Below are 115343 nucleotides of genomic sequence, written 5' to 3'. Positions count from 1 at the left end.
GACTTCATCCTCTACGAGTCCGCCGCGATAAACCTCTATCTCGCCGAAAAGGCGGGAAGCGATCTGGCTGGTAGGACGACACGCGAGAAGTACGAGATCCTCCAGTGGATGTTCTGGTCCGGCGAGCAGTGGCGCGTCTTCGCCACCCTCACCTTCGACGAGGTGCTTGCCAAGCGCTTCATGGGTCAGCCTGCCGACGAGACCATCGTGACGATGGCAGCCGACAAGCTTCGGGCAGCCGCTGCCGTGCTGGACGCGCACCTCGCCAAGCATAGCTACATCGTCGGCGACCGGCTAACGCTGGCCGACTTCGACATTGCCGGCCCGTTCTCGCAGAACGAGCGGACGAAGATCCCGCTTAACGAGTTTCCCAATCTGGTCGCGTGGCAGCAGCGCCTGCTGGATACGGTACCCGGTTGGACTGCCACCAAGCGAGAGGTCGATGAACGTATCGATAGTGCGCTAGAAGCGGCTGGCATAAAGCTTTGAGAACATGGCGCCGGTGTCAGCAGGACGGCGACCGGCGCCCAGTCAGAAGGCGGCCCCTTCGATGAACGACCGCCTTGATAGGATTCGAACAGCCGTTCGCCTAGATAATGACTTTGGTGGTGTTCATTGGAGTGGTAGCGAATTATTTCTGCAATGACAGTGAGTACCGAGTATGCCGACGTTCACCCGTACGCGTCAGTGCACCGATCTCCACGAGTTGCTGAAGGTCGCGTGTTGCTGTAGCGCGAGATGTATCTGTGATCGAGATATAGTTTTCGGCACTTAGACCTCCCTTGAAGCCAGCCGTGCCTTCCTTGAAGATGCGCGCGACTACCTTTTCTTGCCGCTCGTTCAGCTTGTCCCGAAAACGATCATAGAACTTTGCTTTCTGGATGAAGAAATCTACGCGCTCAAGCGTCGCCTGTTGAGCATCCAGGATAGTTTCTGAAAAGAAAATGACCCAGTCGGTGATATCAAGCGTGCGCTGGTGCCGCTCAAGCTCTGAGTAATAGGCCTTCCGGCGCTTCTCGATTGTGAAGGCGAGTGAAATGAGGCTTGGCTGCCCTATGTTTTGCGCTAGGGATTTCTCGGCGAGCGCGCGTCCAATTCGGCCGTTGCCATCCTCAAATGGATGTATGCTTTCAAAGTAAAGGTGTCCTACTGCGGCGCGCGTCAAAGCTTGAAGCGACGTTTGACCATCTGGCCCGGATTGATTGAACCATGTGCTGAAGGTCTCCATCTCAGCGGCAACCTGGCGAGATGGGGGAGCCTCGAAGTGGATAGTGGGTTTGTCCAATCGACCCGATACAATCTGCATGGCGTCTTCGTGCGTGCGGTAAGCACCAACCGTTTCAATATATCGGTTTCCGGCCATCAGCATTGAATGCCAGTGGCACAGTCCCTCATGACACAGCGGCCTATGCCAACTTCGATAGACATCCGCCATCATCTCGGCGATCCCCCGCTCTTGGGGGCGGATCTGTCTATCATCAGTGTTTAGCCCGAACTGCCGGCGGAGTGATGACTGGACACTCACGCGGTCCAGAAATTCCCCCTCAATCTCTGAGGTCTTGACCGCTTCGTCGCTCAGCAACTCAATGCGAAGTTGGTTGCTGTCGTCATCGTTGAAATGTCGAACAGCACCGATAACCTCGCCGGCGGACTGCAAGAATTTCTGCTCCAACGATATCAGGCTTGCGGTATCGTATCTGAAGTTTGGCCAGTCAGTGTTTTGCCAGTTCCATTTCATGAGTTATAGAATCCCTCTCTATAGCTCATAATTATTGCTGGAAATGAGCTATTGCAAGCCCGTCTATCGCTCAGCACCACAATCTGCATCTCTCCATTCAAGAAGCAGCGATCGACAGCTGACCTCTTGCCCTAAACATATTTTGTTAATGGGCGCCCCCTATTTCCGATCGCCCTCGGCACTGGTGCCGAGCGAAAAGGGATAAGCATGACCAAACACGACCTTTCATCACGACATTTCAGCGAAAAATTTCGGAATTCTGCGAGCTTCGTATCGCTCCAGTCGCATCCAGGCGGGTGTTCGAAAATATACGGCCCTATCTGGCCAGTTTGATCATCTACCGCAAATCGCCCCCGCTTCTGAATGGCCATATCGACTGGAAGATGATCGGTCAGGCCTGTGGGATCGAAGCCGAGTTAACGGCAGAACTCAAAAAGCAGGTCCGGCCAGGCTTGGATGCAATCATCCGCTGGCTCGGCGCACCACCAGCTACCGAAGAACGACGACCACCAAAGCCGACAGTTAGCACGGGTAAAATGACGCCCGCCAAGAAGGCAGCTTCCGCACGCTCCGCCCGACAGCCACAACGCGCGGCGATCGCTGGCACCTTTGTCCGGTCTGCGTCAACATCGCCCGGCCCAGCACCAAAACCGATAAGCCCTTTCCCAGAAGCACTATTTGAAGCGACAGAAGATCCGGCGAGCTTTCAGGACGCATTGGTCTACCATATGCGTCGGTTCGGCGACACCTATTGGCAGCTTTACCGCGCCGTTGTTCATCTGAATGAGACCTTCGACAACAAGACGCTGCTATCCTGGATCCACGGAGAGCGCGTGCCCCGATCTGTTGCCAGTTTCAACATACTCCGCCGCATTGAGCGACGCTATCGACTTTCAGAGGGATATTTCAAAGAGAAACTGCCGCATCAGGCACGCTCGCTGTATGGTCACGATCTCGGTGACATCAGCCCAGCTGAGCGTCGACGGATTTCACTGCACCTGCCCGAAGACTTCAACAGCCTGCCCTTTACCAAGCGCGAGGAGATCCTCGATTGGGTGCGCCGGGTGATCATTTCCGGCTCTACGGAATATCGCCGCTATCAGGCGGCGGCCAGCAAGCAGCGATATGCCATCCGATTTCCCGGCGTCACCTATGGCAGCAGTTTTCTTTCCTCTCGGTCATTGGCATCGGCGGCCGGCACCAATCAAAACGTTGCCGTAGAACTTGATGACCCTAATCTGCTCTCCGGCATTGTCGACGCACCGCCGAGACTTGCCATGGAAATGGCTGATCTCATCCGCTTCAAGACTTCGACGCTGACGGCGATTGGGTTCCAACGGAACGGCGTCTGGGGTGAAGAAACGGCCTCCCAGAAGATTGAGCACCTCGGCTTGATGTTTGGTGCGCTTGCTGCCTCGCCAAACGGTGTCGTGAGGGGTTTCGGTGTGCCAGTCAGCCAGTTAAGCTTCGGCCTTCTCGTCTTCCCTGGCGTTTGGGACTGGTATCTGCAGTGGCGGGAACAGCGACGTGGCTTCTACACCAAGTGGGAAGAAGACATGCTGATGGTCGCCCAAGCCCTATCTCGCGCGGAAGTCGGTTGGATCCGGCAGCATCCGGAGCTGCTTCGGAATGTCAGGCCCATTGCGGGCTTGATTGAGCAGGAAGAAATCGATTTCGCGGCTCGCGATTGGCATGGCGCCTGTGATGCGTTTCACCGACATGCCGCTAACCGTTCCAAGGAGATCCAGCGAGTGATGCGCGTGCATCGCGATCCATTTGAACCGATCATGTGTGTACTTGAAGCGGACAGCCCGCTGGCGGAATATCGTAAGATCACGGACGAGATCGTGAGACACATGCCGGATGAGAAGAGATATCCACGACCGGCCGCCGAAGCCGTTAGATCATTCCTATTGCTTCGGCTGGGCCTGCACCTTGGGCTCAGACAGAAGAACCTTCGCCAACTTCGTGTCTGCCCCCGTGGACACTATCCGACGTCAGAACGCCGGCTGGAGGATATGAAGTGCGGTGAGCTGCGCTGGAACGACCGCGATCATGGGTGGGAGGTACTTATCCCATCGGTCGCGTTCAAAAACTCTGGCTCTTCTTTCTTCGGACAGAAGCCGTTCCGGTTGATTTTGCCCGACCTTCTCGATCTCTACAAATACCTTGACGCTTACATCGACAGGCATCGTGGAGTTCTGCTTGGCGGTGCGAAAGATCCCCAAACGCTATTCGTCAAGACGGTGAAGACGACCAGTATTGATGCTGCTTACAATTCGACCACATTCTACGAGGCTTGGCGGACTGTCATCCAACGTTACGGCATCTATAATCCCTATACCGGACGGGGTGCGATCAAGGGCCTCCTTCCGCATGGACCGCATAACCTGCGGGACATTCTTGCGACGCATATTTTGAAGCAGACCGGATCCTACGAGCAGGCGAGCTATGCCATTCAAGATACGCCCGATGTCGTGCAGCAGCACTACGGCCGCTTCCTTCCGCAAGACAAGGCCGCACTGGCCGCCAAGATCCTCAATCAGGTTTGGGAAGCTGCGTAAGATCGAATGAGATGCTCGGCTCGGACACTCAGAACATGTTGCATCTGGGCCGAGCGTCCTCGTCTCCGCCTTGAGCGGAATCGAACCGACGTCCCTAAGTTCCGCTCAACACTAACGCGCTGACACGCATGCTTTTTTAAAACTCTCATGCGCAGAGTGCCGGGCGCAAACATCTGTTCGAAAACGCAACTTTACCTGCTAGCCCCTCGCTTTCAGCTCCAGCCTGCGACGATGCAGGACCGGCTCGGTGTAACCATTCGGCTGCTCGCGCCCCTTCAGAACCAGATCGAGTGCCGCCTTAAACGCGATAGAGCCGTCGAAATCCACAGCCATCGGGGTGTAAAGGGGATCGGCGGCACTCTGGCCATCCACGACTTTCGCCATGCGCTTCATCGTCTCGACGATCTGGTCTTCGGTCACGACCTTGTGGTGCAGCCAGTTGGCCATGTGCTGGGCCGAGATGCGCAGGGTCGCGCGGTCCTCCATCAGGCCGATATTATTGATGTCCGGCACCTTGGAGCAGCCGACGCCCTGGTCGATCCAGCGCACGACATAACCGAGAATGCCTTGTGCATTGTTGTCGAGTTCGCGGCTGATTTCCTCCGGCGTCCAGTTGGGGCGCGGCGCCACCGGCACGGAAAGAATGTCGGAAAGCTTGGCCCGGGTACGGCTCTTCAGGCTCTTCTGAACTGCTGCCACATCCACCGTGTGATAGTGGGTAGCATGTAGCGTTGCCGCCGTCGGTGACGGAACCCAGGCGGTATTGGCGCCCGCCTTCGGGTGGCCGATTTTCTGCTCAAGCATCGCCGCCATGAGGTCGGGCATCGCCCACATGCCCTTGCCGATCTGGGCATGGCCGGAAAGACCGCATTCGAGCCCGATATCGACATTCCAGTTCTCATAGGCCGCGATCCATGCAGCCTGTTTCATATCACCCTTGCGGATCATCGGGCCGGCTTCCATCGAGGTATGGATCTCGTCGCCGGTGCGGTCGAGGAAACCGGTATTGATGAAGACGACGCGGTCCTTGGCGGCGCGGATGGCCTCCTTGAGGTTCACCGTCGTGCGGCGCTCCTCGTCCATGATGCCCATCTTGATGGCATTCGCCGGCAGGCCGAGCGCCTGTTCGACGCGGCTGAAGATCTCGGCGGCAAAGGCCACTTCTTCCGGCCCGTGCATCTTCGGCTTCACCACATACATGGAGCCGAGACGGGAATTCTTCTTCCGACCGTCCGGGCCGCCCTTGCGTCCGATATCGTGAATGGCGATCAGCGCGGTCACCATCGCATCCATGATGCCCTCGGGCACTTCGTTACCGTCGCGATCCAGAATGGCCGGATTGGTCATCAGGTGGCCGACATTGCGGACCAGCATCAACGAGCGGCATTTCAGTTCGAAGATCGAGCCGTCCGGCGCCGTATAGTCGAGATCCGGATTGAGCTTGCGGGTAAAGGTCTTGCCGCCCTTGGAGACCTCTTCCGTCAGGTCGCCCTTCATCAGGCCGAGCCAGTTGCGATAGACGACGACCTTGTCTTCGGCATCGACGGCCGCGACTGAATCCTCGCAGTCCATGATCGTGGTGATCGCCGATTCGGCCCAGACGTCGGAAATATGAGCCGGGTCTGTTTTGCCGATATCGGTCGTCGCGTCGATCAGGATCTCGACATGGAGATTGTTCTTTTTCAGGAGGATCTGCGTCGGCGCGCCCGCATCGCCGAGATAGCCGGCAAATTGCGACGGATCGCTGAGGCCGGTCACCTGTCCGCCTATCAGCGTCACGAATAGGGCTGCATGCTCGACCTTGAAGGATGCCGCATCCTTCCAGCCGGCGCCGGAGAGCGGGGCAGACTGATCGAGGAAATCACGCACCCATGCAATGACCTTGGCGCCGCGGACGGGATTGTAATCCTTGCCCTTCTCCCCACCATCGGCTTCGGAGATCGCATCCGTGCCGTAGAGTGCATCATAGAGCGAGCCCCAGCGCGCATTGGCGGCATTCAGCGCATAGCGCGCATTCATCACCGGCACGACGAGCTGCGGCCCGGCGATCTGCGCGATCTCCGGATCGAGGTTCTCGGTCGAGACGGAGAAATCAGGCCCCTCGGGCAATAGATAGCCGATCTCGCGCAGGAAGGCTTCGTAGGCCGACAGATCCGACGGTGCGCCGTTTTGACGGTACCAGTCGTCGAGCTTCAGCTGAAAAGCGTCGCGCTTGGCAAGAAGCGCGCGGTTCTTCGGCGCCAGATCATGGGCGATCGCGGACAACCCGGTGAAGAAATGGTCCGCATCGACCCCGGTTCCCGGCAGAGCCTCATCCACCAGAAAACGGTGAAGTGTCTCATCAATTTGAAGGCCGAAACCATCAACGTAGGTCATACTCAATCTCCAGGTTCACAGCCATTTCTAGCTGCTATATTCGAACAGCCAGAAGGCTGAAAACGACATGGTCGCCGCCATGTCTTTCTAAATTTGTTTGGATGGTAGGGCTTCTAATCAGAACAGATCGGGATGCCGATTGACGTCCTTGTAGAGCAGGTAGCGGAAGCGGCCGGGACCTCCCGCGTAGCATGCCTGCGGACAGTAGGCGCGCAGCCACATGTAATCGCCCGCCTCTACCTCGACCCAGTCGCTATTCAGCCGATAGACCGCCTTACCCTCGAGCACGTAAAGCCCGTGTTCCATGACATGGGTCTCCATGAAGGGAATGCTGGCGCCCGGCTCAAAGGTGACGATGTTCAGGTGGAAATCGTAGCGCACATCGTTCGGATCGAGGAAGCGCGTCGTGCCCCAGGTGTCGTCGGTATCCGGCATCCAGTCGAGCGTGCATTCGTCCTCATGGGTGAAGGCGGCCGGCGGCGCTTCTAGGCCTTCGACGACCTTGAACACCTTGCGGACCCAATGGAAGCGCAGCGGTGCCGTGCTGTCATTCTTCAACGCCCAAGCATGGCCGGCCGGGATGTAGGCAAACGAGCCGGTCCTGAGCGGGCGCTCCTTGCCCTCATAGCTAATAGCGCCCTCGCCTTCGACGACGAAGATCGCGGCCTGAGCGCGGGCATCAGGCTCCGGCTTCACGCTGCCGCCGCCCGGAGCCACTTCCATGATGTATTGCGCAAAGGTTTCGGCAAAACCGCTTAAGGGCCGCGAAATGATCCAAGCGCGCGTCTTCTCCCAATGCGGCAGGACGCTGGTGACGATGTCGCTCATCACGGTCTTCGGGATTACCGCATAGGCGGTGGTGAACACGGCCTTGCTGGAAAGCGTCTGTGTCTGCGGAGGCAGGCCACCGACATTTGAGAAATAGTGGTTCTTTGTCATGATTTAATGCTCAGTCAGAGGATCGAAGACGGATCAGCGGGCTTGTGATGTTCATGCCAGTGCCGTGCAATGTCGATGCGCTGCGGCACCCAGACCTTGTCGTGCGAGGCGACATATTCCATGAAGCGGCGAAGGGCCGCGATACGGCCCGGACGTCCGACAAGCCGGCAATGCAGGCCGACCGACATCATCTTCGGGCTCCCCTCCTCGCCCTCGCGGTACAGCGTGTCGAACGCGTCCTTGAGATAGGTGAAGAACTGGTCGCCCGCGTTGAACCCCTGCGGCGTAGCGAACCGCATATCGTTGGTCTCCAGCGTATAGGGAATGATCAGGAACGGCTTTCCATCGATGCCCGGCACCCAATAGGGCAAATCATCGGCATAGCTGTCGGACGAATAGAGGAACCCGCCCTCCTCCATCACCAGCTTCAGCGTGTTGTCCGAAGGCTTGCCTTGGTAAATGCCATAGGGACGCTCGCCGACAAGTTCGGTATGCAGGCGCACGGCTTGGAGAATATGCTCACGCTCCTTCTCGATCGGAAAATCCTTGTATTCCAGCCAGCGATAGCCGTGGCTGGCAATCTCCCAGCCGGCTTCCTTCATGGCGGCAACTGCTTCCGGGTTGCGCGCCATAGCGAGCGTCACGCCATAGACGGTGCACTGCATCTTGAGTTCGGTAAACAGCCGGAACAGCCGCCAGAAGCCGGCGCGGGAACCATATTCGTAGATCGATTCCATGTTGAGATTGCGCTGACCGGGCCACGCGGATGCGCCGACGATCTCGGAGAGCAGGTTTTCCGACGCGGAATCGCCATCCATGATCGAGCTTTCGCCGCCCTCCTCGTAATTGATGACGAACTGCACGGCGATATTCGCGCCGCCCGGCCATTTCGGATCGGGAACATTGCGGCCGTAGCCAACGAGACCGCGCGGTGTGTCGGGCGACAGGATTGTCATGATAGATCCTTGCAGAAATTCATTTCAGCGCGTGGCAATGCCATTGGCACCACCATGCAACATGCAGCCGCATACGGTGATTACTCCGCGGCCGCCTGTTCGCCAGACTTGCGGGCTTCCCATTCCTGCGGCGTCAGCGTCTTGATGTCGAACTGGTCGCGGGTACGGGTGTAGGTGTGGCCGCCCATGCGGCCGACGGCGTCCATCATCTGCTGGTCGATATGCAGATTGGACGCATTGACCGCATCGCTGCGAACGAACACGCCGACGACCTCGCCGAGGATGATCTCACGGGCGGGGCCAACCTGCAGCGTCGTATGGCGGCGGCATTCGAGAGCGGCGGGCGCTGCGAGGATGCGCGGGCTGCGCACCATCCGGCCAGGCACGGTTGCAAGTCCTGCCTCTTCCATCTCATCGACCTCCGGGCCGAACTTGATGGCGCAGACCTCCATCTGATCGACAAGGGCATTGTCGCAGATATGGACGGTGAACTCGCCCGTCTCGCGGATATTGCGGGCCGTGTCCTTGAAGCGCATGTCGGAATAGTTCTCGACGCCGATTGCAACGATGGCTGGATCATGGGTCAAGACATTGAAGAAGCTGAACGGCCCGGCATTCGGTTGACCGTCCTTGCTGACCGTCGTCACCAATGCGATCGGGCGCGGAATGACCGTGCCGATCAGGATCTTATAGCGTTCGCGCTCGGTGAGCTTGGCGAAATCGAAATGGGTATGGTCGATCATTTCAGGCCTCAACAGCGATACGGTGGGTTTCAAGCGGGGTGTGGCGCGACAGGTTCTCGAACCCGTCTCTGGTGACGACATACATGTCCCCGACATTACAGCCGGCCGACAGCGGTTCCAGCCACTGCGTGTGCAGCACGAACACCATGCCCTCCTCCATACGGTCATAGTTGTGGGAAGAGATGTTGAAGCTGTTTTGCCCGCCGGCCATGCCGACGGAATGACCGAGATTGGGGTTATGCGGCCCATGGGTCGCCGGATAGACATGCATCAAGGTGCGGCCCTGGGCTTCCCAGTCGATGTTCTTCACATACTGACGCGGGATCAGGCGAGCGCTGCCATCGTCCATCGGAGCCCAGTTATAGGGCATGGTGCGCGCCTCAGGCGAAGAAAGCATGCCGCGCTCGATCATCGGCTCGAAAGCGGCATTGTTGACGTCTCGCATCAACGCACCCGGCCGGATCAGCTTTTCGGCGCGCTTGACGCCCTCGGTGCAGGCAGCCAGCACCTCTTCCTGCCGCTTGGTGATCTCGCCGACGGCAATCATGCGGGCGGTTTGTGCGGTATAGCCGCGATAGGTGATGTTGGACACATAGAGATTGATCAGGTCTCCCGGTCGCACGATATGGCCGTATGGCTTGCCGCAATGGGTGCCGAACTCGTTGATACCGATCTGGTAACCGTCACCGGTCTCGCCGCCGAAGGAGAGTTGCGCCTGGGTGAAGGCAGCATAGATCTCGTGGTCAGTCACGCCCGGTTTTGCCACATGATAGGCCGCCTGTGTGGCGATGCTGATGAGCTGGGCGGCAGCGCGGAACATCTCGATCTCGCGCGGCGAGCGCACCTTCTGCATCCGGTCGAGAATGGCATTGTCGGCAACGAATTTCACCTTCGGCATCAACTCATCTAGCCCTGCCCAGAAGGTCAGTGAGGTCCGGTCGCCGATACGCCCGATCTGCGCCTTGGAAAGCCCCATTCCGGCCAGCAGTTCGGCGCATTTTTCCGCCGTCTTGATGACGCTGTCGCCCGGACGATCCGCATATTCCCGGCCGATTGGTCCGATCTGCCAGATGTCCTCCACCAAAACCGGTTCGCCGCCCGGCGGCAACAGCACGGACTGGGTGAAGAAGGACAGAAGGACCATCGGTTTGTCGACATCCGTCGGGATGATCAACACGCCCTCGCGCATCCAGTCGCAGATATAACGCAGATAATGGTTGGACGTGTGGAACCAGCCCACCCCACCGGTATGGACGATCAGCGCATCATGTCCGGCCTCGACCGCCTGACGGCGGATACGGCGCAGCCGATCCTCAAATTCCTCGACCGGCAGGGGGAGCGGGGCGGCAAAATCGAAATCCGGCTGGAAATCGGCAAGCAGCGATCCGACGCGGTAGGCTCCTGCCTTGGTAGCATTCATGTTCATTGGGGGGTATTCCTTCCAGGATTATTTTTGCATCAGGCTTGTCGTGAGGGCGCCAGCACCCGCCTTGCCACCAGCATCACCACCAGGGTCAGGCCGATCAGCAGGCCGGACATGGCGGCGACGCGCACATCGAGAGATTCCTCGATCAGCGCGAACATCCGGAGTGGCAGGACTGTCGTCTGCGCATCGGCGAGGAAGAGCGAGACGGAGACGTTGTCGAGCGACTGAATGAAGACGAGGAATGCGCCGGCGAGAATGCCGGGGGTCAGCAAGGGCAGGATCACGCGCCTGAGCGTCGTTACCCAGGTCGCCCCCATCACCGTCGAGGCTTCCGCCAGCGAGGGATTGATGCCCTGCGCAACGACAGAGGCGGCACGATACATCAGCGGCCCGAACACCACGACATGGCCAACGACGGTGAGCCAGAGCGACGGCTGAAAGCCGACGAAATTGGCGACGATCAGAGCTGCGAGACCATAAACGAGGCTCGGCAGCACCAGCGGGGCGAGAAGCAGCGGTTCGATCGTGTTGACTGAACGGCGACGCATCCGTGCCATGCCGATCGTGGCGGGCACCGCAAAGAGCAGCGAGCCGAGGACTGCGAGGCCCGCGATCTTCAGCGAATTGCCGGCCGCGATATGTTCCGTGCTGGAGCGGAGCGGGTCGAGCAGCGCCTCGTACCAGCGTAGCGAGAACCCTTCCGGTGGATATTTGAGCGTCTGTCCAGCTGTGAAGGACATGGTGATGGCGATCACGATCGGGGCCACCAGATAGATCAGGCTCAGGCCGCCGAAGCCGAAGACGAATGCCTTGTAGAGAAAAGCGGGGAGCGGGTTTTCGGATTGGTTACGCATGGCCGACGAGCCTCCGGTGACGAGAAATCATGGTCATGGCGACAAGCAGGATGCCGGTCGACAACAGGAGCACCACGGCGATCGCCGAGGCCATCGGCCAGTCGATCAGCGTACCTACCTCGCGGTAGATCAGTTGCGGTACATAGACATTGCGAGCACCGCCGATGACGGCCTGGGTGACGAAGGACGCGCTGGTGCTGGCGAAGACAAGGATCCATCCCGCCAAAAGGCCGGGCAGCATCATCGGCAACAGAACCGTGACGAGAATGCGCCAGGGGCCGGCACCCGAAACCTGCGCGGCCTCGGTATAGGTGACCGGGATGCGCGACAAGATGGCGACCAGCGGCAGGATGATCAGCGGCAGGTCGATCTGACACATGGCCATGACGAGGCCAAGTTCGGTGGACATCAGCGAGAACGGACGCTCGGCAAGTCCAAGCGCCACGAATGTCTCGCTGATCGGTCCCTGCCGCCCGAGGATGACGATCCAGGCAAAGGTGCGCACCACATTGCTGGTCAGCATCGGGATCAGCGTCAGGAAAATGATGATCTGGCGGGCGGTCTTGCCGCTATGCCAGTAGAGAAGCGCGATCGGCACGCCGAGCAGGGTCGTGCTGACGATGGTCTGCAGGCCAAGCTTGGCGGTGTTAATCAGGACACGGTAGTTGAACGCATCGCCGAGAAAGCGCGCATAGTTGTGCAGTGACAGGCCGTCGGGGCCGATAAAGCTGAACCCGACGAGAACGGCGAGCGGCGTCGCAAAGAACGCCACCGACAGCAGAAGCATCGGGATAACGTATGGGAAGCCGCTCGCTTTCATGGCGCTACCTCAACCGGCGACGAGGGCGTCGAACTGGCGGATCCATTCCGCACGGTTCTTGTTGATCGCGGCCCAGTCCGGATAGACGAGCGAGGCCAGCTGTTCGCGCTTTACATAGGCTTCGATGCCTGGCGTCAGTTCTACGTCCTTGTTGGTCGGGAACATTTCGCGTGGCGGCATCTTCAACTGGTCCTGCGCGGCCTTGGAGATCGCGGCATCCATATAGGCATAGGCTGCATCGACATTCTTGGCGCCCTTGGTCAGATGGATATTGACGGGCGCTGCCGGCGAGCCGGTTTCAGGCTGAACGAACTCCGCCTTGAGCCCAAGAGCCTTGAGCTTGGCGACATTGCCCGTCGAGCACATGAAGACGGCGATCTCGCCCTGCTGGAACAGTGTCATCTGGTGGTTGGTGCTGGCAACGACACCCTTGATGTGTTCCGGATGGTCTTTGAACAGCTTGAAGACGGCATCCATGTCGGTCGGGCCGGAGCCAAAAATCTTGGCGATCTCGGTATAGGCCATCACGCCGGTATTGGAGGCAAAGCCGGTCCACGAAACGAGGCCTTTGTAGGCCGGGTTTTCGAAGAGATCGCGATAACCTTTGGGTGCCGGAACGAGATCGGGGTTATAGGCAATGCCGTTGACTTCGACCGTCACGGTCGGGCCGTACTCGCCCTGGAATGCCGGATCGAGCATGCCCCAGTTCTTCAGCTTCGACGGGTCGATCTTCTGGATAAGGTCGTTCTCGACGGCGACGGCCATCTGGCCGGGCGACATCAGCAGCGTGTCGTAAGGCGGGTTGCCGGGGCTTGCCATGACCTTGGCAAGCTGATCCTGCGCCATGGCCGGGGCAACTGTCAGATCGAAACCGGCCGCCTTGACGAGCGGCGTCAGCACGCTGCGATAACCGTCTTCCCAATTACCCGGAAAGGTCGCGGCAACAGCAGTGCCACCGGCCGCGCGGGCAGCAAAAGGAACGGTCGCGGCTGCAGCCGCACCGGCGGCAAGCAGTCCGAAATGACGTCGTGTGATGTTGAAGTCTTGCATCTGTTCACCTCTGTTGTTGTTATTCACGGAATGCTTCCGGTTCGCTCGGAAAGGCGTGACACCTCATGGTGTCTATCTCGGCAAAGAGCTGTGCTCCCGGCTCGGGAATGAAGGTCGAAGGTCCGCGGACCTCCGAGGCACGAAGGTTGGTCCCGTCTTCGAGAAGTAGATCATGGACAAGGGTGGGTCCAAGCGGCACTGACACGGTCAGCCTCGCCGGCAGCGCCGATGCGCTCGGCGTCGCAGACAGGCGAACGTCCTCCGGACGGAAGGTAATCGTGACCGTGGAGCCCGTGGTAAAATTCAGGCGGCGCGGCAGAACGAGAGCCTTGCCATTGGTAAGCGCGATCGTGGTTGCCTCAGCCTCCAGGCGGTCCACTTTCCCATGCAGCACATTGGCCTGTCCGATGAACGTATTGACGAACAACGTTTTCGGCCGGTCATATACGGCCATCGGCGTGTCGATCTGTTCGACATTGCCTTTGTTCATCAGCACGAGACGGCCGGCGAGGCTCTGCGCCTCTTCCTGGTCATGGGTAACGATCAGCGTGGTAATGCCGAGCGTCTTCTGCAGATGAAGCAGTTCGACCTGCAGGTCGAAACGCAGCGCCCGGTCCAAGGCACCGAAGGGCTCGTCGAGAAGCAGAAGCGAAGGGCGGCCTGCGATCGCGCGGGCCACCGCCACGCGCTGCTGCTGGCCGCCGGAAAGCTCGCGCGGCAGCCGGTTGCCAAAACCCTTCAACTGCACAAGCGAGAGCATTTCTTCCACCCGCTCACGACGCTCGGTGCGCGCCACCTTTTGGCAGGCGAGCGGATAGGCGATGTTCTCGGCCACCGTCAGGTGTGGGAACAGCGCGTAGTTCTGGAACACCATGCCGATACCACGCGCACGGGCCGAGACATTGGCAAGATCCTGGCCGCCAAGCTGGATCAACCCGCTTTTCGGCTGGATTAGGCCGGCAATGGCGCGCAGCACCGTCGACTTGCCGCACCCGCTCGGCCCCAGAAGCGCAACGATCTCGCCCGCCTTTATCTCGAAAGAAATGTCGCTGATCGCATTCTGCCCGCCATAACTATGGGTCAGGCCACGAACGCTTAGCTCTCTGCCTTCTGCTGCATTCGAAGCCTGCGGCATGAATATCCCCTCGGGTTGCGCCTGATCTAACGAGAGCATCGCGCTCGCCGGCATCAGGCGGAGATGTGATCGATCGGCAAATTTGAGTTCGCTCTGGGTCATGGCAAAGGATTTGCAAGCAACGTGCCAACTCTACAATGAGCGCGGTCGAACATGGATCAACCAATTGATTAACATATTAAATTTTTGGTTTATCTAGTTTCGTATATCCATAATTACGAATCGGCGGCATAACGTAACAATCTATAAATTGTGCATCATTAGCGGCTGAACGATGATTTGATGTGCACCGATTTCGGCTTGTCAGCGTAGAAATCGTGCCGTTTCACCGCTTTGCGCCACTTGCGCGGATGTGCCATCGATCTCGGGTATGCAAAGGATGAGGAGTAAAATCAGTAAATTAGCTAGCGCCAACCGAGTCCGGTCGGCCCTGCGGTAGCTTAAAGGTCATTTTTTCATCAAAGTATGTTCGCACGGATATGCGAAAATTGGTTCGAATTCCTTTGAATATTTTAGACGAAAAAATATCACATGAAAAACAACAGCATACAGATGCTATATCCAAGGTGGCATGGTGATTGCATCGAACTATCCTGAAAATTCACGACGTAGAAATGTGAAAAGGGGTTCCGCATGCATAGCTTCAAGAAAACTCTCACAGCCGGTCTTGCAGGCATCGCGTTCGCGCTCATCGCATCGACTGCACAGGCCGCGGAAGGCGCGCCCGTCAAGATGGTGCCGGATGCGGACGTGGCCAAGCTTCCGGGCATCGCCTTTAATCAGAAACTGGCCGACAGCCTGCCTGCCGCCATCAAGGGCAAGAAGGTCATCAAGGTTGCGACGGACCTGACGCCGCCGATCAGTTTTCAGGATGAAGCCGGCAAGCTCGTCGGCATCGATGCGGACCTTGCCGCGGCGCTGGGCGTCATTCTCGGCGTCGATATGCAGATGACCAATGTCGGCGCGGGCGCGGCAATCGTTCCGGCCGTGTTGTCCAAGCGTTTCGACATGACGCTCTCCGGCATCAATGACGACGTGGAGCTGGAAAAGCAGGTCGATGTGATTGACTACATGTATGATGCGACGACCATCATGACGACCAAGGGCAATCCCCTCGGAATCAAGAGCATGGAAGACCTCTGCGGCAAGAAGGTTGCCGTGCCGGTCGGCACTTTTCAGAACAGGCTCGTAGTCGCGGCATCGGCAAAATGCACGACGGCGCCAATCGAGATCATGTCTATCCCGAAAATGCCGGACGTCCTGCAGGCGGTACGCACGGGCCGCGCCGATGCAACCGTCAACGGCTACGCAACCAGCGTCTACACGACCGAAAAGCAGACCGGCAAGGGCGTCGGCCTGCAGGCGCTTCCGGATGTACGACTTGCCGTCGGCTATCTCGGCATGTTGGTCTCCAAAGACAATCCGGGACTGCGCGACACTGTTGTCGCCTCACTCCAGCATATGGTCGATAGCGGCGCATATCAGGCGATCATGGAAAAATGGAGCCTCGGCCCGCTCGCCGTGAAGACCGTCAAGTTCAACGATGCTGCCTCGATGCCGGTGGACTGAGCCATGTCTTTCGCCCAACAGTCTCTCAGCATGCCAATGGCTCCTCCGATCGGCAAGACAGTCCGGTTCGGGCAGCTCGTGTCTGGTGCCGTCGCGATCATCGCGCTGGCTCTCATGCTTCTGGTCATTGGGCGGAATCAAAGCGTTCAATGGAGTGAAATCCCGCGCTACATGATCGACCCCGTCATTCTCGACGGCGTCGTCCTCACGCTCGAACTAACGGCCGGCGCCATGGTCGCCGGCATCGTTATCGGTTGCCTCGTCGCCATCATGGCGACCAGCCAGAACGTTGTCCTGAAGGCGATCGCCGTCGCCTTCGTCTGGTGGTTTCGCGGCGTACCGCTGATCGTCCAGATCTTCTTCTGGTTCAACATCGCGCTCTTCATTCCTGAGATCGGCTTCGGTTCTTGGTCCGTCTCGGTAAACGACATTGTGACACCCGCCCTTGCAGGCTTTCTGGCGCTCGGCCTGCACGAGGCGGCTAATATGAGCGAGATCATCCGTAGCGGTCTGACAGCCGTGGATCGGGGACAGCGCGAAGCCGCATCCTCTTTGGGCCTCAGACCACTCCAGACCCTGCGGACTGTCGTCCTCCCGCAGGCAATCCGTCTCATCGTCCCGCCGACCGGCAACCAGGCGATCGGCATGCTGAAGGCGAGTGCCATCGTGTCGGTTATCGGCATGCAGGATCTGCTGACACAGGCACAGGCCATCTATGCCCGCAACTTCCTGGTCATTGAACTCCTCTGCGTCGCATCACTCTGGTACCTCGGCATCACCACAGTCGCCTCGGTGGGCCAGCATTATCTGGAACGGAAACTGGCACCGAAAGGCCGCTCGAACAGCAATGAGAAGTGACCATCCGCAGGCCTAAGCGCCGGCCGCAGCTTCAAGAAAATCTAACAAGCAGGGATCGCCATTGCAGCGCATCCCGTCAGGAAACACTAAGGAGATCATCATGAGACTGGGTATCGATAGCCAAAAACTTCCCGAGTTCCTGAAGCGCGGGCCGCTGGCAAGCCTCGACCATGTCAAGGAGCTTGGTCTTGGTGGCCTGTTCTTCCCGACCGTTCTCGACATGAGCCCGACGCTCGACAAGGGTGCGCTTAGCGAAATCCGGGCGAAAGCCGACGAGCTTGGGCTTTACCTCGAAAGCGGTGTCGGCAAGATCAATCCCTATTGCAGCGCCGAGGCTCCGGAATTCCGGGCGATCGGCGACGGCGACATCATTCTGGGCTTCACCCGGATGATCGAGGCGAGCGCCGCGATCGGATGCCTCGAACTGTGGATCTCACCGGGCAATTTCAAATCGGAATACCGTGGCAGGTTGGCAAATGACCGCTTTCGCACGGATGTCACCTGGGACGAGCAGTTGCTGGCCATCGAGAAGAACTTGTTGAAGCTTGCTCCCGTCGCGCGCGCCAATGGCGTCCACCTCAACATGGAAACCCATGATGAAATCACCTCTTTTGAAATCCTCCGGCTGATCGAGAAAGTTGGCGATGACTGTATCGGCGTCGTGTTCGACACGGCCAACGGCCTGCAGCGTGGGGAACATCCGGTGTTTGCGGCAAAGCGCGTCGCGCCTTACGTCCGCCAGACGCATATCAAAGACGCCTATGTCGGCCGAGCATTCGGAGGTCTCGATTTCCAGACCCGCCCGGTCGGCAAGGGTATCGTGGATTTTCCCACGATCCTTCCCATCCTTGCCAAGGCAAATCCGGATCTAAACCTTTCGCTGGAAGTCGCAGCCTCTGTCGAAGACAAGCCGCGCAAGGCGAATCCGCGCCAATGCATCCAGATCGATGACCCGATCTGGCGCGCCGCGCATCCGGACCTGAACGCCGAAGAACTGGAGGTCTACATGGCTACGGTGGACACCTTCGAAGCGCGCGTGAAATCCGGCGAGATCCCGGATTGGGAAGCGTATGAGGCGAGCCAGTACGGCTATCCGACCTACGAGCGCCAATCCTACGGCTATGGTGAGACAGTGACCTTCATCAAGAACTCAGCTCGTTACATCGAGAGGCTATGCGCGGAGAAGGGCATCGCGCTTTCCCCGTCGACTGCCAAGCGCCACGCTGCATAAACCGGCACTCACCCAGTCTGTGGCGGTACTAGCCGCCATAGACATCTGATAACGTCTTGACCGGGCGGATTTCTGGCAGACGGCGATATACGCAACAATATTTCTATGAACATAATTAGATCGAGCGGCATGGGCCGCCATGCATCTGGAGTACCACATGAAAAGGACGCGCCGTCAAACGACGAAGGCAGCGCCGAAGGCCAACGCCTCGGCTGATGCGGCTGAAAGCGCCAATGACGACGTCTCCGAGCGGATTCGCACAACGCTCGCCAATGCCATAGGCGAAGGCGCTCTGAAGCCGGGGACGAAAATCCTCGAAGATGCGATCGCCGACCACTTTGGCGTAAGCCGCACCGTCGTTCGCGGCGCCCTCGGCGTCTTGGAGAGTGACCATCTTCTGGAGCGCAAGCGCAACCGCGGTACTTTCGTCGCCGAACCAGGCATCGAAGAAGCCAAGGCCCTATTCGAGTCACGCCGCAAGATCGAACACGCTATCCTAGATCTCGTCATGGCCCGCGCCACCACCGAGCAACTAGATGCACTCGAAAAGCTGACCGACGAGGAAGAGCATATCCACCATCACGGCGACGAAAAGTCGAAGACGGTTCTCTCCGGTAAGTTCCATATCGTGCTGGCGGAACTCGGTGGCAATGCCGTCATGACTGAGATGCTGTCCAAAATCGTCGCCCGCCTGTCTCTGGTCATGGCCCTTTATGAGGAAGAAAAACAGGACGATTGCGGCGCTGACCACCACCGCCAGATCGTGACTGCGCTGAAGGCCCAAGATCTGGCAAAAGCACAGCAGTTAATGGACCACCACCTCGCCGATATAGAAGGTCGGGTGCGCTTGACCGAGGGCCAGGGTGATCGTCATACCTTCTTGGCTGTGCTGGAGAACTTTTCCTGACCATTCAGGTCTTGAGCAGGTTCGAACCTACGACCCGCATCACGCCACGAGAAAATCTACTGTCTTCTACTCAGCAAAATCATCAAGAACGGAGCACCTATGAGGGCTGAGACGAGCCCAGCCGGGATTTGGTAGGGTGCTACGGCCGTGCGACCGATCAGATCAGCAAGAACCATCAGCCCGCCACCGATCAGCGCGGCGCCCACCATCTGCGGCAGGGCGCGCGTCAGGCCCGCCTCCCGTGCCAAATGCGGCCCCATAAGGCCGACGAAGGAGAGCGGCCCGACCGTCAGAGTCGCCGCTGCCGTCATCAGTCCGGCAAGGCCGAAGAGCGCCAGCCTCGAACACGCCAGCGGGATACCCACCGCCGATGACGGCGCGGCCCCGAGCGGCAGGATGTCCAGCCAACGACGTGCAGCCAGGGCAAGCGCGATCAGCACGGCTCCGATCGCCACCTCAACAGACGCTGTCGTGCCGTCCACCAGGTAGGTGGAGCCGCTCATCCAGCGCATCAGAAGCACCGCCCGCGGATCCCCGGTTGAGCTCAGCACGCCGACCACCGCATCGACCATCGCACTGAGCGCGATGCCGGCAAGCAGGACCCGATCCGGGGCGAAGTTGGACCGCCTGGAACTCAGGAGAATGACGGCGAGGACCATGATGGCGCCGGTGACGGCAAAGGCGAACTGTCCGGCAAAACCCGGCGCGACGGCAAACAGCGCGATCGCAACGCCGAAGGTCGCGCCGGCGCTGATCCCCAGCACCTCGGGGCTTGCCATCTCGTTGCCTGTCAATCTCTGCAGGATCGACCCGGCAACGCCCAGCATCGCCCCGGACCCGAGCGCCGCAAATACCTTCGGTGCGCGGATCGCGAGGATGTCGTGGAGGAATTCGCCGGACAGGACGGTCCAGCCTCCCCCGGGCCCACGCCCGACGAAAAGGCTGAGCGCCACGATGACCAACATACCCGCGAGGGCAACCGTTGCTGGAACGCGCGTGCTCCAGCGCCGCTGGCGTTGCCTGACCACCGCCTGCTGGATTCGGTGACGCACCTTCAGCCACGGAAGCAGCGCCAGGAGCAGGGGCGATCCGAAGATGGCGGTCACGGCGCCGGTCGGCAGGAAATCGCCAAGGCCGCCCGCCAGGAGTTGCAGCACGGAGTCGGTGAGGAAGAGAAGTGCAGCACCGATCAGTGGTGACCAGACGATCATCTGGACCGGCCGGCGTGCGCCGGAAAGCCGCGCCAGGGTCGGCGCGACCAGCCCGATGAAGCCTATGACGCCGACGGCGCTGGTGACGAACGCGGCAAGCGTCACCGCACAGCCGACGACGAGGATGCGAAGCCGCGCCAGCTTAACCCCGAGCGAGGATGAACTGCTTTCCCCAAGGTCGAGCAGGGACAGCGGCCTGATCACAAGGGCGCAGACGATGGCGACGCCGGCGATCTTCCAGGCAAGCGAGAGCGGAATGACCCAGCTCTGCTGCGCCAGCGAGCCTGCGCCCCAGATGAACAGGCTCGCGAGGTACCGCTGGTTGAGATAGGTCAGGATGGCCGATAGTCCGCCGCACCAGAGGCTCACCACCAGGCCTGACAGCACGAGGGAATAGGGCGAGAATCCGCGCCGCGCGCCGAAGCCGACGACGATGGCGGCAGCCGCCGCACTCCCCAGCAGCGCAACCAGATCGCGGCCGGCACCTAGGAGCCCCGGCATGAAGAGCGAGACCACGACCAGCGCGAGATTGGCGCCCGCTGACACGCCGAGCGTCGTCGGGTCGGCCAGCGGGTTTCGCAGCACCTGCTGGAACAGCGCACCCGACAGGGCCAGCGCCGCGCCGGCGAGCAGCGCCGTGGCCAGCCGCGGCAAGGTCGAATAGTAGAGTACCATCCGCTCGATGTCGTAGCCTGGCTCCACTGTTCCCCAGAGTGTCGGCTGAATAAGAAACCATGATGCCACGCAGCCGCCGCACAGCAGCAGGAAGACGACGAGGCCAGGTCCGAGATTATCATGACGGAGAGCGATCATGCGTCTTGGTCCAGAACGTTGGTCACCAAGCCCGCAAACCGCATCGCCTCGTTGACCATGCCGAACATCAGTGCCGGCGGAACGACCGAGAGCTGGCCGGGCCGGGAAAACGGCAGCATTTGCCACAGCGCACTTTCCGCCAGTTTCGACAACACGCCGGGCGGCACCGGATCGAAGGCGATCAGGCGCGCGTCCGGATCGCCGATGCTCGACAGCTCCTCGATCCCGATCGTCTCGAAGCCCCAGAAATTCGATTGCCGCGTCCAGGCGTTGCGCACACCTATGCGCTCAAGCGCGTTGTGAAACAGGCCGGGAGCGGAATAGATACGGGCGTGGCGGGCATCCATGAAGGTCACCAGCGCCACCGGCGGAATGGCCTTGCCCGCCAGCCGTTCGCGGCATCCCTCGAAGAAGACGTCGGACCGTCTCAGGAATTGATCGGCCTGCTGTTCACGGCCGATCCCAGTTGCCAGCGTGCGCGTCGCCGCGGTCGCGGCCTCGAGCACGGGCCCGCCGTCTGGCGTGAAGACTTCCAGCCGCAGGACTTTTGCGATCGGTCGAAGCCTCGGCAGAAGCTCGTCGAGATAGGGCGTCGTCAGGATGATGTCCGGCTTCAGCTGGATGAGGATTTCCAGGTCGACCTCATAGGAACTGCCGAGATCGACGACCGAACTCGGCAGATGAGGCTCAACGACCCATTTGTTCCAGTCGGCAAGCTCGGATATCCCGACAGGCTGGACCCCGAGCGACAGCAGCGTCGACGCTAGCCCATAATCGAGGCTGACGATCCTCTGGCCGGCAGCCTCGGCCAGCAGTGGCCCCGGCATCGACACGGTGCCGGCCGCCGCCGCGGCCAAGAGCGTAAACGAGCGCCTTGAAATCTTCATCTAGGTGCGGACCTTAGCAGGGATAGGCAAGCGGATTTGACAGGTTCGGAACGGAGATGACCTCCATCTCGATCCCGTAGATGGCATGAAGCGTTTCCGGTACCAGAATCTCAGCGGGTGTTCCGCTGGCGACCACCCGCCCGCCTTTGAGCGCATGGATGCGGTCGCAGAAGCGTGCAGCCATGTTGATGTCGTGCAGCACGATGACAACGCTGCGCCCGCCCTCATGCGCGAGTTTGCGCACCAGCGACAGCACGTCGACCTGATGCGCGATGTCGAGCGCAGCTGTCGGCTCGTCGAGCAGCAGGCAGCGGGCGTCCTGCGCGATCAGCATGGCGATCCAGGCCCGCTGCCGCTCGCCACCGGACAGCGTGCCCACCGTGCGATCGGCAAATGCCTCGATATGCGTGGCAGCGATCGCCGCCTCGACCTTTTCGCGGTCTACGGCGGAGAATTGTCCGAGCGCGCCGTGCCAAGGGTAGCGTCCGCATGCGACCAGTTCGCGGATCGTCATGTCCGATCCGGTGCCCAGATCCTGCGGCAGGTAGGCGACAGACCGCGGGAAGTCGCGGCCGTGATAGTGCCGGAGATCGCGGCCGCCGTAGGCGGCAGATCCGGTGGTGGGCGTCAGCTGCCGCGCCAGGATCTTCAGGAGGCTGGATTTGCCCGAACCGTTGTGGCCGACGAGGGCCACCACCTCGCCCGCCGGGAAATCGAGGCTGACGTCTGACAGGATGGCGTTTCCCTCGATCGCCAGACCGATCCGGTCGACGGCAAAGGCTTTTGTCGTATCGGGTGCGTCCTGCGCGCGCTCTGCCATGGCCATGTCGCCTGCTCCTCTTGTCACGAAATGTGCCGCCGAAACGCAATGCTTACGGCGCGGTTGACGGCGGGTCCAAGGACGGACATGTGGGTCTGCCCGGCAAAAAGCTCGAACTGCGTGCGAATGCCGTCCTGCATGCCATCCAGCCGATCGGCCATTTCCTGAGCCAGCGCGACGGTCCTTTCGGTTTTCTTGTTCTCCAGCCTGGATGCGGCATCCTCGTTGCCGGACTGGAAAGGAGCTAGTTCCTCCCCCTCGTATTCCCCGGCCGAAAGATGCAGGAAAACCTCGTTGCCGGCTACTGTTTGCCGGCGCGCCTCGTTGTTGAGGATCTCGCTGCCTTCCCAGAAGATGGTCGGGCTTGCCGCGATCCAGTTGGCAAAGAGGTCCGGCCGCTCGAACAGCCCGTAGAGCGCGAACAGGCCGCCGAATGAATGGCCGAAGAGCGATCGTCGCGTCGCATCGAGCGGCGCCATGTCGGCCAGCCGAGGCAGCAATTCCCTGTCGATGAAGTCGAGCAGCTCACCCGTCCCGCCGATCTTGACGGGCGGCTCGCCCTCGACATAGGGCGGATAGGATTTGACCGGCGGCGGCCCCAGGTCCCACGCCCGGCGCATGGCGTCATAGGGCTCGTCTGTCGGATAGCCGATCGCCGCGATGACGCCCCACTCAACACCAGTTCCGGTCGGGTAAGGCGCCTGCGTCACCAGACTTGCGAAGGCGAAGGGAAAGGTCGCGTTGCCATCGGTCATCACCAGCAGCGGCCATCCGCCGGCTGGCGCCTCTCCTGCCGGCCTGAACAGAAAGATGCGATAGGGCTCGCCGCCTGCCGCCGGCGCCAGGTCGAAATAAGTGGTGCCGGGCAGAAAATATGCCTGTTCAGTCATGCGCATCTCGCGGAAGTCCGGAAACTTCCGAGGCTCCTTTGACCTCGGGAGGGGTTGAACCATCGTGGCTGCAGCCTGTCACCATTTGTACTTCAGCGAACCGACCACAGTGCGGCCCTGGCCGAAGTAGCAATAGCCGCCGTTGCAGACCTGCTCTTCGCGGTTGGCAAGGTTCGTCGCGCTGACGGCGAGCGAAAGCCCCTTCAGATCCTGCGACTTTGCGCCGAAATCGTAGGAGAGCGATGCGTCGAGATAGGCAACGCCGGCATTCTTGGCGGTGTTGTAGTCGTCGGTATAGGACTTGCTCATCGCCCGCACACCGCCACCGATGCTGAGGCCGCCGATGGCGGTCTCTTCGGGTGCCGTGTAGTTCAGCCACAGCGACGCCACATGGCGGGGCGTCGTGGTCGGCGTGTTGCCGATGATCGAGCCGTCGAGATTACCGGTGATCTCCCCGTGGGTATAGGTGTAGGCGGCGATCAGGCTGATGCCGTTGTCGAAGGTCTTGCGGGCTTCGGCCTCGAAGCCGGTGAAGGTATTCTCGCCCGAGTTCTCATAGATATAGACCGGCCCGGAAGCGCCTGCATATTGCGGCTTGCCGGTTTCGACAAGCCGATAGACCGCAGTGCTCAGGGAGAAATTCTCGCCGTCCGGCTGATACTTGATGCCGGCTTCGACCTGCCGGCCGTCGGTCGGATCGAGCACGCCGAGGCCTGCCGAGCGCTCGGTCGACGGCACGAAGGACGTCCCATAGCTTACGTAAGGGGCAAGGCCGTTATCGAAGAGATAGAGGAGACCGACCTGGCCCGACAGTGCGCCGTCGTCCTTCTCGGCGCCGGTCCCGGCAACCTTGTCGGTCGTTTCCTGGTGCAGCCAGTCGTAACGCAGGCCGCCGACGAAGCGCCAGTTGCCGATCTCTGCCTGTTCCTGCGCATACAGTCCGGTCTGGCGCAGATCGTTGCCGGTGAAGCCCGTAAGCGCCGGTGACGGTGCGCTACCGATGTCGGAAGGTAGCGTATAGCCATATCCATCAGCGAAATCCGAGTTGACGCCGGTATAATCCAGACCGGCGAGAACGGTATGGGCGACGGCGCCCGTGTCGAATTTCGCCTGGAGCTGGTTGTCGATCTGAAAGGCGCGTACGTCGTCGGTCACCGCGGCGGTCGACCAGCTATCGGCCGGCCCGCCCAGTACGGGTGCATAGAGGGTTGTCCGGTCGACGTAGCGCGACTTGAGATCGAGGTCGCTCACGCGCGCGTTTTGCCGGAAGGTCAAGCCGTTGTCGAACTCGTGCTCGAGCTGGTAGCCCAGCTGGTACTGGCGCACCTTTTGGTAGTCGTAGTCCGGGTCGCTGACTCGGGTGATCTCGCTGCCGTTGTCGAAGGTCCAGGCGCTGGATTCGCCCTCGCTCTTCTGCGCCAGGCCGTAGACCGTCAGCTTTGTGTTGTCAGTCGGCTCCCAGGTGAAAGAGGGCTGCAGCAGGTAGCGGTCGTCTTGGTTGTCGTAATTGGTTTCCCCCTCGCGAACCAGGCCGACGACGCGGTAGTACATCTCGTCGCGCTGGCCGACCGGGCCGCCGAAATCGAATGCGGCCTGTTTGCGGCCGACGGTGCCGTACTGCAGTTCGACCTCGCGATGGGTTTCATTCAGAGGCATCTTGGAGATCTTGTTGACGATGCCGGCAGCGCTCGCCGCCCCGTACATGACCGATACCGGTCCCTTGAGCACTTCGACACGGTCGAGCGTATAGATTTCGGTCGTGAACGTGCCGTAGGTCATCACCGGCTGGCGCAGGCCGTCGCGAAAATCGCCGCTCGTCGTCGTCTCGATGCCGCGAATGTAGATCTGATCGAACCGCGGGTCGAAACCGAATCCGCCGGTGTTTACGCCGGAGCTGTAACGCGTTGCCTGGATCAGATCGGTTGCACCGCGTTGTTCGATTTCCTCGCGGGTCACGACGGAGATGGATCGCGGCGTCTCGACCAGCGGCGTATCAGTCTTCAAGGCTGAGATCGCACGCGTCGGCACGATCGTATCGTTATCCTCACTGATCGATTGAGCACCGGAGCCTGAAATGACGATCGGATCAAGCGTTGTGGCCCCCGACGCATCTTGCGCGAGAGCCGCGCTCGGCGTGCATACAACCACTGAGCCTAACACGGCAGTGGAAAGTTGGAGTATTCGGCTAAAAGGATGCCGACTGAACAAGAACGCCATTGCCTAATCCTTTGTTGGCAAACTGAAAATGCGTGGGCTGCGAAGGACAGCATTGGATGACGCGGCCCGCCGGCGGCACCTATAGAAACAGGATCGCAGGCAATCAAGAATGATGAGCAAAATATTCATATTTTTGCGTGTTGGCTGTCAATATTGCAACGGACCTACTGGAAACCGCAGCTTCACTGACGGTCGACTACCTCGTGCAGCCTCCGAGCTTAATTATGGATATCTAGACAGCTCCCAGCGCCTTGAAACATATCGAACCCGCGACCCTTCGCTTCATTCGGCTCTTCATTGAAAATGAAGGAAAAACTGCATTTTCTCGGTCATCTAGCGTATGCTCGAATTCCACCGGGTGTCGAGAGATGTGAACTCGCCGACGTTCACCGGGAAGCCTGAAGTGAATCCACTGTGAAGGAGAACCCGTATTGCCATGGCTGATTACGCCCAGAGTTGGGCTTTCCGAGCTGAAGTTCGGCATGAGCCGAGAAGACGTCGAGGCCGTGATGGGCGCGCCCCGATCGGTCAAGAACACCCGGACTGGCAGGTTGCGACTAGAATATGGACAGATATTTCCCGCACTGGTCTTCGTTGACGACGCCCTGATCGAGATCAATCTTCTCCCGGAGGTCTCCGGCGGCCTGGTTCTCGACGGTCTCGATCTGATGACCTCGAAGGAGCCCGATGTCGTCGCCGCCCTGCGAAGGCGTGACAATGCCGCAAAGGAGCGAAACGGCTTTCTCATATTTCAGATGCTGGGCATTACACTGTCAGGATTCGAGCCTCCGGAAGCTGATCAGAAAGCCGTCACTCTTTTCGGGCAAAGACATCCCTGGAGCATGCCGTGAAGGAAGACATGATTGAGATGTTCGAACGGCGGAGCGGACAGGAAGGTGCCCGCGCTAATGAAAATTCCGTGCCTTCACCTTCAACGTATCAATATGAAGATCGCGCACGAACATGTCGCGCGGGGTCACAACGGGCTTGGGCTTGTCGCGTGGATCCGGCCCACCACCATGGGCGAACTCGTCTCCCCTGCCGGCCGGCATCTTGAACTCGGCGTCCCGATCCGCCAAACCTGACAGGTCAGAGGTCAAGTCGAACAGCTGCTGGGCGACCAGATGCACGACCTCGCCTTCGCGTTGGATGCGGCCATTGATTGCCATCATGCTGGAGCCGAGCACGATGCGACGGCGTTTCTCGAACAGCGATGGCCAGACGACGATATTGGCGGGGCCGGTCTCGTCCTCGATGGTGATGAACATCACGCCTTTGGCAGATCCTGGCTTCTGCCGTACCAGGACGAGGCCGGCGGTGTAGACCGAACGGCCATCGCGGGCGTTCATCGCTGCGGCGCAGGTAATGATGTTGCGAGAAGCGAGATCCTTGCGCAAAAACGCGATCGGATGCTGCCGCAATGTCAGACCTGTGTAGCCATAATCCTCGATAACATTGTGGCCCTCGGTCATCTGCCGAAGGGCAACCTCGGGCTCATTCTGCTCGGCGATCGTCGCCATCTCGCGCTCAGCCGCCGCGGCAAACAGCGGTAATGGTTCATCACGCAGTGCCTTGATCGCCCAGAGGGCGTCACGACGCTCGAGCTTCAGGGACGGCCGGTATGCGTCCGCTTTTGCGAGTTGGACGAGCGCTTCGGTCGGCACGCTGGAGCGCCGCCACATGTCATCGACGGAAACAAAGTCGCTGTTCATGCGCGCCGCAGCGATGCGAGCCGCATCGGCGATCGCCAGCCCCTTCACCCGCCGAAAACCGAGGCGAACGGCATACCGCTCGGTGTTGCCGATGCGCTCAAGCGTGCAATCCCACCGGGATCGGTTGATACAGACGGGTCGGACCTCGACGCCATGGGCGCGGGCATCGCCGACGATCTGGGCTGGCGCATAAAAGCCCATGGGCTGGGAGTTGATCAGGGCCGCACAAAAGGCTTCCGGATAGTGGCATTTGATGAAGTTCGACGCATAGGCGATCAGTGCAAAGGATGCCGCATGGCTTTCCGGAAAACCGTAGGAACCAAACCCTTCCAGCTGCGAAAACGTCTTCTCCGCGAATTCGGACGTATAGCCATTCCTGACCATCCCGGAGACCAGCTTGTCCTTGAACTTGCTGACGCCGCCGGTGAACTTGAAGGTCGCCATCGACTTGCGCAATTGGTCGGCCTCGCCGCCGGTGAAGCCGGCACAGACCATCGCCACCCGCATCGCGCTTTCCTGAAACAAAGGCACGCCGAGCGTCTTGCCGAGAACCGCCTCCAGCTCGGGTGTCGGATAGACGACATCCTCTTTGCCCTCGCGCCGGCGCAGATAGGGATGCACCATATCTCCTTGAATCGGGCCCGGTCGGACGATCGCGACCTGGACGACGAGGTCGTAAAACGTCCGCGGCTTCAGGCGCGGCAGCATGGCCATTTGCGCCCGGCTTTCGATCTGAAATGTGCCGAGCGTGTCGGCCCTGCGGATCATGGCATAGGTCGCCTGATCCTCCTGCTCGATCTTCGAAAGGTCGAGATCGCGGTCCTTGTGCTCGCGGATGAGTTCGAAAGCCTTTGCCATGCAGGTCAGCATGCCGAGCGCCAGAATATCGACCTTCATGAACTTCAGGGCTTCGACATCATCCTTATCCCATTCGATGATCTGCCGGTCTTTCATCTTTGCCGGCTCGATCGGCACCAGATCGTCGAGCCGGTCATGAGTCAGCACAAAGCCGCCCGGATGCTGGCCGAGATGGCGGGGCGCACCCATCAATTGCTGGGCAAGTTTCAGGGTGAGAATGAGACGACGGTCGTCGGGATTGAGATTGAGCTCGCGGATATTGCGGTCGGGCACTTCCTCCGACCAGGACCACATGCCTGATGACAATGCCTTGATGACGTCCTCCGGCAGACCAAGCGCCTTGCCGACGTCACGGATGGCGCCCTTGGCGCGGTACCGGGTGACGGTGGCGCACAGTGCTGCCTTCTCGCGGCCGTAGGTCCGATAAATCCACTGGATCACCTCTTCGCGCCGTTCATGCTCGAAGTCGACGTCGATGTCAGGAGGCTCATCGCGTTCCTGGCTGACAAAGCGCTCGAAGAGGAGATTGCCGCTGATCGGATCAATCGAAGTGACGCCGAGAATATAACACACCGCACTGTTGGCCGCCGAACCGCGGCCCTGGCACAGGATCCCCTGGCTTCGGGCGTATCGCACTATCGAAAACACCGTCAAAAAATAGGGGGCGTATTTCATCGTGCGGATCAGATCGAGCTCGTGGCGCACGGTCTTGAGCACGCCGGGCGGCAGGCCTTCAGGATAACGGGACGGCACGCATTCCCACACATAGTGTTCCAGTGATGCCTGGGCATCCATGCCCGGCACGATCGCTTCCTCCGGGTACTGATAGGTCAGCTCCTCGAGCGAGAACTTGCACCGATGCACGATCTCCATGGTTCGCGCCAAGGCTTCCGGATAACGCGGGAAAAGCCGTTCCATCTCCTCCGGCGGTTTCAGATAGCGGTCGGCATGGCGCTCGCGCTCGAAACCGACATCGTCAATGGTTTTGCCGGTGCGGATACAGGTGACGATATCCTGCAGCTGTCGCCGACCCGGCTCATGAAACAGCACGTCATTGGTAACGACCGTCTTTACCTTGAACCGCGTCGCCAGATTGGAAATCTCATAGAGCCGCATCTGGTCGTTTGGCCGTCGGCGCAGGCACAAAGACACATAGGCGCGGTCGGCAAACACCTCGGCCATCTTCCTTAAGCGCACGGCACAGACATCGTCGCCAAGGTCGGGCACGAGGATGCCGATCATTCCTTCCGAATAGGCAACCACATCATCCCAGTGGAGGATGCAGTTGTTCTTGCCACCACGCGATTTTCCCAGCGTGATCAGCCGGGTCAGCCGGGAATAGGCGGCCCGGTCGATCGGATAGACGAGGATGGACATGCCGTCGGCAAGGTCGAGACGACAGCCGACGACCAGACGCAGTCCCGTGCCACGGGACGCTTCCAGCGCCCGAATGATACCGGCGAGCGAATTTCGATCGACGACGCCGACGGCATCGATGCCGAGCGCTGCGGCGGCCTCAAACAGCTCCTGCGCCGACGATGCCCCGCGCAGGAAGGAGAAATGCGTCGTCAACTGAAGTTCAGCATATCTCATGCGAAAATCCCATGGCAGAACCAGCGATGATCGCCGGTTTCGGGATCGACGCCATCGCCGGAGCGGAACACCCAGAGGCGTTCGCCGCTCTCGTCCTCGATGACGAAATAATCGCGCACCGCCTCCATTTCGCTGTCACGCTGCCACCACTCGCCAAAAATCCGTTCAGGGCCGTCGGCGCGTATCACCTTGCGGCGTTTGCCACGCCAGGTGATGGAGGCAGGCGGATAGTCAGGCATCAGCGCGATGGCGGTGATCAGTTCCGGCCGCGGCAGTAACCGCACAGGCCGGCGCCAGTGTCCGACCCATGCGACTGCGATCGGATCGGCAACAGCACTGATGCGCTGGACGGAACGCTCGGGCACATCAGACGCCATGGGCGCGAGGCGATAGACCTTGTGGCCGCGGTTTCCATAGATGTCGATCAGCGGCGAAACGTCAGTGACTTCCTCCTCCACCAGCGAAGACGATTTCTGCGTCTCTTCAAGCGGCTCGGCGATCACAGCAACCAGGGTCAGTTTCTCGATGCCAAAGCCCGGCTCGATCTTTTCGGTCCGATCACGAAACAGCTTGGTCAACCAGGCGACATCACGGGCCGGCTTGACCGTGCCGGCACGGATCGCCTGCCGTGTGCCATCGACCTTTTCGACGATCAGATCGGCACGACGCACACCCAGGCCTTTTTTCTGGAGCTCCTCGATCAGTTGGACGATCAACCGGCCGACATATTTGTTGATGGTTTCGGCAGCACCGATGGGCTCGGCAAAGGACCGGGCGACCTCGATCAATTCGGCGGTTCGGATCGGATCGATCGGTTCGGACACACGTCCAAATATCTGGTCGAGACGGCGGCCGATTTCCGGACCAAAGCGAAGGTTTAAAGGTGCGCGCGCGGTATTCGCCAGCTGGCCGATGGATTGAAAACCAAGCGTGTGGAGGTCGCTGACGATCTTGGGCGCAAGTCGCAGCAACGAGATCGGCAGTTTTTCAACAGCCCGCACGGTCTGACCGATCGGTACGATGACAGTTTCACGGCTGATGGCGCGGGCGCATGCGTGTGCCGCACCCCAGGTGTCGGCGACGGCGACCCGGGCCGTCAGCTTTCTTGCCAGGAACTGGTTGGCGATCTTGGTCACCATCGGCAGTTCGCCACCCTGAAGGTGATCGGCGCCTTCGGTATCCATGACAATGCCGTCTACGCCGTCGACGGCAACGATCGGGGAATAGAGCGTCAGCGCCCAAAGCGTGATCCGCTCCAGTGCCGCGGCGTCCGTCTTGAGGTCTGCGTCCACCAGCATCAGCCCGCGAAACAGCGCCTGCGCCTTTGCAGCCGGTATGCCGACACGCACGCCAGCCTTCTTCGCAGCCGCATCGGCGGCCGACACCCAGCGTTTCGAGCCGCTTTTGGCGATCACGGCGATAGCCTGTTCAGGCGGAATGGACGGATCGTCCCGGCGAATGCGATCGGTCGGCAGATCCGGCAGATAAATCGAGACGACCCTTGTCATCACACGCCCTCACGAGAAACTCAGCACACCCACCCGCTTTCACGCGCATCAACTCCACAAACCATCTTGGCCGCCCCACCCCCGGAACCGGCAAATCCTCCGACGGCATGACGCTCACCCGCCACCGTGTGGTCGAGGCCGTCGGCTGTCCGAAGTCATTGGCTTCCGTTTGCCGCCTCCAGCGGCGCACGGCCAATGCCATCGTCCCGGTGCGCTCGGCGGCCAGCTGAAGCCGGCGCGAACCGACCATCGGCAGGCGGACAAGCTCGCCGACGACCGCACCAAGACCGCCGAAGGACAGCCCCTCCTCCATGTTGGCGAGCACATCCTCGTCCTTGTCGGATTCCACAAAAATCACCCGATCGGAATTGAGACCGACCTGCGCCAGTGCCGGGAAAAACAGATCCGGCCGCGTCAGGCACCAGACGATCGGTCCCTTGGTTCTGGCTGCGATGCCAGCTGCAAAGAGGGCCGCAGCGGCACCATCGACCGTGCCTGCTCCGCCACCGGCAAACTCGTGCAGGGCGCCATAGCTGAGCCCACCGCCGGGTAGAGCTGCATCCATCTCCGGCACGCCGAAGGCCAGGCAGCCGGCCTTCTTCACCGTGCTGGTTTCGAGCGAAGCGATCCGCTCGCGCAGATCAGAGATCACATCTGAAACACCCTCTGACGTCCTTGGGGCGCGGGCAGCAGTCATCGTTCACGGCTCCCTTCAGGAACGTGTTGGCAGAGTTTCGGGCCAGCATCATGCTGGACAAAATGCGGATGTTCTGTTTCTGTTCCGACTGAAACAAAGAGTCAAGCAACCAGAAGGTTGGGAATATTATCCTGAACATTAGAAATCCCGTGGATTCAGGGAGGTAGCGCTGCAAAATTTTTTTTTTGCTCTGCCCGTTTGGTCGAGCGGCGTGAATAGCGGGGACAAGTCCTGGATCGTCACAATCTCCTTAAGGTTTTTTTGTTGAACTGTCGGAATGACGAAGACCCCGAGATCAAAGCCGCTCCTTCGTGATACCGAGGCCCCGCTCCGCTCGCGGCCGCGCAAGAAGCGCAATCCGTCAGAGCCACAGCTTCCATTCGATCCCATCCCCGACCGCGTCGAGCCGGCATTGGCGCAGCTCAAAGCAAAGCCGCCACAAGGATCCGAATGGTCCTGGGAGGTGAAATGGGATGGATACCGGCTTGCCGTGCATATCGAGCCGCAAGGCGTGCGGATCCTCACCCGTGGCGGCCATGACTGGACCGATCGCTTTCCAGCGATCGAGCAGGCGGCCCGGGCGCTCGGGCCGGCGACCATGATCATCGACGGAGAGGCTGTAGTTCTGGACGCAGAGGGCCGATCGGATTTCGGGCTGCTGCAGCAATCGCTCGGAGCATCGGGAAAGAGCGCTGGCAACCAGGCCTCCGATGCCATCCTCTATGCCTTTGACCTGCTTTATCTCGATGGCCATGATTTGCGCGGAGTCGAATATCGATCGCGCCGGCATTTGCTCGAAGACACGGTGAAGGATCAGGACGGCGCCATCCGGCTGTCGGAAACGCTCGACGCCGATCCCGCTGTCCTGCTGGACCATGCCTGCCGTCTCGGGCTGGAGGGGATAGTCGGCAAGCATCGCGACCAGCCATACCGCTCCGGTCGGACCGGTGACTGGGTGAAGGTCAAATGCGTCGAAAGCGAAGCCTTCTTCATCGTCGGCTATGAGCCGTCGGCAGCGTCGCCGGCCGGCTTCGGTTCGCTGGTTCTGGGCGCCTACCGCGATGGTGAGATCGTCGATGTCGGCAGCGTTGGGACTGGCTTTAGGGAAGCCGAGGCCATCAAGCTCCGCAAGATGCTCGAAAAGCTACGGTGGAAGCAGAAGCAGCCGCCAGTGCCCGATACCGAAAAAGCCGACGTCGTCTGGGTGCATCCGACGCTGATCGCCGAGATCGAGTTCCGTGCCTGGACGGCCGACGGCAAGCTTCGCCACGCGGCCTACAAGGGGTTGCGTGAACGGCAGGACAATGCCGACGTGTTTCAGCTCGACTAGCGGAGCGCCATCGATGCGCTAAACTGCCCTCCATGGTCGAGCGGAGGATTAGCCTGGAATGTGCAACCTTTATCGGATGGAAGACAAGGACTGGGTCTCGAGATGGGCTCAGGACGCCGAGAGCTTGATCAACCTCATGCCCGCCTATCAGATGAATCCCGATCAGATGGGGCCGATCGTTCGCAACACGAATGACGGACGCAAGCAGCTCGTCCATGCGCGCTGGGGCCTGCCCTCGCCAATCTTCGTCCAGAAGAAGGCGGCCGAGGCCCGCGCGGCAAAGCTCAAAGCGAAGGGCAAGCCAGTCGATATGGATGAACTGATCAGGATTGAACCGGATCGCGGCGTCACCAATGTCCGCAAGCTCACCCTGCCTCACTGGAAACGCTGGTTTGGTGTCGAACATCGCTGCATCGTGCCGGTCACAAGTTTTGCCGAACCGGATCCCGTAAGCCAGGCGCCGGGCGGCAAGGTTCCGAATGCCTGGTTCGCACGCGACGAGGCGAAATCTCTGATATTCTTTGCCGGCATTCACGTGCCGCAATGGAAGAGCGTCCGGAAGGTGAAGGACGGCCTGACCACGGACGACCTCTATGGCTTCCTGACCACCGATCCAAACGGTCTGGTTGCCCCGATCCACGAGAAGGCGATGCCGGTCCTGCTGCTGACCCAAGAGGAGACAAAGGTTTGGATGGAGGCGCCGTGGGATGAGGCCAAGGATTTGGCCCGACCCTTGCCGGATGATGCGCTGATCATCGCGTCGCGGGAGCCCTATGGTTCCTCGATCGTCACGAAGGAGGGCGACCCCCTCGCGCAGGGCAGTTTGCTCTAGCACCCGAGGTGGAAGCCGCCTGATTTCGTCCCCAGAAACGAAAAAGCCTGCCGCGGGAGGAGGTGCGGCAGGCTTTTCGAAAGAGTTGAACAAACGGCTGGGAGGAGGGTGCCGCTGTCCCGTCAGACGCCCCTTGGGAGGAGGAGTGGGTCGTCTGAAATCGAAGCTCTGCGGGAGGAGGTGCATCGCTTCAATGAAACCAAGATACTCATTTCCTCCGCACATTAAATAGACTTTGATGCAGCGCAGCCATGCACAAATGCACGACCTCAAACTGATCTCAAGAATGTCCAGCTTAGCGCCTCGCGGCAGGCTAGAAACGCAAACGCCCGCATCATCAGCGGGCGTATTGTCATTCAGGTTGGCTTGGGAGCAGGCCGCTTAGCGAGCGACCGACTGGCGAGCAACACTGTGGATGTCGGCACGATTGATACCGAGGTCCTGCAGTTCGCGCGAGCTCATCCGGCCGAGTTCGGTAACGGTCTGACGATACTTGCGCCAGTTATTGAAAGAGCGTGCTACGTTCATGATGATCCCCTTCCGTGAGGTCTCTTGACGCCAGCAACCTTGCTTCGGTTCCAACGTCGTTTCGATGACTGGAATATAGACCCTTGCCCACCCGTCGATAAGGCACAAGGTCTCAGGCCGGCCATGCGCTCAAAGCATAGGTTCAATCAGATCTAAGCTAAAGAGGCTATCAGGCCCGGAACCGGTCGAAGGCGGTGAGGCGTTTAGTCGGTGGATCGGCGTCTGGATAGCGGTAGATTTCGGCCCTGAGATAGCGGAGCTCATCCTCGAGCGCTTCTTCACCAACCTCGATCCACCAAGACTTGGGTCGGCCGTCGCTTCCGTCGGACCAGCGATAGCCTCGCGCCTTCAGATGATCCTTCATGTCGAAGGGACTGTTTTCCGCAAAGATTCGGACACGCGATCTCTGGCTTGCTTCATAGAGTTCGGCGAAAGCTGTGGAAGCAGAGCCGTCCACCTTACGAGCCAGGACCTCCAGAAGTGCGAAACAATCATCGACAGCGCGATGACCATCATGGAAGTAGCCCGCCTGCCCGATCAGGTATCCGAGCTTCGTGCCCTCATATCCCCGCGACGACCAGTCGATCTCAGAGTTAGAGCAAGCCCAGGCCTTGCCAGAAAACAGATGAGAAAATGCCTCACAGAATGGCCGGTCGAAACCCGCATTGTGGGCAATCAGCAGATCGGCAGGTTCGATCAGTGCCTGCAACGCAGCCGTATCGATCGACTGCCCGACCACCATGTCGCCGGTTATGCCGGTGAGCCTGGTAATTTCGGAAGGAATGGAAATGCTGGGCTGCTGAAGTCCACCATAGATGCCGGTCACGTCACCGATACGTCCTGTCGCATCGAAGCTGAAAGCGACCACGCCAATCTCGATGATCTCATCCTTGCGCGCATTGAGGCCGGTGGTCTCGGTGTCGAGCACAATACCTTTGAGGGGATACTCCGGACGCGGGTTCGGCGCGACTGCTGGCGGCACCATTTTCGTAAGGATGCGGTAGCGGCCCGTCTCAGCGAGATGCCGGACCATGTCCTCTTCACTCATGGGGACGGCAGGCTGTTCGGGCTTGGCTAATCTGGAGGCGGCACGCGTGACCAAATCGTCGCGCGGACCCTGCTCCGGAAACATGTCAAACTGTTGCGCCATTCCTGTTGTCAAAGCCTCACCGCCAATTCTCTTACTTCAAAACACGGCACAATCGGCAGATCAACCTTGTTGGCGGAGGTGCGATTTCAGCCAATCTGTCGAGCAAGGTTTACGGTCGCGCAGTTTCACGCAGTGACAGCTCTTGGGTCGTTGCGCAGAAACGTCCCCAAACAGGAAAGGGCATACCAGCTGTAGCGGGAACCGCGAAAGCCGTTCGCCTCCCGTAAGACCGGTCTAAAGGGTTGCCGCAGGAGGGTCAGCACAGCGACGGCAACGCCGGGATCCGGGATCGACAGCCCCCGGCGCGCGGGGCCGCTTCTCACATCCCAGAGCGCCGCATTAGCTCCATGATCAGAATTGGCGGCAAAGAGGTCCCAAGCCCTGCGCGATGAAACAGATTTGCAGCATCCACAGGCACTTGGCCTTATCAGTGGAGGATAACGGCCTCGACTCCGATCGGAAGGCCAATCCTGAAGAATTTATCGAACAATACCGTCTTGCGAAATTGCCTGTCCATCACCGACATGGCTGGCACGTTCTGCGGCGAGTTCTCCAGTATGCCGAGCCAGGTCAGCGGGCGAACGAGATTATGGGCGATGAACCAGCCTGCCTCGTGTCGGGGGCCGAGCGGTCCCCTCGCCGGGAAAAGCTCCACCGGGACTGCCCATTCGGTAAAGTCGCCAAGCGTCACCCAGTCGCCCAACCGGGTCGAGACGACGCCCAGCATATGCCTAAGATCCCAGAACAGGGCGGCGGCTTCGGGGGATAGACTCTCCTGCAGCGGAGCGGCCAGCATCCATTCCGCGAGAACTGCCTGAAGCTCCCCGTGATTGCCGAGGATCGAACTGCCGCGCTTCGTGAGCACGGCCCTACCCTTGTAGTGGCGGATAATACGAAGGTCCTGCAGCGCCCAATGCAGGATGGAGAGCGGAGGAAAATCCGGTTCGTTGAGAACCTTGTTCACGGAATAGAGGATTTCCGGTTCATACCCGGGCCACTGAAATTCATGTGCGGCCCATTCGACACATTTCCTCTGAAAAGCGCCCAAGGATTGCGTCAACGGAATGCCGCCGTTTTGCTTGACATAGCGGAGAAGCTTCATGCCATTGGTGGCAAGTGGGCTAGCTGCCAGTTCATCCTGATGAAGAGCCGGAGACAAATACACAAAGCGGGAGAGCGTGGACGGGCGGAACATGGGAAAGGATAATGCCGGAATAATTTACCGCCGTCATCTGCCCCGATACGATTTGATTTCGAACCACTCGCCCCCTCAAACCCCATGCCGCCTTGAAAGGAACCGAACCGGCTGCCTATCAAGTTTGCAGAAATTTCTTTGGTTTGACAAGACGTTGAAGATGTATCGGCAGCACTGGTGCACGGGCTTGCCTCGCTGTTTCGCGCCCAGTGCGGTTCTTAGGGGCACCCTTTCGCTCAATACCGAAGACAGCGGGCAAGACCGCAGTTCGCTCGATCAGGTCTTTGGACGCTTCCAGGTGCCTTGACAGCTACTACACACCCCGACAGCATCGTGACGTTTGTGCGTTTGGATATGCCGTCAGGGATCCCGTGCCCTTGTAAGCATATTTAAAGGCAGAGATTTCACTTCGAGATAATGCAGTTTATTTATTCGATTACGGATCAGACAACAGGTGAATTAGGATTCAATGGCCGCCGATCGTATGCCGTCCGATAATGGGTTGCGACACCAGCCGGTTTACGAACCCATCGTCCCACTGGCGACGGAGTGCTTCATCTGGCGAACGGATGATTATCCATTATCCTGGAGCGTGTGGAACGCACATCCGGAATGCGAGATCCATCTGATCAAAAGCGCCGGCGGAACCTGCCATATCGGCGATTTCATCGGCGGGTTCGACCCGGGCGATCTGTTCATCGTCGGCCGCGGGTTGCCCCATAATTGGGTGACACCTCTAAAACCGCGCGACCGCATCGAAAACCGCGACGTCATCGTACAGTTCGACGAGGATAGAATTCTCGCCGCCGCGAATCTCATGCCAGAGCTCACCGACCTTCGATCCTTTTTCCTGCGCGCGAGACGCGGGATTGCCTTCAATGGCGAGGCCAGGACGCAAGGGGCCGAAATCATGGAGGCAATGGGAAAAGCGGATGGCATCGAGCGCTTGTCACTATTCCTTACCTTGCTTGCCATCCTGTCGAAAAGCGCCGAAACGGCTCTTTTATCTTCGGAAGGCTTCTCGCTTCATACGAACCCATCGACGAACCAGACCGTTCGCGAAGTGCTTGCTTGGATCTCGGCAAACTACCAGAATGATATCAGGATTGAGCAACCGGCAGCGCTGATCGGGATGACTGGGACGTCCTTCTCGCGCTTCTTCAAACGCAATACCGGAACCACCTTCAGCAACTATCTGATCGAGCTTAGGATGGGAAAAGCAAGCGAGCTCCTGCTCCGCTCAGACTTACCGATAACGACGATCGCCGCGGAAGCAGGTTACGACAATCTTTCGAATTTCAATCTGAGTTTCAAAAAGTCTCGAGGCATGACGCCGACAGGCTTCCGCAAAAGCCGAGGCCTTTGACTGACGAGTTTATGTCCCTATTTGGTCATCATGGCGGTAATTTAGGACAGAATGGACATGATATCATTAGTTTTGGCTATCTAAAACGCTAGTTCCATATCCGCGAACGAGGTATTTGTTTGCCGTCTCGTGGGAGGGAACCATGGAAATAGATTTTGCCGCTTCGTCCGCGCTTGAACCGCCCGTCGCTATGACGTCGATGCTTCGCGGTTCCGATCCTTCACCGGATCACGGCGACGTCGAGCGCGTCGAATTTTTTGTAAAAAAAGCGAATGCTGATCTGGAAAGCTGTCTGGTGTTGGCGGGCCGGAAGAGGCTAGGACAGCGCTGGTTCGAGCTCGAAAGCAGCGTCAATTCCTGCTGTGTTGGAATGATCTTTCGCGCGGGCCAGCAAAGCGAGGCGGTAGCAGACCTTCTGTCGGAAGGATTTCATGGCGCAGCGATGCCTGGCGCGATCGCGGTCGTAGGCGCGGACGGCGTTCTGCTGGACCGGCTCGTGGGGCTCGCCGGTCTCCAGAAAAAATCCGGCTCGATCCCTTTTGAATGGCCGCCTATTTTGGTGTCCGTTTCTGTCACAGATCCTGCATTGGTCAAAACCATGCTGGCTGTCGGTGAGATCACGGCTATGGGCGTCCCGATCGAACTCGACGTTTTTGACGGCAATCAACCAACCGGTAGAATCCACGGATTCTTGCAGAAAAATCTGGTCCAGCATTTTCCAAAAATGTTCTGACTAGCAGCCACTCAACAACAAAAGCTTCAAAGGGAGAGAAACCATGTCTTCAAGACTGCAGGGAAAGCATGCCATGATCACTGGTGCCGCGCGCGGCATTGGGCTGGCATTCGCCAAGGCCTATATCGGGGAAGGCGCACGGGTCGCGATCTGCGACATCGATATTGGACGGGCGGAGCAATCGGCCAAGGAACTTGGTGAAAATGCAATTGCGGTCAAGATCGATGTGACGAAGAAGGAGAGCATCGACGCCGCCGTCCGGCAGGTCGTCGACGCGTTCGGAAGCATCGATATCCTGATCAACAACGCGGCGCTTTTCACCGCTGCTCCGCTTGTCGAAATTACGGAAGCTGACTACCGGCGTGTATTCGACGTCAACGTCTACGGACCGCTGTTTACGATGCAGGCCGTTGCAGCTCAGATGATTGCGCAAGGCAAAGGCGGCAAGATCATCAATATGGCATCTCAGGCAGGCCGCCGCGGCGAGCCGCTGGTCGCAGTATATTGCGCGACGAAGGCTGCGGTAATTAGCCTTACCCAGTCTGCGGCTTTGAATCTGATCGAGCACAAGATCAACGTCAACGCGATCGCGCCCGGCGTTGTCGACGGCGAGCATTGGGATGGCGTCGATGCCTTCTTTGCCAAGTATGAGAATAAAGCGCCTGGCCAGAAGAAGAAAGAAGTCGGAGAAGCTGTACCGTACGGCCGCATGGGAACAACTGAGGACCTGACCGGTATGGCAGTTTTCCTCGCTTCGGCGGATTCAGACTACGTTGTTGCCCAGTGCTACAATGTCGATGGCGGTCAGTGGATGAGCTGAAATCACCGAATGGCGCAGAGACGTCACATTGCGTGGCGTCTTCACCCGCGGCAAACGGTCGGCAATAATCGATGACCTTCGATCTGGCTCAGTACCCTTGCCAAGTTGTCACCAGCTCGTTGATCGGTTTTCAGTTTTTTGCTCCCGTCAGGAACAGCGAGAGCCGAGCAGCCACTGTTTCGTCGAGGGGCCGACCTTGCAGCAGTCGGTACCAGAACACACCATGTAAAGCATCGACCATCATTTCGAGATCGATGCCGCTGCTTAATTCACCGCGCGCAATCCCGCGCTGGATGATGGCCACCGCTACCTGAGCCCGTGGAAGCACAAAGCGCTCTCGGAAGATCTGCAGGAAGCTGTCGTCGGTCTGGGCGGAGGCGATTAAGTTGCGGATCGCTGGACCATCGCGGCGAATATTGTCGAACAGATTGACCAGGAAACGTTCGAGGACCTGTGCAACTGGGCCATCCGCCACCACCTCTTGGTGCGAAGCACTATCGAGAAAAGCGTCCAGCACAAGCTCAGCCTTGCTAGACCATCGGCGGTAAATCGTTTGCCGCCCTACCCCCGCTGCGGCTGCGATCGAAGCGATCGTGACATCCTCAAACCCTTTCTCGCCAACCAATCGCCGCGTGACATCGAGTAATGCCGGTGTGGCCTCTTCATCTCGCGGTCGCCCCGCCGGCCGGCTCTGCGTCTTGACGGTATCTTCCATGCCCAACTCCTATTGCGAGATCGAAGTCTCGTATATATTGAGACTGACGTCTCGTAATAAACCTTACGATGCGCCCGTCTCACTTCAATGGAGAAAACCATGGCACAACTCAAGCCAATCGGCGCCTTCACGCTTTTATCTGTAGCATGCCTGACCATCATGGTTGGGTGTGTCATTGTCCCGGGACTGCCGAGCATAGCCGCTGCCCTCGGTGTCGGCCCTGCGTCGAGCTGGCTTGTTACTTTGCCGTCGCTCGGGGTCGCCGTCTTCGGCCTGGCGGTCGGGCGATTAATCGAGAGGCTGGGCAGCCGCCGCGCCCTCGTGATCGGCCTCCTTCTCTATGGCCTGCTTGGCTACGCAGCCGTCTGGTTGCGCGGTTATCCAGCGGTGCTTCTCGATAGATTTTTGCTGGGCGGCGCGACAGCGATAGTGATGTCGGCCGGCACCACATTGATTTCCGAATTTTTCGATGGAGAAGCGCGGCTCAAGATGATCTCACGGCAGGGTATGGCGATCGAGCTTGGCGGCGTCGTCTTTCTTGCCATCGGTGGCATGCTTGCGGGGATCGGGTGGCAGCATCCTTTCCTGCTGTATTTGGTCGCCTGGATCTTTGCGGCGATGGTTGTCACTTTCGTGCCGCACAGCCCCCCGTCATCCGGAAAAGTCGAACCAGGCGCGACTGACTCTGCCCCAGCCATGTGGGACGTCTATCTTGCAGCAGCATGCTCGATGATCGTATTTTTTGCGGCAGTCATTCTGTTGCCTCAGAAGCTGGCGGATATGGGTATGGGCGAAGTGAAGATTGGTTACTTTCTTTCCTTTATTTCCCTGGTAGCCGTCGGCGCGGCTTTCGTTATGCCCCGTTTTATGGACGCACTCGGCTCGATGAGGACTTTAATGATCGCGTTCTCGGCCTATGCCTTGGGACACGTGATCTTTTTCGCGGCGGGCTCGTTTCCACTCATCGTTGTGGCCGGCATGCTCGTGGGTTGCGGCTTTGGTTTCTCGATACCGCTCGTCAACCACTTGACCATCGAGCGCAGTCCCCTTGCCCTGCGGGGCCGGCTTCTCGGCTACCTGTCGGTAGCGATTTTCATGGGTCAGTTTCTGTCTGCCTTCATCGAGATGCTTCCTCTTACGCGGGCCGGCTTTTTTATTGTCGCAGCGCTCGTCGCGTTCATGGCGTTTTGTCTCTTCGCAGTCAGGACAAGGGCTGCTCCCGTTGGCGTCGACGAGGGACGTGCCGGGTCATAAGAGCGACGGCGTGTGATCTCTCGGCATGTTGCCAGCATCTCTTGCAGCCGTGAGCGAAGTTTGGATCATATGCCGCATCCACTCATGGGCAGGATCGGCGTCGTTGGAACTGTGCCATAACAGTGAAATCGGCACTGACGGCATTTCGAATGGTGGCGGGGAGGCCCGGAGACCAAGCTGACGAACGAAATATCTGGCAAGTCCGCCATGGATCGTGGCCACAACCGGTGTGGCGAGCACAATGAACGGTATAGACAGGACATGCCTGGTCGTCATTGTGATCCGCCGCTTTGCTTCCCTCATCGCGAGCTGTTCACCAACAGCATCATGGCCAGCTGCTTTGCTCGACAGTACCAGATGGCGGGCAGACAGGTATTCGTCGAGCCCAATTGGATTGGAGAACTCCAGCAGCTCGCCATTGTAGATGCAGAGATAGTCGTCAGTGTGCAGCAGCTTCCTCTTATGATGGACCTGCCCCTCTGAGAAAATCCCCACCGCCATATCGATTGTGCCCGCGTCGAGTTCTCGAAGAACATCCACTTCATCGACGTTTTTGAGCTCAAGTCGGATACCGGGCGCGCTCTCTCCGATGCGTTGGAGAATCTCTGGGATGATGAGAACTTCGGCAGCATCCGGCAATGCGATGGTGAATGTACGCTCTGCCGAGTGAGGATCAAAGGCAGCCGAGCGGCTGACAAGGCGATCAATCTCCGTCATGATCCTTGAAAGGGGCTCGATCAACGTGCGCGCATAGGGCGTCATGACCAAGCCACCGGCATCGCGCGTGAAGAGTTCGTCGCCCATCGTTTTGCGCAGCCGCCCAAGATTGTAGCTCATTGCTGACTGGCTGATGCCCTGGTCCTCGGCCGCTTTTGTGACGCTCCCGTTTGCGAGCAGCCGTTGAAGGCTATTCAGAAGGTTGAGGTCGATGTCTCTCATTAGTCCCATCGATTTGGTAAATAGATGTCATTTGTTGGACTGATATCGAATGAACATGTAAATTTCAATCATCGCAATTCATCCAGGAGTGAACCCGATGACTTCATTCGGGCGTCGTAATCTTCTCAAGGGCATTCCGGCCCTGGCAGCTGGAGCAGCAGGAGCCGCAGGAGCAACCATGATCAAAGCATCTCCGACTGAAGCAGCGGATGCAGTGTCCGCTCTCGATAACAGCGCCGTTACCTATCTGCCGGTCGCAGCCCAGAAGCAGCTCATCGCCAACACCCAGTTGCTCAAGGGTAAGTCCTACGAAACATTCTTCAACCCGCATCTCGTCGTGCCAACAAATGATGCTCGCGCTCTGCAGATTGGCCCGTTGGACAAGGCGGACTGCCTGACGCCGAGCGTTGCCGATCTGAACCGGCTGATCGATCCGGCTTACAAGACGCCGAAGCAGGGCTATGCCGTTCTCGATGGCTCGACCGTCTATGTTCAGAATAGCCTGTTCTTCCCGCGCGCCACCGCCGAGATGTTCCGGTGGTGGTTCACCTGGCATCCGATCGAGAAAGAGCGTTACATGCTCTGGTTCCCGCATGCCCATATCGAAAATAGCGTGAAAGACCCGGCTCGCCTTGCCAACAAGAGCCTGAGCTACGAGGATCGGCTTTACGACAATCCGAACTACGTCAAGGAGCTTGTCGGCCCCCAGGCCATGGAGCTGTTGATCCGCTTTACCGACCCTGCAAAGCTCGGCTTTGACGCTGCAGCCTTCAAGCGCGCCGGGTTTACCGCAAATGCGAGCGGCATTGTCGGTCCGGCGCAGGCACCCGACGTCATCAATTCGATGATGATCCACATCGCCCGAGATGTGGAAGGTGGCATGGAACTGGTCAGCCGGTACTGGATCGGCTCGCACCCGGAGATGCGCCGTTTTGCCGGCGCCGAGAAGGCCGCGGCGATGATGGCGCATGTCGGTTGGAACGACCAGCTCGCTGAAATGACCGCCTACGAGCTCGCCGTTCATGACATGATCGAGTTTAATCACCTGGCTGGTATTCTTCCCGCTCTGTTCGCACAGTTCGGCGAGGGATAACTCAATGGGCATGACAACAAGGATCACGGCGATGAGTGCTGTCATCGCCGCCGCATCGGCGATGGCCCCCTCGTCCTCGGCAGCCGCCGACAAATTTCTATGGGGGGCGGCTTCGGCCGCCTACCAGGTCGAGGGATCCTCGACTGCGGATGGAAAGGGCCCCTCGGTCTGGGACGACTATCTCGATCGCCTTCATCTTGCTGGCCCGGGCGTTTCCGGAGCCGTCGCCATCGACTTCTACAATCGCGACCAATATCTGAGGGATATCGCCATTTTCAAAGAACTTGGGCTGACGAGTTACCGGTTTTCGATATCGTGGCCGCGGATCATTCCGGACGGCCTTGGTCCCGTCAATCCTGCCGCGGTCGCCCACTATCGCCAGTTCATCAAGGATTTGAAGGACGCAGGCATCACGCCGATGCTGACGCTCTACCATTGGGACATGCCCTCTTCTCTCGCCGCAGCGGGTGGCTGGGAAAATCGTGACTCGGTGAAGTGGTTTCAGCGTTACGCGGATGCGGTCTTCGCCAACTTCCACGATCAGGTCGATCTCTTCGTTCTGATCAACGAACCTTCAGTCGAAAGAGCGACGAAGACGCTTGCCGAGAACATTCGCGACCATGGCAAGGGCGATTTCAAGATCCTGCCCGATGCGGACCACATGGCTGTTTCGCTCAAGACCTACAATCACATTCTTCTTGCTGCAGCGGCAGCAAAGAAGAGCTTCGACGCGCATGGCTACAAGGGCCAGCTTGGTCTCGCCGTACCGCTTTTCCCGACGATCACGGAAGATGGTGCAGGCGATGCCGACAAGAAATCGGCTGTACTGGCCGACGGCGTGCTGAACCGCTGGTTCCTCGACGCCATGTACAAAGGTAGCTATCCCCAGGATGTGCTGGACATGGTATCAGCGCGGGGCCTTGATACTGGCGTCGAGCCGGATGATGCCAAGACGATCGGGCAAGCCCATTTCGACTATCTGGGCATCAACTTCTATTCGCCGATGTACGTCCGCAACGGCGCTAATCCGACTGATAGATTTGCCGCCGAGCAGTATCTGCCCAAGACGGTGTACTCGGCATTCAACGGCGCTGTTCGTCCGGACCAATTCAAGGCCCTGCTGGGTCGCATGAAGAGCGAATACGGTAACCCGCCTGTCTATATCACCGAGAATGGCGCCGGCTTTGCCGGCGAAGACGTGATGAAGGACGGTAAGGTCGACGACATCCAGCGATGCCGTTACCTTGTCATCCACATTGCCGCGATGAAGTCAGCGATGACAGACGGCGCCGATGTCAGGGGCTATCACGTCTGGTCCAGTCACGACAATCTTGAGTGGCTCAGCGGCTATGCAAGCCGTTTCGGCATGATTTATGTCGACTGGGACACCCAAAAGCGCACGCCGAAGCTGAGCGCCGACTTATACGCCCGTATCATCCGCGGCGACGACGTCACCGAGAACGACTGCGTCGCTCGGAACTAGGATTTCGGATCGCGTCGCACGAGGCAGGTGCGATCCGGATCGTGCCATGAAGGAATCGCCCCACTCCTTCATGGCACGCAGGACCGGCCACAGCGTTTTGCCAAACTCCGTCAGAGAGTATTCCACACGGGGTGGAACCTCGGCAAAAACCTCCCGATTGACGATCCCGTCGTCCTCAAGCTGCCGGAGTTGCATCGTGATCGAGCGCTGGCTTGGGTCGCCTGTCATACGGCGCAGCTCCCCGAAGCGCTTGGGGCCGTCCAACAGGTGATAAATGATGACGGGCTTCCACTTGCCGCCAGCCACATCGACCGTCGCCTCCACGGGGCAGTTGTACATTTCCTTCGCCATCGACAATCCCAATAGTGTACTTTTTACCCCTATGCGCAGAAATGTTGCCTAGTTGCAATATTGAAGTTCGAGAAGGTAGTGGTCGGGACACGCAAAGGAGAATTTCGATGAAGGCAGCATTCTATGACAGACAGGGCGGCCCCGAGGTTTTGACCATCGGAGAGCTTCCTGATGCGGAACCCGGCCATGGACAGGTTCGCGTCAAGGTCGCGGTGTCGGGCCTCAATCCGACGGACCTGAAGACACGAAGCGGATTTGCCGGGGCTCCGATGCCCTTCCCGAAAATTATTCCCCATCAGGATGGCGCTGGCACCATCGACAAGGTTGGTCCGGGCGTCTCCCCAAACCGTATCGGCGAACGTGTGTGGATGTACAAGGCGCAGACAGGGCAGCCGTTCGGCACCGCTGCGGAATATATCAGCCTCCCGTCTGAATACGCCGTTCGCCTGGGTGACAATGCGTCCTTCGAAGTCGGTGCATCGCTTGGTATTGCCGCCATCACGGCACATCGTTGCCTTTTTGCCGATGGCGATATCAGAGGTCGCCGCGTACTTGTGCAGGGTGGTGCTGGCGCAGTCGGAACGGCAGCCATCCTTCTTGCCAAATGGGCCGGTGCGGAAGTCGCCGCAACAGTGAGCCGCGACGAGCAGGCGAAAGTCGCGCGAGCAGCAGGCGCCGACCTCATCATCAACCGCAAGACCGACGACATTCCAGGGGCTATCAAGACCTGGACGGAGGGACGCGGCGTTGATCGTATCGTTGACGTCGACATGGCAGCAAATATCGATACAGACATTGCGTGCCTTGGCCCGAGCGGTGTTGTCACGGCCTACGCGACGGAGGATCCGCAGGTCCGTCTTTCCATGCCGTTTCTGAAAACGATGTTCGGCGGCTATGCTTTCCGCTTTGTCTTCTTCTATTCGATTCCGGAAGAAGCGTTCCGCCTGGCCGTTAAAGACGTGTCGGCTTGTGTGGATGTAGGAGCCTACAAACCCGCCATCGGACTGAAGGTGCCGCTGGACAATATTGCGGAGGCGCATGCTGCCCAAAATTCGGGATCGGTCGTCGGCAAGATATTGGTCGAGATTTAAGGCAGATGCGTTGGACCTGGGCCCATTCCAGGTCCAGAAACCGGGCGATTCATGAGCGCTATCGGCCGCTGAATAAAACCGGCGGATAGAGGGATCGCCGGAACCTCCTAGCGGTCACCCCGCTTGGCGGATTCATAGAAATGGAGGAGAAACATCGTGAAACTAATAGCCCCTCTTCGGCCTGCTTGCGTCCGGTCACGTCGAGAAAAATGCCTGTCATCACGCGAGCGACGATATCGTCGTCACTTCCCTGCCCCCGCGCCGAAATCCAGCGGACGTCAAGACCGCTCAATATCCGAAAGTCAATTTCATAGGGCCCGACGAGCGCGCGCGTGGCGACGAAAGCGGCCCTTACACGGTCTCGATCGGCCGGATGGATCTTGGCCGAAAGATCTTCGAAGGAAAGGATACCATTGGCGCCAAGATCCCAGAGCTCGTATCCCCGGAGATCCATGATGAACGCGTCCGTGTCGACGTTCCATGTCCACAGAGCGACGCCTGCGGCCTTGATAGCGCGTCGTAGCTGACCGGACGTCCATTCCATATTCTCTTCAAGATCGATCACGGTGTTACCTCTCGGAGGTTAACCCTTGCGTGTGCGTTTTGCGATGAGGACGGCAGAGGCCTTCGCGATGTCCTCGGCTTCCTTCGCAAGGCGTGCCTCGCGCAGTCTTTGGGTCTTCGCTTCGCGCGCCTGGACGACAGAGTCCAACTCTTCGATCGCATGATTGCTGGCGAAGAACTGCGACTGGGTATGGCCAAAGGCAATCTCGGCCTGCTGCCTGGATTTCGAGTGTGTCTGTGTCATGAACAGTTCCAATTGGAAAAGCCCGCTCAGGGCGAGCACAAAAAAGGCCAGGCTATTCGCCCGGCCTCGCAGATACGCGGTTTCGTCAGTGCTAGTACATCCGTGGTCAAGAACGGAACCGGGTTGGGGTTAGGCTGCCTGGAGGTTGCAGGCCGACATCCTGCCCGACTTCACGTCGCGCTCAAGTTCGTAACCAAGCTTCTGGCCCTCGACGATTTCGCGCATTCCGGCGCGTTCAACAGCCGAGATATGGACGAACGCGTCAGCGCCGCCGTTGTCAGGCTCGATGAAGCCAAAGCCCTTGGTGGAGTTAAACCATTTTACTGTGCCTGTGGTCATGATGATGATCCCTTTGAAAACATGATTGATCGACCGCGCAACGGAGGCGACGCGGATGGCGATAGCGATGTTTCTGAAAGGAAGGTTCGCTCAAGGCGCGGTGCTAATCGCGCGGTAACCAAAGCTCAGCAAGCAAACGATCGATAAAACCAAAAATAGAAGTCGCACCCCTATAAGTCAACCTTTAGTTTTGCCTGCTCATTGAAGGAACCGGTTTTCAGACCATATCATGGTGATGGAAAAAACTCAGATTGACGACATCAATGCCCAGATCCTCAAGCTTCGGACGGCGCTGCCGATCTGGGGCGTGGAGGCGAACGATCTCGTCGAGCTCGCTCAGAACGCCGAGCGGGCGGCGATCCAGGTGGACGAGCGGACAATGCAGCGCGTCCGCGGCCTGATCGAAACGACGACTGGTTGGCACAATACCCTTCTCTACTGGGAAGAGCAGGATGCGGCTCCCGCCCTGAGCGCTGATATTAGGGTCCTGCGCGGGTCACTCGATGCAATGCGAACCGAGGTCTCAGCTGCCACCGGCATGTTCCCGTCCTGAGGTTTTGGAACGATTTCGGCCGCCGGCAGTAACGTTCGTGCGTCAGACCCGTTGTAAGCGATTGCAGCGCTTCCAACGTAAGGATAACGACATGAGCGAAACCAAGGAGTTTTCTGTCAGCACCAATGGCAACCGCTGGTCGTTGGAGACCAGCGATGGGGAAACGGTCGTTAGACACACGGCCAATGAGCCGTCGGGTGGGCATCAAACCCTCACCGCCCTCGCGACATTCCTCGAGGAGCGAGCCGGCAAGCCCGAAGACGCGGCACTCCTCCAGGTGCTTGGGCAGACCCAACGAAATTGAGCAGCAATTGCGCGCCGGCGAAACAGACACGTCATCCCACAGAACCGCGATGGAATATCTTCGCCTCGGCGGCCAGCGGCTTGCGAAGGTCGATGATGATATCGTTAGCACTAGAAGCCGCCGGAGGCCAAAGCCTACTGGCAGGCCAACGTAGAGCCCTTGGATGAAAAAGGGCGTCGAGAGGTCGCTCTCCACCTACCGTCGATTAGCGAACGCTAACCCCAGACCGGAGAATATCATGGTTGACGAACGAAAAGATCAAGGAAGCGATGCATCAAGAAGTGACCCGGAAACAGCCGATCAGGCGCGAGAAGACCTGAAGAAGCAGGCTAAAAAGGGCATCGAAAAGGCGATGAGGGCTGATAAATCCGACGGTGCGGACATTCGTCCGGAGCAGGATTCCGCCGAAGGCTCTCGTGAAGTCATTGAGCGAGACTTATCTCGTTAAAACCAATCTTGGCCAGACTCGCCCGCCTCGAAAGGATCGGAACCAGCGACCCCGCAGATGGAAGCAACCAAGTCTGGAGTCATTTGGCTCAACGGGTTCAGCCTATTCGAGCGCCACTCCTAAACTGGCGCCCGCATTTCAAAATTCCAACTTGCAGTTAGCCGACGCACGATCACCAGGGCTGGCGACCATGGCTTCCGAAAAATCCTCCTGTGGGGCCGTCGCTACCGATCAATGCCATCTTGATTGCTGTCAGCGCCCCCTCTTCCGGCGAGATAAAGCCCGTATTCTTGTTGAGATCCGTGCGGACATGGCCGGGCTCGACGACATTCACCTTGATCCCGAACGGCTCGAGCTCCTTTGCGAAGGAAACCGTGACGGCGCTCAGCGCAACCTTGGAAGCGGTGTAATCGAGGAGATTGACGCTCGAATAGAGCGAGGTCGGATCGGTGATGAGCGCGAGCGATCCCACGCCGCTGCCCATCATGACGACACGGGCGTCTCGTGCCGCCTTCAGCAGAAGAACGAAGGCCTGGGTCACCCGGATGGGTCCGAACAAGTTCACCTCGAAGGTCAACTTGATGTCCTCCATCGGAATCTGGCTTGATGGCGTAGTGACATCGACCAAGATCCCGGCATTGTTGACAAGAACCTGGAGCGCGTCGATTTCGTCGGAGAGCCGTGCAGCCGCCTTCTGAACGCTGGCGTCGTCGGCGACGTCGATTGCAAGGAACCTCGCATCCAGGCCGTCCGTCATGAGCTCTGCAACCGCCGCCTCTCCCCGCTCGCGATCTCGGGCACCGATCCAGACCGTCATGCCTTGCTCGGCCAACCCTTTGGCAATGGCAAAGCCAATGCCCTTATTCGCGCCGGTTATCAGCGCATGTTTCTTCTCAGTGCTCAATTTCAAACCTCAATTTTTGGAGCCGTTTGACTGCCCTTGTCGTCTGATAGCGGAAGCGACGGCTACCAGGGCTGCGTGCCGTCGTGTCCGAAGAAGCCGCCCGTCGGGCCGTCGGCGCCAATCGTCGCAAGTCGGATCGCGCTTGCGGCACCCTCATCCGGTGTCAGTGCACCGTTGTTGCCGTTGAGGTCGGTGGCTACGCTGCCCGGCTCGACGGCGTTGACCTTGATGCCGAACGGCGCGAGCTCCTTGGCAAAGGCAACACTCACCGCATTCAACGCCGTCTTCGAAGAGTTGTAGGCGAGCAGGTTCGCCGTGGAATAGATCGACGTTGGATCGGTGACGAGACCGAGCGACCCAAGGCCGCTGCTCATCATTACGACGCGAGCGCCGGCGGCCTTCTTTAGAAGCGGTAGAAACGCCTGTGTCACGCGGATCGGCCCGAAGACGTTGACCTCATAGACGGCTTTCAACTCGTCCATGGACTGCTCGCTCGGCGGATTTGAGAAACCCAAGGCGATCCCGGCATTGTTGACCAGCACATCGAGGGATCCCAACTGCCTGTTCAGGAAGATAGCGGCTGCTTCGACACTGCCGGGATCCGCCACATCGATCAGGAGGTGACGGGCGTCGACGCCCGCCCCCTCGAGTCCGACAACGGCTGCGCGTCCGCGCGCGGCATCACGGGATCCGACCCAGACCTGATATCCGAGGGCACCGAGTCCCCTGGCGATCGACAGTCCGATACCCTTGTTTGCGCCGGTGATCAGCGCTGTCGGTTGATTGGTCATGACTGATCCATCATGCCTTCGACTTGTCGATCGGCTGGCCGACGTGATGATGGAGGTCACCAAAGTGGCGTGGCTTCAAAAGGCGGTAGACGAAACGCCATTCGCCATCGTGCTTTTCGAACGTATCGACGTAACGGCCTGTGCAGATCGGCTGCAGCGGGAATCCTTCGAGTTCCTGATGAACAGTAAAGTAGCAGACGGAGTTGGCTTTCTCCCCGGAGGCATCGACGTCGATGATGATGTTGGAAACCTGGTGCCACGTCCGCGGGGTACCATCACCATGTCGCTGGACACCGGCTGCGAGGTACTTTTCGATGCCGTCGCGGGTGCTTGCCGTTTCACCGAGGATATCCATGGTGGCATGCTGGAGAAGTTCGCCAACCTGATCGAACTTTCCGTCGTCCAGAAGGTGGGTGTAGGTCGCGAGCAACCGCGTGATGGCGCTTTCAGCGTCGAGACGTGCGATGATGTCAGTGGTATTGGTCATGACAGTTCCTTTGAGATTGGCGGACCCGAAGGCTCCGCGCGGGGTTTAGACGTGAGCGGCTTGGGGTTTTGGAACCTCAGTGCCGATTGAGGGAGCCTTTGGGCGCACCGTCCTGATCGCGACCAGAGTGGCGAGAAGCGAGATCACTGCGGCAACCGCAAATGCATTTCCAAGTCCGACCGTGAACTGGCCCGGAACCGAGCTGCCCGCATAGACGGCAGCGATGATTGCGAGGCCAAGCGCACCGCCAACCTGCTGGTCCATCTGCAGGAGCCCCGAGGCCGCACCTGCATGCTCAGCAGGCACACCTTCCATGATCGCGACAGTCCCGGGCGTGAAGACCAGCGCGACGCCGATGGCATGCATGACGAGGGGCACGAACACGGCAGGGAAATAGGCGCTGTTATCGTCGAGTACCGCAAAGCCGACAAAGCTCAGAGCAACCAGCACGCCGCCTAAGGCCAAGAGCGGTCGAGGCCCGAACCTGACGATCAAGCGGGGCATGGACGGCGAGACCGTAAAGACGGTGGCGGTAAGCGGCAGGTAGGCAAGGCCCGCTATCAGTGGTGCGAAACCGAGGACCTGCTGCAGATACTGCACGATCAGAAACAGCATCGAGAAGTGCATTCCGACGATGATCGCCATCACGATCAGTCCGCCGACGCGTGGCCGACTGTGCAGCAGCGACAGGTCGAGGAGAGGTTCCGCGGCCCATTTCTGGATCCGGAAGAACGACACGAGCAGAGCAGCGGAGATGGCGAAGGACAGGATTGTCGACGCGGCTGTCCACCCGTGCTCGGCAGCGCTGATGAAGGCATAGACGAGCGCCACCGATCCGAGGGTCGCCGTCAGCGCACCTGCAATGTCGAGCCGCGCTGGTTTCGGTTCCGTTTCCTTGACCAGACGGCCGATGAGAATGAGGACGACGGCCCCGATCGGAACGTTGATCAGCAGCGACCAACGCCATGACAGCAGGTCGGTCAGGGCGCCGCCAAGGATGAGCCCGACGGAAGCTCCGACCGAGGAAATCGAAATGAAGAGGGAGAGGCCCCGGTTCCGCTCGCTCTCATCACGCGCCATCGTCGTGATGAGAGCGAGAACACTTGGTCCGGCAAGAGCTGCCCCGGCACCCTGGAGAACACGTGCAAGGATCAGGAGAAACGGCGTTCCAGCGATACCGCCCACCAGCGATGCCGCCACAAAAACAGCAATGCCAATCTTGAAGGCTTTCACCTGGCCACAGATGTCACCGAGGCGGCCCCCAGCCAAGAGAAGGCCGCCGAACGCCAAGGCGAAGGCGTTCGGCACCCACGAAAGCCCGGCCGGGGTAAATCCGAGCTCTGTCTGGATCTTTGGCAGCGCGACCAGCACGATCAGGAAGTCCATCGTCAGCATGAGCTGAGCCGTCAGGATCGTCGTCAGCGCTATTGCACGTCGAAGACGTGAGGAATTTGAGGACATGGGTCCTCCTTCGCTGGTCGCCATGTCGCGCCACCTTTCCAAGAAGTCTTGGGTGTTGAAGGATTGGGCCGGTCTTTGCTCAGCCCACGCGCGTCAGATCTGCGATGCGCCGCCGTCGACGATCAGTTCGACGCCGTTGATGTAGCCAGCGTCCTCGCTGGCGAGGAAGGCGACAGCTTTGGCAATGTCCTTCGGCTGTCCAAGACGGCCCACTGTGCTCTTGGTTTCGAGATGCGCGAGAATCTCGTCGCGCTTTTCCTCGGGGAAGAAGTCGTAGAGGGACTGGGTTCTGACCGGGCCCGGGCTGACGACGTTGATCCGGATGCCAGAACCACGGATGTCGTCGATCCAGGATCTTGCCAGATTCCGAAGGCCCGCCTTGGTCGCACCGTAGACGCTCATCATCGTGCCGGGCTGGATGGAAGCTGTCGACCCGATTAGCACAACTGCGCCGCCGGAACCCATCAGCGGCAGGGCTTTCTGCACGGTGAAGATGACACCCTTCAAGTTGGTGTCGAAAATGCTGTCATATTGCTCTTCGGTGATGGCGCCCAAGGGAGCCAGAATTCCAAAGCCCGCATTGGCAACGAGAATGTCGAGCGTCGAATATTCGGACTTGATGGCGGCATACAGCGTGTCGAGTTCCTGGAGGTTAGAAACGTCTGCCTTGATACCCTTGGTATCGCCGCCGATCTCTTTCACCGCGGCATCAAGCTTTGCGTCCTGGCGACCTGTGATGATGACCTTGGCGCCGAGTGAAGCCAGTTCCTTGGCAATGCCCAGACCGATCCCTGACGATCCGCCCGTGACGAGCGCGACTTTTCCTTCGAATGACATCGATGTTTCCTTTATGACGATGGCAACCTATTTAGCGGTCGCTATATAGACAGCTACAGTCGTTTGCAGTGCGGCGCAACATCTATTTAGCGACCGCTATATATTTTTCTCCAGAGCTTGTCGCCGCAGTTAGCGCTCGCTATAAAGAGAGGCTGAACAGGTGATCCATGGAAACAAAAGTTCGCAAGAGGCGTCCGGCCTTCGATCGGGAGGAAGGGGTGGCAATCGCCCAAGGTCTTTTTCATGAACGCGGCTATGATGCCGTGGGCGTGGCGGACCTGTGCGATGCGCTGGTTATCGTCGCACCCAGTCTCTATGCGGCCTATGGAAGCAAGGCCGAGCTGTTCAATCGGGCGATGAAGCGTTATGTCGAGACCGATTTCTTACCTCTGGACGACATCCTCACGCCGGACAGCAAGCCAGCGGAAGCGTTGACGAAGCTCTTTGTCAGGGCAACCGAACAATATACCCGCCACGATAAGTGGAAGGGCTGCATGGTCACCGAAGGCATGCGCGCTGACGACGAGACGGCCCGCAACATGGCTGCCGAGTTAGCCAAGGGTGGTGCCGACATTATCGCCAACTACATTCAAGAACATCATGCAAGGGATCCAGAGCGGGTAACCGATTACGTTCTGATGACCCTCCGTGGTCTGTCCTCCTATGCCTGCCTCGGCTACTCGACAGAGCGTCTAACCCACTGTGCGGAGATGGCCGGGCGCGCTCTGGACGACGACTTCGCAAGTTAAGCTGTCAGCAGCGTATCACGCCTTGAGCAGGTTTGAAGCCGCGTCCACCACTCATGGGCGCACTAAATCATTGATGAAATCAGGACCGCACGTTTGGTGCTAACAGTAATCCTTCGACCGGACATCCCTCAATAGTCGCCGCGCACCCTGCGCTCCGCGATGTCAGGCCGCCTCGCCTCGAAGCCTTATCGCGTCCTTGGATGGAGGCAATCCAAACTGTCGGGCATATTCCCGGCTGAACTGGTTCGGACTTTCATATCCTACACCGAACGCCACTGATGTCGCGTTTCCCTCTCCAGACATAAGAAGTGTCCGCGCATGCAATAGTCTGACCTGCTTCTGGTACTGGATCGGGCTGAGCGCCGTGACCGCCTTGAAGTGACGATGGAAGGCTGAGATGCTGAGGGAGGCCATCTCGGCAAGCGCCTCGACCCTGAGAGGCTTGGCAAAGTTCTCGCGGATCCAATGGATGGCAACGCCGATCCGCGAGATGGCGGCATCAGGTGCTGCGATATCACGGAGCATCCAGCCGAGCGGACCCTGCAGCACCCGGAACAGTATCTCCCGTTCATAAGCGGGTGCCAGCACGGCAATCTCGTCCGGACGGTCCATCAACCGGAGCATCCGCACCCAGGCGTCGAGGAATTCGTCGTTGACCGGCGCGACGGAGAAGCCGGAGCCGAACAGCTTGCTGCAGACCTGCACGGGCAAGTCGCTGATTAGGGCTGCCACTGTCGGCGGATGCAGCGTCAGGCTGACCGCGAGATAGGGTTCACCGTCCGCCGACGGATGCACCGAACCGACGGCTGGAAGATCGACCGACATGACGAAATAGGTGGCAGGATCATAGGCGAAGGTCCGCTCGCCGACAGTCATCGTCTTCGAACCCGTCAGGATCAGGTTGATCATCGGCTCGTAAACGGCTGACAGCCGATGTTCGGGGATCTCGCCCTGAACCATAGCCACGCGCGGGATGCCTGTCTCGGTGCGGCAGTTTTCCGCAGACGAGGCCAGTCCGCGCAGTTCCTGAAGTTGCTTTTCCATGAGAGTGACCGTGACAGAACAGGGGCCAGTCGGCAACCGCAAAGCAGGAATAGGCAAGCTTTAAAGAGAATTGGGTGAGCGCGGGAGAGCATGCGGGCTTAGCTTGAGATCACACAGAACAGGGAAGGAATGCCCCATGAAGATCGTCATCGTCACCGGCAGCAGCCGGGGTCTTGGAGCCAGCACCGCCGTCGAATGCGCCCGCATCGGGTTGGGCGTCGTCGTCACCTATAACAACAATCCCGGCAAGGCGGACGAGGTCGTGAAGACGATCGTCGAGGGTGGAGGCAAGGCCGTGGCGCTGAAGCTCGATGTCGGCGATGTCGGTTCATTCCCGGCGTTTCGGGATGCGCTTGCCGAGAAGCTGGAGATCCTCTGGGGGCGTAGCGACTTCGACTATCTCGTCAACAATGCCGGATACGGTCTCTACAGTCCGATTGCCGCGGTGACGCAAGAGCAGTTCGACGGCTTGTTCAATGTCCATCTCAAAGGTCCGTTCTTCCTGACCCAGATCCTGCTGCCGCTGATGGCCGACGGCGGCCAGATCGTCAACATCACCAGCGCCACCTCGCGCGTGGCGACGGCCGGTGTCGCACCCTATGCCGCGTTCAAGGGAGGCCTCGAAGTCCTGACCCGCTACATGGCCAAGGAATTCGGCGAGCGGCACATCCGGGCGAACTCGATCGCACCCGGCGCAATCCGCACCGAACTCGGCGGCGGGCTGAACAATGAATTCGAGGCAATGCTCGCGGGTCAGACGGCACTTGGCCGCGTTGGCGAACCGGAAGAGATCGGCGGGGTCGTCGCCAGCCTCCTGTCCGGGCCGAACCGCTGGATCAATGCCCAGAATATCGAAGTTGCGGGTGGCTACATCATCTAACGAAAGAGGCCACCATGCTCGATCATGTCTTCATTTCCGTCAGCGATATCGCCCGGTCCACCGCGTTCTACGAGGCAGCGCTCGCCCCTCTCGGGATTGTTCACGCCCATGACTACGATGGAAAGGATGGCCCTCCCGGTCATCCAGACCTGAAGGGGTTTGGCGCGAATGGCAGGGTGTTCTTCTGGCTCCGCGAAGGCGTGTTCGAGGGACGCGCAGCACATATCGGCTTCGTCGCCAACAGCAAGGCCCAAGTCGATAGCGCCTTTTCCGCTGCGATGTTGGCGGGCGCATCGGAAATCCATCCGCCTGGAGCACAGCTCCACTACGACCCACGCTACTACGCCGCGCAGGTGCGCGACCCCGACGGCTACAGCCTCGAATTCGTCTACAAGGAATGGCAGCACTGACATGACAAAACTGATGATCTATGGCGCGACCGGCTATACCGGTCGCATGGCGGCAGAGCATGCGAAGACGGCAGGCACGCCTCTCGTTCTGGCTGGCCGCAACGAAGCGACCCTCTTCAAACTCGCATCCGAACTTGGGGTGGACTATCGCGTCTTCAGTCTCGACGAACCGGCCGAGGTCGACAAGGGTCTGGCAGGCATCACCGTTCTCCTGAACTGTGCCGGACCCTTCATGCGCACCGCCAAACCGCTGATGACGGCAGCGATCCGCAACGGCGTTCATTACCTCGACACCGCGGCCGAACTCGACAGCTACCGTCTGGCGGAAGTGCTCGACGATCAGGCCAAGGCCGCTGGTACCATGCTCATGCCCGGCGGTGGCGGAAGTGTCGCGATGCTCGGCAGTCTCGCGGGACATGCCGCTGCGCGGGCTGCGAAACCGTTCGGGATCCGGGTTGCCCTGCATGTCGCGGGCGGACTGTCGCGCGGGTCGGCGATCAGTGCCATGGAGAATGTTACGACCGAGACCCTGGCGCGCGTCGACGGCCAGCTCGTCGCCATCCCGGCGACCGGCATCCGCAAGTTCGACTTCGGCAAGGGCGTGGTCGACTGCTTCCCTGTGACGCTACCCGACCTTATCACCATCGCACGGGCCACAGGTGTCGCTGATATCGAAACCTTCGTGCATGTCACCGGCGACGGTTTTCCGCAGGGTGATCTCTCGGCTCTCCCGGACGGCCCGAGCGAAGCGGAGCGTCTGGCCAACCGCTACCAGGCAGCCGTCGAAATCACCGACACGGATGGGAGGATCACCCGTTCCGTTCTCGAAACCGTCAACGGCTATACGTTCACGGCAATGGCCGCAGCCGAGGCCGGCCGTCGTGTGCTGGCAGGCGAGGCCCGTCCCGGTTTCCAGACGCCCGCAGCACTGTTCGGGAATGGTTTCGCGCAGACAATCGCCGACACGATGATCATCGACATCTGAGGAGCCGACCATGCAAGAGATCGTCGAATCCTTCATCCGGACAGCCAATGCATTCGATGTCGAGGCAACCTTGTCCCTGTTTGCACCGGATGCCGTCATCGATGATGTCTCGGTGGGCGATGCCTTCGAGGGAGCTGACGGGGTTCGCCAGTATCTCGAGCGGTTCTTTGTTGGCTACCACACCGCGACCAGGCTTTTGTCCATCGAGATGCTGGATGACCGCACATCAGATGTCCGCGTCGATTTCACCGGCGACTTCGGCCATGAGATCGGCATCCTCAGGATTGTGATCAATGCGGCCGGACTGATCGAGCGGATAGACGCCGACCTCGAATAGCGGTTCCACCCAAGCTTACCCCCCACAACCATCGGCTCCCATGGCGCCGAGGCCGGAAAAGGTTTGCATTCCGCAGGCCTCCGGCATGACAAGGAGTACATTCATGACAACATCATCCTCCCTCACGCAAGACGCTGCCGACAGGCTGGCGGTCGTCGAAGCCCTCTATCGCTTCGCAGCAGGCATCGATCTGCGCGACCAGGCGCTTCTGTCATCGTCGCTTGCCGAAAACGCCGTTTCTGATTTCAGGCCAGCCGGGGCGAAGGCGGGTTTCGAATATCCGGTTATCGAAGGCAGGGATGTCATCGTTACGGCCCTGTCGACATCGCTTCGCTCCGTCGATACGACCCATTCCGTCAGCAATCCTCGCGTCACCATTGATGGCGATACCGCCCGGATGGACGTGCTCGTCGAGGCCCAGCATGTTTTGCGCAGCGATCCATCACGATTTTATATGATGAAGAACCGCTACGATGTCGAACTGGAGAGGAGCGGTGATGTCTGGGTCATCACGCGCAACACGGTCGACAACGTCTGGCGTTCCGGGGATCCGGCAGTGCTTGCCGACATCTAGGCCGATGTGAAATCAGCGAAAGGCGGCAGGAGCAAGGTTCCTGCCGTCTTTCGCTTGCTCGTTTGCGCCCAGCAGATCTATTCAACTCATCTGCGGCCCCAAGAAATACACCGCAAGCTTGTTGCCATCAGGATCGCGGGTGTAGGCTGCAACGGCATGCGGTGCCCAAGGTCTTGGCCCGACCGGACCCTCATCCGGGCTTCCGAAACGCAGCGCCGCAGTATGAAAAGCAGTGACAGCATCACTCGAAGGTGCCTGGAAGCTTATAGTGGCACCGTTTCCGAAGGTCGCCGCTTCTCCGTTGATCGGCCTCACCGCGAGGAAGGCCGGGCGGTCAATCCCCCAAGCCGATCCGCTATCGCCCATGTCCCCGAGACGGCTCCATCCGAGCGCACTCAAAACGGCATCGTAGAACTTGCGTGACCGGAGGATATCGTTCGTGCCGACGGTGACATGCGTGAATGATCCTTGCATCTCAATCCTCACGGCAACAGAGAAGAAAGAACCTGGCGCAGACTCTGCGGAACGCGCCCTGTCAGTCGTTCCACATCACCCGAGAGGTAGTCGAGGTTATGGGCTGCAGAATCACGCTTCGTTTCCACGATCGCCTCCACGAGGTCGGTAGGTAGGTTCGCCGCGGCAAGTCCGGATCGCAGATCGCTTTCTGAAAGTGCGATGAATCCGACAGGCTTCCCGATCAGTTCGCTGACCAGAGCGGCTTTCTGTTCGCCGCTGATCCTCTCGGGTCCGCTGATCTGGTAGATGGCTCCCTCGTGCCCGTCGCCCTTCAGAACAGCCGCGGCAGATCGCGCGAGATCGTCGCGGGCCATATAGGTCACCGATTCATATCCGAGCCCGGCCAGCATGCCATGGGCGGCCGACATCTGGACTTCCTGCGCGAAGGCCTCCACATAGAATCCAGACCGAAGGATTGTCCAGGACGATGCGTTTGCAATGAGATGCTGTTCGCCGATCCAGAAATCGCGCGCCATAGAAGGCACATCGACCTTCCGCGTGCCCTGCAGAGAGACCACGACGACATGCTTCACCCCCGCTGCGACCGCAGCGTCTATGGCGGCACGGAACTGTGGCCCCCGCACGTTTGGCCTGAGATCGGCACTGGGAATGAGAAGCAGCCGGTCAAGCCCGGCATAGGCTTGCGAAAGGCTGTCGGGTCGATCATAGTCGCCGAACCGCCCCTCGACGTCCGCGATCACTGTCTCCGGCTGGCGTGATATGCCGACGAGATCGTTTCCTCCGTGCTCGACGAGATAACCGAGGACGGCCTTTCCAAGTTGCCCGTTCGCGCCGCTGACACCAATTTTCATACGCATTCTCCGACGAACATTATGTTCGTCACGAACATATGGAAATCGGGAGTATCGGCACAAGAATGCACAAATTTGTACACTACGATCACCGATGTTCGTGGCATGGCTGGGCGAGCACCTTGAGCGACGGCAATCCAGTTCTGATTTGATCGTCACGAACTATTTGTTCGTTTGGTCGCGTGCTATCGTGACCGCCATCTGCAGTAATCAAGGAGAAGCTCGTGTCGCAGCAGGACCAGCCCGGTCTGCCGAAATTTGCAGACAGCGATCATAGCCAGTGCCAGATGATTTCCAGCCTGCTTGACCGCGTTGGCGACAAGTGGACGGTGATGGTGGTCGGCGTGCTTGCCGATGGGCCAGTGCGTTTCAATGCGATCATGAGAGAGGTCGGCGGCGTGTCGCACCGCATGCTTACCCTGACGCTGCGCGGTCTTGAGCGGGACGGCATCGTGGAGAGGCGGGCTTTTCCCACGATACCTCCGAAGGTGGAATATGAGCTGACACCCCTTGGACAATCGCTGGTCGAACCGTTGGAGCAGGTGATGAACTGGGTTCGCTTAAACCAGGAGATTATCGAGAAAGCACGTGGTGCATTCGATGCTCGACCATCGACAACGTGAAAACGCTGGTACCGGATTAATCGCGAGATCCAGTTTTTAAGCTCTTGAGCCATAACGAACCGTCGCCCCCTTTAATCAGAGGCACGCTTCTCTCAACTGACGAGCGAAATCAAAGGGTTGGTCAAAGCCTATTGACGGTTCGATAAGCTTCCGTTGATTGATAGAGACTTGCACGCATACTGATTGGGTGCTTTCATCATCTTAAGCAATAATTGCACCCAACCGCTAGCTGGATGGCCGATTATAGGCCGCGGCATTCCTATGAGTTAGGCTATGGGGAATTCGACGTAGATGCTGATGAATTGGAGACGGCGTCTGACTACCGCGATAGCCATCGCTGTCGCAGCAATCGCAATTCCTGCGCTGAGCCTCGCACAAACAATTGAAAACCTTGCACTGGGCAACGATAAGGCAGCGCTGCAACGTTTTGGAACTCCCAAGAAGACTGAAACGATCGCTGGCTACACAACCAACCTATATAGGTTGCCGAGCGGTATAGATTTCTCTGCGACATTTGAGATCTCGACAAGCCGCATGGTATCTCTCGAAGGGCTTTGGGCGGGCAGCGGGACCGGTCCGTTCGCCGGTTTCGGTGATTTCCGCTTCGGCGAAACCAAATTGTCAGACATCAAGGCCCGCACGGCGAGCAATGGCATCCTCTACACGAATGTACCGCTAGTCGCCGCCAATGCGTCAGGCTCAATCGAGTTCTCCACGTTCTATGACGTCGCGGCTAGCGCGAATGTCGTCCGCTTCGTCACATCGATAGACCGAGAACCTCTCAAGACACTACGCCAACGCTATGGTGACAAGGCATACGAGAATGCCGGAGCTTCCGCAGTCCTCCGATCGTTGACAGTCGCATCAAGAGATTATCTGGAGAGATCGGCAGGTAAAGCGCGCGTACTGGATATCGGGTACGGCCCGGTTTCGTGGTCGCCGCAAACCGCGCCTACGAACGTTAACACCCCTGCCATCTCCCTTGCGCGGATCAAGCCGTCACAATTGCCCGTATTTCGCGTGTACGATGGCCCCCGGAATTTCCCGGACTTCTCCGGTCGAGATAGCAAATTTAGCACGCACCGCACCAGGATCACCAACGGGATGACAGACAAACCGACGTTCGCAGGCGAGTTTTCGGTTGTCCAGATCGGTTGCGGTAGCAGCTGCTCGTTTGCCTATGTCGCCAACAACCGGACGGGCGAAGTCTACGCTGCGCCTGTCGGCGGCGAACATAACCTTTCCCTTGAACTCAAGTACGAAGTGGGGAGCCGATTGATGATCTCGCAGTGGGGTGACTACGGGGCCAACAAATGTTTCGTGCAGTTCTTCAGCTTCGACGATGGCGACTGGACGGAGTTGCTTAAACGCGAAGTCGGCGCACTGGACGCTTGTTCGAAAACAGTTACCGAAAACATCCTGTCGGAACGCAAGATTTAGAGATTGCTCACTCATTCACAACCTCCTAGTGTCCTCAAAACACTCCGGAACCCGTGCATGGCGTCGATACCAACCAGAATAGAGTTCCCCAGAGAATTCGTCCCATACCTTCCCGATGCGGTCGTGCGTTTCAGGTATCTGAATCCGCGCATCCAGATGGAGACCGGAGAAGCTTTTGTTGTCTTATCAAGCGACGGGGACGAGCCAAAGCCGCACGATCTCGAGCGTCAATTCCTGTTCTGTCTTTACAGGCAGAAGGTATATGCTGAGACCCTTGCGCTTCGCACGACGCTGATTGCCGGAGTGACAGGCGGTTGACCGTATTCCCGCTCAAATTCCGACCAACAGCTGACGGTCATGTCCTATTCGCCGATGACGCAGGTGGTTTTTTCAAGTCCGACGAGGCGTTTCTGTCGCGATACGCCCGCGCGCGACTGACCGCCGCCGACGATATATTCCTTCTGCGCAACGGCCATGCCTTCGAGGAGGCCGGAGATCTCGCGTATTCCGGCTTCGAGTATAGGTTTGCCAGTCGGTTATATGCCCCGGGTCCCATGGACTATATTATTCTGGTCCCGACGCTGAGGTGCAACCTCGCCTGTGGCTACTGCCAGGTATCCAGAGTGAACGAGCACACTCCTGGTTTCGACTGGAGCGAAGAGACGCTAGCAGCTGTGATCTCTTTCCTTGGCACGATCACGGCACCCAAGATGAAAATCGAATTCCAGGGCGGGGAGCCAACACTCCGCTTGGATATTCTGACCACAATTCGCGATTTCTGCAGATCCCGGTTCGAATTGTGCGAATTCGTTGTATGCACGAACCTTCAGGACGTGTCGCCCGAGGTATGGAACTTCTTGAGCCTGCCCGATGTCTTCGTGAGCACGTCCCTAGATGGCGATGTGGCTACCCACGAGGTTCAGCGGACGTTCAATTCTCCGCGGACCGATCAGTTCGTCGAAAACCTCGACTCCGCGATCGCACGTCTGGGTAACGGCAAGGTATCAGCACTGCCGACGATAGATCCTCGCCGACCGCCGGATCCGAGGTCTATCATTGAGGCCTACACCTCCAGAGGCATGCACTCGATCTATCTCAGACCCGTGAATTACCAGGGATTTGCCCGCAAGCGATATGACGCACGAGCGTCCTCATCAGCATGGAACGCATACCATGCCAGGTTCATCGACGAACTCGTCAACTATAATTGGGCAGCCGAGACCCCCGCTGAGGAATATTACTTCGTCCATTGTCTGCGCCGGATATTGCGAGCAGGACATAACGGCCACGTCGATCTCCGCAATCCCAACATTGTCGGCCACGGATACGTTGTGATCGACCACGACGGTAAAATCTATCCTACGGACGAGGCCCGAATGGTGAGCCGCGTCGGACAGTTCGACCTGTCGATGGGTGATGTTTTTACCGGCATGTCGAGATCAACGATAGACGCATTGAACCAGGAGGCTTCAAACAACTTCCATCCAGACTGTGTTCACTGTGCCTATCAGGCGTATTGCGGCATAGATCTCGTTGATGACCTCTCCCGCTACGGACGGATCGACGTTCCCAAGCACGAAACCGACTTCTGTCAGCGGCACCTCGCGATCTTCGACAAAATTTTTGAGATGATCTACTCCGATGATCCCAAGGTTCGTAAATCACTTGCGATCTGGGCCGGCGTCCCAAATTTCGACGCCTCGCTGGCACGGTGGCAGCTTTGATTGATCTCCGTCTCGAAATCGACCCGCTTCCGATCGTCGAGCCGCTGGTCATCCGACTTACACATGAGCCGTCGAAATGCGAGACAGAGCACGATGCCGTTTTGGTGGAGACCAACGGCACAAGGCTCGAGTACGACTACAACGGATTCTCACTCGTCCTGCGCCGACGAGGTGACGAGAATTTCGACGGCGACGTTATCCTAGCCTTACCCGGGCAGCGTACCGCCCATAGGCTGATCAGGTCAGCATCGCCTCACAACACCTTCTTGGTCACCGAGCAGTGTGATCAGCTATGCGTTATGTGCTCGCAACCGCCAAAGAAGTACCATACTGACCTGTTTTCCCAGTTCGCCGTTGCTGCAAGCCTTGCTCCCATCAATGCTACGATCGGCATCTCAGGAGGCGAACCTCTGCTGCACAAGGACCGTCTATTCTCAATGGTCGAAGCTGTCGCACTGGCGAGGCCGGACATCAAGTTTCACATCCTCAGCAACGGTCAGCATCTTATCGCTGAAGACGTCAGACGCTTGGCTACGATTGGCACCGAGAGGATACTTTGGGGTATCCCCCTATACGCTGCAGACGGACCGAACCATGATCGTATTGTAGGGAAGGAAGGCGCATTCCACCAGCTCCAGCGCGGACTTGCCATTCTCATGAAAGCGGGGGCGTCCGTGGAACTGCGTACCGTCGTTATGCAGCAGAATAAGAACCAATTGGTCGAACTGGCGGATTTTGTATTTACTCGCCTGAGCGCCATCGAAGTTTGGGCAATAATGCAGATGGAGCGCATCGGTTACGGACGAATGAATTGGGCGACCTCGTTCCAAGACTCGTCCACCGACTTTGCCCAGATTGCCAAGGCGATCGATTTGAGCGCAGCCCGTGGAATTCCCGTCGCCCTGTACAATTTTCCGCTCTGTTCAGTGCCCGCGCCATACCGGGAATTTGCTCTGTCAACAATCTCGGACTGGAAGCGGAAGTATCTGGACATTTGCGAGAAATGCGGCTCGCGTGCAGCTTGTGGTGGTTTCTTCGAATGGTATAGTCAGAAGGAAGGGTTTGCGGCGCTGGGTGCAATATGAAGAAAAGACTATTTCTTATTCCGTCGTTGATCGCGGCGGGATTTCTGCCGTCCAAAGCCGGCGCGGTTCTCCCCGGTGACTTGGTAGGCAAGAAGAGCGGACAACCTTCCATTCTCGAGAGGCTGAAGCTCAAGCACATTTTCACTTTGGCGGGGCACAGATCGCATAGCTCGCACCGGTCACACTCTAGCCATCGCTCCAGCAGCGGCAGCGGGTACAGCTCTCGTAGCTACAGCGCTCCGACATACACGGCTCCTTCAGCTCCGACATACACAGCGCCCGCACCCACCTATACGCCCCCCGCGCCCGTATATACTCCCCCTGCCGTGCCACCCACGCCGCCCCTAGCTGCGACGCTCGCGGCGCCGCTCAAGGCCTTGCCGGGCAACACAGACAAGTTCAAACGTATCGCGATGCAGGTCCAGACCGCCCTCACTGCTTATGGATATTATGCCGGCTTGATCGATGGGAAGGTTGGTCCTGGTTGCAAGACGGCGCTGATCGCCATGCAGACGGACTACCGGCTAAAGGTCACTGGTACCATTACTCCCGAAGTGCTCGATGCATTCGGGATCGTCGCGAACTGAATTCCTACTAAGAGAAAGTTATCGCAATGAGCAATCCATTCGAGCAACAGCCATTCGAAGGCGCGGAGTTCGTCGACAATCCGGAGCCGCGTTGCCCCTGTCTTCTAATTTTGGACGTTTCTGGCTCGATGAATGGAAAGCCGATCCGCGAACTCAACGATGGCCTTGTCCAGTTTCGCGACGAATTGTTTGCGGACTCTTTGGCGGCAAAGCGCGTAGAGGTTGGAATCGTAATATTCGGCCCTGTATCCATCGTCAACGATTTCCAAGGCGTTCAGACCTGGTATGCCCCACAATTGGAGTCACAGGGTGACACGCCCATGGGAGCGGCAATCGAGCAGGGCCTACAGCTTCTCAGGGATCGCAAGAACCAGTATAGGCAAAACGGCATCTCTTACTATCGGCCCTGGATATTCCTGATCACTGATGGCGGTCCGACGGATTCCTGGCAGGGCGCAGCTAACGCTGTGAAAGCCGGTGAAGCCGAGAAAGCATTCTCATTCTTTGCGGTAGGGGTCGAAGGCGCAAATATGGACGTTCTCGGGCAGATCAGCGCCCGCGCTCCTCTTGCCCTCAAGGAACTGCGCTTCCGCGACCTATTTTCCTGGCTCTCGAGTTCCCTTAGCTCGGTTTCCCAATCGAACCCGGGCGACGCTGTACCATTGTCCAACCCGGCAACGCCGAATGGATGGGCTTCCGTTTAATGGATGTATCCTGGCGTTGGGCTGGAGCCCGGTCCATCGGAACGTCGCATATCAAGACCGGTACACCGTGTCAGGACTACGCGTGCGCCAAGGAATTTTACACGCACGAAGGTCCTGTCATGGTTGCCGTCGTATCTGACGGTGCGGGAAGTGCCTTGCATGCGGAAATCGGCTCGCGGACCGTGTGTCTGGCGTTTTTGAAAGCGTGCAGGTCATTCCTCGCCCGATCTTCTTTGTCGTCTCTGATCGAGGACGATGTCTGGGATTGGATTGACGGTGTTCGCGAGGCCATAAACATCAGGGCCAAAGCAGCCAATGCGCGGCCCCGCGATTTCGCTGCAACATTGGTGGCAGTGCTCGCTGCTCCGAACCTTTCTGTTGTTGTACACATTGGCGACGGAGCTGTTGTTCTGAAGCAAGCTGGCACGGAAGAGTGGTTGGTTCCATCATGGCCATTCCAAGGAGAATATGCATCCACCACCTCATTCGTGACCGATGACCCACAGCCTAGATTGGTGGTTACGGTCGTGGAAGGTATTGTCGATGAGTTTGCCGTGTTCTCAGATGGCATCGAACGTCTGGTGCTCGACCATGTGTCCAAGTCAGCGCACCAACCCTTTTTCACAAGAATGCTCGCACCGCTAAAAGCATCGCGGGGTCGATCCTTTGAACGCGATCTCTCCAGAGCGCTTCAAAAATACCTCGAAACCCCAGCCGTTTGTGAGCGCACGGATGACGACAAATCCCTCATACTGGGGCTCAGGTTATGACGACGGTTACCTCGTCCGATGGTCGCCGCCTTACCCTCGGCACGTTGATTGGCAAGGGGGGCGAAGGAGCGGTTCACCACATAGTCGAAACGACAGATCTGGCAGCGAAGATCTATAATCCGGGGAAAGCATGCGAGCGTCGGGACAAGGTGGCAGCGATGGTGGCCAGTTCTCTTCACCGTCAATCTGACTACGTCGCTTTTCCCGTCGACACTCTGACGTCGTCTTCGGGCGAATTTGTCGGCTTCACGATGAAGAAGGTGGCCGGCTACAAGAGCGTCCATGACCTGTACGGCCCCGGAAGTCGGAAGGTCGAGTTTCCGACCGCCGACATGAAATTCTTGCTGCGGTCGGCTATCAACCTTGCAAGCGCCGTCGCCAGTATCCATGCGACCGGCTGTGTTATCGGCGATATTAATCATTCTGGGATCCTCGTCTCCAATAAGGCGATGATATCGCTTATCGACAGCGACTCATTTCAGTATCGGTCCGGTGGCACCACATATCGCTGCCTTGTCGGTGTGGCGGAATACACGCCCCCAGAGTTGCAAGGGACGCTATTCGACAAGGTCGACCGGACCGCGAACCACGACAATTTCGGTCTCTCCGTTCTTCTCTTCCAGCTCCTATTCTTGGGTAGACATCCATTTGCCGGAAAATATCTCGGTAAAGGCGACATGGACATCAAGACGGCGATCAAAGAGGGCCGTTATGCTTACAGCTCGCGGAAAGCCGAAACAATGATGGAGCCGCCGCCTTTCGTGCCGGCACTTGGCGACTACGGAGATGACATCCGACAAGCGTTCGAAGACGCATTCATGCCTCCAATGAGGCAACCCAGGGGACGGCCCACGGCAGCGACATGGCTAGGTCTATTGAAGGCGGTCGAGGGCAATCTAGCTACGTGCACTGCGGACAAATCGCACGCCTACCCTCGCCAATTGGGCGGGTGCCCTTGGTGCAGATTAGAACGAACCATGGGAAGATCACTCTTCCCGGCCCATTTCACTCCCGGCGCTCCTATCATGGACATCGGGCAACTTCTAACTGCCATTAAAACCATGTCGACACCCCCTCGGGCACCCGATCCTGAGCAGCTTCTCGGGCCTCTACCCGGACTCAACCGATCGGCCGCCGCGAAACAAGCGCGAAATGAGCGGAGCGCTGCTGTTGCAGCCGGTGTAGTCGCGGCAGGTGTGGCCTTTTACTTGATGTCTGCCGTCAGCGGTTTCTGGGGCGTCGCGCTTCTGATCGGCGTCGGCATAGTTACGATACGCTCCATGGACATTAAGGCGAGATTTGCATCGGAATTGAGCGGCGCCAAGAGCGGTTGGGAGGAACAGCGGAAACTCTGGGAAACCAAAGCCGGACCCGAGACGTTCGAAAATCGACGGAACCACTACATTGCTCTCGCCGCAGCCCATGTGAGCCTTCCACAGAAAGAGCGTGAACGTTTTGCTGTCTTGGAACATAAAAAGAGACAGCTTCAGCTCGAGAAACACATGGAGTCACATCGGATCGGTCGAGCCAAGATTCCCCGGGTCGGTCAAGGCCGAAAAGCGACGTTGGAATCCTACGGCTTCGAGAACGCTTGGGATGTCCAACAACGGTCTGTGACGAGTGTTCCCGGTTTCGGTCCTTCCCTAGCCAGCGATGTTGAGACGTGGGCAAGAACGGTAGAGAGGAAATTCGTCTTCAACGCCTCGATCCCAACCGATCCGGCCGCCGTGCAGGCCGTGAAGAACGATATCGCGAAGCAGCGGGCCGAGATCGAAAGAGAACTGACCAAAGCGCCGGCGGATCTAAAGCTCATAGCCGATACCGCGAGTGCACTCAGGATAACACCGCCACTGGCGCTGGTCGAAGCATATAAGCGACTAAAACAAGTCGAACTCGATGTGAGCTAACGCGACTATGGCGACATCATACAAAAGCTTTTGGCTGATACTAGGAATGACGGCGGCTGCGCTCGTGATTGCCAACGCGACGTCGACCAAAAATGGTTCATCTAGCTACAGCCCAAGCAAAAAGTACAATGACGCCCCGTCTGCTCAGGTATTTCCACCTCAGTCGACAACCTCAACGGCTTCGTCACGCCCGGTACAAAAAACCGTGGCCACACCCGATTCTACGCCAGCCATACCCAATGTGAACGATAAAGCGACAATGACAGTAACCCGGTCCATCGACCGTGACATCCGAGCAGCATTCGAGGACGCCATAAAGGTTGCGCGCGCAGTCCCTGATCCGGAGGCGACAGAAATTACAGAAGGTGAGCCGGAGGCCCCGAGACAACTTCCAACACTGGAAACCAGAGCGGTTTCATCGTCGCCAAGAATCTTTGATGAGCCCATCGATGCCAAGGCACAGCCTGAGGGTATCACGCGCGAACGTGTTCGGACGTTTACAGACCTCAACCTTCGAGAGGGACCGGATCCAGCTTATCTCAAGGTAGAAACGCTCGCTAACGGCACTATACTGTTCGTGTTGGAAAAGAACGGGAAATGGTGGAGGGTACAATCCGCGACCTCTGGAGTCGAAGGCTGGATCAACGGGACATTTGTGAAACCTGCCGATTAGCCGCGCCGCAGCAGTCACTAGAGCCGATTTGAGCCTCTGGTAGACAACGCGGAAAGGCGAATGTCGAACTGTTCAAACTGCCGCTTTGAAGGGATCTGAACCGACCACCCCTGTTATTTGATAGCGGGGGAAGTCGTATGTCTTAAGGGCGAACGGTTGATATGGGCCGTTATCGGACTGGCCGGTATCAGCGGGGAATTCGAGAAAGCTGACATCCAACATCCTACAGGGACACAGTCCGCGCGGTATTTAGCGCAGGTTTAATCGAATACCGGGGTAGAAGTGCAAATCTGCAAAAGCCCTCTTTCATGTGCCTTATTTGGTGCGCTTGCTAGGTTTGAGGGACGGTGTATTCCCTGGTGTGCCTTTGTTATCACGGCGGCGCTCATCCGGTTTCCCTGCGGATTTCGCTATCGGCTTTGGCCCTGGTTTAAGTGGCATGAATGCTCTCCTTTTTTGATAAAAGAAATAAGCCTGCGCGTACCTTCTGACGGGGGCTTAGGACACAGCAATCCCATGTAACAGTCCACACTAGTTCTGGCTAAAGTCAAGGCCCAAGGTATGTTGCTACAGTAGCAACATTTCACAAAAATCGGCAGGCCAGGCCGGAGGCACTTTGCCTCAGTGTCCTTGTCAGCGGCAGTGAGGGCGATCTGGTTATTCTGTATGGACGAAGTTTCTGAGCGCCTGCTGTCGGCCAGGATTGGCGTCAGCCTCGGCCGGTCACGTTGGTGGAGGTGCTACCGTCTGTTTCAGGAGCAAAGCCTGCTCCCTGCGCTGTCCTTCACTGTCAGGACGGCACACCGACGGCAGCTCTCTGCGCATTGCTGCCGTTTGTCTCGGATGCAGCGAATGACAGCTTCCCGCCCTTCTTGTTCCTTGACGTCGGCGCGTGCGAACGACGGCTTTCACGACGGTTCGGGAACTGCATGAACGACCGATTTGAGGGCGCAAAACACCCCTTCCAACGACGCTAGGCGGCGCGCCCTGTTGCTATACTCTCGCGCACGCTCCATGCTTGCCTAAGAACTGGAGATTGACGGTTGAGTCATCACTTAACGACAGCCTTACGAATATGCAACACTGCGAAGGCGATACTCCGCAAGACCCGAAGTTTTCCCGGCGAGGCGTCTACGGACCACGATGTTGCCCTCCATATGAACGAGATAGGAGTCGAACCGATGCTCCTTGCTCTCGCAATGGAGCTGGCATTGAAGGCATGGTTTGTCTTCGATTTCGATGACCCTAAACACTCCAGGTCACATGACCTCTCCAAATTATTCGGCCGGCTCAAACCAGAAAGTCAGGAGAAACTAGCTCAGGAATTCAAAAGGTCGGTCGCACCGTATCACCCCAACATCTTCTATGGCGATTACAGCATTGAACATGTGCTCCATCAGCATAAGGATGCCTTTGTAGACTGGCGCTACATGCACGAGCCTAAGTCGACGATGTTCGAACGCGGAGCTTTCGAGGCGACGCTTGAAATGGTTCTCAGTGAGTTTGACAAAAGCTACTACACCCTGCCGGTGGCCCCGCTTTAGCCGTCCTGACCGAAGTCAGTCACGATCAGGCCGGACGCGTTCGGTGGGTCGCCGGCCAGCCTGGCAAGGCGCCTGCCTATGCCGGCACCGATTTTATAGTCGCCAGGGACGGGCGGATAACAGGGCTCTGCATCTTTTTAACGGCCAACTCGATCCGACCAACCCATCGGTCCAAACGATCGCTTCTGGCGCGCAAACGATGTGGTTCAGCGGCTTCCATAATGTCTGCTTCCCGACCGCCGCGATGACGGCCTCTATCGCCGACTTGACGGCGCTAAGCTGCCAAAGCGTCATGCGCTCTGCGGTCCTGAAAAGATTGGAACCTTCGGCCCCGTTAACCAAATAAGGCTAAAAAGCTAAAATCGCTCAGCACCGGACGTCGGCTGGTATGAGGCCGGAAGCAGACCGACAGCTCCAGGCTAAGATGTGATGGAGAACCGATGATTTTGTCATCCCTCCTGAGATGCTCCCGCTGCGGCTCGGCGGATTGAATTACTGCTTGACTCTGGTGGATCTGACAATGGGGCCGAAGAACAAGAGCAACTTGCTGAGAAAACATCCTGAAAGTATGTAAGACTATCCGTCTTTCGGAAATTCCACAGGTTGCGCTGGAATACTGACCCTCATCTCATCGAGCCATCGGCCCGAAATCTTAATGTCGGCGGACATCCGATATGACGTCGTTTGAAGATACGTTCCGTCCGGTTGTTGGATTACACTCATAAGGAAGCCTTCCGGCTGGCTCACGGACTTGACCGGGATCAGGTCTTGCACGATTTGCCCGATCACAGCGCAGTAAGCCTGTAGGCATTGAACCGCAAAAAGTTGATGCTGTTTGGTCTGCAGGACTCCGATGGTGAGCAGTGCGAGCCGATAAACACGGTCACGCTTTTTTAAAATTACGCTGTCGTTGAATCTGACCTCAGGAATGCCTTGGTCGGTAGCGTATAGCAGCCGGTTTCTCAGGTTAGCTTCGTTATGTACAAGCTGTCTGATCGATGCTTCGCCCCGCGACGACGCAAGCTGCTGTAACTGCGCATCGAACATGTATGCTTTCTCTTCATGGTTCATTCGGAGCATGTAGTTGAACGGATGGTCGACGGTTGCAAATTCTCCGGCTACCTTGCCAGTCAACGCGCCCAGATCGAGACTGATCGAGAGCATTGGACGGTGTCCACGGTTTATGGACAGACGTGGAGGCGGCATGCCGGTTTCAGCAAGCAGGTTGCCGACAGCATCAAGGAATGGGGATACCGCCGCTTTATGCGGATGCTCCCATGGGTTTAGCTTCTCCGATCCCGGATATCGGCGCTGTTTCATCGCGAGTATCAAAGCCGTCGCCGCCTCTTCCTCGGCCGTGATGGCCCGAAAAAGCGACATTTCACTGTCGATCGGGTGAAGTGTCCATGCTCGTCTCAAATGATCGAAGGCGCTACGAAGACAATGCTTGATGCGACCGCCAAGCTTGTTGGCAGACTCCTCAGCAATTCCATGATGATCCTCCCAAGGTAGCTCGGAAGGTCGATCTAGCGAAGGCCCATATGTGGTTGAAATGTCGGTCGTCATCAGACACGCGGTGTGATGCGAGCTGCAGTTCGGATATCCGCGATCTGTGTGCCCAGAGCTTGAAGGCTCTGACGCATATCGTTGAACACCGGCTGTTCGGCATCAGGATCGCTGATCGTGACGATTGCCGTGAAAGGAACACCCTCTTCGGGCATAACCTCCCCGGCGCGCGTGAGGTAGTTCACAAACAGCCGCCAGTTGGAGGAAGGGCCTTTTCCCTGCGGAAAAGTTTTCGCGAGAACCTTCACAGGGCTCCACTTCAGATCATGTTCGATACGCTCGGCTTCGATCCCTGAGCCTCGTCCGGAAGGGAGATACAAGGGTTCCAAGCGTTGCCTCCATCCGCTCGCTTCCTCCTGCTGAAGCGCAGCATTTATATTGACGCGGACAAATTCCGAGCCGAACCGGGCATCGAGTGGCGGAGTAGAAACCAAGGTGACTTTCGCATGGCCACGGCATTTTCCGCCAGGGCCGACGAGCGACGGAGGCCAAGAGAAGCGGAAACTGATCTGCTGATCGCGCTGGATGCGCGATGCGAATACAAGCGTGATAGCGTGCTCGCCAGTTTCAAGTATACGATCAGCCGCAGGCGGCATTCCGAAGCCAACCATATGCTTTGCTATCGGCGCCAGCGGCTTATCTCGCAATGGTGCCGGTATCTCTGCGTGGTGGACGAGCAAGCCGATCAGCGTCTCCCGCGAAACTTCTCCTTCGATCAGATGATCCAGCATAGCGGCCGTCTTCGCGACAAGCGGCGAAGCATAGCTGGTGCCACAGCCATCAATGATCGTCCCGTCAGGGAGAATTGAGAACAGCCCATGACCGAGCGTAGAATGAACTGTGCCAGAACCGCCAATATGGGCTAGGTCAGGCTTTACGCCCGCGCGCAGTCCCGGACCTCGCCGACTATATCGGGTTGGAGCAAATGCGGTGCATCCATCGTGGCCCGGCGGGTTGAGAGCAGCTACTGCGACGTTTCTCGCGCTTTCCGCGGGGGTCAGAAGGCCATCATTCCGGGCATTCACAAGGTTGGTGAGAGCCGTCGTCGCATCGGCCGGCCATTCAGGGCGAAGGTCTTGCGGCTGGATGTTGCCAGCAGAGATGAAAATCACCGCATTATTCGACTCGGCGATTTGATCGAGCCTGGCCGCGTGTGGGCTGTATCGATCCGGCGCCGCGGCCTGAAGGATATTGAGGCTCATATTGAACACCCGCACGTCATGTCGTGCGCGTGCATCGGAAACTGCTGCTTCCATTTCATCGAAGAACTGCGGGAGACCTTCCGGGTAATAGGACGCGAATGCGCCGGCGGCTTCACTCGGAAAGACCGCCACATCCACCATTTCCACGCCGTCGTGCTCGGCGCAGGTCTCGGTACCATTTAAAAGCGATCCCGCTGCAGCCAGACCGCCAATAAAGGTGCCGTGGGCTTGATCAGTATCTTCCTCAGCAAGGATATCCCAGCGATCAATAACCCAGTCGGACAAAGCCGCGCTTATGCCGCCGTCGATGATGCCCATTCGTGGGTAGGTACGTTTGCTATCACGAACCGGAATGGCAGCGGTAATTGGACGTGAGCGGGCAGATGTTTGGGCCGGGCCGGATGCTCTGATCACGATGCCGGGCAGTTCGATTCGTCTGACCAGCGGATGTTTGTCGAGAAACGTCAGCAACTGAGCATGGCGCTTCATATCAGGATTGAAAGCCGCCAAATCTCGCCGTCCTTCACCAGACGGCGTTTCGTTGATGCGCAACACTGGCTGATCGTTCGATGCGTCGAGGCGAACAGACAGTAATGGTTGGCCGTGCCGACCGTCTTTGAGCTTTTCGACAGACAGACCACGATTGAGAGCTTGGAAACCTGCAATGAAGCTTTCCACCAACCGGCGATGGCCGGTGTCGAGGCGGTCCCAATCTGCACGCGGTGGCGGGACATCAAACAGTTCTACCTGATAAGCCCCACCAGTCATTGGGTTTGACAGCCATGCGATAGCCTGCTCTGCGGAGAAATCACGCCGATCAGACGGACCATAAATCTCCAGTCGGTCGACTGCTCCGGTCTCGCTTCTCCTGATAGACGGGCGAACTTCATCCTTGCCGCTTCTCTCGTTCCGGCGAATTGTAGTCTGTCTTTCGCACCGCGCTATTTCGCCGGCCACCTGGCGCAAGGTATCTGGTCGCGCTTCAATAATCATGACACCGAGATCGCCACCGCCTACCACGGGGGTACGGCCAGGTCGAAATAGGCTAGCGACGGGGCGGTGGCTCTTCGCCCAGGCTTCACGACGAAGGATCACTTTTACGAAGCCAACATCGCCCTGTGACTGGGCGCTCAAGATGCCAGATATGGTATCGATTTGACTTATGAGCGCCTTCTGATGGGTTACGAATTCAGAATCTTGATGCGCGAAAAAGTCCTTCTGGCTTCCGCCAGGATTGGTTTCGCGAGCCTCTTGATAATTGTCGGTATTCAGAACGATCTGGATTGGGCTAGCCATTTATGACCTCGTTCTCGCCATTTTTCAGCGTGCGGCCGAGCTGTCGACTGACGGTGGATTTGTCTTTCCCTGCTACTGCACCAATGTCGGCGAGAGAAAAGGCCAAAGCAGGATCATCGCGCATCGCCCGAAAAAGATTGGCGGGTTCGTCAAACAGAAGGGCGCGACGGTCACTTTGTATCCTTCCGGCATTCAAGGTAGCGAACTGGCGCAATGTGTCTAACAGTCCGCGCTTATCTTCATCACGGAAGGTTGTCGCCTTTTTGTAGGTCCGGACGAGCGATTCTATTTCCGCGCCGGTCGATCCTTCGGTGAACCAAGCGATCAATCGCAAGTGGACGTCGGGAGCTTTGACCGGAGGCATGAAATGGGATGCGATTGCTTGACGCATCCAGAAGTCAGGCTTCGGAATTTCCAACTGAACTTCAAACCGCCGCCAGACGGCTGGATCAAGCAGCTTCTGATGATTAGTAATCCCGATCGTGAAGCCGATGTCACGGCGGACGTCGAGATTTTGGAGAAGCGCGTTGACCACGCGTTTGATTTCCCCGACTTCTTGGGGATCGTCCCGAACTTTGGCAATCGCATCGAACTCATCCAGCAGCAAGACGCAACGATAGCGGTTTGCGAACGTGAAGAGGTTCCCGATGTTGCGAGCGGTAGTCCCCAAAAACGAAGAGACAAGACCGTCCAGCTTTACAAGTACGACAGGCAAATCGAGCTGCTTCGCGATCCAAAGAGCCAACCGCGTCTTGCCGGTGCCGGGCGCGCCATACATCAAACATGTCTTGGACGGCCTGATGTCGATTTCTGCCAAGGCATCGAAATTTGCCCATTCTTCAATAATGGTTTCGACCGCCTGCGCAACCGACGAGTTGAATAGGGGAGCGGCCGACTGGATATCACTTGGAAAGATGATGTCGGCGAGCGCGGCGGCGGTTTCCCGATCTACCGGGACCGGAGTGTTCCGCGTCAGTGTCTCCCCAAGCATTTGAGACTTCGAGCGCTCAATCCTACTTGGCGAAAGCTCTTTTGTGCGGTCCGCGCTAGTGAGGATGCTGGTCAACGCAGCGGACTGCTTCGGCTCTCCGTCCTTCGCCAATGCGTCTCTTAGCCGCTCTATCTGTTTCCGGAGGGCCGGTGATGCGTCGGCTATTGCTGCACGACACAATGCCTGCACGATTGAGAAATGATCCATGGCAATTTCCTGCGCACTTGCTGCGTCATTATGAGTCAACGATGCATGTAGATCAATATTAGGTGCATTTCAATCCAAATCGTTGCATATTTCCGGTTATTTGTCGCTTGTCCGTCGCATGTGTTGCGATTGGCAGCTTAATCGTTGCAGTGCTCGTTCGAAGTATCAGCTAGCCTCAGCGTATGTCCGAAGCGTTGACTCTCTAGAGGAACGAATGACCGCTTCTGGGGCCAAAAGCTTCAATTTTAAGGACCGAGATGAGGGCAAAGATCAGTCGGGATGCGTGTGGCAATGACTGATGCTGGGGCCTAGCCGAAAATCGAGACTACTGATCTGGAAGGGATCAGACGTCTTGTCGATCTTCCCTTGGAAGATGGCTATTTTCTGTGGCCAACACCTAACGGCGCGGAAAGCAAACAGGTGAAAGACTTGCAGGCGATGATGGCCAGTGCCGGGCTTGTTCCTTTTTCGGGATCGATGTTGACGGGCGAAATCGCCAGTGCGACCACAATTGCGATCACCGACGCAGACGCGAATGTGGTTTCCACCGCTCACGGCTATATGCCGCACAACGCCTACAGCCCCTACAGGCAATACGCGTGGGGTGGCCTGGTCGCTGTCGCGGAGTCCTGTCGTGGCCAAGGGTTGGGCAAGTACGTCAACGCCCTCATGATCGAACGCGTCTTTGAGGAACTCGGAGCGAGCCATGTCTACGAGCTGGTGTCGGCGAGCAATATCCCGTCCAGGCGAATGGTGGAGGCATGTGGGCTGAGGCTTGAGCCAAGGCTACATGCGGGATCGCCACGCATCGAGAAAGCGCGCGTTTTACAAAATAGGATGCAAGTCTTCACTTAGCATCGATTGGCCGCTGATGGTCCACGGTAGCCATCGTGCGAGCGCGCGAAAAGATCGACGCAAGAAAGACTTCTATGACATCAGTCAACGGTGGCGCGGCAAGACTGGTCAGAAATAGACCTCGAAGACCTCTGGCGGTTGCTTGGTGAAATCCGAGTATCGTGCCCACCGTGGCTCGACCCTGAATATCACCGCACCTTTTTCGACGAACTCTCTCTCCGCTGGGACACTGTTGAGATGTGCCTCCTGGTGGTGCGCGATATCGGGGGCTGGCACCCTCGATGCCTCGCCTTCGTATTGCACCGTAATTTTGTCGTCCCATCCGACGACGATCGCGACGCTACGACGTTTCGAGAGATTTTCGAACTTGCGCGTCTGCTCGAACGTGTCGAATACTATTTCCAGGTTATCGCGCACAGAGAAGTCGATCGTCGCGGCTTCAGGCGTACCGTTTCGATGCGATGTCGCAATCACCGCTAACGTGTGCCTCCGGAGGAATTCGAGGATCGTACGTTTCGATTGAACATCATCCATTGCTTCGTCCTCCCTATTTCCATCGACCCCTGGGCATGCTCTTCCGCATACCAATCGTCGAGTGGCAACATCACAGGTGACGGAACCGGGAACTGAATCTGGTCGTACCTGGGATAGCGGATGCGACACCGAGCAAAAGCCATAAACACCTTCACCGACAGCGAAACTGACCGACGCTGTGTGCTATCCTGCCAATATGACGCGCATCGGTACCACAACAGCCGCCCCAGACATTGATGTGAGGGTACCGTTCCGCCAAAGCGCCCATCTGATGGCCAAGCTCTTCGGGATCGCCGTCCTCCAGATGGCCAAGCTTGCAGAGTTCCAGGGTTTCCATGGCGACCGCGTTGGGCATGAAGCCGCCGAGCCGCTTTGCCCAGGTTCCCACCGTCAAGGCAGGCTCGAATTCTGTCGGATGGGTGCAGTTGATCATGTAATAGGCTGGCGCGGCATCGGTGGCGGCATCGACCATTTCGATGGCTTGCTGGAGGGTTTCACCATTCGAAAGCAACCCGCCTCGCTTGACGAAGAAGGAAATGACGATCGGAAGACCCGCAGAAACAGCCGCCCTGGAAATGCCGATGGCTTCTTCGACCGACGAAAACGTCATCGCCGTGATCATGTCTGCGCCGGCTCGCTTCAACGTGAGTATCTGTTCGGAATGATAGTCTTCCGCCGACGCGGCGTCGATCATCGCCCCCGTCTGATAGGCATCGCCGCGCGGTCCGATTGCCCCGCCCACGATCATCGGCGTTTCTGCGGAATGATATTCGCGCGCAATGGCTCGATAGAATTCGATCCCCCGAATATTGATCTCCTCGAGCGCCTGCGGGGAGTAGCCGATGAGGGTGCCCCAATCACGGCTGGCGCGGTAATGCAGGCCCTCGTTGATGACGCCGAAGCCCTGAGAGACCGCAGCTTCCACGAGCTTTCGCTGATATTGTTCAAGGCATGCCGCGCCTCGCCTGTCTTCAAGCAATTCAAAGCCGCAGAAGTGGCGTAGCGTGAAGCCGTCGACATACTGGAGCCAGGTCTCAAATCCACCTCCGGTGGCCATGAGTCGACCTTCGAGCTGCGGAAGAATATTCATACCCATCGCCCTCTTCGTTCATTTTGGAAACCGACTTAGATTACTCCGCGACGCGTCACATCTGTACAAAAATTCCTCGCCTCTTGACCCGCTTATCGGTGTCATCGGGAGCGGCGGATAGGTCTCCTGAACTTTCAGGTTTTGATGAGGTACGATCCGGCGACCTGTCGTTGAATGAAATAAGCCTCCAAATATCTCATTATTGGCTTTGTTGTGGTTATGAAAGCAGACCCCGACTACGAGCGTGAGATGCAGCAGCTGTCCGCGTTTTTGCGTTGAGCTTGGCGAGGATCGAAGAAACGTGGTGATCCACCGTCTTGGCCGAGACGAACAGCAACGCAGCTATCTCTCCGTTGGATTTACCCAGATCAACCCATCGCAACACATCCATTTCGCGCATCGTCAGGCCGGCCGGGTTGGCCTTCGTGCTCGCCCTTGGACCACGGGCGGCAACACGGCCAAGTCGGCCACGTATGATCGCACGGACATGCTGGGCAACTGCCGAGGCTCCCATGCCTTCAAGCAGGTCTAGTGCGTGATAGACGGCATCATCGTCACCATCGAGGAGTGTCATGGCCTGCCAATATGGCGATCCCCTCTCGCTCCAGGTCTCCGCTGCGGCCGCCCAGTCACCAGCCAGCATCTGGCGAACGACCGGGTCTACGCCGAAAGCCGAGTCGAGCGAAACATCTGCTCCAAGTTTTCGTTTCCAGACAAGCAGCAGCGAAACAGCGGCGTCATCCCTGGAAAGAGCAATGGCCTGATCGAGCAAACTCAAGGCTCGTCCGATGTCCTCCAAGCCCAACCAAGCCCGCTCCGCTATCAGCTCGGCATAGGGTGCCAGTCTCTGCAGCTCCCTGCCCGTCTCAAGAAAACGCGACAGTTCCTCCAGTAACGCCTCTGCCGGCTCACCACGCCGTGTCCAGAGAACCGCGAGCGCAAGAACATTCGGGTATCGTGACAAGGGAGGCGCATTGACGTTGCCGACGACCAAGCTGGCCGCCTGCTCCGCCTCGTCCCAGCGGCCGAGATAGGTGAGCAACTCCGCCTGTTCACCACGCATGTAGTCACGCCACGTATCGAGGTCGTGTTCGATACAGTAGCTAATTCCACGCCCGAGAAAATCCTCGGCGTCTGCGACAGAATGCAAACGCAGCTCTATCCAGCCTCGATTGGTGAAACTACGAGCTGCGTGCTCCTCGAGCTGGTGAGCGAGGGCAATTTCCAGACTACGTCCAAGGAGATCCCGGGCTTGATCGGGGTCACGCCACAAGACTGCGGTGCCAACATTATTGAGTGCATGGCAGAGAATATCGGGTCTGCCGATAGCTTCCGATTGCGCCAGGCCGATCGCGCGCTCCCCATAAAGACACGCTGTCTCCGCGTCGCCTGCGAGCATACTCAGTTGCGAGAGATTGGAATATGCCATGGCGAGCTCCGCTCCCTCAGGCTGCGCCTCCAGGAGATCCACGGCCTCCTTTCCATAGGCGTCGCTATCCTCGCGGTTGCCTGCGAGGTAACTGAGCCGAGACAGCCACCGCAGGCTTTCGCCCTCTCGCAATGGCGCGCCGAGGCGGTGATGAATAGCGAGCGCTTTTTTCTGTGAAACTATGGCCCGCTCGACCTGGCCGACCAGGTGACATTCGAAGGCGTGGCGTTCATACTGGTCTGCCCGCTGCTTTTCGTCAAACGCAGAGGCGTGGGTCAATGCAAGTTCATAGTGCTTGATCGCCTCGCGATGGGCACCCAGCCTTGCCGCTTCTGCTGCCGCCTGCGGTGCCAGTTCACAGATGGCAGCGATATCCTGCGCTTCGTTCGCATGGTGTATCAACCGCACCCACGGCACATGCTCGGCATGGCGGGAGGCTGCCAGGGCCGCTGCGTTCAAGCCACGACGACGAAGGGGCGATAAAGATTGCTCTATCACCTGGCGAGTGATCTCGTGACGAAACGAGTATGTTCCGTCAACCCGACGCATCAGGCCGCAGTCGAGGCATGCCTGCAAGGATTTTTCGGCGCCATCGCCGCAAATCGCATCGAGAGACTTGAAGTCGATTGCATCGGGAAAGATCGAGGCTGCCGCAAGAACATCCCTATCAGGAGCCGTTAGACCCTCCGCACGCGCAAGAACGGCATCGCGAACGGTTCTCGGCATCACCATCCAGCCGCCCGCCTCGAGCAGCTCGGTAATGAAATAGGCATTGCCCCCGGTGACACGAAAAATCTCATCACCGTCCAAACCGCGTAGCTCTGCAAGTTCACCTACGGCAGCCCTGCTCAATGCAGGGACGTCTATTCGCCTCTGACTGGTGGCTGGGATATCGCCCAAGGCTTTTCGCAAGCGTGATTGTAAACCCACATGATCATCCCGTGCCGTCAACAGAATCAAGATATGCGCGTCGCGGATCCGTCGCCCCAGATATCGAATGAGGTTCAGTGTTGAATCATCGGCCCAGTGGATGTCCTCGATCACAATCAGGCTCGTGGGCGCTTCCTCGCTCAACAGTCGAAAGACCTCGGAGAACAAGGCGATCAGACTTTCGGTGTACGAAAGCGTCTCTGACAAGGCCCACCCAGCTTCGCGAGCGAGGTCGCGCAAGGGGCCGAGGGGCTCTGCCGTACCGAAATTCTCGCATGCACCCCGCAAGACCCGTGTAGTCTTACCCACGAGATCGGTGAATATGTTGACGATCGCGGATTTTCCCGCTCCGGCCTCGCCCACCAAAACGGCGACGTGACCATTTCCCACAGCGGCTTCGATCAGAAGCGACTGCAGTTGTTCGAGTTGTTCGGCGCGCTCCAAGAGTTGCATGACGTCTGACCATCATCGTCCAGCGGCGTTGAACGCAACTAAGCGCAAAAAATGGGGAATGCGCAAAGAGAAAATGGGGACATTCCCCGAAGCGAGTTCTCCTACCTGAGGGTATCGATCTCATGGTGAGGACCATGAAATCCATTGAGGAGACGTGAAAATGCCAAAATACCTGATCGAGAGGAACATCCCGGGAGCATCCAAGCTCAATGCCGAACAGCTCCAGGGCATCTCGGCTAAGTCAAACGATGTTGTTGCAGGCCTCGGCGTGCCCTATGAATGGGTGACGAGCTATGTCGCCGGCGACAAGATCTACTGCGTCCATGAGGCGGAAAGCGCCGAGATCATTTATAGGCACGCTCGCGAAGGTGGTTTCCCCGCTGATCTGGTGACCGAAATTGCATCGCAGATCGGTCCGGCGACGGCGCATGGCAGAATTTAGACGGTGATCGACGCGACGTGTTCTGAAAGAAGCCGTCGCGTCCATCCATTTGTGGCTCAGCACCCCGCCTACGGCGCGGCTTCCATGCGATCACCATCGATGCCGTTGTACACAGCAAGCACCTGACTTTCTCAGATTGGAATTATTGAGCCATCATCTCTCGGATGGACCGAACCACGACATCCGGATTGTACGGCTTCGGCATGAACCGCGCCCGTACCGGCAGGCTTTCAGTCGCGACCGAGCGAAGACCGGAGGTGACGATGATGGTAAGGGGGGGCCATCTGTCACGAACCGACGCTGCAAGCTTGAGGCCGTCCACTCCGCCCGGCATATCGACGTCCGTAAACATCACTTCTATGCGCGGATTAGCGATAAGTATCTCGATCGCGGCAACTGAATTTGCGGCTTCGAACACTTCAAAGCCCGCATCTTCCAGTTCATCGACAATGCCCATTCGAACGAGGGCCTCGTCTTCGACAACCAAGACGGCGGTTCGTTGAGCAATCATGACTGAAAGTTTCTGGTTAGCCGGATCCCGTAGACTGGAGGACAAAGCGAGACATTTTCGCGTCGAGCTAGCCAAGTTTGGCTGTTAGTATGCATACAACGCCTCCCGAGGGGTAAATGATCCGTACATCGCCTGAGAAATCTGCAGCAAGCACGCGGGAGATAAGACGCGACCCGAAACCCTTGGTCTTCGGCTCGGACACAGAAGGTCCTCCGCTCTCCTGCCAGACGAAGTTGAGATCCTGTCGTCCATCGGCGGCCCTCGCCAGATGCCAGGATATTCTGACACGGCCGGCGTCGTTTGAAAGTGCGCCATATTTGGTCGCGTTGGTGGCCAGTTCATGCAGCGTGAGCGCCATCGACAGGCTTTGCTTCGGCGTCATCTCGAAGTGCGAACCATCGATATCGAAACGGCCGTCAGATCCGCCATGGGGCGCAAGTGCCGCTCGTAGCGTGTCATGAATTCCAGCGCTTTCAAACGTCGTAGCCATCAACATATTCTGGGCCTGCGCCAATACATGCAGACGCGCATTGAATGTCTCTCGCCGCTCAGCAATATCTTCTCCACGCAATGTTTGCGTGGCGATTGCACTCACCATCGCCAGGAGGTTCTTGATCCGGTGCTGCAGTTCGCCACTGACCAACTGCTGCCGCGCCTCGTCATCCTTTCGGTCCGAGACATCCCGCACTGTACCCACGAATTTCGTTGCGCCGTCGGCTGTAACAGTTTTCGCTCTGGCATGAATCCAGCGGCTAGGCATGCCGGGGCGTTCAAGCATCCTATACTGGACATCCAGGATCCCACTGCCACTTGAATCCAACGCCTGCCCCGCTGACTCGGCAAGAGCCAGCCGGTCATCGGGATGAACGCGGGATGTGAAATTGTCGAAACTCGCCTCTTCATCAGCCAAACGATGGAGCAAGGTCCTTGCCCGTTCGTCCTCTTTGATATCAACGAAATGTCCATCGACCACCGTGCATTCCCAAACGCCCATTCCAGCCGCGTCAAGTGCAAGCTCGAGCTGAAGATCCTTTCGGCGGAGCGCGAGTTCGACGTTTTTCAAGTCTGTGACGTCGCTTCCCTCCACAAATATCCCGGTGACGACACCATCGGAGCTGAAAATCGGCTGATAGACAAAGTTGAGGAATGCTTCTTCGTAGGGAGCGTCTGGCGAACGCTGGATCGCAAAGCTTACACTGCGCCCAATGAACGGCTTTCCCGTTGCATAAACCTCGTCCAGCAGTTCAAAGAAGCCCTGCCCTTCGACGTCCGGAAATGCCTGGCGAACGGGTACACCGATCAGGTCGCGATGCCCCACAAGCTGAAGATAGGCCTTGTTGGTAATCTTGAAGACGTGCGCCGGCCCTTCCAGCACACACATGAAGCTCGGAGCATCGAGCAGCATCCGCCTTAACGTGTCGGCTTCGGCTTTAGCTGCTTCCTGTTCGGCCGCAAGCAGTTCTGCAACCTTTGCCCGTGCCGAATGCCCCTCGCTGATATCACGAGAAATCGAGAGGAGTTGGGTGGGCGTGCCGCCACTATCGAGAAGCGGCAGGACCTGGACATCCCAGAATCGATCGTTACCCCGCGCGGTCTTGGCAGAGCCTGTGAAGCGGGCCGGACGCCCTGAGGCAGCGATTGAGACGGCATTACGGGCGGCGACATTACCCTCGTCTGTCCAGAAATCAGGCCACGGGCAGCCTTTCAAGGAATCGAAGTCATCCACCTCCATCACGCGCTTGCCGCCTTCGGACATAAAAAGGAGATGTCCTTCAAGATCGAGGATCTTGATGCAATCATCTGAGGCGGAAAGCACTGCTTCCAACAGCGCCACCGGGTTCACACGCTCGGTGGCGAGGGCGTCAGCCAGTGTTTTAACAGGCCCGTCATTGTTGTTTGAACTGGACATAGAGACGAGCAAAGCCTTCGAGGAGAAACTCACCCAGTCTCGGTACCAGATGCGGTTGCACAAAGACAAGCCGTCGGCGTAGTTGGGCTGCTTGCACGGCTTAACTGAAGATCTGGCTGGCCATTTGCATCTCAACCCACTGATCGGCACATCAAACCTTCAACGCATTGAAAACAACCTTGAACGTTGGCGAGTTCTGCCGTCTGCTGGGATAGCACAGGTAAGCATGGACGGCCGTTGGCATCGAACGCCTTGAACAGATACGAACTGTCGATCCCGTTATTCGAGAAAGATCATCCTCTGACGGCGAGACCCAACCAGCTGAATCCAATGTCACCTTTCTAACCAGTCAGCGAAACCTCGCCGCTTCAGGCTGGGTGTTGCTGGACACTTAAACCACCGTCCACGGTCAAACATGTTGCATTCATGAACGGACACTCATCCGAAATCATGAACACTGCCGCCATAGCGATTTCCTCCGGCGAGGCGATCCGGCCACCTGGATGCAGTTTCATCGTCTCCGCCTTGGCGGCCACAGGATCAGGAAAGCTGTTCCAGTAGTCGATGACTTTCTGGGTCGAAACATAGCCGGGCGCGAGTGCATTCACCCGAATGTTTTTTGGCGCATATTCCAACCCGAGCGATTTGGTCATGCCGAGCAGCGCGTGTTTTGCCAGCGGATACGGGAATGTATGCGGAATAATAGTGAAGGCATGTGTCGAGGCGATGTTGAGAATGACGCCGCCGCCGGCTTCTATCATGCCGGGTAGAACTGCCTTACAGCAGTTCCAGGCGCCCTTGAGATTGATGTCGAAACAGCGGTTCCACTCCTCGTCCGTCGTCTCGAGAGGCTCTGCAAAGACATTGACACCTGCGTTGTTGACCAGTCCGTTGATCGGCCCGATCTCCTCGGCCGCCTGTCGAACTGCGGCGCTGATCGCGGCGGCATCGCTGATATCGGCGCTGACCCATCCGACCCTGCCTCCGGCCTGCCGCATCGCTGTTGCCTCTCGGGCCAGGAGGTCGGCATCCCGATCAACCAGAAAAAGGGCCGCTCCCTCCCGCAGAAAGGTTTTAGCGATAGCAAGGCCGATGCCCTGCGCCGCTCCCGTCAGAAAGATGTTTTTGCCCGACAGCCTGCCCGTCATCACACTCTCCTTACCACTCTGCAAAACTGCCGTCTTCGTGACGCCAGATCGGATTGCGCCAGCGATGGCCTTCCTTGGCGCGCTCGATCACATAGGCCTCGTCGACCTCGACGCCGAGGCCCGGTCCCTGCGGAATGCTGACAAAACCGTCGGCATATTGGAACACGTCCTTGTTTACGATGTAGTCGAGGATGTCGTTCGACTTGTTGTAATGGATGCCAAGGCTCTGTTCCTGGATGAAGGCATTGTACGAAATGGCATCGACCTGCAGGCAGGCGGCAAGCGCGATCGGCCCGAGCGGGCAATGCGGCGCGAGCGCCACGTCATAGGCTTCCGCCATGGCCGCGATCTTGCGGCATTCGGTAATGCCGCCAGCGTGCGAAAGATCCGGCTGAATGATGTCGACATAACCATCGGACAGGACCTGTTTAAAATCCCAGCGGGAATAGAGGCGCTCGCCAAGCGCGATCGGCGTCGAGCAATGGTTGGCGATTTCCTTCAGCGTCTCACGGTTTTCCGAAAGAACCGGTTCTTCGATGAACATCAGCTTGTAGGGTTCGAGTTCCTTGGCAAGAACCTTGGCCATCGGCTTGTGAACACGGCCGTGGAAATCGACGCCGATGCCGATATGCGGACCGACGGCCTCGCGGATGATGGCGATCGTCTCGACCGCCTTTTCCACTTTCTCGTTGGTGTCGACGATCTGCATTTCCTCGCAGCCGTTGAGCTTGATCGCCTTAAAACCGCTGGCAACCACCTCTTTGGCATTGCGCGCGACATCGGATGGGCGGTCGCCGCCGATCCAGGAATAAACCTTGATCCGGTCGCGAACCTGGCCGCCGAGCAGCGAATGCACCGGCTGGCCGAGCGCCTTGCCTTTGATGTCCCACAGCGCCTGATCGATGCCGGCCAGCGCCGACATGTGAACGGCGCCACCCCGGTAGAAGCCGCCCCGGTAAAGAACGGTCCAGTGATCCTCGATGAGGAACGGGTCCTTGCCGATGAGGTAGTCTTCCATCTCGTGGACGGCGGCCTGCACAGTCAGCGCGCGACCTTCCACGACCGGCTCGCCCCAGCCGACAATGCCTTCGTCGGTTTCGATCTTCAGGAACAGCCAGCGCGGCGGAACGATATAGGTGGTGAGCTTGGTGATCTTCATGAGCGTGTCCCGATCAGGATAAAATAAGTTCAGCCGCTTTGCCGGCGGCCGCGAGAACGGCGGCATTGGTATTGCCGCTGACGATTGTCGGCATCAGAGATGCGTCGATCACCCGCAGGCCCCGGCTTCCACGCACCCGCAGGCGCGTGTCGAGAACAGCGTCGGGATCACCGTCATGTCCCATCTTGCAGGTTCCGACCGGATGATAGCCGGTCTTGACTGTCCGCTTGCAATGAGCAGCAACCGCCTCGTCGCTATCGATATCGGTGCCGGGGAAAATCTCCCTGTCGATCAACTCGCGCATCGGCGAAGCGTCCAGCACGGTACGGGCAAAACGGAAGCCCGCCATGGTCAGCCTGAGATCGTCCGGATGAGCGAATATCTGCGTATCGACGATCGGATCGGCGAACGGATCGCTCGATGTCAGCGTTACCGATCCGCGCGCCTTTGGCCGCAGCAGCAGCGAATTGATCGTGACGCCGTCACCGGGTTCGGTACCCATCACGTCGCGGTCGAGATAGACGGTCGGCACACAGAACATCTGGATGGTCGGGCGTTCATTGTGTCCATCCGGGTCATAGAAAGCGCAGGTTTCGACGCCCGTCGTCGAGGCCGGGCCGGACTTGAACAACAGATATTGCAGCCCGGCCTTGATCATCGGCCAGCCGCGATCCTGCTTGTAATAGCCAAACGACCCCTTGGTTGTCGCAACGACCGGGCATTCGTAGTGATCCTGCAGGTTCTTGCCGACGCCGGATAGCGCGACCTTTGTCCGTATCTCGTGCTTTGAAAGCTCCGCTTCCGGGCCAATGCCGGAAATCATCAGCAGTTTCGGCGTTTGGTAGGCGCCAGCCGCAAGAATAACCTCAACGCCCGCCTCAGCAGACTTCGGTGTCCCATTCTGGACGAAATCGACACCGACGGCGCGATCCCCTTCCATGCGGATTGCGGTCACGGTGGCATCGGTCTCAATGGTCAGTAGCGGATTGTTCATGACGGGCGCCAGAAACGCATCGACGGCGCTTGACCGCTTGCGCGTCTGCCAGTCGATCGTGTGCTGCATGAAACCGACGCCGAACTGTGCGGGGCCGTTGAAATCGGGATTATAGGGAATGCCCATGCCCTGCAGTGTTTTCACATAGGTGCGGGTCATCGGGCTTGTGTGGCCCAGGTGCGAAATTTTCAAGGGGCCGCCGACACCATGATATTCGCCGGCAAGATGATCGTTGTCTTCCTGTGCCTTGAAATAGGGAAGGAGATCGCGGTAGGACCACGCACCGTTATTCTCGGCACCCGGCCCGGTGGTGAGCTCATTCCAGAGATCAAAATCTGCAGCCTGCCCGCGCATGTAGACCATGGCATTGACCGTACTGCCGCCGCCCAGAACCTGGCCCTGCGGCACGATGGGCCCGCGACCATCGAGCTGCGGCTGCGGCGCCGTCTTGTGCATAGCAAGGTAGGTATCCTTGGCTAGGAACTTCATGTAGCCGGCGGGAAAGTTCATGATCGGATTGGGCTTTGCCGGGCCGCGCTCCAGAAGCAGAACGCGTGCGCGGCCGTTCTCGACGAGCTGTGCCGCCACAACGCAGGCGGAACTGCCGCCACCGACGATAATATAGTCGAACCGACCGTCCTTAGACATTTTCACTCCCAGAGGGTATGCGCCTGGTCACAGATCCTCCGGCCGCAGCGTGATGCTGCCCGAAAGAACCTCGCCCGGATTGAGTATTTGAAGCCCGCCAAGACCCGGCAGGTTGTGGCCGTTGGCGACATGCGACATCGGCTCGAAGCAGAAATAGTCCCGCTTGAACTGCGGATCGAAAGCCGTGTCGGAGACGAAGACAAAGCCATGCCGGAACAGCGGATCGGCGGTCAGCCGCAAGCGTGTGCCGCGCTCCGGCCAGGAGACGACCGCTTCGCCGGACCAGTCTTCGAAACCGTTATTGACCCAGCGATGCGGCAGGGACGACGGCTCGCTGAAATCGAGAGCCTGCGGGATATCCGTCGCCTCGCCCGGCAGCCAGCCCTCGATCTCGGTCCATAACTTTTTCGCTGGAGCCATCAGGGTCGTCTGCGGCGTCATCGGAAAATAAGGATGCCAGCCGAGGCCGAACGGCAAAGCCTGGTCTCCCTCGTTTTCGACGGAAAGCGTCATTTGCAGCGCATGGTCCGTCAGAGCGAAAGCCTGCGTAGCGCAGTAGGCATAGGGCGTGCCGCCGCCGCGATGGCGAAAGCCCATAACGATCCTGTCGGACGTATGTTCATCCACCCGCCAGACCGACTGCCAGCCTTCGCCATGCAGGTAATGCCGATCCCAGACCGTATTGGCCGAGAACCGGTATTCATGCCCCTCGAATTCGAACCGGTTGTCCTTCACCCGATTACCGAAGGGAACGAGCGGATAACAGGATGACGAAAGCGCGTCGGCATTGCCCGGGGCTTCGCGCAGCAGCGGGACCCGCACGCCATCCTGCTGCCGCCAGAAGCCGAGAATCAATCCGCCATCCGTCGAAACGGTGAGGGACAAGGGTCCCGAAGTCAGATCAAGCGCCGTCATCGAGACTTATCCCTTGTTGCGCGACAGGCTGCGCTTGATCGCCTGAATATTGGCGAGAACCGCAATCACGATGATCAGGCCCCGAACCACCTGCTGGAAGAATGGATTGATCCCGAGCAGCACGAGGCCATTGCCGATGAGGGTGATGACGAGGACGCCGAGCAGCGTTCCGAGCATCGAGCCCCGACCACCCGACAGAGCCGTGCCGCCGACCACGACGGCCGCGATCACGTCGAATTCGAGGCCGTTTGCGGCCGTCGCGTTGCCGGATCCCAGACGCGAGACCAGCAGGATGCCTGAGATCGCGGCCATGGCGCCGCCGATGGCGAACAATCCCACACGGATGCGCGCCACGCTGATACCGCTCAGGAATGCCGCATGAGCATTGCCGCCGATGGCGAAGACCGAGCGACCGAAGGCGGTGCGGCGGCTGACGAAGGCAAAGGCGGCGAACAGGACGAGCATGATGATGGCCGCCGGCGGAATGCCGAAGATAGACCGGTCAAGCGCGTCCAGAATATCGTTGCGACCGATCGAAACCGGCAGCGCGTCCGTGATGAACAGCGCCGTGCCGCGCAATGCGCTCCACATGCCGAGCGTGCCGACGAAGGACGGCACATCGAAATAGGCACGAAGGATGCCCGGAATGGCGCCTAGCAAGGCGCCGAAGACGATGGCAAGTGCAAAGGCAATCGGCGTCGGAACGCCCCATTGCAGCAAGAATGCAAGCGAGACGGAGATGAAGGCCACCATCGGGCCAACGCTGACGTCGATTTCGCCAGCAATGATGATTAGCGTCACAGCCCAGGCGGCAATGCCGATCGTTGCCGCATCGCGAAGAATATTCACCTGGTTGTTGAACGAGATGAAGCCCGGCGCAGTCGATGCAAAGATGATGTAGAGCACGACGATGGCCAGGAACAGGCTCAGCTCGTTCATGTGCTTGGAAAATGCAAGGCCGGGAGCCTTGGGTTTTGCGGAGGCCGCCGGCTTGGCAGCATTGTCGAGTGACATCCTCTGTCTCCCTCAGTGTCCGGTGATGCAGGCAGCCATGAGGCGGTCCTGATCGATGTTGGGTGATTTGAATTCTTCCTGAAGCATTCCGTCCCGCAGCACGATGGCCCGGTCGCAAACCAGGGGGAGTTCCTCGATCTCACTCGATACGAAGATCACACTACGGCCCTCGGCCGCCAGTTGACGAATGATCGCATAGATCTGCGCCTTCGCCTCGATATCGACGCCACGCGTCGGCTCGTCGAGCAGGAGGATGCGGCTGCCGGCATAGACCCAGCGACCGATCACAACCTTCTGCTGGTTGCCTCCGGACAGAGTGCCAATAGGCGTATCCGTGCGCGCGGCCTTGATATGCAGGCGCTCGATGATCTTGCGGGTGGCGTCCGCCATCAAGCTGACGGACAGGACACCACTCCGGCTGACGCTGGAGAAATCCGTCGACAACGTATTTTCGTCGACACCGAGCAGCGGTACGATGCCCTCTTCCTTGCGGCTTTCAGGCGTATAGCCGAAACCACGCCGGATCATCTCCTTGTAGCCCACCGATTTGACGGACTTGCCATAGGCAAGGATATCGCCAGCATCGAAATCGCGCACTCCCATGATGGCCTGCAGCAACTCGGTTCTGCCCGAGCCCAGCAATCCCGCAATGCCGAGAACCTCGCCCTTCTTGAGCGAAAAGGATACGGATGACAGTTTCGGGGCAAGCGCGAGATCGCGGACTTCAAGAACCGTTTGCGCTTGGCTCTGGTTTTCCAAAACGGCGGCTTGCGACGCTTCCGAACCGAGCATGAGGCGAACGATTTCGCGCGTATTGGCGCCCTTGACGTCGACCGTGTCGATGATCTTGCCGTCGCGCATGACCGTGGCGGAATGTGCGATCTGGCGGATTTCGTTCATCCGGTGGCTGACATAGACGACGGCAACGCCCTGTGCGGCCACTCGCGTTACCGCAGCCATGACCTTGTCGGCCTCAGCTGCCGCCAGCGAACTGGTCGGCTCGTCGAGGATGACGATCTTCGGCTTGCCGAGCATGGCGCGGGCAATTTCGAGAAGCTGACGTTCGGCGGGGCTCAAGCCCGCCACCAGCCGGTCGGCCGGCAGGTCGAGGCCAAGGCTCGCCATGGCTTCGTTCGCTTGCGCCTCCATCGCACCATATTGGATGACGCCGCCCTTGCGAGGCCAGCGACCGAGGAACAGGTTCTCGGCCAGCGTCATGCCCGGCACGAGGCTCAGTTCCTGATAGACGACGCGCACACCCTTCTCGAAGGCTTCCTGCGCCCGACCGGACCCGGTTTGGGTCAATGGCGCGCCATCGATCAGCACAGTACCGCTGTCGGGAATTTCGGCACCCGCCAACAGGCGGATCAGGGTCGACTTGCCGGCACCGTTCTTGCCGAGCAAGGCCCTGACTTCGCCGGACGCCAGGGTGAATGTTGCGTTGTCGAGCGCCAGCACGCCGGGATATTGACGGGTGCATCCCTTGATCGAAGCGACGGCTGACGCTTCGGCAGGACGGATCATGGAAACTGAGGTCATGGGACATTCCGTTGAAGGCGATGCCGCCGGATCATGGCAGCCGCGGGCTTCGGATCTTGCTCGTCAGCCTGTCCTCCCGATCACGTCGACGAAGGACAGGCAACACTTTTAGGCTCACGGAATTCCGTCAGCGTGCGCCTTGAGCCATGCCTTGCCGTCGTCGGACGACTTATAGACATCGATGTCATAGGCAACCTTGATGCCTTCCGGCGGGGTGCCGTCGATCGACTTGATCGCCTGCTCGAGAGCAAGCTTGCCAAGCCCCTGGCCGGAAATATCGACAACCGCCTTGATGACGGAGTTGTCGGACAGTTCCTGAGCGATCTCGGTAGTCATGTCGCCGCCGAAGACGACAACCTGACCGGCCTTACCCTGGCTTCGAACGGCGCGCGCAGCACCGAGCGTCGCACCACCCGCCTCGCCGAAAAAGGCATCGATATCGGGATTGGAAGACAGCATCGTACTGGCGACGGAGACGGCCTTATCGAGCACCGCGCCTTCCTGGTTGGCGACGATCTTGGCGCCCGGCACCTTGGTCATCAGGGCCTGTTCGAAGCCCTTGCGGCGTGTGACGCAGACCTCGACGAATTCGCAGTTCAGAACGGCGATCTTCGGGGCGTCCTTTTTCTGGGCGATAAAATATTCGGCCGCCGCATCGCCGAGCTTGCTACCGAACTCGAAGGGGTCTCCGACTGCATAGGCGGAGATATATTCCTTCATGTCGGCATCGTTCAGGCATGTATTGTAGCAGACAACCGGAATGCCGGCGTCATGGGCACGGCGGATGGCGCGGTACGACCCGTCGGCCGAAACCGGTGAGACGACGATCGCCTGCACACCGGCAGAGATGAGCGAATCGATGAATGTCGATTCCTTGCTTACATCGCCCTGGGCATTGGTTTCGACGATGTCGAGCTTGCGACCGGCAGCTTGTGCGGCGGTCTGGATACCTTTGCGCACGCCGGCATAAAAGCCTTGGGCGTCCATGTAGATGGCGCCGACCTTCAGATCTTCCTGCGCGAGCGCCGGCGACGTTGCCATTGCCACGGTGACGGCAAACATCGCAGCACGTTTCGTGAAATTCATCTGATCCTCCCTCAACTGTCGGTTATGACCCTCGTCGCGCGCTCCACCGCTCGACAGAGACCAAACTAATATTCAGCTGATGAATGTCAACTTAAATACGATTTATTTTGGAATTTGATTGAGCCCGAAGGATGATTCATACTACCGTCACTTCAGGACTAAGACCCAAGACTTGGGTTCCATAAAACGCGACGCGAGGGACGAGAGATGAACAAGGGGTCGACGGCAAAAGTCCTTACCGAACATGGGGCGCCCATAGCCCAGCGCGGAAAGAGGACAGTCAGGGAAACATTGCTTCACTGTCTGGTGACGATGATCGTCTCGGGTGAATTTGCTGAAAACTCGACTTTGCCGAACGAAGCCGAGCTGACCGAAAAATTCGGCGTCAGCCGGACCAGCCTGCGTGAAGCGATGCAATATCTGTCCGCGCTCGGCATGGTGCGATCGCGGACACGCGCCGGAACGAACGTCTTGCCGCGCGAGAACTGGAACTATCTCGATCCAATCGTGCTCGACGTCATGCTGGCTGTTGGCGGTGACGATGCCTTCTACTCCTCGCTGATAGACGCCCGTCAGCTGCTGGAGCCGGCTGCAGCCGCGCAGGCCGCCGCCAACGCCAACGCTCGCCAACTCTATCAGATTTCCAAGGCTTTCGAGGATATGGTGGAAGCCAATTCCCGCGATACCGAGGATTGGAGCCGCGCTGATCTGGAATTCCACACGGCGATCATCAATGCCAGCGGCAACTGGGTCTATCGGCAATTTGCCAGCGCCATCCGTGCAGCCTTGCTCGCCAGTTTCCGGCTCACCAACCGCGCGAGCCAGAGCCACGAACAGGCGATCCTGACCCATCAGGATGTGCTGGAAGCCATTCGCATGCGCCGGCCAGACGCTGCCCGTCACGCCATGGAACAGTTGATCGGGGTGGCGCGAAGCGAGATGACCGACGCACTGCGCCGCGCCCGCAAGGTCGCGGAGCACGTTGAAAAGTGACAAACAGCGGATTAAAAATCATACATATATATTGACGCGTATGATATTTGATGGATAGTTGAGGGCACCGCGCGGAGGCACGCGGGCAAAGAGGGAGAGATTTTCCATGCGTTCATTGAAGGCAGTTTTAATGGTCGGCGCGCTGATCCTTAGCGCAGGCTCCGGTTGGGCAGCAGACGTCAAGATCGGCTTTGTAGTCAAGCAGGCGGAAGAGCCGTGGTTCCAGGATGAGTGGAAGTTTGCCGAGCAGGCTGCCAAGGAGAAGGGCTTCACGCTCGTCAAGATCGGCGCCGAAGACGGTGAGAAGGTTCAATCCGCGATCGACAACCTCGGCGCGCAGGGCGCGCAGGGCTTTATCGTCTGCGTTCCCGACGTGAAGCTCGGTCCCGGCATCGTCGCCAAGGCGATAGCGAACGACCTCAAGCTCATGACGGTCGACGATCGTCTTGTCGGAGCTGACGACAAGCCGCTGGAAGACGTGGTCCATATGGGCATCTCCGCCACCAAGATCGGAGAGACGGTTGGACAGGCTCTGGCAGCCGAGATCAAGGCGCGCGGTTGGGACATGAGTGAGGTCGGCGCGATCCGCTTGTCCTACGACCAGCTACCGACAGCTGTCGACCGCGTCGAAGGCGCAATCTCGGCGCTGAAGGCGGCAGGTTTCCCTGCAGCAAACATCTATGACGCGCCGCAGGCCAAGACCGACACCGAAGCAGCACTGAATGCGGCAACCACCGTTCTCAACAAACATGCCAACGTTAAGCACTGGATCGCTTTCGGCCTGAACGATGAGGCCGTGCTCGGCGCGGTGCGTGCGTCAGAATCCGTCGGAATCACGCCGGACAACGTGATCGGCATTGGCATCGGCGGCGCAGAATCGGCCATCAACGAGTTCAAGAAGCCGGCCGTGACCGGTTTCTTCGGAACCGTCATCATCTCCCCGAAACGTCACGGCTATGAGACCGCGATCAACATGTACGAATGGATCGCCAACGACAAGGAACCGCCGACGCTGACGCTGACCTCCGGTTCGCTGGCCTTGCGCGGAGATTATGAAACGGTCCGCAAGGATCTCGGCATCGAATAGTTGCCTCCCAAGTACTGACCATGCCGGCGCCGTCTGTGCGTCGGCATGGTTATTCAGCGGATGAGGTCCGGCAGATGGGGCGGTGATGACTTTTCTCAAATTCGACAGCATCTCGAAGGGTTATCCAGGCGTTCAGGCGCTGTCGGGCATATCCTTTGAGGTGGAAAAAGGCGCGGTTCATGGCTTGATGGGCGAAAACGGCGCCGGTAAATCCACGCTCATCCGTATTCTTTCCGGTGACCAGCACGCCGATACCGGAAGCATCAGCATAGACGGCCAGATCCAGGCCTTTGGTTCGGTCCGCGACGCATTCCGGGCCGGCGTCATCGTTATTCACCAGGAGCTTCAGCTGGTTCCCGAGCTGACGGTGGCGGAGAATCTCTGGTTGGGCCGGTTCCCCGGCAAGGCCGGCGTGATCGACACTCGCACACTCATGCGCACGGTCAAAGACAGGCTGGAAGACATCGGCATCGATGTCGATCCCGGCGCCAAGGTCTCATCTCTGTCGATCGGCGCCCGCCAGATGATCGAAATCGCGAAGGCCGTGATGCTCGAGGCGCGGGTCATTGCACTTGACGAACCGACCTCTTCGCTGTCCTCGCGCGAAAGCGAAGTCCTGTTTGCCCTGATCGAAAAGCTCAAGGCCAAGGGCACGATCATTCTTTACGTCTCGCACCGCTTGGAAGAGATTTTCCGGCTTTGCGACAGCCTTACCGTGCTGCGCGACGGCAAGGCTGTCGCTCACCATCCACGGATTGCCGAGACCAGTCGCGATCAGATTATCGCTGAAATGGTCGGTCGTGAGATCAGCAACATATGGGGATGGCGCGAACGTCCGCTCGGCGCGCCGCGGCTCGATGTCGCCAACCTCTCTGGTCCCAAACTGGCGACACCGATCAGCTTTTCGGTCCGGCAAGGCGAAATACTGGGCTTCTTCGGGCTGATCGGCGCAGGCCGAAGCGAAATGGCCCGGCTTCTTTATGGAGCCGACAACCGCCATAGAGGAATCGTCAATATCGACGGTGTGGCAGTTGCTCCCGGTAATCCGAAGGCGTCGATCAACGCGGGCATGGTCCTCTGCCCGGAAGACCGCAAGTTCGAGGGCATCATCCAGGGACGCTCGATCGAAGAGAATATCGCGGTTTCCTCCCGCCGGCATTTTTCGCCCTTCGGCATTCTGAGCTTGAAGAAAGAGGCTGAAGTCGCCGACCGGTTCATCGCCAAGCTGAGAGTACGCACGCCCTCGCGCAAACAGGACATCATCAATCTGTCAGGCGGCAACCAGCAAAAGGTCATCCTCGGGCGCTGGCTCTCCGAGCAAGGCGTCAAGGTCCTCGTCATCGACGAACCCACACGCGGCATCGATGTCGGCGCAAAATCCGAAATCTACGAAATCCTCTATGAACTGGCTGCCAGCGGTATGGCGATCATCGTCATCTCCAGCGAGCTGCCGGAAGTGATGGGGATTTCAGACCGGATTATCGTCATGTGCCAGGGACGCGTAGCAGCGGACATCGGACGCGAAGATTTCGACGAGCGGCGTATCTTGACCGCCGCCCTCCCCGACAAGAATGCCGCCGGCACGATCTAATTTCAGGAAACTACGTCAATGAATTCGTTGAAAAAGCTGCTTCTCGGCGACCAGGGCCTGGTGGTGATCTTTGCCGTCGCCTTCGTGATTGTCTCGATCTTCGTTCCCAACTTCCTGACAGAGCGCAACATGCTTGGCCTGCTGCAGTCGGTGGTTACGATCGGCATCGTCGCCTGTACGATGATGTTCTGCCTCGCATCGCGCGACTTCGACCTTTCGGTCGGCTCGACCGTTGCGTTTTCCGGCATGATCGCTGTCATGGTCTCCAATGCCTCCGGCTCGATCGTCCTCGGCCTACTCGCGGCACTTCTCGCCGGCAGCGTGGTCGGGCTGGTCAACGGTGTCGTCATCGCGAAATTTCGCATCAATGCGCTGATCACGACGCTCGCCACCATGCAGATCGTACGCGGCCTTGCCTTGATCGCGTCGGATGGCCGTGCCGTTGGCATAAATGATCCGGCATTCTACCAGCTGGCCTTGTCGCGGATCTTCACCATCCCGACGCCGATTTGGATCATGATCCTGCTGTTCCTCGTTTTCGGGTTCATTCTCAACCGGACCGTCTTCGGCAAGAATACTCTGGCAATCGGCGGCAACCCCGAAGCCTCGCGCCTGGCCGGTGTCAATGTCGTGCGCATGCGCATCTGGATCTTTGCGCTGCAAGGGCTGGTCTGCGCGATTGCCGGCATTCTTCTCGCTTCGCGCATCACCTCCGGCCAGCCAAATGCCGCGACCGGCCTTGAGCTTTCCGTCATTTCTGCCTGTGTGCTCGGTGGCGTTTCACTTGCCGGCGGACGGGCCGCGATGACCGGCGTGATCGTCGGCGTGCTGATCATGGGTATTGCCGAAAATGTTATGAATCTCCTTAATATCCAGGCCTTCTACCAATATGTCGTCCGCGGCCTGATCCTGCTTCTCGCCGTTCTTCTCGACAATCTGCGAACCACGGCCGCCGGCCGTGGCCGGGCTGCATGAATGAGATGAGTGCGCTGAAGCCCTCCCTCGAATGCGTTGTCGACTGCGCCAATATCCTGGGAGAAGTGCCCCTCTGGGATGTGGCGGAGCACGCCCTTTATTGGGTGGATATCGAGGGGAAGAAGCTTCAGCGCCTCACACCGGCCAGTGGTGAAGTCCGCGTGGCTGATCATTTTGCCGCCATCGATCTCGCGCATGTAGCAGTTTGTGAAGCTCTGAAAACTGGCTGTTCCCGCAGCCTTCCAATATAGGTGCATCGGCATTTACCTATCGCTGCTGCTATAAGCGGCATTACAACGGCGCACCAAACCGGCAGCGCGGTGCGCGTTGAAACGTCGTTGGAAAGGTATGGCATTTAGCCAAAATCCGGTTTGTCTGCCCTTCGTCATCTCAGCGCCTCATCAAGTTCCTGAATGCGTCCCGAACTCAAAGACGACTCCCCTGATCATATTTTTCAGGGGACCGGTGTTGTCACGTTAAGTTTCTCTGGGTGGAAAGGTCAGCGGCTCGTATATATTCAGGCGACACAGGCCGCAATTTTCCATGCATTGAAAGCTTCGAGCCGATGGTAGCGAATTGTTTGCGCGGCGCGGCGGCGGGACGGAACTGAAAAGCAATTGCGAGTCGCTGAGTGCATGGAGACGAACCGTTGCAACATGCCTGGTGATCGGTGGCCTTGCATGGTTCGTTCCCGTTTTCGAAACGGCAGATGGCTGTTCTCGGCCCGATTATTGAGGCCCTTGTGCGACCAATGGTCAAGGCCGGGTGCCACTTCGGCCTTTGCTGCACCGTAGGAGCGGAGCTTATCGGTGATGATCCGTTTTGGAGCAAAGCCATAGCGCTTCATTAACGCCACGAGCAGTCGCTTTGCCGCCCCTTTATCACGCCGCTTCTGCAATATCTCTTCGAGAACGGTGCCATGTTGATCCACCGCGCGCCAGAGCCAGAATTTCTCTCCAGCGCATTTGACGACGACTTCGTCCAGATACCAAATATCGCCGGGGCGCGCCTGCCGCCGCCGCAAGTTGCGTGCGATCTGGGGTCCGAACTTGGCGATCCAGCGGCGAACTGTCTCGTATGACACGTCGATGCCACGCTCGAGCAGCATTTCCTCAACTTCACGCAGACTAAGGTTGAACCCCAGATAAAGCCAGACCGCATGAGCAACGATCTGTGGCGGAAAACGGTGACGCTTGAAGCGGATATCTGTTGTCTGCATTGCCAAAATTTACGCCCAACCCGTCAGGCAGGCAACTGCAGCCCAGTTAGCGTGACAATACCGAGTTATTGCTTCCAGTTTGTCGAGGAGCGCCACCATTGCTGGCTGTTTAATGGCCGAGGAACGCACGAGGTCGCGCTGGAGCATTGGTCCCTTCCAAGACAAAAGCATGATCGGACCGATCAGAGACAGCGAAAGCCCGTACGGTCGAAGGGCCGCATCCACCAATCGGTTGAACACGCGGGCAGCGTGGTTGGCTAGATAGCCGGGAGCGACTGCTGCGTCCGGGTGGATATGGTCGTCCTGTTCTGGCATGGGTAATCCCTAAGCCATAGACGGTTAGGTTGCCAGCGCAAGTTGGTCGACGCAACGCCTCGCCAAATCGAAAAGTCATCGCTTCAGGCAGATCGAGGGGCCTTTCGTAGCGCCGCCGCTGCTCGCCTTGATGACAGTTGAACCAGCGACCCGCGTTTAAATGCCTATAGAACGAGCAAGCGCTTAGCGCTAGGCTGGTGCAGACTGGCCATTCACGTGGAGAACTAGCACTAGAACGGTTTGGCACACCTATTGCGTCTTCTCTGAGATAAAAGAGGGGACGAAATTGCAGCCGCACCTACTATTTATCTGCACTGCCATCGGCTTCAGTTGGTCAGGCTTCGTCCTGATCTTTTCAGGCGAACCGAGCATGCGTCCAACGTATGCGGTGCAGTCGACAATCGCGACAAGTATTTTTCTGGGCTCTCTTGGGTTCGCGTTTGCTGATCGCAGTATACTATTAGGCGGAACAATCACTTTTTGTGGAATGATAATCGCATTTTTGCTGCACCAGCGTCTTTCCTATGCTTGGTCAACCTTGATCGCTACTGCATGCTTTGCCGCGTATCTGAACGGCGCAATGTTGTAAAAGACGGCGATGGCAAAATCTGATCTTACAATTCTCGTTATAGATGAAAACGCCATCCGCGCCTCGATCATCGAGGAAGGCCTGAACGACGCCGGTCACCGCAATGTCACGGTCATTCATGAGGTCAATGGCGTTGCACGCATTATCGAGACGCAACAGCCTGACGTCATCATCATCGACATCGAAAATCCGAACCGGGATATGATGGAACATCTCTTCCAGCTGACCCGTACCGTCAGTCGCCCGATCGCAATGTTCGTGGATCGCTCCGACACCGCCTTGATCGAGTCGGCCATGGAGGCCGGCGTCTCCGCTTATGTCGTCGACGGCCTCAAGAAGGAGCGCGTCAAATCCATTCTCGACATGGCGGTCAGCCGCTTTAACGCCTTCAGCCGGCTGCGACGGGAACTGGCGGAAGCGAAATCCGCACTGGAAGAGCGCAAGGTCATCGAGCGCGCCAAAGGCATTCTCATGAAAATGCGCGGACTTTCGGAAGAAGACGCCTTCGCCCTGCTGCGCCAGACCGCCATGAATGAAAAGAAGAAGATATCCGAAATCGCCCAAAGCGTCGTGACGGCAGCAGGGCTGTTGATGTGAGGGGTTTAATCCGGAGCAGGATCCGGAGGAAACCGGAGTGAACATGATGACGACCGGCCAAACCGAAAACAAGTTAGCCGCCCCCAGCCGTGTGACAGGCGAAGGGCCGAAGACGCTGCGCGCAGGCTTCATTCCGCTCGTTGACGCGTCCGTTCTGATCGCAGCTGCAGAATTCGGTTTCGCAGCGAAGGAGGGATTGGCGATCGATCTGGTCAAGGATGTATCCTGGGCCAATGTGCGCGATCGGCTCGCCTTTCGCCAATTCGATATTGCCCATATGCTGTCGCCGATGCCGGTCGCTTCCATGCTCAGTCTCGGTTCCAATCCATCGCCGACGATAACGCCTTTCTCTCTGGGGCGTGGCGGAAACGCCATCACGCTTTCCACGCGACTGTTCGATCGTATGCGTCAGATCAGCGGCATCGCGGAGAATGCCAACGCGCTCGACAATGCCAATGCCCTGGCAAAAACACTGCAATGGATGAAGGAACGAGGAGAGCAGCTCCCGACCTTCGGGATGACCTACCCGTTCTCATCCCATAATTACGAATTCCGCTACTGGCTTGCCGCAGGCGGCATAGATCCCGACCACGATGTGCGTCTCGTCGTCGTCCCGCCACCGCTGACATCTGACGCGCTGGAAGCCGGCGCCATAGATGGTTTTTGCGTTGGAGCGCCGTGGAACATGGTCGCGTCTGAACGTGGCGTCGGCCGCATCGTCGCAGCCAAGCAGGATATCTGGCCGTCCGCGCCGGAAAAGGTCATCGCCATGCGACCCGAATGGGCGCAGGAACACGCAGATACGGTCTCACGCCTGATTGTTGCGCTCGATGCCGCGGCGCGCTGGTGCGATCGTCCGGAAAACCATGACGCACTTGCTGAGGCCCTGGCAGACCCACGCTATATCGCCGCTCCCGTATCGATCATCCGCCATGTGCTTGCAGGAGAATTCAGTCTCGACAACAAGGGCAACAGGCGCGTGATCCCCGATTACTTCCAGTTCCATCGCGACTTTGCCAACTATCCGAAACCTGGACACGCGCTCTGGATCTATAGCCAGATGCTGCGCTGGAACCAGACGAGCTTCAGCAGCGAAAATCTGCAGGCCGCCGCAAGTGCCTACCGCCCGGATCTTTATCGCGCGGCGCTGGGCACCGGGCCTGCAGGAGACGACATAACTGTCGAGGGGCGGTCTTTGGACAATCGCTTCATGGACGGTGTGGTTTTCGATCCTGATAATATCCGGACCTATGTAGAAAGCTTCCCGGTTCGCGGAGCGCAGTCACCTGCTCTCGAGAAGCCGCAAAGCGACGACAGCTTATCCTGAACTCCATATGTTATGTCTAATTCCTTTGCCCTGAATTCGGCAATCGCACAAAAGATGCGCAGAGAAGAATTGAGCAGCCGCTCCGTTGGAAATGGCCGCTGATAGATTTTTTTGAAGCAATTCAATCGCCTTTGCCTGAAAAATCAAAATGGCACGCTGATTGCTTCTTAGATCTCGCACCGGTCAACGGCGACCGCTGCAGATGAGCGCGCGATAGGCGCTCGCAAAAGACACCGACGTCGCAAGGTTTTTGCTGTCCGGATTTTCTTCCGGCAGACGCAAACTCCGAGCGGCGTTTTTTTGTGCCCGAAATCCAAGATCACGAACCGATAAAACCAAGGGGAACGCGCATGACCAAGATTTCGACACCGGGCTTCAGTCGTCGAACGCTTCTCAAAACCAGCGCCACGGCGGCACTGATTGCAGCAGTCAAGACAGCATTCCCGTCCGGCGCTTTTGCGGCAGCAGCCGGTCCCGAAACTCCGGGCGCCAAGCTGGGTTTCATTGCGCTCACCGATGCGGCACCGTTAATCATTGCCGCTGAAAAAGGCCTGTTTGCCAAACACGGCATGCCGGATGTCGAGGTCGGAAAACAGGCATCCTGGGGCGCGACACGCGACAATCTCGTACTCGGCGGCGCAGCAAATGGCATCGACGGCGCGCATATTCTTTCACCGATGCCGTATCTCATGCACACGGGCAAGGTGACGCAGAACAGCAAGCCGGTACCGATGGCGCTGATTGCCCGCCTCAACCTGGACAGTCAGGGCATTTCGGTTGCCAAGGAATATGCGGAGACCGGCGTTCAGCTCGACGCCTCCAAGCTGAAGGAAGCCTTTGCGAAAAAGAAAGCGGCGGGCAACGAGGTGAAGGTCGCCATGACCTTTCCCGGCGGCACGCATGACCTGTGGCTGCGCTACTGGCTTGCCGCCGGCGGCATCGATCCCAACACCGACGTTTCCACCATCGTCGTGCCGCCGCCGCAGATGGTTGCCAACATGAAGGTTGGGAACATGGACGCCTTCTGTGTCGGCGAGCCGTGGAACGAGCAACTCGTCAATCAGGGCATCGGCTTTACGGCCTGTACCACCGGTGAGCTCTGGAAGGGCCACCCGGAAAAGGCACTTGGCATGCGCGCCAACTGGGTTGAAAAAAACCCCAATGCCGCCAAGGCCATTCTGATGGCCGTCATGGAAGCGCAGCAATGGTGCGAAGACATGGCCAACAAGGAGGAGATGTCCAACCTGCTCGGCAAGCGGCAGTGGTTGAACGCGCCGGCCAAGGACGTGCTCGGCCGCCTGAAAGGCGACATCAACTACGGCAATGGCCGCGATGTGAAGGCGACCGGACTTCAAATGAAATTCTGGAAGGACGAAGCTTCCTACCCGTTCAAAAGCCACGACAGCTGGTTCATGGCAGAGAATATCCGTTGGGGCACGTTTGCTCCCGATACCGACATCAAGGCGATTGTCGATCAGGTCAACCGCGAAGACCTTTGGCGCGAGGCGGCAAAGGATCTGGGCGTGGCAGCGGCCGATATTCCGGCCACCAGTTCGCGCGGCAAGGAGACGTTCTTCGACGGTAAGGTTTTCGATCCGGAAGACCCGTCCGCATACCTCAATAGCCTGACCATCAAGGCCGCGAGCTGATTTCCCCACCTCCGGCGCGTGGAGACGCGCCGGCTTTTTATTCCCGTCTTATGGAGCGCGCCAATGTCCGCCCTGGCAAAAGAAGAGAAGCTTTCCCCGGTGATCCCAGCCGCCAAATCGCAAGCCAACGTCTTGCCGTTTTCCGGCAGGCAAGCTGCAAAATTCGATGCCGGACGCATCGCCGCAGCTGTAACAAGCAGCGTTCTGCCGCCCATTGTCGTGCTGGCAATGATGCTTGGCGTCTGGCAGGTCCTCTGTTCATCGCCCGATGCATCCCTACCCTCGCCTGTTCAGGTCTGGAGCGACGCCCGCGATCTGATCGTCGATCCGTTCTTCCACAATGGTTCGCAGGATATCGGCCTCGGCTGGCGGGTTCTCGTCTCGCTGGAGCGCGTCGCCTACGGCTTCGGCCTGGCGGCGATTGCTGGTGTGATCGTCGGTGCGATCATCGGCCAGTCCGTCTGGGCGATGCGCGGGCTTGATCCGATTTTTCAGGTGTTGCGCACCGTGCCGCCGCTTGCCTGGTTGCCGCTTTCGCTTGCCGCCTTCCAGAACGCTAACCCGTCGGCGATCTTCGTGATCTTCATCACCTCAATCTGGCCGATCATCATCAACACCGCTGTCGGCGTGCGCAACATTCCGCAGGATTACCGCAATGTTGCGCAGGTGCTGCGGCTCAACCAGTTCGAGTTCTTCTTCAAGATCATGCTGCCTTCGGCCGCACCTTACATCTTCACGGGCCTTCGCATCGGCGTCGGACTGTCATGGCTTGCCATCGTCGCCGCCGAAATGCTGACCGGCGGTGTCGGCATCGGCTTCTTCATCTGGGATGCGTGGAACTCCTCACGCCTCTCCGACATCATCGTCGCGCTCATTTACATCGGCATCGTTGGCTTCGCTCTCGACAAGCTGGTCGCAGCGCTTGGCCGGTTCATCACCCGTGGCGCAGCTGCGAATTAAGGAAAGCTTTTATGAAAGCCTATCTGAAACTCGACCAAATCGACAAGAATTTCGACCGCGGCGGGGTGTGCACCGAGGTTCTGAAGAACATCAACCTGACGATTTCCAAGGGCGAATTCGTGTCGATCATCGGCCATTCCGGCTGCGGAAAATCAACGCTGCTGAACCTGATCGCCGGGCTGACGCCGGTCTCCGCCGGTGCGGTACTTCTAGAAAACCATGAGGTCAACGCGCCGGGACCGGAACGCGCCGTCGTTTTCCAGAACCATTCGCTGCTGCCCTGGTTGACGGTTTACGAAAACGTCAACCTTGCTGTTGCCAAGGTTTTCGGTTCGACCAAGAGCAAGGCTGAGCGCCACCACTGGGTGATGGCCAATCTTGACCTCGTGCAGATGGCGCATGCCAAGGATAAAAGACCATCGGAAATTTCCGGCGGCATGAAACAGCGTGTCGGCATTGCCCGCGCACTGTCGATGGAACCCAAGATCCTGCTGCTCGATGAACCATTTGGCGCGCTCGATGCGCTGACCCGTGCGCATCTGCAGGACGCGGTGATGGAGATCCATGCTCGCCTCGCCAACACGATGGTAATGATCACGCATGACGTCGATGAGGCCGTGCTTTTGTCCGACCGCATCGTGATGATGACCAACGGCCCGGCCGCGCATATCGGCGAAGTGCTCGACGTGCCGATCGTGCGGCCGCGCAATCGCATCGAACTGGCTTCCGACCGCACCTATCTCAAATCCCGCGAGGCCGTGCTGAAGTTTCTTTACGAACGTCACCGCTTCATCGAAGCAGCGGAGTAACCCCATGCCAGAGACCGACATTCAGAAACTCGTCATCATCGGCAATGGCATGGCGCCGGGACGCATGCTGGAGCACCTGTTCGAACAGGCACCGGGACGCTATCAGGTTACCATCTTCAACGCCGAACCACGCGTCAATTACGACCGTATCATGTTGTCGCCAGTGCTTGCGGGCGAAAAGACCTATGAACAGATCGTCATCCACGGTGATGGCTGGTACATCGAAAACGGCATCACGCTCTACAAGGGTCATCGCATTGTTGCGATCGATCGCGCCGCCAAAACCGTGACCTCGGATCAGGGCATCACCGAAGGCTACGACAAGCTGGTGATTGCCACCGGCTCCGCGCCCTTTATTATCCCTGTTCCCGGCAAGAATCTTCCAGGCGTCATCAGCTACCGCGATCTCGATGATGTCGAGGCCATGCTGCTGGCCGCGCAATCCCGCGAGAAAGCAGTGGTCATCGGTGGTGGCTTGCTGGGGCTGGAAGCAGCGGCTGGTCTAGCCCAGCGCGGCATGGATGTGACCGTGTTGCATGTCAATCCGACACTAATGGAGCGGCAGCTTGATCCCGCAGCCGGTTATCTGCTGCAAAGGGCAGTGGAAGACCGCGGCATCAAGGTTATCTGCAAGGCCAATACCAAGGCCGTGATCGGCGACGGAAAGGTCGAGGGCGTCGAGTTGGACGACGGCCGTATCGTTCCGGCGACGCTGGTGGTCATGGCGGTCGGCATTCGTCCGAATATCGGGCTGGCGAAAGAGGCGGGCCTCGCCGTCAATCGCGGCATCGTCGTTGATGCCGGCATGCAGACGTCAGATGGCGACATCTATTCCGTCGGCGAATGCGCCGAGGTGGACGGGATGGTCTATGGCCTTGTCGCGCCGCTTTACGAGATGGCGCGTATCGCCGCTTCGCATCTGGCCGGAGATGCGAAACCCGCCTTCGTGCATTCCGATACGCCGACAAAACTCAAGGTCACCGGCATCGATCTTTATTCGCTCGGTGATTTCGCTGATGCCGACGACCGCCAGGAGATCGTGCTGCGCGATGCCACTGCCGGCATCTACAAGCGCCTCGTGCTGAAGGACAACCGCATCATCGGCACCGTGCTTTACGGTGAAACCGGCGATGGCGCATGGTTCAACGACCTCAAGAAAAAGGCCGTCGACATTTCCGACATGCGCGACACGCTGATCTTTGGCCAGGCCTACCAGGGGGGCGCCCCACTGGACCCTATGGCGGCCGTTGCAGCCTTGCCGGATGATGCGGAAATCTGCGGCTGCAACGGCGTCTGCAAGGGCAAGATAACCTCGACGATCACGGCCAAGGGCCTGACCTCGCTGGACGAGGTTCGCGCCCATACCAAGGCATCCGCTTCCTGCGGCACCTGCACCGGACTTGTCGAGCAGTTGATGAGCCTGACACTGGGTGACGCCTATAACCCAAAGGCGGTGCAGCCGATGTGCCCCTGCACAGAGCTCGGCCACGATGACGTACGCCGCCTTATCAAGGCGAAGGGTCTAAAGACCATCCCGGCAGTGATGCAGGAACTGGAATGGAAGACTTCCTGCGGCTGCGCCAAATGCCGGCCGGCGCTCAACTATTATCTCGTCTGCGATTGGCCGGATGAATATGCCGACGATTACCAGTCGCGTTTCATCAACGAGCGTGTGCACGCCAATATCCAGAAGGACGGCACCTATTCGGTCGTGCCGCGCATGTGGGGCGGCGTTACCAATGCCGCCGAGCTGCGCGCCATTGCCGACGTGGTCGACAAGTTCGAGATCCCGATGGTGAAGGTGACCGGCGGTCAGCGCATCGACCTGCTCGGCATCGAAAAGGAAGACTTGCCAGCCGTCTGGGCCGATCTGGGCAAGGCCGGCTTCGTGTCGGGACAGGCCTATGCCAAGGGCCTGCGCACAGTCAAAACCTGTGTCGGCTCCGATTGGTGCCGGTTCGGCACGCAGGATTCCACCGGGCTGGGCATCCGGCTCGAAAAATTCATGTGGGGCTCCTGGACACCGGCGAAACTGAAGCTTGCCGTTTCCGGCTGTCCACGCAACTGCGCCGAGGCGACCTGCAAGGATATCGGCGTTATCTGCGTCGACAGCGGTTTCGAGATCCACTTCGCCGGCGCCGCCGGTCTCGACATCAAGGGCACCGAGGTTCTGGGGCTTGTGCATACCGAGGATGACGCGCTCGAGCATATCGTCGCGCTCGCCCAGATGTACCGCGAACAGGGCCGTTATCTAGAACGCATCTACAAATGGGCCAAACGCATCGGGCTCGAAGAAATCCGCCGGCAGATCATGACGGACGAAGAGAAGCGCCGTGGTTATTACGACCGCTTCGTTTTCAGCCAGAAATTCGCCCAGGTCGATCCGTGGTCGGAACGTGTGTCCGGCAAGGACAAGCACGAGTTCAAGCCGATGGCGACGGTCGGCTTCAATCAGGCGGCCGAGTAGAGGAGATGGACATGAACTGGTATCCGATCGGCGATATTTCCGACATCCCGCTTCTCGGCGCACGTTGCGTGAAGACGCCGCATATGAAGATCGCGGTCTTTCGCACCGATGAGCATACGGTGCATGCAATCGAGAACCGCTGCCCCCACAAGGGAGGACCACTGTCAGAAGGCATCGTGCACGGCACGGCCGTGACCTGCCCGCTGCACAACTGGGTGATCTCGCTCGAAACCGGCAGGGCGCTGGGCGCCGATGAGGGCGAGGTGCGGGTGATTCCCATCCGCAACGAGGACGGAAAGCTGTTCATCGCGTTGGAAAACGTGATGCTGGAAGCTGCGGAGTAAGGCGCCCATGTCCGTCGAGACGAAAACCACCTGTCCCTATTGCGGCGTCGGCTGCGGCGTCGTTGTTGCCGTGGCGGACACCGATGCTGTAACGGTGAAGGGCGATCCGGACCATCCGGCCAATTTTGGTCGGCTCTGTTCCAAGGGTTCGGCTCTGACTGAGACGATCGACCTCGACGGACGCGTGCTTTACCCGGAAATCGGTGGCCAGCGGGATGGTTGGGACCGGGCACTCGACCTCGTGGCGCAACGCTTCTCGCAAGCAATCGCCGAGCATGGGCCGGATTCTGTTGCATTCTATGTTTCCGGCCAATTGCTCACCGAAGACTATTACGTCGCCAACAAGCTGATGAAGGGATTTATCGGCTCGGCCAATATCGACACCAATTCCCGGCTTTGCATGGCCTCTTCGGTTGCCGGTCATCGTCGCGCCTTCGGTGCCGACACGGTGCCGGGAACCTATGAAGATCTGGAACTCGCAGAGCTCGTCATCCTGACCGGATCGAACCTCGCCTGGTGTCATCCCGTCCTCTATCAGCGGCTGGCCGCAGCAAAGGCCGAGCGGCCGCAGATGAAGATCGTCGTCATCGATCCGCGCCGAACGATGACATGCGACATAGCCGACCTGCATCTGGCGATAAAGCCGGATGGCGATGTGGCACTGTTCATGGGGCTGCTTGCCCATCTCGCCGGAACAGGCGCGGTCGACGCAGTTTATGTAGCTGCCCATACCAAGGGTTTCGATGAGGCCGTCGCCGCGGCCGCCGGGCTGTCTGAACCGGAATTAACGATGCGCACAGGCCTGCCGGCCCAAGAGCTACAGCGTTTTTTCCGCCTGTTCGAGCAGACACCAAAAACCGTCACTTGCTACAGTCAGGGCGTCAATCAGTCGTCTTCCGGCACAGACAAGGTCAATGCCATCATCAACTGCCATCTGGCCACCGGTCGCATCGGCCGGCCGGGCATGGGGCCATTCTCGCTGACCGGCCAGCCGAACGCCATGGGCGGCCGCGAAGTGGGCGGGCTTGCCAACATGCTCGCCGCCCATATGGCAATAGAAAACGAAAGCGACCGGGAGCGCGTGCAGCGCTTCTGGACCTCGCCGATCATGGCGGCGAAACCCGGCCTGAAAGCGGTCGACATGTTCAAGGCGGTTGCAGACGGACGCATCAAGGCGCTGTGGATCATGGCGACCAACCCGGTCGTTTCCATGCCGGATGCCGATTTCGTCGAGGCTGCGATCAGGGCCTGCCCTTTCGTGGTCGTTTCCGACGTCTTGCGCCACACCGACACGACACGCCACGCGCACGTGCTTCTGCCTTCGCTCGGATGGGGTGAAAAGGACGGCACTGTCACCAATTCAGAGCGGCGGATTTCCCGGCAACGCGGCTTTCTGCCGCCGCCCGGCGAGGCCCGCGCGGACTGGTGGCAGATGTCGGAGGTCGCCCGGCGCATGGGTTTCGACGGGTTCGACTACGCCTCGCCAGCGGAGATTTTTGCCGAACACGCAGCTCTTTCGGCTTTCGAAAACAACGGTCGTCGCGATTTCGATATCGGCGCCTATGGCGATATCGATGATAATGCCTACAACAGGCTTGCACCGTTTCAATGGCCACAGCCTGTCGGCGCGGCCAGGCATGCGAGCCGCTTTTTCGCCGACGGCGGCTTCTACCATCCCGATAGCAAGGCGCGCTTCATCGCCATAGAAGCTGCCGCAACGACCGCGCGCACCAGCGTCCGGTATCCGTTGACGCTCAATACCGGTCGCATCCGTGATCATTGGCATACGATGACGCGAACAGGCAAAAGCGCCCGGCTCTCCAGCCATATCGCCGAACCGTTTGCGGAATTTCATCCTCGTGACGCCATGGAGCTCGGCCTCTCTCCGGCTGATCTGGTCGAACTCGAAAGTCCTTCCGGCACGGTGATCACCCGTGTCCTAATAAGCGAGCGACAGGCATCCGGAAGTGTTTTCGTGCCGATGCACTGGAACGACCAGTTCGCCGCCAAGGCGCGGATCGACGCGCTCGTACCGCCGCTGACCGACCCAGTCTCGGGCCAGCCTGCTGCAAAAAACGTAGCGATTGCAGCCCGCCGGTTTCCCGCGAGTGTTTACGGCTTTGCCGTTTCAGCCGGAAAGCCCTCAGTGTCTGCAACCGATTATTGGGCGATCGCGAAAGCAGATGGCGGATGGCGCACCGAGCTGGCATTCCGGGACAGGGTCGATGACTGGACAGACTGGTGCCGCGATACTTTTGCAATTTCCACTGATATCGAACCGCTCGGGTATACCGACAGGCAATCCGGCGAGCAGAGGCTTGCCTTTTTTGATGGCAACAAGCTTCTGGCCGCCATTTTCCTCGCCGGCCAGCCCGTCGCAGTTGCCCGCAACTGGGCAATTGGCCAGTTGCGGGCCTCCCATTCCGACCTGCGCAAACGCTTTGCCATTATTGCCGGTCGGCCCGGAGCGGATCAGCCCGACCCCGGCGCCACCGTCTGTTCCTGTTATTCGATCGGCGTCAATCGCATTGTCGCCGCCATTCGAGGCGGCTGCCACAGCGTCGAAGCCGTTGGCAAAGAGACCAATGCCGGAGCCAATTGCGGCTCCTGCCGCGCTGAGATCAGGGGGATCATCGATGGATGTCTTGCAGCAGCCGCGGAATGATGCGCCGGCCCGAATGGCGCCGCTGGCGAAACTGCCCGTCTTCTGGGCGCTGGAAGGCCAGCGTGTCGTCGTTGCGGGTGGATCGGATGCCGCCGCCTGGAAAGCCGAACTGCTCGCGGCCTGTGGGGCGCAAGTGCATGTCTATTCGGACGAGCTCTCCGATACGTTCCAAAAACTGATATCGCGGGGGACGGACCATCCGCAGGGCTGCTTCGTGCACCACGACGCACTCTGGACCACCGGAGCCTTCACGGGCGCCACACTGGCCATCGGCGACTGTGAGGACGATGCCGAAGCGCAAGCCTTCTTCGACGCAGCGCGCGCGGCCGGCGTGCCGGTGAACGTCATCGACAAACCGGCCTTCTGCCAGTTCCAGTTCGGCTCGATCGTCAACCGCTCACCCGTCGTCGTGTCGATCTCGACGGACGGCGCGGCGCCGATCCTGGCCCAGGCAATCCGGCGAAAGATCGAAACACTGCTGCCGCTTTCCTTGAAGGGCTGGGCGGAGATGGCCCAACGGGTGCGTGAAAGGGTCAACGATCGGCTTGCTGTCGGTCCGCAACGGCGCGCCTTCTGGGAACGGTTTGTGGACCGAGCCTTCCAGACACCGGCGGATGCGGAAAGCGAGGCCGTCCTTCTTGACGAAGCCGCGCACGTCGCAACATCCGCGCAGGAGCAAGGCCGTGTGACGCTTGTCGGCGCCGGTCCGGGTAACGCCGAACTGCTGACGCTGAAGGCTGTCCGCGCCCTGCAGGCTGCCGACGTCATCCTGTTCGACGATCTTGTCTCCGACGAGGTGCTGGAGCTCTCGCGCCGCGAAGCCAAGCGCATGCTGGTGGGTAAACGCGGCGGTCGCGAAAGCTGCCGACAGGAGGACATCAATTCGATGATGCTGACACTGGCAAAAGCCGGCAAGCGCGTGGTGCGACTCAAATCCGGCGACCCGATGATATTCGGCCGTGCCGGCGAGGAAATCGCCTGTCTCGAAGACGCTGGGATCGGAGTAGACGTGGTGCCAGGCATAACCGCCGCAAGCGCAATGGCCTCCCAACTTGGTATATCGCTGACCCATCGCGATCATGCGCAGTCAGTTCGGTTCGTCACCGGACATTCACGCAAGGGCACATTGCCCGACAATCTTGAGTGGACGAGCCTCGCCGACCCGAAGACCACAACCATCTATTACATGGCGGGCCGCACGGCAGGTGAACTCGCCGAAAGGTTGGTCGCTGCGGGGCTACCCCCGGACACACCGACGGCCATCGTGCAGTCCCTGACACGAAAAGACGAAAGGCGATGGTCCGGCAGCTTGAGCAAGCTGGGCGCAGCAATGTGTAATATCGGATTTGATCAGCCCGTTCTTATCGGGGTCGGCGCCGTATTCCAGAGTGAGAAGAAAGCTGCGGATTTGCAGGTAGCTTTGCCATATGCTCTTGATGGGATTGGAACCGTCGACCACGACAATCTACGAGAATAGCAAACATTGTTTTTTCACAGAAATCCGCCAACACTAACGGCGATGCACGCCTGCCTAGGTCGATGAATGTGACAGGAGTCCAGGCCCCGAAGAGATAAGGCCCTTATGTACCCCTTTCGCGGAGCCAACGGCTAGGAAGGGCAACGTACTCGGACCATTCCAAATTGTCGTTCCGAATACGGACGGCAAGATGGATCGACCGTACGAAGCTGGAGCTGCGATAGCACGATCAATCAGGATTCTATTCGATCAGAAGGATCGGCCGGGAAGTGAGAATAGGCAAATGGTTTGCCACACCTGGATGTCGCATCACACTTCGACGAAGCTGCACTGTGGTGAGAAGACGTGTGTCTGTACAGGTGTCATTGCAGCAGGTCTGCAAGCCTCTTATATGCTGCCGTAGGAACAACAGATAGCGGCCTACCCCTGTTGCATACAGGCGCCGAGAACAGACTTGGTTCTTGACTTTTCGGTACAGAGTTGGCATATTGCGTGTGTTGCAGAGACGGACTTCAGCAGCAGCTCGCCAGGAAACTGGTTCACACCCAAGTGTGGAATAACCAAGAAGCGTCCGACTTAAAGGCTCCTACGGGAGCCTTTTCCATTATGGTGCCGGCTTCACGCCTTTTCCCGTCCAGATATTGTGAACGATGACGTTGAATCGAACCGGCTTTACATTTTTGGCGTAGGGCTGTTCCGGTCGCATATGCGCCGTCGTGATAAAGAGGTTTAACCCGGCCTTCTTTCCAGCCTTCGAGAGCGTAAAAAACACCGAGTAATATTGTTTGGTGCCCGTGCTGTCGATGATCTCAAACACATAGAAATTACCATGGGCGCCGTGATGGAATTTCCGGTCTGCGAGCGATCTGAAGATCTCGGGTAAGAATTTTGACTGGGCGTGACGGTCGAACTCAAATATCCGGGTTTCGCGGCTATCTCTATAAGCGAGCTCCGCTGGTATGCTTTCCCCTTTCCGCGCACCGCGCGTAAAGCAATGCATCGAATAGGACACATTCAACCTATAGCTCCGCTCCGGCTTGCCATCCTTTGCCGGCACGACAAGATCGTATTCGAACGGATCGAGATGACCTAGATCGTAATCCGTTTCCTGATATCTGAATGCTCTCCACTTCATAAAATCTGCATAGCGCAGCAGGACGATAGGTATAGGAAAATCTGGCTATAGGTTGAGACGACTGGTTTTTAGCTCGATCCTCCAAGGTCCCCCGGCCGACCGCCAGTTGGCTCCCTATTCGCACCTCATCATTTCCTCCTCTTGACCTTATTATCGGACAGCTCGATCCACACCGGCGCGTGATCGCTGGTGTGCTCCCAGCCGCGAACATGCTTGTCGACCTCAGCTTTTTTCAGTCGCTCGGCAAGGTCGGGACTGAGCAGGAAATGGTCGAGCCTCAAACCCGCGTCGCGTCCATAGGCATTTCGAAAATAGTCCCAGAACGTGTAAATGCGCTCTCCCGGATGCATTTCGCGCAGCGCATCAGTCCATCCTGGAGCGACGAGGTTTCGGTAGGCTTCCCGGACTTCGATGCGGAACAGCGCGTCCTCAGTCCAACGCTCCGGCTTATAGACATCTAACTCCGTCGGCATGACGTTAAAATCACCTACCAGGACCACGGGTACTTCCAGCCCCAGCAGCTCGGCGGCTTATACCAACCGTCATTGATTAGAACCCTTGCGCCCATTGTTGGCGGCCGATGGACATGATCTTCCATGGCCGCTCCTGCAGGGTTCTCCATGCATGGCAGCAGTGATCGACGATTTCCTCGTAGGATTTGAAGACGCGGTTGGAGAGCCAGTTGTCCCTCATGAACTGCCAGACGTTTTCGACAGGGTTCAGTTCTGGCGATTTCGGCGGCAGCGGCAGGATGGTGATGTTTCCAGGCACGACGAGATTGTTGGACATGTGCCATCCCGCCTGATCCATCATGAGGATGGCATGGGCGTCGTCTGCGACGTTGCGGGATATCTCGATCAGATGCTGGTTCATGGCATGGGTGTCACACCGTGGCATGACGAGAGCCGCTGCTTTGCCGAGCCTTGGGCAGATCGCACCGAATATGTATGCCGAGCGCGTGCGCTGGTCGTGTGGGGCGGATGGTCTTGATCCCCGCTTCGCCCAGCGTCGCGTGATCTTGTTCTTTTGACCTATTCGGGCTTCGTCCTAATACCAGATTTCGATCCTTTTGCCTTTGGCGGGGCCGGCGGCGATTTCTGCCACTGCGGTGGGGAAGTTATGGAATGGCTCGCCCCTCCCTCCCACATCGTGCATTTTGCATGACGGGGTTTTAACGAGGAGAAGAGCAATGCAGATCGCCGTGTTGGGTATTGATCTTGGAAAGAACAGTTGCAGTGTTGTTGGATTGGACGAGCGCGGCCAAGTCGTGCTTCGGCGACGGTTGCGCCGCGAGAGCGTCATCAAACTCGGCTCAACTCTGCCGACGTGCATAATGGCAATGGAAGCGTGCTGTGGCGCCCACCATGTTGGTCGGCAGCTTCAGTCTCAAGGTCATGACGTTCGTCTGATGTCACCCGAATATGTGCGCCCTCACGTAAAGGCTCAAAAGAATGACGACCGTGACGCAGAGGGAATAGCAGAAGTGGCCACGCGACCGACTATGCGTTTCGTTGAAATCAAGGAGGAAAGGCAGTTGGATATGCAAACCCTCCATCGTGCGCGTGACCGTCTTGTCGGGGAACGAACTGCATTGATCAACCAACTGCGGGCGATCCTTTTGGAGCGGGGCGTTACCGTTCCACAAGGCCGTCGTAAGCTCGAGATCTGGCTTGACTTG

At 58.5% G+C, this 115343-nt stretch carries 105 protein-coding genes and 3 pseudogenes (2 of these 108 running past the window's edge); 53 read left to right on the top strand and 55 right to left on the bottom strand.

Going from position 1 to position 115343, the window contains the following annotated elements; genetic code table 11:
* Window positions 1-489: the 3' portion of a glutathione S-transferase family protein gene (locus AAIH70_RS24735; protein WP_132280796.1), read on the top strand. It extends 180 nt beyond the left edge of the window; only the last 489 of its 669 coding nucleotides appear in the window; its start codon lies off the left edge, out of view; its stop codon occupies window positions 487-489.
* Window positions 490-631: 142 nt separating this feature from the next.
* On the opposite strand, the gene AAIH70_RS24730 is transcribed toward AAIH70_RS24735, so the two are convergent.
* Window positions 632-1738 (bottom strand): Fic family protein, encoded by a 1107-nt coding sequence (locus AAIH70_RS24730; protein ID WP_132280799.1) that lies wholly within the window; start codon window positions 1736-1738, stop codon window positions 632-634.
* A gap of 728 nt (window positions 1739-2466) precedes the next feature.
* Here AAIH70_RS24730 and AAIH70_RS24725 point away from each other — a divergent pair.
* Window positions 2467-4302, top strand: coding sequence for a hypothetical protein (locus tag AAIH70_RS24725; RefSeq protein WP_430036116.1), 1836 nt, complete (start codon window positions 2467-2469; stop codon window positions 4300-4302).
* 198 nt (window positions 4303-4500) lie between these two features.
* Here the strand turns inward: AAIH70_RS24725 and AAIH70_RS24720 are convergent, their stop codons facing one another.
* The 9 genes from AAIH70_RS24720 to AAIH70_RS24680 form a co-directional block, all read right to left on the bottom strand.
* Entirely contained in the window at window positions 4501-6678 is a 2178-nt protein-coding gene (locus AAIH70_RS24720) for a malate synthase G (RefSeq protein ID WP_132280802.1), read from the bottom strand.
* A 117-nt stretch (window positions 6679-6795) separates the two neighbouring features.
* Window positions 6796-7617 (bottom strand): bifunctional allantoicase/(S)-ureidoglycine aminohydrolase, encoded by an 822-nt coding sequence (locus AAIH70_RS24715; protein ID WP_132280805.1) that lies wholly within the window; start codon window positions 7615-7617, stop codon window positions 6796-6798.
* Between the two features lie 14 nt (window positions 7618-7631).
* On the bottom strand, window positions 7632-8573 hold the full coding sequence (puuE, locus tag AAIH70_RS24710; RefSeq protein ID WP_430036101.1) for an allantoinase PuuE: 942 nt from the start codon (window positions 8571-8573) through the stop codon (window positions 7632-7634).
* An 80-nt stretch (window positions 8574-8653) separates the two neighbouring features.
* Window positions 8654-9316 (bottom strand): flavin reductase family protein, encoded by a 663-nt coding sequence (locus tag AAIH70_RS24705; protein ID WP_165932163.1) that lies wholly within the window; start codon window positions 9314-9316, stop codon window positions 8654-8656.
* Window position 9317: 1 nt separating this feature from the next.
* Entirely contained in the window at window positions 9318-10742 is a 1425-nt protein-coding gene (locus AAIH70_RS24700) for a M24 family metallopeptidase (RefSeq protein ID WP_430036099.1), read from the bottom strand.
* Window positions 10743-10774: 32 nt separating this feature from the next.
* Window positions 10775-11596, bottom strand: a complete 822-nt coding sequence (locus tag AAIH70_RS24695; protein WP_259148231.1) for an ABC transporter permease — start codon at window positions 11594-11596, stop codon at window positions 10775-10777.
* Window positions 11589-12416, bottom strand: a complete 828-nt coding sequence (locus AAIH70_RS24690; protein WP_430036096.1) for an ABC transporter permease — start codon at window positions 12414-12416, stop codon at window positions 11589-11591. Before AAIH70_RS24690 ends, AAIH70_RS24695 begins: the two co-directional genes overlap by 8 nt.
* Window positions 12417-12425: 9 nt before the next feature.
* Entirely contained in the window at window positions 12426-13466 is a 1041-nt protein-coding gene (locus tag AAIH70_RS24685; RefSeq protein WP_132280820.1) for an extracellular solute-binding protein, read from the bottom strand.
* Window positions 13467-13485: 19 nt separating this feature from the next.
* Window positions 13486-14703 carry an ABC transporter ATP-binding protein gene (locus AAIH70_RS24680; RefSeq protein ID WP_430036094.1) on the bottom strand — a complete coding sequence of 406 codons (1218 nt, stop codon included), beginning with the start codon at window positions 14701-14703 and terminating at the stop codon, window positions 13486-13488.
* Window positions 14704-15234: 531 nt separating this feature from the next.
* On the opposite strand from AAIH70_RS24680, the gene AAIH70_RS24675 reads away from it, so the two are divergent.
* The 4 genes from AAIH70_RS24675 to AAIH70_RS24660 all read left to right on the top strand — a co-directional run bounded on the left by AAIH70_RS24675 (window position 15235) and on the right by AAIH70_RS24660 (window position 19166).
* The gene (locus tag AAIH70_RS24675; protein WP_430036092.1) at window positions 15235-16170 is read left to right on the top strand and encodes an ABC transporter substrate-binding protein; all 936 of its coding nucleotides are present in this window, start codon (window positions 15235-15237) and stop codon (window positions 16168-16170) included.
* A gap of 3 nt (window positions 16171-16173) precedes the next feature.
* Complete coding sequence (locus tag AAIH70_RS24670) at window positions 16174-17028, top strand: amino acid ABC transporter permease (RefSeq protein WP_430036090.1); 855 nt, start codon at window positions 16174-16176, stop codon at window positions 17026-17028.
* 100 nt (window positions 17029-17128) lie between these two features.
* A complete protein-coding gene (locus tag AAIH70_RS24665; protein WP_430036088.1) occupies window positions 17129-18259 on the top strand; it encodes a sugar phosphate isomerase/epimerase family protein in 1131 nt (376 codons plus the stop codon).
* 157 nt (window positions 18260-18416) lie between these two features.
* Window positions 18417-19166: a GntR family transcriptional regulator gene (locus AAIH70_RS24660; protein ID WP_132280835.1), complete on the top strand. Its 750-nt coding sequence runs from the start codon at window positions 18417-18419 to the stop codon at window positions 19164-19166.
* 56 nt (window positions 19167-19222) lie between these two features.
* Here AAIH70_RS24660 and fhuB read toward each other — a convergent pair whose 3' ends face one another.
* From fhuB to AAIH70_RS24635, 5 genes are all read right to left on the bottom strand, one after another.
* Window positions 19223-21187 (bottom strand): Fe(3+)-hydroxamate ABC transporter permease FhuB, encoded by a 1965-nt coding sequence (gene fhuB, locus AAIH70_RS24655; protein ID WP_430036115.1) that lies wholly within the window; start codon window positions 21185-21187, stop codon window positions 19223-19225.
* Complete coding sequence (locus AAIH70_RS24650; protein ID WP_132280841.1) at window positions 21187-22077, bottom strand: iron-siderophore ABC transporter substrate-binding protein; 891 nt, start codon at window positions 22075-22077, stop codon at window positions 21187-21189. The genes fhuB and AAIH70_RS24650 overlap by 1 nt, the downstream gene beginning before the upstream one ends.
* 13 nt (window positions 22078-22090) lie before the next feature.
* Window positions 22091-22903 carry an ABC transporter ATP-binding protein gene (locus tag AAIH70_RS24645; protein ID WP_132280844.1) on the bottom strand — a complete coding sequence of 271 codons (813 nt, stop codon included), beginning with the start codon at window positions 22901-22903 and terminating at the stop codon, window positions 22091-22093.
* A gap of 17 nt (window positions 22904-22920) precedes the next feature.
* Entirely contained in the window at window positions 22921-23787 is an 867-nt protein-coding gene (locus tag AAIH70_RS24640; protein ID WP_132280847.1) for an alpha/beta hydrolase, read from the bottom strand.
* 78 nt (window positions 23788-23865) lie between these two features.
* Window positions 23866-26004, bottom strand: coding sequence for a TonB-dependent siderophore receptor (locus tag AAIH70_RS24635; RefSeq protein ID WP_132280850.1), 2139 nt, complete (start codon window positions 26002-26004; stop codon window positions 23866-23868).
* 482 nt (window positions 26005-26486) lie between these two features.
* On the opposite strand from AAIH70_RS24635, the gene AAIH70_RS24630 reads away from it, so the two are divergent.
* A complete protein-coding gene (locus AAIH70_RS24630) occupies window positions 26487-26855 on the top strand; it encodes a hypothetical protein (RefSeq protein ID WP_132280853.1) in 369 nt (122 codons plus the stop codon).
* Window positions 26856-26909: 54 nt separating this feature from the next.
* On the opposite strand, the gene AAIH70_RS24625 is transcribed toward AAIH70_RS24630, so the two are convergent.
* From AAIH70_RS24625 to AAIH70_RS24615, 3 genes are read right to left on the bottom strand one after another with little or no spacing between them, the layout of a single operon-like run.
* Complete coding sequence (locus AAIH70_RS24625; protein ID WP_430036084.1) at window positions 26910-30167, bottom strand: error-prone DNA polymerase; 3258 nt, start codon at window positions 30165-30167, stop codon at window positions 26910-26912.
* Entirely contained in the window at window positions 30164-31675 is a 1512-nt protein-coding gene (locus tag AAIH70_RS24620) for a Y-family DNA polymerase (RefSeq protein ID WP_430036082.1), read from the bottom strand. Before AAIH70_RS24620 ends, AAIH70_RS24625 begins: the two co-directional genes overlap by 4 nt.
* The gene (locus tag AAIH70_RS24615; RefSeq protein ID WP_132280862.1) at window positions 31596-32372 is read right to left on the bottom strand and encodes an ImuA family protein; all 777 of its coding nucleotides are present in this window, start codon (window positions 32370-32372) and stop codon (window positions 31596-31598) included. The genes AAIH70_RS24620 and AAIH70_RS24615 overlap by 80 nt, the downstream gene beginning before the upstream one ends.
* 277 nt (window positions 32373-32649) lie before the next feature.
* Between AAIH70_RS24615 and ligD the strand changes: the two genes are divergently transcribed.
* Together ligD and AAIH70_RS24605 are read left to right on the top strand one after the other, a co-directional pair.
* Window positions 32650-33702 (top strand): non-homologous end-joining DNA ligase, encoded by a 1053-nt coding sequence (gene ligD, locus AAIH70_RS24610; RefSeq protein WP_430036080.1) that lies wholly within the window; start codon window positions 32650-32652, stop codon window positions 33700-33702.
* Window positions 33703-33760: 58 nt separating this feature from the next.
* Window positions 33761-34534 carry an SOS response-associated peptidase gene (locus AAIH70_RS24605; RefSeq protein ID WP_132280868.1) on the top strand — a complete coding sequence of 258 codons (774 nt, stop codon included), beginning with the start codon at window positions 33761-33763 and terminating at the stop codon, window positions 34532-34534.
* A 381-nt stretch (window positions 34535-34915) separates the two neighbouring features.
* On the opposite strand, the gene AAIH70_RS24600 is transcribed toward AAIH70_RS24605, so the two are convergent.
* The 3 genes from AAIH70_RS24600 to AAIH70_RS24590 form a co-directional block, all read right to left on the bottom strand.
* Window positions 34916-35062, bottom strand: a complete 147-nt coding sequence (locus AAIH70_RS24600) for a DUF1127 domain-containing protein (RefSeq protein ID WP_003551724.1) — start codon at window positions 35060-35062, stop codon at window positions 34916-34918.
* Between the two features lie 169 nt (window positions 35063-35231).
* A complete protein-coding gene (locus tag AAIH70_RS24595) occupies window positions 35232-36212 on the bottom strand; it encodes a 3'-5' exonuclease (protein ID WP_132280871.1) in 981 nt (326 codons plus the stop codon).
* Between the two features lie 427 nt (window positions 36213-36639).
* A complete protein-coding gene (locus AAIH70_RS24590) occupies window positions 36640-37407 on the bottom strand; it encodes a hypothetical protein (protein ID WP_132280874.1) in 768 nt (255 codons plus the stop codon).
* Between the two features lie 469 nt (window positions 37408-37876).
* Here AAIH70_RS24590 and AAIH70_RS24585 point away from each other — a divergent pair, with 469 nt between their 5' ends.
* The 3 genes from AAIH70_RS24585 (at window position 37877) to AAIH70_RS24575 (ending at window position 40326) form a co-directional block, all read left to right on the top strand.
* Entirely contained in the window at window positions 37877-38773 is an 897-nt protein-coding gene (locus tag AAIH70_RS24585) for an AraC family transcriptional regulator (protein ID WP_132280877.1), read from the top strand.
* 142 nt (window positions 38774-38915) lie between these two features.
* Window positions 38916-39506, top strand: a complete 591-nt coding sequence (locus AAIH70_RS24580) for a hypothetical protein (RefSeq protein WP_132280880.1) — start codon at window positions 38916-38918, stop codon at window positions 39504-39506.
* 43 nt (window positions 39507-39549) lie between these two features.
* A complete protein-coding gene (locus AAIH70_RS24575) occupies window positions 39550-40326 on the top strand; it encodes an L-iditol 2-dehydrogenase (RefSeq protein ID WP_430036076.1) in 777 nt (258 codons plus the stop codon).
* Window positions 40327-40456: 130 nt separating this feature from the next.
* Here the strand turns inward: AAIH70_RS24575 and AAIH70_RS24570 are convergent, their stop codons facing one another.
* Window positions 40457-41041: a TetR/AcrR family transcriptional regulator gene (locus AAIH70_RS24570; RefSeq protein ID WP_132280886.1), complete on the bottom strand. Its 585-nt coding sequence runs from the start codon at window positions 41039-41041 to the stop codon at window positions 40457-40459.
* Window positions 41042-41140: 99 nt separating this feature from the next.
* Here AAIH70_RS24570 and AAIH70_RS24565 point away from each other — a divergent pair, with 99 nt between their 5' ends.
* Window positions 41141-42295: an MFS transporter gene (locus tag AAIH70_RS24565; RefSeq protein ID WP_430036073.1), complete on the top strand. Its 1155-nt coding sequence runs from the start codon at window positions 41141-41143 to the stop codon at window positions 42293-42295.
* On the opposite strand, the gene AAIH70_RS24560 is transcribed toward AAIH70_RS24565, so the two are convergent.
* Window positions 42290-43234, bottom strand: coding sequence for a LysR family transcriptional regulator (locus AAIH70_RS24560; RefSeq protein WP_165932165.1), 945 nt, complete (start codon window positions 43232-43234; stop codon window positions 42290-42292). The genes AAIH70_RS24565 and AAIH70_RS24560 overlap by 6 nt on opposite strands.
* 178 nt (window positions 43235-43412) lie before the next feature.
* Here AAIH70_RS24560 and AAIH70_RS24555 point away from each other — a divergent pair, with 178 nt between their 5' ends.
* Window positions 43413-44327, top strand: coding sequence for a DAPG hydrolase family protein (locus AAIH70_RS24555; protein WP_430036071.1), 915 nt, complete (start codon window positions 43413-43415; stop codon window positions 44325-44327).
* A 31-nt stretch (window positions 44328-44358) separates the two neighbouring features.
* Window positions 44359-45810 carry a glycoside hydrolase family 1 protein gene (locus AAIH70_RS24550; protein ID WP_430036069.1) on the top strand — a complete coding sequence of 484 codons (1452 nt, stop codon included), beginning with the start codon at window positions 44359-44361 and terminating at the stop codon, window positions 45808-45810.
* Here AAIH70_RS24550 and AAIH70_RS24545 read toward each other — a convergent pair.
* Complete coding sequence (locus tag AAIH70_RS24545) at window positions 45748-46149, bottom strand: winged helix-turn-helix transcriptional regulator (protein WP_430036113.1); 402 nt, start codon at window positions 46147-46149, stop codon at window positions 45748-45750. The two genes, AAIH70_RS24550 and AAIH70_RS24545, sit on opposite strands and share 63 nt — an antisense overlap.
* 119 nt (window positions 46150-46268) lie before the next feature.
* On the opposite strand from AAIH70_RS24545, the gene AAIH70_RS24540 reads away from it, so the two are divergent.
* Window positions 46269-47252, top strand: coding sequence for an NADPH:quinone reductase (locus AAIH70_RS24540; RefSeq protein ID WP_430036067.1), 984 nt, complete (start codon window positions 46269-46271; stop codon window positions 47250-47252).
* Between the two features lie 169 nt (window positions 47253-47421).
* Here AAIH70_RS24540 and AAIH70_RS24535 read toward each other — a convergent pair.
* From AAIH70_RS24535 to AAIH70_RS24525, 3 genes and pseudogenes are all read right to left on the bottom strand, one after another.
* Window positions 47422-47796: pseudogene (locus AAIH70_RS24535) on the bottom strand (histidine kinase); the annotation flags it as partial.
* Window positions 47797-47835: 39 nt separating this feature from the next.
* The gene (locus tag AAIH70_RS24530) at window positions 47836-48060 is read right to left on the bottom strand and encodes a hypothetical protein (RefSeq protein WP_132280898.1); all 225 of its coding nucleotides are present in this window, start codon (window positions 48058-48060) and stop codon (window positions 47836-47838) included.
* A gap of 129 nt (window positions 48061-48189) precedes the next feature.
* Window positions 48190-48399 (bottom strand): cold-shock protein, encoded by a 210-nt coding sequence (locus AAIH70_RS24525; protein ID WP_430036064.1) that lies wholly within the window; start codon window positions 48397-48399, stop codon window positions 48190-48192.
* Window positions 48400-48628: 229 nt separating this feature from the next.
* On the opposite strand from AAIH70_RS24525, the gene AAIH70_RS24520 reads away from it, so the two are divergent.
* The 3 genes from AAIH70_RS24520 to AAIH70_RS24510 all read left to right on the top strand — a co-directional run bounded on the left by AAIH70_RS24520 (window position 48629) and on the right by AAIH70_RS24510 (window position 49704).
* The gene (locus tag AAIH70_RS24520) at window positions 48629-48952 is read left to right on the top strand and encodes a hypothetical protein (RefSeq protein WP_112506290.1); all 324 of its coding nucleotides are present in this window, start codon (window positions 48629-48631) and stop codon (window positions 48950-48952) included.
* A 91-nt stretch (window positions 48953-49043) separates the two neighbouring features.
* Window positions 49044-49256, top strand: a complete 213-nt coding sequence (locus AAIH70_RS24515; RefSeq protein WP_430036062.1) for a hypothetical protein — start codon at window positions 49044-49046, stop codon at window positions 49254-49256.
* A gap of 238 nt (window positions 49257-49494) precedes the next feature.
* Window positions 49495-49704 (top strand): hypothetical protein, encoded by a 210-nt coding sequence (locus AAIH70_RS24510; RefSeq protein ID WP_430036060.1) that lies wholly within the window; start codon window positions 49495-49497, stop codon window positions 49702-49704.
* Window positions 49705-49876: 172 nt separating this feature from the next.
* On the opposite strand, the gene AAIH70_RS24505 is transcribed toward AAIH70_RS24510, so the two are convergent.
* From AAIH70_RS24505 to AAIH70_RS24485, 5 genes are all read right to left on the bottom strand, one after another.
* Window positions 49877-50608, bottom strand: coding sequence for an SDR family NAD(P)-dependent oxidoreductase (locus AAIH70_RS24505; RefSeq protein ID WP_430036058.1), 732 nt, complete (start codon window positions 50606-50608; stop codon window positions 49877-49879).
* 62 nt (window positions 50609-50670) lie between these two features.
* Entirely contained in the window at window positions 50671-51399 is a 729-nt protein-coding gene (locus AAIH70_RS24500) for an SDR family oxidoreductase (RefSeq protein WP_132280908.1), read from the bottom strand.
* A 10-nt stretch (window positions 51400-51409) separates the two neighbouring features.
* Window positions 51410-51886, bottom strand: coding sequence for a nuclear transport factor 2 family protein (locus AAIH70_RS24495; protein ID WP_148200697.1), 477 nt, complete (start codon window positions 51884-51886; stop codon window positions 51410-51412).
* A gap of 45 nt (window positions 51887-51931) precedes the next feature.
* Window positions 51932-53347: an MFS transporter gene (locus tag AAIH70_RS24490; protein WP_430036055.1), complete on the bottom strand. Its 1416-nt coding sequence runs from the start codon at window positions 53345-53347 to the stop codon at window positions 51932-51934.
* 93 nt (window positions 53348-53440) lie between these two features.
* Window positions 53441-54184, bottom strand: a complete 744-nt coding sequence (locus AAIH70_RS24485) for an SDR family NAD(P)-dependent oxidoreductase (RefSeq protein WP_132280917.1) — start codon at window positions 54182-54184, stop codon at window positions 53441-53443.
* Window positions 54185-54351: 167 nt separating this feature from the next.
* On the opposite strand from AAIH70_RS24485, the gene AAIH70_RS24480 reads away from it, so the two are divergent.
* A complete protein-coding gene (locus tag AAIH70_RS24480; RefSeq protein ID WP_430036053.1) occupies window positions 54352-54933 on the top strand; it encodes a TetR/AcrR family transcriptional regulator in 582 nt (193 codons plus the stop codon).
* Between the two features lie 162 nt (window positions 54934-55095).
* On the opposite strand, the gene AAIH70_RS24475 is transcribed toward AAIH70_RS24480, so the two are convergent.
* Window positions 55096-55977, bottom strand: a complete 882-nt coding sequence (locus AAIH70_RS24475; RefSeq protein ID WP_430036051.1) for an AraC family transcriptional regulator N-terminal domain-containing protein — start codon at window positions 55975-55977, stop codon at window positions 55096-55098.
* A 136-nt stretch (window positions 55978-56113) separates the two neighbouring features.
* Between AAIH70_RS24475 and AAIH70_RS24470 the strand changes: the two genes are divergently transcribed.
* The 5 genes from AAIH70_RS24470 (at window position 56114) to AAIH70_RS24450 (ending at window position 59163) form a co-directional block, all read left to right on the top strand.
* Window positions 56114-56857: an SDR family NAD(P)-dependent oxidoreductase gene (locus AAIH70_RS24470; RefSeq protein ID WP_430036049.1), complete on the top strand. Its 744-nt coding sequence runs from the start codon at window positions 56114-56116 to the stop codon at window positions 56855-56857.
* Window positions 56858-56871: 14 nt separating this feature from the next.
* On the top strand, window positions 56872-57267 hold the full coding sequence (locus tag AAIH70_RS24465) for a VOC family protein (protein ID WP_430036047.1): 396 nt from the start codon (window positions 56872-56874) through the stop codon (window positions 57265-57267).
* Between the two features lies 1 nt (window position 57268).
* Window positions 57269-58252: a saccharopine dehydrogenase family protein gene (locus AAIH70_RS24460; protein WP_430036045.1), complete on the top strand. Its 984-nt coding sequence runs from the start codon at window positions 57269-57271 to the stop codon at window positions 58250-58252.
* A 10-nt stretch (window positions 58253-58262) separates the two neighbouring features.
* Entirely contained in the window at window positions 58263-58589 is a 327-nt protein-coding gene (locus tag AAIH70_RS24455; protein WP_430036043.1) for a nuclear transport factor 2 family protein, read from the top strand.
* 103 nt (window positions 58590-58692) lie between these two features.
* Complete coding sequence (locus tag AAIH70_RS24450) at window positions 58693-59163, top strand: nuclear transport factor 2 family protein (RefSeq protein WP_430036041.1); 471 nt, start codon at window positions 58693-58695, stop codon at window positions 59161-59163.
* A gap of 81 nt (window positions 59164-59244) precedes the next feature.
* Here AAIH70_RS24450 and AAIH70_RS24445 read toward each other — a convergent pair whose 3' ends face one another.
* Together AAIH70_RS24445 and AAIH70_RS24440 are read right to left on the bottom strand one after the other, a co-directional pair.
* Window positions 59245-59637: a VOC family protein gene (locus tag AAIH70_RS24445; protein WP_430036039.1), complete on the bottom strand. Its 393-nt coding sequence runs from the start codon at window positions 59635-59637 to the stop codon at window positions 59245-59247.
* 8 nt (window positions 59638-59645) lie between these two features.
* Entirely contained in the window at window positions 59646-60491 is an 846-nt protein-coding gene (locus tag AAIH70_RS24440; RefSeq protein WP_430036037.1) for an NAD(P)H-binding protein, read from the bottom strand.
* Window positions 60492-60715: 224 nt separating this feature from the next.
* Here AAIH70_RS24440 and AAIH70_RS24435 point away from each other — a divergent pair, with 224 nt between their 5' ends.
* The 11 genes from AAIH70_RS24435 (at window position 60716) to AAIH70_RS24385 (ending at window position 71548) form a co-directional block, all read left to right on the top strand.
* Window positions 60716-61114 (top strand): winged helix-turn-helix transcriptional regulator, encoded by a 399-nt coding sequence (locus tag AAIH70_RS24435; RefSeq protein ID WP_430036035.1) that lies wholly within the window; start codon window positions 60716-60718, stop codon window positions 61112-61114.
* Window positions 61115-61405: 291 nt separating this feature from the next.
* Window positions 61406-62554 (top strand): hypothetical protein, encoded by a 1149-nt coding sequence (locus AAIH70_RS24430; protein ID WP_430036033.1) that lies wholly within the window; start codon window positions 61406-61408, stop codon window positions 62552-62554.
* A gap of 57 nt (window positions 62555-62611) precedes the next feature.
* Window positions 62612-62872, top strand: a complete 261-nt coding sequence (locus AAIH70_RS24425; protein WP_430036031.1) for a hypothetical protein — start codon at window positions 62612-62614, stop codon at window positions 62870-62872.
* On the top strand, window positions 62869-64278 hold the full coding sequence (gene hxsB / locus AAIH70_RS24420; protein ID WP_430036030.1) for a His-Xaa-Ser system radical SAM maturase HxsB: 1410 nt from the start codon (window positions 62869-62871) through the stop codon (window positions 64276-64278). Before AAIH70_RS24425 ends, hxsB begins: the two co-directional genes overlap by 4 nt.
* Window positions 64275-65363 carry a His-Xaa-Ser system radical SAM maturase HxsC gene (gene hxsC / locus AAIH70_RS24415; protein ID WP_430036028.1) on the top strand — a complete coding sequence of 363 codons (1089 nt, stop codon included), beginning with the start codon at window positions 64275-64277 and terminating at the stop codon, window positions 65361-65363. The genes hxsB and hxsC overlap by 4 nt, the downstream gene beginning before the upstream one ends.
* Entirely contained in the window at window positions 65360-65950 is a 591-nt protein-coding gene (gene hxsA / locus AAIH70_RS24410) for a His-Xaa-Ser repeat protein HxsA (protein WP_430036026.1), read from the top strand. Before hxsC ends, hxsA begins: the two co-directional genes overlap by 4 nt.
* 26 nt (window positions 65951-65976) lie before the next feature.
* Entirely contained in the window at window positions 65977-66654 is a 678-nt protein-coding gene (locus AAIH70_RS24405) for a vWA domain-containing protein (protein WP_430036024.1), read from the top strand.
* The gene (locus tag AAIH70_RS24400) at window positions 66639-67424 is read left to right on the top strand and encodes a PP2C family serine/threonine-protein phosphatase (protein ID WP_430036022.1); all 786 of its coding nucleotides are present in this window, start codon (window positions 66639-66641) and stop codon (window positions 67422-67424) included. The genes AAIH70_RS24405 and AAIH70_RS24400 overlap by 16 nt, the downstream gene beginning before the upstream one ends.
* Complete coding sequence (locus tag AAIH70_RS24395; protein WP_430036020.1) at window positions 67421-69331, top strand: helix-hairpin-helix domain-containing protein; 1911 nt, start codon at window positions 67421-67423, stop codon at window positions 69329-69331. The genes AAIH70_RS24400 and AAIH70_RS24395 overlap by 4 nt, the downstream gene beginning before the upstream one ends.
* A 46-nt stretch (window positions 69332-69377) precedes the next feature.
* Window positions 69378-70004, top strand: a complete 627-nt coding sequence (locus AAIH70_RS24390; RefSeq protein WP_430036018.1) for an SH3 domain-containing protein — start codon at window positions 69378-69380, stop codon at window positions 70002-70004.
* A gap of 1181 nt (window positions 70005-71185) precedes the next feature.
* Window positions 71186-71548, top strand: a complete 363-nt coding sequence (locus AAIH70_RS24385; RefSeq protein WP_430036016.1) for a hypothetical protein — start codon at window positions 71186-71188, stop codon at window positions 71546-71548.
* 576 nt (window positions 71549-72124) lie between these two features.
* On the opposite strand, the gene AAIH70_RS24380 is transcribed toward AAIH70_RS24385, so the two are convergent.
* Genes AAIH70_RS24380 through AAIH70_RS24370 form a run of 3 tightly spaced genes read right to left on the bottom strand, consistent with a single transcriptional unit; the run spans window position 72125 to window position 76810 of the window.
* Window positions 72125-73114, bottom strand: coding sequence for a hypothetical protein (locus tag AAIH70_RS24380; protein WP_430036014.1), 990 nt, complete (start codon window positions 73112-73114; stop codon window positions 72125-72127).
* On the bottom strand, window positions 73114-75612 hold the full coding sequence (locus AAIH70_RS24375) for a S8 family peptidase (RefSeq protein ID WP_430036012.1): 2499 nt from the start codon (window positions 75610-75612) through the stop codon (window positions 73114-73116). The genes AAIH70_RS24380 and AAIH70_RS24375 overlap by 1 nt, the downstream gene beginning before the upstream one ends.
* On the bottom strand, window positions 75605-76810 hold the full coding sequence (locus AAIH70_RS24370) for an AAA family ATPase (RefSeq protein ID WP_430036010.1): 1206 nt from the start codon (window positions 76808-76810) through the stop codon (window positions 75605-75607). Before AAIH70_RS24370 ends, AAIH70_RS24375 begins: the two co-directional genes overlap by 8 nt.
* Window positions 76811-77176: 366 nt before the next feature.
* Between AAIH70_RS24370 and AAIH70_RS24365 the strand changes: the two genes are divergently transcribed.
* Entirely contained in the window at window positions 77177-77665 is a 489-nt protein-coding gene (locus tag AAIH70_RS24365; RefSeq protein ID WP_430036008.1) for a GNAT family N-acetyltransferase, read from the top strand.
* 108 nt (window positions 77666-77773) lie between these two features.
* Here the strand turns inward: AAIH70_RS24365 and AAIH70_RS24360 are convergent, their stop codons facing one another.
* The 3 genes from AAIH70_RS24360 to AAIH70_RS24350 all read right to left on the bottom strand — a co-directional run bounded on the left by AAIH70_RS24360 (window position 77774) and on the right by AAIH70_RS24350 (window position 82101).
* The gene (locus tag AAIH70_RS24360; protein ID WP_430036006.1) at window positions 77774-78199 is read right to left on the bottom strand and encodes a pyridoxamine 5'-phosphate oxidase family protein; all 426 of its coding nucleotides are present in this window, start codon (window positions 78197-78199) and stop codon (window positions 77774-77776) included.
* Window positions 78200-78350: 151 nt separating this feature from the next.
* Window positions 78351-79295, bottom strand: a complete 945-nt coding sequence (locus AAIH70_RS24355) for a homocysteine S-methyltransferase family protein (protein ID WP_430036004.1) — start codon at window positions 79293-79295, stop codon at window positions 78351-78353.
* A gap of 211 nt (window positions 79296-79506) precedes the next feature.
* Window positions 79507-82101, bottom strand: a complete 2595-nt coding sequence (locus AAIH70_RS24350) for an ATP-binding protein (protein ID WP_430036002.1) — start codon at window positions 82099-82101, stop codon at window positions 79507-79509.
* Window positions 82102-82261: 160 nt separating this feature from the next.
* Between AAIH70_RS24350 and AAIH70_RS24345 the strand changes: the two genes are divergently transcribed.
* Window positions 82262-82543 (top strand): DUF4242 domain-containing protein, encoded by a 282-nt coding sequence (locus AAIH70_RS24345; RefSeq protein WP_430036000.1) that lies wholly within the window; start codon window positions 82262-82264, stop codon window positions 82541-82543.
* 142 nt (window positions 82544-82685) lie between these two features.
* Here the strand turns inward: AAIH70_RS24345 and AAIH70_RS24340 are convergent, their stop codons facing one another.
* From AAIH70_RS24340 to AAIH70_RS24300, 9 genes are all read right to left on the bottom strand, one after another.
* Window positions 82686-83054 carry a response regulator gene (locus AAIH70_RS24340; RefSeq protein WP_430035998.1) on the bottom strand — a complete coding sequence of 123 codons (369 nt, stop codon included), beginning with the start codon at window positions 83052-83054 and terminating at the stop codon, window positions 82686-82688.
* Window positions 83055-83121: 67 nt separating this feature from the next.
* Complete coding sequence (locus AAIH70_RS24335) at window positions 83122-84963, bottom strand: PAS domain-containing protein (RefSeq protein WP_430035996.1); 1842 nt, start codon at window positions 84961-84963, stop codon at window positions 83122-83124.
* Window positions 84964-85331: 368 nt separating this feature from the next.
* On the bottom strand, window positions 85332-86111 hold the full coding sequence (locus AAIH70_RS24330) for an SDR family oxidoreductase (protein ID WP_324185311.1): 780 nt from the start codon (window positions 86109-86111) through the stop codon (window positions 85332-85334).
* A gap of 10 nt (window positions 86112-86121) precedes the next feature.
* Window positions 86122-87270: a galactonate dehydratase gene (gene dgoD, locus AAIH70_RS24325; protein ID WP_430035994.1), complete on the bottom strand. Its 1149-nt coding sequence runs from the start codon at window positions 87268-87270 to the stop codon at window positions 86122-86124.
* A 13-nt stretch (window positions 87271-87283) separates the two neighbouring features.
* Entirely contained in the window at window positions 87284-88912 is a 1629-nt protein-coding gene (locus tag AAIH70_RS24320) for a GMC family oxidoreductase (protein ID WP_430035992.1), read from the bottom strand.
* 27 nt (window positions 88913-88939) lie between these two features.
* On the bottom strand, window positions 88940-89827 hold the full coding sequence (locus tag AAIH70_RS24315; RefSeq protein ID WP_324185314.1) for an aldose 1-epimerase: 888 nt from the start codon (window positions 89825-89827) through the stop codon (window positions 88940-88942).
* A gap of 6 nt (window positions 89828-89833) precedes the next feature.
* Window positions 89834-90841, bottom strand: coding sequence for an ABC transporter permease (locus AAIH70_RS24310; protein WP_324185315.1), 1008 nt, complete (start codon window positions 90839-90841; stop codon window positions 89834-89836).
* Window positions 90842-90853: 12 nt separating this feature from the next.
* Window positions 90854-92380: a sugar ABC transporter ATP-binding protein gene (locus tag AAIH70_RS24305; protein ID WP_430035990.1), complete on the bottom strand. Its 1527-nt coding sequence runs from the start codon at window positions 92378-92380 to the stop codon at window positions 90854-90856.
* 114 nt (window positions 92381-92494) lie between these two features.
* On the bottom strand, window positions 92495-93466 hold the full coding sequence (locus AAIH70_RS24300) for a substrate-binding domain-containing protein (RefSeq protein ID WP_430035988.1): 972 nt from the start codon (window positions 93464-93466) through the stop codon (window positions 92495-92497).
* Window positions 93467-93673: 207 nt separating this feature from the next.
* Between AAIH70_RS24300 and AAIH70_RS24295 the strand changes: the two genes are divergently transcribed.
* From AAIH70_RS24295 to AAIH70_RS24275, 5 genes are all read left to right on the top strand, one after another.
* Entirely contained in the window at window positions 93674-94459 is a 786-nt protein-coding gene (locus AAIH70_RS24295; protein WP_324185318.1) for a FadR/GntR family transcriptional regulator, read from the top strand.
* A gap of 106 nt (window positions 94460-94565) precedes the next feature.
* On the top strand, window positions 94566-95546 hold the full coding sequence (locus AAIH70_RS24290) for an arabinose ABC transporter substrate-binding protein (protein ID WP_430035986.1): 981 nt from the start codon (window positions 94566-94568) through the stop codon (window positions 95544-95546).
* Window positions 95547-95631: 85 nt separating this feature from the next.
* Complete coding sequence (araG, locus tag AAIH70_RS24285; protein ID WP_324185320.1) at window positions 95632-97137, top strand: L-arabinose ABC transporter ATP-binding protein AraG; 1506 nt, start codon at window positions 95632-95634, stop codon at window positions 97135-97137.
* 18 nt (window positions 97138-97155) lie between these two features.
* On the top strand, window positions 97156-98112 hold the full coding sequence (gene araH, locus AAIH70_RS24280) for an L-arabinose ABC transporter permease AraH (RefSeq protein WP_430035984.1): 957 nt from the start codon (window positions 97156-97158) through the stop codon (window positions 98110-98112).
* Window positions 98109-98363: an SMP-30/gluconolactonase/LRE family protein gene (locus AAIH70_RS24275; protein WP_430035982.1), complete on the top strand. Its 255-nt coding sequence runs from the start codon at window positions 98109-98111 to the stop codon at window positions 98361-98363. The genes araH and AAIH70_RS24275 overlap by 4 nt, the downstream gene beginning before the upstream one ends.
* Before the next feature lie 266 nt (window positions 98364-98629).
* Here the strand turns inward: AAIH70_RS24275 and AAIH70_RS24270 are convergent, their stop codons facing one another.
* A complete protein-coding gene (locus AAIH70_RS24270; RefSeq protein ID WP_430035981.1) occupies window positions 98630-99331 on the bottom strand; it encodes an IS6 family transposase in 702 nt (233 codons plus the stop codon).
* Window positions 99332-99340: 9 nt separating this feature from the next.
* Window positions 99341-99646 (bottom strand): hypothetical protein, encoded by a 306-nt coding sequence (locus AAIH70_RS24265; RefSeq protein ID WP_430035979.1) that lies wholly within the window; start codon window positions 99644-99646, stop codon window positions 99341-99343.
* Window positions 99647-100244: 598 nt separating this feature from the next.
* Here AAIH70_RS24265 and AAIH70_RS24260 point away from each other — a divergent pair.
* The 9 genes from AAIH70_RS24260 (at window position 100245) to cysG (ending at window position 112530) form a co-directional block, all read left to right on the top strand.
* Window positions 100245-100832 carry an ANTAR domain-containing response regulator gene (locus tag AAIH70_RS24260; protein ID WP_153352742.1) on the top strand — a complete coding sequence of 196 codons (588 nt, stop codon included), beginning with the start codon at window positions 100245-100247 and terminating at the stop codon, window positions 100830-100832.
* A gap of 37 nt (window positions 100833-100869) precedes the next feature.
* Window positions 100870-102159 (top strand): CmpA/NrtA family ABC transporter substrate-binding protein, encoded by a 1290-nt coding sequence (locus AAIH70_RS24255; RefSeq protein ID WP_430035977.1) that lies wholly within the window; start codon window positions 100870-100872, stop codon window positions 102157-102159.
* A gap of 350 nt (window positions 102160-102509) precedes the next feature.
* Window positions 102510-103808: a CmpA/NrtA family ABC transporter substrate-binding protein gene (locus AAIH70_RS24250; RefSeq protein ID WP_430035975.1), complete on the top strand. Its 1299-nt coding sequence runs from the start codon at window positions 102510-102512 to the stop codon at window positions 103806-103808.
* Window positions 103809-103871: 63 nt separating this feature from the next.
* Entirely contained in the window at window positions 103872-104768 is an 897-nt protein-coding gene (gene ntrB, locus AAIH70_RS24245) for a nitrate ABC transporter permease (protein ID WP_430035973.1), read from the top strand.
* A gap of 11 nt (window positions 104769-104779) precedes the next feature.
* Window positions 104780-105577 carry an ABC transporter ATP-binding protein gene (locus tag AAIH70_RS24240; protein WP_430035971.1) on the top strand — a complete coding sequence of 266 codons (798 nt, stop codon included), beginning with the start codon at window positions 104780-104782 and terminating at the stop codon, window positions 105575-105577.
* Between the two features lie 4 nt (window positions 105578-105581).
* The gene (nirB, locus tag AAIH70_RS24235) at window positions 105582-108044 is read left to right on the top strand and encodes a nitrite reductase large subunit NirB (protein ID WP_430035970.1); all 2463 of its coding nucleotides are present in this window, start codon (window positions 105582-105584) and stop codon (window positions 108042-108044) included.
* 5 nt (window positions 108045-108049) lie between these two features.
* A complete protein-coding gene (nirD, locus tag AAIH70_RS24230) occupies window positions 108050-108388 on the top strand; it encodes a nitrite reductase small subunit NirD (protein ID WP_430035968.1) in 339 nt (112 codons plus the stop codon).
* A 7-nt stretch (window positions 108389-108395) separates the two neighbouring features.
* Window positions 108396-111053 (top strand): molybdopterin-dependent oxidoreductase, encoded by a 2658-nt coding sequence (locus tag AAIH70_RS24225; protein ID WP_430035966.1) that lies wholly within the window; start codon window positions 108396-108398, stop codon window positions 111051-111053.
* A complete protein-coding gene (cysG, locus tag AAIH70_RS24220) occupies window positions 111025-112530 on the top strand; it encodes a siroheme synthase CysG (protein WP_430035964.1) in 1506 nt (501 codons plus the stop codon). Before AAIH70_RS24225 ends, cysG begins: the two co-directional genes overlap by 29 nt.
* Window positions 112531-113134: 604 nt before the next feature.
* Here the strand turns inward: cysG and AAIH70_RS24215 are convergent.
* The 3 genes and pseudogenes from AAIH70_RS24215 to AAIH70_RS24205 form a co-directional block, all read right to left on the bottom strand.
* A complete protein-coding gene (locus tag AAIH70_RS24215; protein WP_430035962.1) occupies window positions 113135-113665 on the bottom strand; it encodes a hypothetical protein in 531 nt (176 codons plus the stop codon).
* A 128-nt stretch (window positions 113666-113793) separates the two neighbouring features.
* Window positions 113794-114195: pseudogene (locus AAIH70_RS24210) on the bottom strand (exodeoxyribonuclease III); the annotation flags it as partial.
* A 19-nt stretch (window positions 114196-114214) separates the two neighbouring features.
* Window positions 114215-114784, bottom strand: a pseudogene (locus AAIH70_RS24205) (IS630 family transposase); the annotation flags it as partial.
* Window positions 114785-114854: 70 nt separating this feature from the next.
* On the opposite strand from AAIH70_RS24205, the gene AAIH70_RS24200 reads away from it, so the two are divergent.
* On the top strand, window positions 114855-115343 hold the start of the coding sequence (locus AAIH70_RS24200) for an IS110 family transposase (RefSeq protein ID WP_430035960.1). 549 nt of this gene lie beyond the right edge of the window; only the first 489 of its 1038 coding nucleotides appear in the window; it begins with the start codon at window positions 114855-114857; the stop codon falls past the right edge of the window.

The organism is Neorhizobium sp. BT27B, assembly GCF_050455485.1.
Taxonomy (GTDB): domain Bacteria; phylum Pseudomonadota; class Alphaproteobacteria; order Rhizobiales; family Rhizobiaceae; genus Neorhizobium.
This window is presented reverse-complemented; position numbering and strand designations above follow the sequence as displayed.

Excerpts from the sequence above, each read along its gene's own strand:
- AAIH70_RS24615 (WP_132280862.1), bottom strand. The coding sequence starts at position 32,372 with ATGACTGCTGCCCGCGCCCCAAGGACGTCAGAGGGTGTTTCAGATGTG.
- AAIH70_RS24475 (WP_430036051.1), bottom strand. The coding sequence starts at position 55,977 with ATGGAAAAGCAACTTCAGGAACTGCGCGGACTGGCCTCGTCTGCGGAA.
- AAIH70_RS24370 (WP_430036010.1), bottom strand. The coding sequence starts at position 76,810 with ATGGATCATTTCTCAATCGTGCAGGCATTGTGTCGTGCAGCAATAGCC.
- AAIH70_RS24270 (WP_430035981.1), bottom strand. The coding sequence starts at position 99,331 with ATGCAGACAACAGATATCCGCTTCAAGCGTCACCGTTTTCCGCCACAG.
- AAIH70_RS24215 (WP_430035962.1), bottom strand. The coding sequence starts at position 113,665 with ATGAAGTGGAGAGCATTCAGATATCAGGAAACGGATTACGATCTAGGT.
- AAIH70_RS24290 (WP_430035986.1), top strand. The coding sequence starts at position 94,566 with ATGCGTTCATTGAAGGCAGTTTTAATGGTCGGCGCGCTGATCCTTAGC.
- AAIH70_RS24550 (WP_430036069.1), top strand. The coding sequence starts at position 44,359 with ATGAGTGCTGTCATCGCCGCCGCATCGGCGATGGCCCCCTCGTCCTCG.
- AAIH70_RS24600 (WP_003551724.1), bottom strand. The coding sequence starts at position 35,062 with ATGAACGTAGCACGCTCTTTCAATAACTGGCGCAAGTATCGTCAGACC.
- AAIH70_RS24725 (WP_430036116.1), top strand. The coding sequence starts at position 2,467 with ATGCGTCGGTTCGGCGACACCTATTGGCAGCTTTACCGCGCCGTTGTT.
- araG (WP_324185320.1), top strand. The coding sequence starts at position 95,632 with ATGACTTTTCTCAAATTCGACAGCATCTCGAAGGGTTATCCAGGCGTT.
- AAIH70_RS24690 (WP_430036096.1), bottom strand. The coding sequence starts at position 12,416 with ATGAAAGCGAGCGGCTTCCCATACGTTATCCCGATGCTTCTGCTGTCG.
- AAIH70_RS24640 (WP_132280847.1), bottom strand. The coding sequence starts at position 23,787 with ATGACTGAACAGGCATATTTTCTGCCCGGCACCACTTATTTCGACCTG.
- AAIH70_RS24465 (WP_430036047.1), top strand. The coding sequence starts at position 56,872 with ATGCTCGATCATGTCTTCATTTCCGTCAGCGATATCGCCCGGTCCACC.
- AAIH70_RS24500 (WP_132280908.1), bottom strand. The coding sequence starts at position 51,399 with ATGACCAATCAACCGACAGCGCTGATCACCGGCGCAAACAAGGGTATC.
- AAIH70_RS24730 (WP_132280799.1), bottom strand. The coding sequence starts at position 1,738 with ATGAAATGGAACTGGCAAAACACTGACTGGCCAAACTTCAGATACGAT.
- AAIH70_RS24685 (WP_132280820.1), bottom strand. The coding sequence starts at position 13,466 with ATGCAAGACTTCAACATCACACGACGTCATTTCGGACTGCTTGCCGCC.
- AAIH70_RS24450 (WP_430036041.1), top strand. The coding sequence starts at position 58,693 with ATGACAACATCATCCTCCCTCACGCAAGACGCTGCCGACAGGCTGGCG.
- AAIH70_RS24555 (WP_430036071.1), top strand. The coding sequence starts at position 43,413 with ATGATCAAAGCATCTCCGACTGAAGCAGCGGATGCAGTGTCCGCTCTC.
- AAIH70_RS24260 (WP_153352742.1), top strand. The coding sequence starts at position 100,245 with ATGGCAAAATCTGATCTTACAATTCTCGTTATAGATGAAAACGCCATC.
- AAIH70_RS24480 (WP_430036053.1), top strand. The coding sequence starts at position 54,352 with ATGGAAACAAAAGTTCGCAAGAGGCGTCCGGCCTTCGATCGGGAGGAA.
- AAIH70_RS24265 (WP_430035979.1), bottom strand. The coding sequence starts at position 99,646 with ATGCCAGAACAGGACGACCATATCCACCCGGACGCAGCAGTCGCTCCC.
- AAIH70_RS24440 (WP_430036037.1), bottom strand. The coding sequence starts at position 60,491 with ATGAAAATTGGTGTCAGCGGCGCGAACGGGCAACTTGGAAAGGCCGTC.
- AAIH70_RS24680 (WP_430036094.1), bottom strand. The coding sequence starts at position 14,703 with ATGACCCAGAGCGAACTCAAATTTGCCGATCGATCACATCTCCGCCTG.
- AAIH70_RS24425 (WP_430036031.1), top strand. The coding sequence starts at position 62,612 with ATGGCGTCGATACCAACCAGAATAGAGTTCCCCAGAGAATTCGTCCCA.
- dgoD (WP_430035994.1), bottom strand. The coding sequence starts at position 87,270 with ATGAAGATCACCAAGCTCACCACCTATATCGTTCCGCCGCGCTGGCTG.
- nirD (WP_430035968.1), top strand. The coding sequence starts at position 108,050 with ATGGACATGAACTGGTATCCGATCGGCGATATTTCCGACATCCCGCTT.
- AAIH70_RS24695 (WP_259148231.1), bottom strand. The coding sequence starts at position 11,596 with ATGCGTAACCAATCCGAAAACCCGCTCCCCGCTTTTCTCTACAAGGCA.
- AAIH70_RS24720 (WP_132280802.1), bottom strand. The coding sequence starts at position 6,678 with ATGACCTACGTTGATGGTTTCGGCCTTCAAATTGATGAGACACTTCAC.
- AAIH70_RS24580 (WP_132280880.1), top strand. The coding sequence starts at position 38,916 with ATGGAAATAGATTTTGCCGCTTCGTCCGCGCTTGAACCGCCCGTCGCT.
- AAIH70_RS24310 (WP_324185315.1), bottom strand. The coding sequence starts at position 90,841 with ATGTCACTCGACAATGCTGCCAAGCCGGCGGCCTCCGCAAAACCCAAG.
- AAIH70_RS24700 (WP_430036099.1), bottom strand. The coding sequence starts at position 10,742 with ATGAACATGAATGCTACCAAGGCAGGAGCCTACCGCGTCGGATCGCTG.
- AAIH70_RS24595 (WP_132280871.1), bottom strand. The coding sequence starts at position 36,212 with ATGGCGCAACAGTTTGACATGTTTCCGGAGCAGGGTCCGCGCGACGAT.
- AAIH70_RS24490 (WP_430036055.1), bottom strand. The coding sequence starts at position 53,347 with ATGTCCTCAAATTCCTCACGTCTTCGACGTGCAATAGCGCTGACGACG.
- AAIH70_RS24295 (WP_324185318.1), top strand. The coding sequence starts at position 93,674 with ATGAACAAGGGGTCGACGGCAAAAGTCCTTACCGAACATGGGGCGCCC.
- AAIH70_RS24650 (WP_132280841.1), bottom strand. The coding sequence starts at position 22,077 with ATGAAGATTTCAAGGCGCTCGTTTACGCTCTTGGCCGCGGCGGCGGCC.
- AAIH70_RS24400 (WP_430036022.1), top strand. The coding sequence starts at position 66,639 with ATGGGCTTCCGTTTAATGGATGTATCCTGGCGTTGGGCTGGAGCCCGG.
- AAIH70_RS24485 (WP_132280917.1), bottom strand. The coding sequence starts at position 54,184 with ATGTCATTCGAAGGAAAAGTCGCGCTCGTCACGGGCGGATCGTCAGGG.
- AAIH70_RS24715 (WP_132280805.1), bottom strand. The coding sequence starts at position 7,617 with ATGACAAAGAACCACTATTTCTCAAATGTCGGTGGCCTGCCTCCGCAG.
- hxsA (WP_430036026.1), top strand. The coding sequence starts at position 65,360 with ATGAAGAAAAGACTATTTCTTATTCCGTCGTTGATCGCGGCGGGATTT.
- AAIH70_RS24560 (WP_165932165.1), bottom strand. The coding sequence starts at position 43,234 with ATGAGAGACATCGACCTCAACCTTCTGAATAGCCTTCAACGGCTGCTC.
- AAIH70_RS24320 (WP_430035992.1), bottom strand. The coding sequence starts at position 88,912 with ATGTCTAAGGACGGTCGGTTCGACTATATTATCGTCGGTGGCGGCAGT.
- puuE (WP_430036101.1), bottom strand. The coding sequence starts at position 8,573 with ATGACAATCCTGTCGCCCGACACACCGCGCGGTCTCGTTGGCTACGGC.
- AAIH70_RS24515 (WP_430036062.1), top strand. The coding sequence starts at position 49,044 with ATGAGCGAAACCAAGGAGTTTTCTGTCAGCACCAATGGCAACCGCTGG.
- AAIH70_RS24590 (WP_132280874.1), bottom strand. The coding sequence starts at position 37,407 with ATGTTCCGCCCGTCCACGCTCTCCCGCTTTGTGTATTTGTCTCCGGCT.
- AAIH70_RS24565 (WP_430036073.1), top strand. The coding sequence starts at position 41,141 with ATGGCACAACTCAAGCCAATCGGCGCCTTCACGCTTTTATCTGTAGCA.
- AAIH70_RS24355 (WP_430036004.1), bottom strand. The coding sequence starts at position 79,295 with ATGGGTATGAATATTCTTCCGCAGCTCGAAGGTCGACTCATGGCCACC.
- AAIH70_RS24395 (WP_430036020.1), top strand. The coding sequence starts at position 67,421 with ATGACGACGGTTACCTCGTCCGATGGTCGCCGCCTTACCCTCGGCACG.
- AAIH70_RS24705 (WP_165932163.1), bottom strand. The coding sequence starts at position 9,316 with ATGATCGACCATACCCATTTCGATTTCGCCAAGCTCACCGAGCGCGAA.
- AAIH70_RS24455 (WP_430036043.1), top strand. The coding sequence starts at position 58,263 with ATGCAAGAGATCGTCGAATCCTTCATCCGGACAGCCAATGCATTCGAT.
- AAIH70_RS24430 (WP_430036033.1), top strand. The coding sequence starts at position 61,406 with ATGCTGATGAATTGGAGACGGCGTCTGACTACCGCGATAGCCATCGCT.
- AAIH70_RS24240 (WP_430035971.1), top strand. The coding sequence starts at position 104,780 with ATGAAAGCCTATCTGAAACTCGACCAAATCGACAAGAATTTCGACCGC.
- cysG (WP_430035964.1), top strand. The coding sequence starts at position 111,025 with ATGGATGTCTTGCAGCAGCCGCGGAATGATGCGCCGGCCCGAATGGCG.
- AAIH70_RS24305 (WP_430035990.1), bottom strand. The coding sequence starts at position 92,380 with ATGACCTCAGTTTCCATGATCCGTCCTGCCGAAGCGTCAGCCGTCGCT.
- AAIH70_RS24670 (WP_430036090.1), top strand. The coding sequence starts at position 16,174 with ATGTCTTTCGCCCAACAGTCTCTCAGCATGCCAATGGCTCCTCCGATC.
- AAIH70_RS24635 (WP_132280850.1), bottom strand. The coding sequence starts at position 26,004 with ATGGCGTTCTTGTTCAGTCGGCATCCTTTTAGCCGAATACTCCAACTT.
- AAIH70_RS24405 (WP_430036024.1), top strand. The coding sequence starts at position 65,977 with ATGAGCAATCCATTCGAGCAACAGCCATTCGAAGGCGCGGAGTTCGTC.
- AAIH70_RS24660 (WP_132280835.1), top strand. The coding sequence starts at position 18,417 with ATGAAAAGGACGCGCCGTCAAACGACGAAGGCAGCGCCGAAGGCCAAC.
- AAIH70_RS24645 (WP_132280844.1), bottom strand. The coding sequence starts at position 22,903 with ATGGCCATGGCAGAGCGCGCGCAGGACGCACCCGATACGACAAAAGCC.
- AAIH70_RS24630 (WP_132280853.1), top strand. The coding sequence starts at position 26,487 with ATGAGCCGAGAAGACGTCGAGGCCGTGATGGGCGCGCCCCGATCGGTC.
- AAIH70_RS24445 (WP_430036039.1), bottom strand. The coding sequence starts at position 59,637 with ATGCAAGGATCATTCACGCATGTCACCGTCGGCACGAACGATATCCTC.
- nirB (WP_430035970.1), top strand. The coding sequence starts at position 105,582 with ATGCCAGAGACCGACATTCAGAAACTCGTCATCATCGGCAATGGCATG.
- AAIH70_RS24375 (WP_430036012.1), bottom strand. The coding sequence starts at position 75,612 with ATGGCTAGCCCAATCCAGATCGTTCTGAATACCGACAATTATCAAGAG.
- AAIH70_RS24330 (WP_324185311.1), bottom strand. The coding sequence starts at position 86,111 with ATGACGGGCAGGCTGTCGGGCAAAAACATCTTTCTGACGGGAGCGGCG.
- AAIH70_RS24345 (WP_430036000.1), top strand. The coding sequence starts at position 82,262 with ATGCCAAAATACCTGATCGAGAGGAACATCCCGGGAGCATCCAAGCTC.
- AAIH70_RS24300 (WP_430035988.1), bottom strand. The coding sequence starts at position 93,466 with ATGAATTTCACGAAACGTGCTGCGATGTTTGCCGTCACCGTGGCAATG.
- ntrB (WP_430035973.1), top strand. The coding sequence starts at position 103,872 with ATGTCCGCCCTGGCAAAAGAAGAGAAGCTTTCCCCGGTGATCCCAGCC.
- AAIH70_RS24385 (WP_430036016.1), top strand. The coding sequence starts at position 71,186 with ATGCTCCTTGCTCTCGCAATGGAGCTGGCATTGAAGGCATGGTTTGTC.
- AAIH70_RS24470 (WP_430036049.1), top strand. The coding sequence starts at position 56,114 with ATGAAGATCGTCATCGTCACCGGCAGCAGCCGGGGTCTTGGAGCCAGC.
- AAIH70_RS24605 (WP_132280868.1), top strand. The coding sequence starts at position 33,761 with ATGTGCAACCTTTATCGGATGGAAGACAAGGACTGGGTCTCGAGATGG.
- AAIH70_RS24360 (WP_430036006.1), bottom strand. The coding sequence starts at position 78,199 with ATGGATGATGTTCAATCGAAACGTACGATCCTCGAATTCCTCCGGAGG.
- AAIH70_RS24625 (WP_430036084.1), bottom strand. The coding sequence starts at position 30,167 with ATGAGATATGCTGAACTTCAGTTGACGACGCATTTCTCCTTCCTGCGC.
- AAIH70_RS24380 (WP_430036014.1), bottom strand. The coding sequence starts at position 73,114 with ATGACGACCGACATTTCAACCACATATGGGCCTTCGCTAGATCGACCT.
- AAIH70_RS24540 (WP_430036067.1), top strand. The coding sequence starts at position 46,269 with ATGAAGGCAGCATTCTATGACAGACAGGGCGGCCCCGAGGTTTTGACC.
- AAIH70_RS24525 (WP_430036064.1), bottom strand. The coding sequence starts at position 48,399 with ATGACCACAGGCACAGTAAAATGGTTTAACTCCACCAAGGGCTTTGGC.
- AAIH70_RS24225 (WP_430035966.1), top strand. The coding sequence starts at position 108,396 with ATGTCCGTCGAGACGAAAACCACCTGTCCCTATTGCGGCGTCGGCTGC.
- AAIH70_RS24620 (WP_430036082.1), bottom strand. The coding sequence starts at position 31,675 with ATGACAAGGGTCGTCTCGATTTATCTGCCGGATCTGCCGACCGATCGC.
- AAIH70_RS24250 (WP_430035975.1), top strand. The coding sequence starts at position 102,510 with ATGACCAAGATTTCGACACCGGGCTTCAGTCGTCGAACGCTTCTCAAA.
- AAIH70_RS24275 (WP_430035982.1), top strand. The coding sequence starts at position 98,109 with ATGAATGAGATGAGTGCGCTGAAGCCCTCCCTCGAATGCGTTGTCGAC.
- AAIH70_RS24570 (WP_132280886.1), bottom strand. The coding sequence starts at position 41,041 with ATGGAAGATACCGTCAAGACGCAGAGCCGGCCGGCGGGGCGACCGCGA.
- araH (WP_430035984.1), top strand. The coding sequence starts at position 97,156 with ATGAATTCGTTGAAAAAGCTGCTTCTCGGCGACCAGGGCCTGGTGGTG.
- ligD (WP_430036080.1), top strand. The coding sequence starts at position 32,650 with ATGACGAAGACCCCGAGATCAAAGCCGCTCCTTCGTGATACCGAGGCC.
- AAIH70_RS24460 (WP_430036045.1), top strand. The coding sequence starts at position 57,269 with ATGACAAAACTGATGATCTATGGCGCGACCGGCTATACCGGTCGCATG.
- AAIH70_RS24335 (WP_430035996.1), bottom strand. The coding sequence starts at position 84,963 with ATGTCCAGTTCAAACAACAATGACGGGCCTGTTAAAACACTGGCTGAC.
- AAIH70_RS24665 (WP_430036088.1), top strand. The coding sequence starts at position 17,129 with ATGAGACTGGGTATCGATAGCCAAAAACTTCCCGAGTTCCTGAAGCGC.
- AAIH70_RS24520 (WP_112506290.1), top strand. The coding sequence starts at position 48,629 with ATGGTGATGGAAAAAACTCAGATTGACGACATCAATGCCCAGATCCTC.
- AAIH70_RS24340 (WP_430035998.1), bottom strand. The coding sequence starts at position 83,054 with ATGATTGCTCAACGAACCGCCGTCTTGGTTGTCGAAGACGAGGCCCTC.
- AAIH70_RS24350 (WP_430036002.1), bottom strand. The coding sequence starts at position 82,101 with ATGCAACTCTTGGAGCGCGCCGAACAACTCGAACAACTGCAGTCGCTT.
- AAIH70_RS24495 (WP_148200697.1), bottom strand. The coding sequence starts at position 51,886 with ATGACCAATACCACTGACATCATCGCACGTCTCGACGCTGAAAGCGCC.
- AAIH70_RS24390 (WP_430036018.1), top strand. The coding sequence starts at position 69,378 with ATGACGGCGGCTGCGCTCGTGATTGCCAACGCGACGTCGACCAAAAAT.
- AAIH70_RS24545 (WP_430036113.1), bottom strand. The coding sequence starts at position 46,149 with ATGTACAACTGCCCCGTGGAGGCGACGGTCGATGTGGCTGGCGGCAAG.
- AAIH70_RS24585 (WP_132280877.1), top strand. The coding sequence starts at position 37,877 with ATGGCCGCCGATCGTATGCCGTCCGATAATGGGTTGCGACACCAGCCG.
- AAIH70_RS24530 (WP_132280898.1), bottom strand. The coding sequence starts at position 48,060 with ATGACACAGACACACTCGAAATCCAGGCAGCAGGCCGAGATTGCCTTT.
- AAIH70_RS24510 (WP_430036060.1), top strand. The coding sequence starts at position 49,495 with ATGGTTGACGAACGAAAAGATCAAGGAAGCGATGCATCAAGAAGTGAC.
- AAIH70_RS24675 (WP_430036092.1), top strand. The coding sequence starts at position 15,235 with ATGCATAGCTTCAAGAAAACTCTCACAGCCGGTCTTGCAGGCATCGCG.
- AAIH70_RS24575 (WP_430036076.1), top strand. The coding sequence starts at position 39,550 with ATGTCTTCAAGACTGCAGGGAAAGCATGCCATGATCACTGGTGCCGCG.
- AAIH70_RS24315 (WP_324185314.1), bottom strand. The coding sequence starts at position 89,827 with ATGACGGCGCTTGATCTGACTTCGGGACCCTTGTCCCTCACCGTTTCG.